At 62.8% G+C, this 95,088-nt stretch carries 87 protein-coding genes, 5 tRNA genes, 3 pseudogenes and 1 riboswitch (1 of these 96 cut by a window edge); of the genes and pseudogenes, 32 read left to right on the plus strand and 63 right to left on the minus strand.

Annotated elements, in window-relative coordinates:
• The 6 genes and pseudogenes from glyA to folK all read left to right on the plus strand — a co-directional run.
• A protein-coding gene (glyA, locus tag PSEMO_RS08860) for a serine hydroxymethyltransferase (RefSeq protein WP_075802735.1) crosses the window boundary here: on the plus strand, positions 1-228 show its end. The gene continues 1,044 nt to the left of window position 1, outside the view; 228 of the gene's 1,272 nt are visible here — the last part of the coding sequence; the start codon falls outside the window, past its left edge; the stop codon is at positions 226-228.
• 63 nt (positions 229-291) lie between these two features.
• Positions 292-1,623, plus strand: coding sequence for a D-serine ammonia-lyase (locus tag PSEMO_RS08865; RefSeq protein ID WP_075802736.1), 1,332 nt, complete (start codon positions 292-294; stop codon positions 1,621-1,623).
• A 53-nt stretch (positions 1,624-1,676) separates the two neighbouring features.
• Complete coding sequence (gene folD / locus PSEMO_RS08870) at positions 1,677-2,579, plus strand: bifunctional methylenetetrahydrofolate dehydrogenase/methenyltetrahydrofolate cyclohydrolase FolD (protein WP_075802737.1); 903 nt, start codon at positions 1,677-1,679, stop codon at positions 2,577-2,579.
• 10 nt (positions 2,580-2,589) lie between these two features.
• The gene (purU, locus tag PSEMO_RS08875) at positions 2,590-3,486 is read left to right on the plus strand and encodes a formyltetrahydrofolate deformylase (protein ID WP_075802738.1); all 897 of its coding nucleotides are present in this window, start codon (positions 2,590-2,592) and stop codon (positions 3,484-3,486) included.
• Positions 3,487-3,651: 165 nt separating this feature from the next.
• Positions 3,652-4,995 (plus strand): GntT/GntP/DsdX family permease, encoded by a 1,344-nt coding sequence (locus PSEMO_RS08880; protein ID WP_075802739.1) that lies wholly within the window; start codon positions 3,652-3,654, stop codon positions 4,993-4,995.
• Between the two features lie 14 nt (positions 4,996-5,009).
• Positions 5,010-5,387, plus strand: a pseudogene (gene folK / locus PSEMO_RS33765) (2-amino-4-hydroxy-6-hydroxymethyldihydropteridine diphosphokinase); the annotation flags it as partial.
• A 37-nt stretch (positions 5,388-5,424) separates the two neighbouring features.
• Here folK and PSEMO_RS08890 read toward each other — a convergent pair.
• Positions 5,425-6,636: an aminotransferase-like domain-containing protein gene (locus PSEMO_RS08890; protein WP_075802741.1), complete on the minus strand. Its 1,212-nt coding sequence runs from the start codon at positions 6,634-6,636 to the stop codon at positions 5,425-5,427.
• Positions 6,637-6,717: 81 nt separating this feature from the next.
• Between PSEMO_RS08890 and PSEMO_RS08895 the strand changes: the two genes are divergently transcribed.
• Complete coding sequence (locus PSEMO_RS08895) at positions 6,718-7,161, plus strand: MarR family winged helix-turn-helix transcriptional regulator (RefSeq protein WP_075802742.1); 444 nt, start codon at positions 6,718-6,720, stop codon at positions 7,159-7,161.
• Between the two features lie 120 nt (positions 7,162-7,281).
• Here the strand turns inward: PSEMO_RS08895 and PSEMO_RS08900 are convergent, their stop codons facing one another.
• Positions 7,282-8,664, minus strand: a complete 1,383-nt coding sequence (locus PSEMO_RS08900) for an aspartate aminotransferase family protein (protein WP_075802743.1) — start codon at positions 8,662-8,664, stop codon at positions 7,282-7,284.
• 334 nt (positions 8,665-8,998) lie between these two features.
• Between PSEMO_RS08900 and PSEMO_RS08905 the strand changes: the two genes are divergently transcribed.
• Positions 8,999-10,348 carry an APC family permease gene (locus tag PSEMO_RS08905; RefSeq protein WP_075802744.1) on the plus strand — a complete coding sequence of 450 codons (1,350 nt, stop codon included), beginning with the start codon at positions 8,999-9,001 and terminating at the stop codon, positions 10,346-10,348.
• Between the two features lie 12 nt (positions 10,349-10,360).
• On the opposite strand, the gene PSEMO_RS08910 is transcribed toward PSEMO_RS08905, so the two are convergent.
• From PSEMO_RS08910 to PSEMO_RS08980, 15 genes are all read right to left on the minus strand, one after another.
• Positions 10,361-11,161, minus strand: coding sequence for a helix-turn-helix domain-containing protein (locus tag PSEMO_RS08910; RefSeq protein WP_075802745.1), 801 nt, complete (start codon positions 11,159-11,161; stop codon positions 10,361-10,363).
• A 199-nt stretch (positions 11,162-11,360) separates the two neighbouring features.
• Positions 11,361-12,257, minus strand: coding sequence for a LysR substrate-binding domain-containing protein (locus PSEMO_RS08915; RefSeq protein WP_075802746.1), 897 nt, complete (start codon positions 12,255-12,257; stop codon positions 11,361-11,363).
• Between the two features lie 589 nt (positions 12,258-12,846).
• Entirely contained in the window at positions 12,847-13,092 is a 246-nt protein-coding gene (locus PSEMO_RS08920; protein WP_000108283.1) for a DUF2274 domain-containing protein, read from the minus strand.
• On the minus strand, positions 13,089-14,369 hold the full coding sequence (locus PSEMO_RS08925) for a TrbI/VirB10 family protein (RefSeq protein WP_003092274.1): 1,281 nt from the start codon (positions 14,367-14,369) through the stop codon (positions 13,089-13,091). Before PSEMO_RS08925 ends, PSEMO_RS08920 begins: the two co-directional genes overlap by 4 nt.
• A 2-nt stretch (positions 14,370-14,371) precedes the next feature.
• Complete coding sequence (trbG, locus tag PSEMO_RS08930; RefSeq protein ID WP_000776560.1) at positions 14,372-15,364, minus strand: P-type conjugative transfer protein TrbG; 993 nt, start codon at positions 15,362-15,364, stop codon at positions 14,372-14,374.
• Entirely contained in the window at positions 15,361-16,065 is a 705-nt protein-coding gene (trbF, locus tag PSEMO_RS08935) for a conjugal transfer protein TrbF (RefSeq protein WP_001211312.1), read from the minus strand. Before trbF ends, trbG begins: the two co-directional genes overlap by 4 nt.
• An 18-nt stretch (positions 16,066-16,083) precedes the next feature.
• The gene (trbL, locus tag PSEMO_RS08940; protein WP_023093366.1) at positions 16,084-17,451 is read right to left on the minus strand and encodes a P-type conjugative transfer protein TrbL; all 1,368 of its coding nucleotides are present in this window, start codon (positions 17,449-17,451) and stop codon (positions 16,084-16,086) included.
• The gene (locus tag PSEMO_RS08945) at positions 17,448-17,774 is read right to left on the minus strand and encodes a hypothetical protein (RefSeq protein ID WP_014603538.1); all 327 of its coding nucleotides are present in this window, start codon (positions 17,772-17,774) and stop codon (positions 17,448-17,450) included. The genes trbL and PSEMO_RS08945 overlap by 4 nt, the downstream gene beginning before the upstream one ends.
• A gap of 12 nt (positions 17,775-17,786) precedes the next feature.
• On the minus strand, positions 17,787-18,530 hold the full coding sequence (trbJ, locus tag PSEMO_RS08950) for a P-type conjugative transfer protein TrbJ (protein WP_003092277.1): 744 nt from the start codon (positions 18,528-18,530) through the stop codon (positions 17,787-17,789).
• On the minus strand, positions 18,527-20,977 hold the full coding sequence (trbE, locus tag PSEMO_RS08955) for a conjugal transfer protein TrbE (RefSeq protein ID WP_000933135.1): 2,451 nt from the start codon (positions 20,975-20,977) through the stop codon (positions 18,527-18,529). The genes trbJ and trbE overlap by 4 nt, the downstream gene beginning before the upstream one ends.
• 12 nt (positions 20,978-20,989) lie before the next feature.
• Positions 20,990-21,259 carry a VirB3 family type IV secretion system protein gene (locus tag PSEMO_RS08960; RefSeq protein WP_003092280.1) on the minus strand — a complete coding sequence of 90 codons (270 nt, stop codon included), beginning with the start codon at positions 21,257-21,259 and terminating at the stop codon, positions 20,990-20,992.
• Positions 21,256-21,642, minus strand: a complete 387-nt coding sequence (locus PSEMO_RS08965) for a TrbC/VirB2 family protein (RefSeq protein ID WP_000150010.1) — start codon at positions 21,640-21,642, stop codon at positions 21,256-21,258. The genes PSEMO_RS08960 and PSEMO_RS08965 overlap by 4 nt, the downstream gene beginning before the upstream one ends.
• Positions 21,639-22,709 (minus strand): P-type conjugative transfer ATPase TrbB, encoded by a 1,071-nt coding sequence (trbB, locus tag PSEMO_RS08970; RefSeq protein WP_023093367.1) that lies wholly within the window; start codon positions 22,707-22,709, stop codon positions 21,639-21,641. Before trbB ends, PSEMO_RS08965 begins: the two co-directional genes overlap by 4 nt.
• Positions 22,706-23,182 carry a ribbon-helix-helix protein, CopG family gene (locus PSEMO_RS08975; protein ID WP_000085131.1) on the minus strand — a complete coding sequence of 159 codons (477 nt, stop codon included), beginning with the start codon at positions 23,180-23,182 and terminating at the stop codon, positions 22,706-22,708. Before PSEMO_RS08975 ends, trbB begins: the two co-directional genes overlap by 4 nt.
• On the minus strand, positions 23,179-25,176 hold the full coding sequence (locus PSEMO_RS08980; RefSeq protein WP_001163195.1) for a conjugal transfer protein TraG: 1,998 nt from the start codon (positions 25,174-25,176) through the stop codon (positions 23,179-23,181). Before PSEMO_RS08980 ends, PSEMO_RS08975 begins: the two co-directional genes overlap by 4 nt.
• 305 nt (positions 25,177-25,481) lie before the next feature.
• On the opposite strand from PSEMO_RS08980, the gene PSEMO_RS08985 reads away from it, so the two are divergent.
• The 3 genes and pseudogenes from PSEMO_RS08985 to PSEMO_RS08995 form a co-directional block, all read left to right on the plus strand.
• Positions 25,482-26,387, plus strand: a complete 906-nt coding sequence (locus PSEMO_RS08985) for a LysR family transcriptional regulator (RefSeq protein ID WP_023093368.1) — start codon at positions 25,482-25,484, stop codon at positions 26,385-26,387.
• Positions 26,388-26,668: 281 nt separating this feature from the next.
• Positions 26,669-27,199 carry a hypothetical protein gene (locus tag PSEMO_RS08990; protein ID WP_000043569.1) on the plus strand — a complete coding sequence of 177 codons (531 nt, stop codon included), beginning with the start codon at positions 26,669-26,671 and terminating at the stop codon, positions 27,197-27,199.
• Positions 27,200-27,300: 101 nt separating this feature from the next.
• Positions 27,301-27,480 (plus strand): annotated as a pseudogene (locus PSEMO_RS08995) (integrase core domain-containing protein); the annotation flags it as partial.
• Between the two features lie 228 nt (positions 27,481-27,708).
• Here the strand turns inward: PSEMO_RS08995 and PSEMO_RS09000 are convergent.
• The 4 genes from PSEMO_RS09000 to PSEMO_RS09015 form a co-directional block, all read right to left on the minus strand.
• Positions 27,709-28,026 carry a DMT family transporter gene (locus PSEMO_RS09000; RefSeq protein ID WP_000539741.1) on the minus strand — a complete coding sequence of 106 codons (318 nt, stop codon included), beginning with the start codon at positions 28,024-28,026 and terminating at the stop codon, positions 27,709-27,711.
• A 58-nt stretch (positions 28,027-28,084) separates the two neighbouring features.
• Complete coding sequence (locus tag PSEMO_RS09005) at positions 28,085-28,348, minus strand: EexN family lipoprotein (RefSeq protein ID WP_000717310.1); 264 nt, start codon at positions 28,346-28,348, stop codon at positions 28,085-28,087.
• A 32-nt stretch (positions 28,349-28,380) separates the two neighbouring features.
• Positions 28,381-29,286, minus strand: coding sequence for a LysR family transcriptional regulator (locus tag PSEMO_RS09010; protein ID WP_000405670.1), 906 nt, complete (start codon positions 29,284-29,286; stop codon positions 28,381-28,383).
• 93 nt (positions 29,287-29,379) lie between these two features.
• Positions 29,380-30,783, minus strand: coding sequence for an efflux transporter outer membrane subunit (locus PSEMO_RS09015; RefSeq protein WP_000078291.1), 1,404 nt, complete (start codon positions 30,781-30,783; stop codon positions 29,380-29,382).
• A gap of 100 nt (positions 30,784-30,883) precedes the next feature.
• On the opposite strand from PSEMO_RS09015, the gene PSEMO_RS09020 reads away from it, so the two are divergent.
• The 9 genes from PSEMO_RS09020 (at position 30,884) to PSEMO_RS09060 (ending at position 40,566) form a co-directional block, all read left to right on the plus strand.
• Positions 30,884-31,525, plus strand: coding sequence for a TetR/AcrR family transcriptional regulator (locus PSEMO_RS09020; protein ID WP_024944154.1), 642 nt, complete (start codon positions 30,884-30,886; stop codon positions 31,523-31,525).
• 20 nt (positions 31,526-31,545) lie between these two features.
• Complete coding sequence (locus PSEMO_RS09025; RefSeq protein WP_223294861.1) at positions 31,546-32,688, plus strand: efflux RND transporter periplasmic adaptor subunit; 1,143 nt, start codon at positions 31,546-31,548, stop codon at positions 32,686-32,688.
• A 24-nt stretch (positions 32,689-32,712) separates the two neighbouring features.
• A complete protein-coding gene (locus PSEMO_RS09030; protein WP_003092293.1) occupies positions 32,713-35,817 on the plus strand; it encodes an efflux RND transporter permease subunit in 3,105 nt (1,034 codons plus the stop codon).
• A gap of 80 nt (positions 35,818-35,897) precedes the next feature.
• Positions 35,898-36,245: a DMT family transporter gene (locus PSEMO_RS09035; protein ID WP_038421338.1), complete on the plus strand. Its 348-nt coding sequence runs from the start codon at positions 35,898-35,900 to the stop codon at positions 36,243-36,245.
• A gap of 15 nt (positions 36,246-36,260) precedes the next feature.
• Positions 36,261-36,881 carry a DUF3313 family protein gene (locus tag PSEMO_RS09040; protein WP_000837791.1) on the plus strand — a complete coding sequence of 207 codons (621 nt, stop codon included), beginning with the start codon at positions 36,261-36,263 and terminating at the stop codon, positions 36,879-36,881.
• On the plus strand, positions 36,878-38,035 hold the full coding sequence (locus PSEMO_RS09045) for an MlaE family ABC transporter permease (protein ID WP_000063629.1): 1,158 nt from the start codon (positions 36,878-36,880) through the stop codon (positions 38,033-38,035). The genes PSEMO_RS09040 and PSEMO_RS09045 overlap by 4 nt, the downstream gene beginning before the upstream one ends.
• Before the next feature lie 5 nt (positions 38,036-38,040).
• Entirely contained in the window at positions 38,041-38,853 is an 813-nt protein-coding gene (locus tag PSEMO_RS09050) for an ABC transporter ATP-binding protein (protein ID WP_024944155.1), read from the plus strand.
• 91 nt (positions 38,854-38,944) lie between these two features.
• Entirely contained in the window at positions 38,945-39,874 is a 930-nt protein-coding gene (locus tag PSEMO_RS09055; protein WP_000433686.1) for an MlaD family protein, read from the plus strand.
• 92 nt (positions 39,875-39,966) lie between these two features.
• Complete coding sequence (locus PSEMO_RS09060) at positions 39,967-40,566, plus strand: ABC-type transport auxiliary lipoprotein family protein (RefSeq protein WP_003124411.1); 600 nt, start codon at positions 39,967-39,969, stop codon at positions 40,564-40,566.
• Positions 40,567-40,632: 66 nt separating this feature from the next.
• On the opposite strand, the gene PSEMO_RS09065 is transcribed toward PSEMO_RS09060, so the two are convergent.
• The 9 genes from PSEMO_RS09065 to PSEMO_RS09115 form a co-directional block, all read right to left on the minus strand.
• The gene (locus tag PSEMO_RS09065) at positions 40,633-42,636 is read right to left on the minus strand and encodes a relaxase/mobilization nuclease domain-containing protein (RefSeq protein ID WP_000132148.1); all 2,004 of its coding nucleotides are present in this window, start codon (positions 42,634-42,636) and stop codon (positions 40,633-40,635) included.
• A 448-nt stretch (positions 42,637-43,084) separates the two neighbouring features.
• Entirely contained in the window at positions 43,085-43,672 is a 588-nt protein-coding gene (locus tag PSEMO_RS09075; protein WP_003092304.1) for a S26 family signal peptidase, read from the minus strand.
• Entirely contained in the window at positions 43,669-44,226 is a 558-nt protein-coding gene (locus tag PSEMO_RS09080; protein ID WP_023093372.1) for a DUF2840 domain-containing protein, read from the minus strand. Before PSEMO_RS09080 ends, PSEMO_RS09075 begins: the two co-directional genes overlap by 4 nt.
• Entirely contained in the window at positions 44,223-44,486 is a 264-nt protein-coding gene (locus PSEMO_RS09085; RefSeq protein WP_000147048.1) for a hypothetical protein, read from the minus strand. The genes PSEMO_RS09080 and PSEMO_RS09085 overlap by 4 nt, the downstream gene beginning before the upstream one ends.
• Positions 44,483-45,121: a ParA family partition ATPase gene (gene parA, locus PSEMO_RS09090; RefSeq protein WP_003092312.1), complete on the minus strand. Its 639-nt coding sequence runs from the start codon at positions 45,119-45,121 to the stop codon at positions 44,483-44,485. The genes PSEMO_RS09085 and parA overlap by 4 nt, the downstream gene beginning before the upstream one ends.
• A gap of 241 nt (positions 45,122-45,362) precedes the next feature.
• Positions 45,363-46,208: a replication initiator protein A gene (locus PSEMO_RS09100; protein WP_022652188.1), complete on the minus strand. Its 846-nt coding sequence runs from the start codon at positions 46,206-46,208 to the stop codon at positions 45,363-45,365.
• Between the two features lie 26 nt (positions 46,209-46,234).
• Entirely contained in the window at positions 46,235-46,519 is a 285-nt protein-coding gene (locus PSEMO_RS09105) for a helix-turn-helix transcriptional regulator (RefSeq protein ID WP_001247107.1), read from the minus strand.
• A gap of 111 nt (positions 46,520-46,630) precedes the next feature.
• A complete protein-coding gene (locus PSEMO_RS09110; RefSeq protein ID WP_003092318.1) occupies positions 46,631-47,401 on the minus strand; it encodes a DUF2285 domain-containing protein in 771 nt (256 codons plus the stop codon).
• 342 nt (positions 47,402-47,743) lie between these two features.
• Positions 47,744-48,091 carry a DUF2958 domain-containing protein gene (locus PSEMO_RS09115; protein WP_016487838.1) on the minus strand — a complete coding sequence of 116 codons (348 nt, stop codon included), beginning with the start codon at positions 48,089-48,091 and terminating at the stop codon, positions 47,744-47,746.
• Between the two features lie 287 nt (positions 48,092-48,378).
• On the opposite strand from PSEMO_RS09115, the gene PSEMO_RS09120 reads away from it, so the two are divergent.
• On the plus strand, positions 48,379-48,672 hold the full coding sequence (locus PSEMO_RS09120) for a helix-turn-helix domain-containing protein (protein ID WP_006379425.1): 294 nt from the start codon (positions 48,379-48,381) through the stop codon (positions 48,670-48,672).
• Positions 48,673-48,984: 312 nt separating this feature from the next.
• On the opposite strand, the gene PSEMO_RS09125 is transcribed toward PSEMO_RS09120, so the two are convergent.
• The 4 genes from PSEMO_RS09125 to PSEMO_RS09150 form a co-directional block, all read right to left on the minus strand.
• Positions 48,985-49,299, minus strand: coding sequence for a DUF736 domain-containing protein (locus tag PSEMO_RS09125; protein ID WP_001273857.1), 315 nt, complete (start codon positions 49,297-49,299; stop codon positions 48,985-48,987).
• A gap of 775 nt (positions 49,300-50,074) precedes the next feature.
• Positions 50,075-50,284 (minus strand): hypothetical protein, encoded by a 210-nt coding sequence (locus PSEMO_RS09140; RefSeq protein ID WP_022580212.1) that lies wholly within the window; start codon positions 50,282-50,284, stop codon positions 50,075-50,077.
• A gap of 61 nt (positions 50,285-50,345) precedes the next feature.
• Positions 50,346-52,415, minus strand: coding sequence for a ParB/RepB/Spo0J family partition protein (locus PSEMO_RS09145; RefSeq protein ID WP_000994919.1), 2,070 nt, complete (start codon positions 52,413-52,415; stop codon positions 50,346-50,348).
• Between the two features lie 80 nt (positions 52,416-52,495).
• Positions 52,496-53,323 (minus strand): DUF932 domain-containing protein, encoded by an 828-nt coding sequence (locus PSEMO_RS09150; protein WP_003092327.1) that lies wholly within the window; start codon positions 53,321-53,323, stop codon positions 52,496-52,498.
• Between the two features lie 545 nt (positions 53,324-53,868).
• On the opposite strand from PSEMO_RS09150, the gene PSEMO_RS09155 reads away from it, so the two are divergent.
• Positions 53,869-56,172 (plus strand): ATP-binding protein, encoded by a 2,304-nt coding sequence (locus tag PSEMO_RS09155; protein WP_006379607.1) that lies wholly within the window; start codon positions 53,869-53,871, stop codon positions 56,170-56,172.
• Positions 56,173-56,238: 66 nt separating this feature from the next.
• Here the strand turns inward: PSEMO_RS09155 and radC are convergent, their stop codons facing one another.
• From radC to PSEMO_RS09170, 3 genes are all read right to left on the minus strand, one after another.
• Complete coding sequence (gene radC / locus PSEMO_RS09160; protein WP_003092330.1) at positions 56,239-56,748, minus strand: RadC family protein; 510 nt, start codon at positions 56,746-56,748, stop codon at positions 56,239-56,241.
• A 351-nt stretch (positions 56,749-57,099) separates the two neighbouring features.
• Positions 57,100-58,164 carry a PDDEXK nuclease domain-containing protein gene (locus tag PSEMO_RS09165; RefSeq protein ID WP_003092331.1) on the minus strand — a complete coding sequence of 355 codons (1,065 nt, stop codon included), beginning with the start codon at positions 58,162-58,164 and terminating at the stop codon, positions 57,100-57,102.
• A complete protein-coding gene (locus PSEMO_RS09170; protein ID WP_001062689.1) occupies positions 58,161-59,360 on the minus strand; it encodes a tyrosine-type recombinase/integrase in 1,200 nt (399 codons plus the stop codon). Before PSEMO_RS09170 ends, PSEMO_RS09165 begins: the two co-directional genes overlap by 4 nt.
• A 192-nt stretch (positions 59,361-59,552) precedes the next feature.
• Here PSEMO_RS09170 and PSEMO_RS09175 point away from each other — a divergent pair, with 192 nt between their 5' ends.
• The 3 genes from PSEMO_RS09175 to PSEMO_RS09185 are packed head-to-tail and all read left to right on the plus strand — an operon-like array spanning position 59,553 to position 63,679.
• On the plus strand, positions 59,553-60,869 hold the full coding sequence (locus PSEMO_RS09175; RefSeq protein ID WP_075802747.1) for an APC family permease: 1,317 nt from the start codon (positions 59,553-59,555) through the stop codon (positions 60,867-60,869).
• 46 nt (positions 60,870-60,915) lie between these two features.
• On the plus strand, positions 60,916-62,535 hold the full coding sequence (locus PSEMO_RS09180) for a D-aminopeptidase (protein WP_178391977.1): 1,620 nt from the start codon (positions 60,916-60,918) through the stop codon (positions 62,533-62,535).
• Between the two features lie 40 nt (positions 62,536-62,575).
• On the plus strand, positions 62,576-63,679 hold the full coding sequence (locus PSEMO_RS09185; protein WP_075802749.1) for a polyamine ABC transporter substrate-binding protein: 1,104 nt from the start codon (positions 62,576-62,578) through the stop codon (positions 63,677-63,679).
• Positions 63,680-63,694: 15 nt separating this feature from the next.
• Here the strand turns inward: PSEMO_RS09185 and PSEMO_RS33770 are convergent.
• Together PSEMO_RS33770 and PSEMO_RS09195 are read right to left on the minus strand one after the other, a co-directional pair.
• A pseudogene (locus tag PSEMO_RS33770) lies at positions 63,695-63,910 on the minus strand (Fic family protein); the annotation flags it as partial.
• A gap of 712 nt (positions 63,911-64,622) precedes the next feature.
• Positions 64,623-64,699 (minus strand) — tRNA-Arg (locus PSEMO_RS09195).
• 296 nt (positions 64,700-64,995) lie between these two features.
• Between PSEMO_RS09195 and PSEMO_RS09200 the strand changes: the two genes are divergently transcribed.
• Complete coding sequence (locus tag PSEMO_RS09200) at positions 64,996-65,193, plus strand: hypothetical protein (RefSeq protein WP_075802750.1); 198 nt, start codon at positions 64,996-64,998, stop codon at positions 65,191-65,193.
• Here the strand turns inward: PSEMO_RS09200 and phnN are convergent.
• The gene (gene phnN / locus PSEMO_RS09205; RefSeq protein ID WP_075802786.1) at positions 65,181-65,783 is read right to left on the minus strand and encodes a phosphonate metabolism protein/1,5-bisphosphokinase (PRPP-forming) PhnN; all 603 of its coding nucleotides are present in this window, start codon (positions 65,781-65,783) and stop codon (positions 65,181-65,183) included. The genes PSEMO_RS09200 and phnN overlap by 13 nt on opposite strands.
• 340 nt (positions 65,784-66,123) lie before the next feature.
• Here phnN and PSEMO_RS09210 point away from each other — a divergent pair, with 340 nt between their 5' ends.
• On the plus strand, positions 66,124-66,450 hold the full coding sequence (locus tag PSEMO_RS09210; RefSeq protein WP_003254499.1) for an Arc family DNA-binding protein: 327 nt from the start codon (positions 66,124-66,126) through the stop codon (positions 66,448-66,450).
• 216 nt (positions 66,451-66,666) lie between these two features.
• On the opposite strand, the gene mgtE is transcribed toward PSEMO_RS09210, so the two are convergent.
• The 8 genes from mgtE to alaS form a co-directional block, all read right to left on the minus strand.
• On the minus strand, positions 66,667-68,109 hold the full coding sequence (mgtE, locus tag PSEMO_RS09215; protein ID WP_075802751.1) for a magnesium transporter: 1,443 nt from the start codon (positions 68,107-68,109) through the stop codon (positions 66,667-66,669).
• 377 nt (positions 68,110-68,486) lie between these two features.
• A tRNA-Arg gene (locus PSEMO_RS09220) sits at positions 68,487-68,563 on the minus strand.
• Positions 68,564-68,640: 77 nt separating this feature from the next.
• A tRNA-Arg gene (locus PSEMO_RS09225) sits at positions 68,641-68,717 on the minus strand.
• Positions 68,718-68,793: 76 nt separating this feature from the next.
• Positions 68,794-68,870 (minus strand) — tRNA-Arg (locus PSEMO_RS09230).
• Between the two features lie 108 nt (positions 68,871-68,978).
• Positions 68,979-69,069, minus strand: a tRNA-Ser gene (locus PSEMO_RS09235).
• 72 nt (positions 69,070-69,141) lie between these two features.
• The gene (gene csrA, locus PSEMO_RS09240; RefSeq protein WP_003175645.1) at positions 69,142-69,330 is read right to left on the minus strand and encodes a carbon storage regulator CsrA; all 189 of its coding nucleotides are present in this window, start codon (positions 69,328-69,330) and stop codon (positions 69,142-69,144) included.
• A gap of 170 nt (positions 69,331-69,500) precedes the next feature.
• Positions 69,501-70,736, minus strand: a complete 1,236-nt coding sequence (locus tag PSEMO_RS09245) for an aspartate kinase (protein ID WP_075802752.1) — start codon at positions 70,734-70,736, stop codon at positions 69,501-69,503.
• 87 nt (positions 70,737-70,823) lie between these two features.
• A complete protein-coding gene (gene alaS, locus PSEMO_RS09250; RefSeq protein ID WP_075802753.1) occupies positions 70,824-73,448 on the minus strand; it encodes an alanine--tRNA ligase in 2,625 nt (874 codons plus the stop codon).
• A gap of 227 nt (positions 73,449-73,675) precedes the next feature.
• Positions 73,676-73,829, plus strand: a riboswitch (FMN riboswitch).
• A gap of 94 nt (positions 73,830-73,923) precedes the next feature.
• Between alaS and PSEMO_RS09255 the strand changes: the two genes are divergently transcribed.
• A complete protein-coding gene (locus PSEMO_RS09255) occupies positions 73,924-74,430 on the plus strand; it encodes a 6,7-dimethyl-8-ribityllumazine synthase (RefSeq protein WP_075802754.1) in 507 nt (168 codons plus the stop codon).
• A 134-nt stretch (positions 74,431-74,564) separates the two neighbouring features.
• Here the strand turns inward: PSEMO_RS09255 and astE are convergent, their stop codons facing one another.
• From astE to acs, 13 genes are all read right to left on the minus strand, one after another.
• On the minus strand, positions 74,565-75,575 hold the full coding sequence (gene astE, locus PSEMO_RS09260) for a succinylglutamate desuccinylase (RefSeq protein ID WP_075802755.1): 1,011 nt from the start codon (positions 75,573-75,575) through the stop codon (positions 74,565-74,567).
• A 10-nt stretch (positions 75,576-75,585) separates the two neighbouring features.
• Positions 75,586-75,876 carry a topoisomerase II gene (locus PSEMO_RS09265; protein WP_075802756.1) on the minus strand — a complete coding sequence of 97 codons (291 nt, stop codon included), beginning with the start codon at positions 75,874-75,876 and terminating at the stop codon, positions 75,586-75,588.
• Positions 75,877-75,890: 14 nt separating this feature from the next.
• Entirely contained in the window at positions 75,891-77,240 is a 1,350-nt protein-coding gene (gene astB / locus PSEMO_RS09270; RefSeq protein ID WP_075802757.1) for an N-succinylarginine dihydrolase, read from the minus strand.
• Positions 77,241-77,265: 25 nt separating this feature from the next.
• Positions 77,266-78,729 (minus strand): succinylglutamate-semialdehyde dehydrogenase, encoded by a 1,464-nt coding sequence (astD, locus tag PSEMO_RS09275; RefSeq protein WP_075802758.1) that lies wholly within the window; start codon positions 78,727-78,729, stop codon positions 77,266-77,268.
• Positions 78,726-79,754 carry an arginine N-succinyltransferase gene (astA, locus tag PSEMO_RS09280; RefSeq protein WP_075802759.1) on the minus strand — a complete coding sequence of 343 codons (1,029 nt, stop codon included), beginning with the start codon at positions 79,752-79,754 and terminating at the stop codon, positions 78,726-78,728. The genes astD and astA overlap by 4 nt, the downstream gene beginning before the upstream one ends.
• A gap of 51 nt (positions 79,755-79,805) precedes the next feature.
• On the minus strand, positions 79,806-80,825 hold the full coding sequence (aruF, locus tag PSEMO_RS09285; RefSeq protein WP_075802760.1) for an arginine/ornithine succinyltransferase subunit alpha: 1,020 nt from the start codon (positions 80,823-80,825) through the stop codon (positions 79,806-79,808).
• Positions 80,826-80,960: 135 nt separating this feature from the next.
• Positions 80,961-82,181 (minus strand): aspartate aminotransferase family protein, encoded by a 1,221-nt coding sequence (locus PSEMO_RS09290; protein WP_075802761.1) that lies wholly within the window; start codon positions 82,179-82,181, stop codon positions 80,961-80,963.
• A gap of 385 nt (positions 82,182-82,566) precedes the next feature.
• Entirely contained in the window at positions 82,567-83,547 is a 981-nt protein-coding gene (gene argR, locus PSEMO_RS09295) for a transcriptional regulator ArgR (RefSeq protein WP_075802762.1), read from the minus strand.
• A gap of 135 nt (positions 83,548-83,682) precedes the next feature.
• On the minus strand, positions 83,683-84,447 hold the full coding sequence (locus tag PSEMO_RS09300) for an ABC transporter ATP-binding protein (protein WP_075802763.1): 765 nt from the start codon (positions 84,445-84,447) through the stop codon (positions 83,683-83,685).
• Positions 84,448-84,512: 65 nt separating this feature from the next.
• Positions 84,513-85,211 carry an ABC transporter permease gene (locus PSEMO_RS09305; protein ID WP_075802764.1) on the minus strand — a complete coding sequence of 233 codons (699 nt, stop codon included), beginning with the start codon at positions 85,209-85,211 and terminating at the stop codon, positions 84,513-84,515.
• Complete coding sequence (locus PSEMO_RS09310) at positions 85,208-85,897, minus strand: ABC transporter permease (protein WP_075802765.1); 690 nt, start codon at positions 85,895-85,897, stop codon at positions 85,208-85,210. Before PSEMO_RS09310 ends, PSEMO_RS09305 begins: the two co-directional genes overlap by 4 nt.
• 89 nt (positions 85,898-85,986) lie before the next feature.
• Positions 85,987-86,772 carry an ABC transporter substrate-binding protein gene (locus PSEMO_RS09315; RefSeq protein WP_075802766.1) on the minus strand — a complete coding sequence of 262 codons (786 nt, stop codon included), beginning with the start codon at positions 86,770-86,772 and terminating at the stop codon, positions 85,987-85,989.
• Between the two features lie 652 nt (positions 86,773-87,424).
• Positions 87,425-89,380 (minus strand): acetate--CoA ligase, encoded by a 1,956-nt coding sequence (acs, locus tag PSEMO_RS09320; protein WP_075802767.1) that lies wholly within the window; start codon positions 89,378-89,380, stop codon positions 87,425-87,427.
• A 404-nt stretch (positions 89,381-89,784) separates the two neighbouring features.
• Here acs and PSEMO_RS09325 point away from each other — a divergent pair, with 404 nt between their 5' ends.
• Positions 89,785-90,045 carry a DUF2790 domain-containing protein gene (locus tag PSEMO_RS09325; RefSeq protein WP_075802768.1) on the plus strand — a complete coding sequence of 87 codons (261 nt, stop codon included), beginning with the start codon at positions 89,785-89,787 and terminating at the stop codon, positions 90,043-90,045.
• An 80-nt stretch (positions 90,046-90,125) separates the two neighbouring features.
• On the opposite strand, the gene PSEMO_RS09330 is transcribed toward PSEMO_RS09325, so the two are convergent.
• On the minus strand, positions 90,126-91,685 hold the full coding sequence (locus PSEMO_RS09330) for a sigma-54-dependent transcriptional regulator (protein WP_075802769.1): 1,560 nt from the start codon (positions 91,683-91,685) through the stop codon (positions 90,126-90,128).
• Between the two features lie 273 nt (positions 91,686-91,958).
• On the opposite strand from PSEMO_RS09330, the gene phhA reads away from it, so the two are divergent.
• Genes phhA through PSEMO_RS09345 form a run of 3 tightly spaced genes read left to right on the plus strand, consistent with a single transcriptional unit; the run spans position 91,959 to position 94,324 of the window.
• The gene (phhA, locus tag PSEMO_RS09335) at positions 91,959-92,744 is read left to right on the plus strand and encodes a phenylalanine 4-monooxygenase (RefSeq protein WP_075802770.1); all 786 of its coding nucleotides are present in this window, start codon (positions 91,959-91,961) and stop codon (positions 92,742-92,744) included.
• Positions 92,745-92,789: 45 nt separating this feature from the next.
• Positions 92,790-93,146, plus strand: coding sequence for a 4a-hydroxytetrahydrobiopterin dehydratase (locus PSEMO_RS09340; RefSeq protein ID WP_009405104.1), 357 nt, complete (start codon positions 92,790-92,792; stop codon positions 93,144-93,146).
• Positions 93,146-94,324, plus strand: coding sequence for an amino acid aminotransferase (locus PSEMO_RS09345; protein WP_075802771.1), 1,179 nt, complete (start codon positions 93,146-93,148; stop codon positions 94,322-94,324). The genes PSEMO_RS09340 and PSEMO_RS09345 overlap by 1 nt, the downstream gene beginning before the upstream one ends.
• 81 nt (positions 94,325-94,405) lie before the next feature.
• On the opposite strand, the gene PSEMO_RS09350 is transcribed toward PSEMO_RS09345, so the two are convergent.
• Positions 94,406-95,088 (minus strand): IS3 family transposase (locus tag PSEMO_RS09350; protein ID WP_075802787.1); only part of this gene is annotated, 683 nt, incomplete at its 5' end.

Here is a 95,088-nt window from a genome sequence, read left to right on the forward strand (position 1 = left end):
CCGATCCCCTTCGACAGCGCCCGCCCTTCGGAGTGGAAAGGCCTGCGCCTGGGCTCGTCCGCCGGCACGACCCGTGGCTTTGGCGCCAAGGAGTTCGAGGCCATCGGCCACCTGATCGCCGATATCTTCGAAGCCCAAAGCGCTGATGAGGCCAGCCGTGCCAAGCTGATCGAGAAGAGCCGCGCCGCCGTGACCGAACTGTGCGCAGCGTTCCCTATCTATGCCTGAGACGTGGCGGCGGGCACCGGCCATGGTGCCCGCCGCACTCTCCCCTGCTTCAGGAAAACAACGATGAGCGTCGAACTCCCCAATGATCCCGCCCGCGAAGACGTCCTGGCCGCACGCCCGGCGCTGTGGCTGAACCCCGGCCTGAAGGACAACGGCATCGCCGACCCGGCCCTGCCGGTGCGCGCCGCCCAGGTCGACGAAGCCGAGCACAACTGGCAGGCCCTGGCGCCGCTGCTGCAACGCTGCTTCCCGGAACTGGCCGCCGCCAGGGGCCGCATCCAGTCGCAACTGATCGAGGCCAAGGCCTTGCGCGAAGCCCTCGGCTACCAGGACGCCGACTACGGTCGCGTGTTCGTCAAGGCCGACGGCGACCTGCCCGTGGCCGGTTCGATCAAGGCCCGTGGCGGCGTCTACGAAGTCTTCATGCATGCCCGCAAGATGGCCGAAAAACGGGGCATCCTCACCCCGGGTGGCGATATCACCGTATTGGCCGGCGAGCAGGCCCGGGCACTGTTCGCCCAGCACACCATCGCCGTCGGCAGCACCGGCAACCTGGGCCTGAGCGTCGGTATCGCCGCCCGTGCCCTGGGCTTCCGCGCCGTGGTGCACATGTCCGCCGATGCCAAGCAATGGAAGGTCGATCGCCTGACCCGCCTGGGCGTGGAAGTGGTCCGCCACCAGGCCGACTACACCACCGCCGTGGAGCATGCCCGGGTGGATGCCGAGGCCGACCCGAGCATCTATTTCGTCGATGACGAGCGCTCGCAGATGCTGTTCTTCGGCTACAGCGCGGCCGCCAGCGAACTGGCAGCGCAACTGGCTGCCGCCGGGGTGCAGGTGGACGCCGAGCATCCGCTGTTCATCTACCTGCCCTGCGGTATCGGCGGCGCGCCGGGCGGCGTGGCCTACGGGCTCAAGGCGATCTTCGGCGATGCCGCCCACACCTTCTTCGTCGAGCCGGTGCAGTCGCCCTGCGCCCTGGTGCACATGATGAGCGGCGCCGAGGAGCTGGTCTCGGTCTACGACGTCGGCCTGAACAACCGCACCGAGGCGGACGGCATGGCCGTGGCACGCATGTCGGCCTTCGTCGCCGAGGTGATGAAACCGCTGCTGGCCGGGGTCTTCACCGTGGCCGACGACGATCTGTTCCGCTGGCTGTGGATGGCCGAGACCACCCAGGCGATCCGCCTGGAGCCGTCCGCCACCGCCGGTTTCGCCGGGCCGCAGTTCATCGTGCGCAGCCCGCGTGGCCTGGCCTATCAGCAGGCCCGGGGCCTGAGCGGCAAGCTCGCCAACGCCACCCATGTGGTGTGGACCACCGGCGGCGCCTTCGTGCCCGAAGAGCAGTTCCAGCAGTTCCTGCAACGTGGCGCCGCCCTGGTGGCCGGCGACTGAACCGCAGCACCTGCGCCCCGCCAAGAACAATAACGATGTCGAGGTAACGCTCCATGAACACACCCTTCCTGGCCGAACGCATCGACGGCAAAGGCTTTGCCGCCGATCTGGTCGAACGCCTGGCCGACGATGTCCGCGATTTGCAGGCACGCACCGGCATCACCCCGGGCCTGGCCGTCGTGCTGGTGGGCGAAGACCCGGCCAGCGCGGTCTATGTCAGCGCCAAGCACCGCCAGACCCTGGCCGTCGGCATGCAGTCCTTCGTCCACCGCCTGCCGGCCAGCACCAGCCAGGCCGAACTGATGGACCTGCTGGCGCAGCTGAACGCCGCCAGCGAGGTCAACGGCATCCTCGTGCAACTGCCGCTGCCGGCGCACCTGGACAGCAACGCGGTGATCAACGCCATCGATCCGGACAAGGACGTGGATGGCTTCCATATTCTCAATGCCGGTCGCCTGGCCACCGGCCAGGACGCCCTGGTGCCGTGCACGCCGCTGGGCTGCCTGCTGATGTTGAAGGATCGCCTGGGCAGCCTGTCCGGCCTGAATGCGGTGGTGGTGGGCAAGTCCAATATCGTCGGCAAGCCCATGGCCCAGTTGCTGATGGCCGAGAACTGCACGGTGGCCGTGGCCCACTCGAAGACCCGCGACGTCCCGGCCCTGTGCCGCAGCGCCGACATCCTGGTGGTCGCCGTGGGCCGTCCGGAGCTGGTCAAGGGCGACTGGATCAAGCCGGGCGCGGTGGTGATCGATGTCGGCATCAACCGCATCGAGCGCGACGGTCGCTCGCGCATTGTCGGCGACGTGGCCTTCGCCGAAGCCGGGCATGCCGCCGCGATCACCCCGGTGCCCGGTGGTGTCGGCCCGATGACCATCGCCTGCCTGCTGGCCAATACCGTGACCGCGTTCAAGCGCCAGCACCCCCTCGTAACCCAACCCGCCGCCGCAGCCGTTTAAGGTGACCCCGATGAGCCAGAACAAACCCAACTACGTCCTGCGCGTGAGCTGCCCTTCGATCCGCGGGGTGACCGCCGATATCACCGCGTTCCTCTCCGGGCGCGGCTGCAATATCCGCGACAGCGCGCAGTTCGACGACGAAAGCACCCGGCGCTACTTCATGCGCATCACCTTCCGCTCCGAGGAAGGCCGCTCGCTGGTGGACCTGGACAACGAATTCCGCGAGATCGCCACGAAGTACCGGATGGACTACGAGTTCTTCGACGAACGCACCAAGCGCAAGGTCATCCTCATGGTCTCGCGCTTCGGCCACTGCCTGAACGACCTGCTGTACCGCTGGGGCATCGGCGTGCTGCCGATCAATATCGTCGGGGTGATCTCCAACCACCTGGACTTCCAGAAAGTGGTCGAGGGCCATGGCATTCCCTATCACCACATCAAGGTGACCAAGGAGAACAAGGCCGAGGCCGAAGCCGAGCAGATGCGCATCGTCCGCGACACCGGCGCCGAGCTGATCGTGCTGGCGCGCTACATGCAGATCCTCTCCGACGAGATGTGCCAGCAAATGTCGGGGCGGATCATCAATATCCACCACTCGTTCCTGCCTTCGTTCAAGGGTGGCAGCCCGTACCGGCAGGCGTTCGACCGCGGGGTGAAGCTGATCGGCGCGACCTCGCACTTCGTCACCGCCGACCTCGACGAAGGCCCGATCATCGAGCAGGACATCGTCCGCATCACCCACGCCCAGAGCCCGGACGACTATGTGTCGCTGGGCCGCGACGTGGAGAGCCAGGTGCTGGCCCGGGCCATCCACGCCTATGTGCATGGCCGGGTGTTCCTCAACGAGAACAAGACCATCGTGTTCCCGCCTTCGCCGGATTCCTATTCGTCCGAGACCATCGGTTGACGCCTGCGCGTCAATCCTGGTGCCTGCGTGTTTGACCAAACCCAAGCAGGTGCAACACCCCTCCCGGAGTTCCGCTCCGGGAGGCCCCTCATTCACGCCGGATCACGGCGACAGGCCGAACCGGCGTCGCTGCACCAAAAAAACAACAAGGTGCGAGACCTCGACATGCAAGAGACTACCTGGCTGCTGGGGGTGCTGTTCGCCTCCATTGCACTGATCATCTTCCTTATCATGAAAGTCCGCCTGCACGCCTTCATCGCCCTGGTGATCGCCTGCTTCGTGGTCGGTTTCGGCTCGGGCATGGAACCGGCCACCATCGTCAAATCCCTCGAGGCCGGCTTCGGCGGCACCCTCGGTTTCCTGATCGCGATCATCGGCCTGGGCGGCATCCTCGGGAAAATGCTCGAAGAGTCCGGCGGCGCCGAACGCCTGGCCAAGACCCTGCTGGCGAAACTCGGCTCGACCCGGGCCCACTGGGTCATGGCCATCGTCGGCGCCATCGCCGGGATCCCGGTGTTCTTCGAAGTGGGTTTCGTCCTGCTGATTCCGCTGGTCTACGTGGTCGCCCGGGAAACCCGGATCAACCTGATGTACCTCGGCATCCCCCTGGCCATTTCCCTGCTGACCATCCACTGCATCCTGCCGCCGCACCCGGCGGCCATGGCGATCACCGGGATGCTGCATGCCGATGTCGGCATGGTGATCCTGTATAGCTTGCTGGTCGGCATCCCGACCATGATCGTCGCCGGGCCGATCTGGGTCAGCCTGTGCTGCGGCCGCCAGGCGAGCGAAGCGCAGCAGGTGTTCCTGCAATCCCATGGTGCGCGGGTCGCCAGTGATCGCGCGCTGCCGGGGATCGGCATCACCCTGTTCACCATCGCCCTGCCCCTGCTGCTGATGGTGCTCAAGACCGCCACCGCCGGCTTGCCCGAGACCTCGCCGGTCCAGCATGTGGCGCGCTTCGTCGGCAACCCGCTGACCGCCCTGCTGATCTCGGTGGCCTTCGCCTACTGGTCCCTCGGCCTGCGCCAGGGGCGGAGCATGGCGCAGTTGCTGGAGGTCACCCAGCGCAGCTTTCCGCCGCTGGCCAATATCATCTTCGTCATCGGTGCCGGTGGCGCCTTCAATGCGGTGCTGATCGAAAGCGGCGTGGGCAAGGCGATCTCCGGGCTGCTGGCCGGGACCGATATCAACCTGATCATCCTCGCCTGGTTCATTGCCTGGCTGATGCACTTCGCGGTGGGTTCGGCCACGGTGGCGATGGTCAGTGCCGCGAGCATGATCAACCCGATGCTGGCGGCCGACCCGCACCTCAAGCCGGAGATCCTGGTGATCGCCATCGGTGCCGGCTCCATCGGCTGGGCCCATGTCACCGATTCGGCGTTCTGGGTGGTCAAGGAGTACCTGAACGTGTCGCTCTCGGAAGCGCTGAAGAAGTTCACCGGCGGTACCGTGGTGGCCTCCATCGTCGCCCTGCTGGCGACCCTGGTACTCGATTACTTCATCTGACGGTGACCCCACGCATGACCCAGCATCGGATTTTTCTCGGCCTTGGCAGCAACGTGGAACGGGAGACGCACCTGCAGATCGCCCTGCACATGCTGGATGAGCACCTGCGGGAGATCCGCTGCTCGCCGATGTATGAAAGCGTCTCCCTGGAGGGCGACCAGCCGCCCTTCTACAACCTTGTCGTGTCGGCGCTGACCACGCTGTCGGTGGGCGAGCTGATTGCCTGGCTCAAGGAGATCGAGCACCTGCACGGACGGGACAGGAGCCGGCAGCAGTTGATCGCGCTGGATATCGATCTGCTGCTGTTCGATGACCTGCGGGGCGTGGTTGACGGTGTCGAGTTGCCCCGCGGCGAAATCCTGACCCGCTCCTTCGTGCTCTACCCGCTGCAACTGCTGGCGCCCGGGCTGCTGCATCCGCTGACCGGGGTCAGTCTTGCCCGGCACTGGCAAGCGCTGCGACCGGGGCCGGCGTTGCAGCCGGTGCGCTATCCGTTGCTGCACGTATCACCTGCGCCAGACGGCGCAGGCCTTCGTCCAGCAGTGCGGGATCGACATGGCTGAAGTTCAGCCGCAAGTGGCCGTGGTTCGCCTCCGGGTCCGGGAAGAACGGCTCGCCGGGCATGAACGCGACATCGACCGCGAGGGCGGCGTCGAGCAGCTTGCGGGTATCCAGCGGCTGCTTGAGGGTCAGCCAGAAGAACAGGCCGCCGCTGGGCAGGTTCCATTCGGCGAGGTCGGCGAAGTGGGTTTCCAGGGCTGACTGGAACGCATCGCGGCGCACGCGGTAGTAGCTGCGCAGTTCGCCCAGGTGCTGCTTGAGCCGGTCAGTGCCCAGCCATTGCAGGGCCTGCCACTGGCCGACCCGGTTGGTGTGCAGGTCGGCCGCCTGCTTGAGACGCAGCAGGTGTGGGAACAGGTCCGGGCTGGCGATCAGGTAGCCGACCCGCAGGCCCGGCAGCAGGGTCTTGGACACGGTGCCGGTGTAGATCCAGCTCGCCCGCTGCAGGCGGCTGACGATGGGGCGCGCATTGACGCCATCGAAGGTCAGTTCGCGGTAGGGTTCGTCCTCGATCAGGGTCACGCCGAACTCGTCGAGCAGCGCGGCGACGGCATCGCGTTTTGCCTCGCTGTAGCAGACGCCGGACGGGTTCTGGAAGGTCGGGATAAGGTAGATGAAGGCCGGGCGGTGCTGCTCCAGGCGGTCGCGCAAGGCGGCCAGGTCGGGGCCGTCGGCGTGCAGCGGGACGCAGATGCAGTCGGCGCCAAAGAACTGGAAGATCTGCAATGCCGCCAGGTAGGTCGGCGCTTCCAGAAGGATCTCGGTGCCCTTGTCGATATACAGCTTGCCGGCCAGGTCCAGGGCCTGTTGCGAACCGCTGACCACCAGCACCTGGCTCGCCTCGCAGGGGATGCCCAGCGCCCGCGCCTCGGCGGCCAGCACCTCGCGCAGCGCCGGCTCGCCTTCGCTCATGCCGTATTGGCCCATGGACACCGGCATGGCGCTCCAGTCCACCGCCGGCAGCATGGCTTCGGCCGGCAGCCCGCCGGCAAAGGACATCACTTCCGGACGCTGGGCAGCGGCGAGGATTTCACGGATCAGGGAACCTTTGAGGCGGGAAGCACGTTCGGAGAAAGGCATGGGCGGCACCAATGGCGAGGCGTGGGTAAATAAGTCAAAATGCTTGACCGAAATTACGTCAGCCTCTCAGGAAGTGTCAACATGATTGACCTAAAAAACACCGCCGCGCAGCAGATGGCCATGGAAGCCTTTTTCTTCGGCTACCTGGCCTTTACCGGCAAGGCGGACGAGATGCTGGAGCGCCGGGGCTTGAGTCGGGTGCACCAGCGCATCGTGTTCTTCATCGCCCGCTATCCGAACCTGAGCGTCAAGGAACTGCTGGGGGTGCTGGGGGTGAGCAAGCAGGCACTGAACACACCGCTGCGGCAGTTGATGGAGATGCATCTGGTGAACAGCGTGGCGTCCGAGAGCGACAAGCGAAAGCGTCTGCTGGAACTGACGGCGGAGGGGGTGAAGCTGGAGCAGATGTTGCGCAAGGAGCAGGTGAAGCTGCTGGAGCGGGCGTTCGATGAGGCGGGGGAAGAGGCGGTGATGGGGTGGTTGGCGGTGAATCAGGCGCTGGGTGGAGTGCCATCAGTGGATTAACGCAGACCCTGTGGGAGCTGGCTTGCCAGCGATGAGGTCGGCACAGGCAATGATGTTGCCAGGCCGGGCCCAATCGCTGGCAAGCCAGCTCCCACAGGGGTCTGCGGTGTCCCTCGGATCTTAGAGTTTGCCCAAGGCCTGCGCCGTGCGATCTACCGCCCGACGAGTCTTCTCCACTAGCTCATCCAATTCGCTGTGGTTGGCGATCAACGCCGGCGCCATGATCATCCGCCCCAGGGTCGAACGGATGATCACTCCCTCCTCGAAACCATAGGTCCGGCACTGCCAGGCCAGGTCGTTCTCGTTGTCGTAGCGCTTGCGGCTGCCCTTGTCCTCGGCGAACTGCAACGCCGCCACCAGCCCCGCCCCCTGCACCTGGCCAATCAGCGGGTGATTCTCGAACACCTCGCGCAGGATGCGTTGCAGGTACGGCCCGGTATCTTCCTTGACCTGACGCACGATGCCTTCATCGCGCAGCGCCTTGAGGTTGGCGATGGCCACCGCCGCCGCCACCGGGTGCCCGGAATAGGTCAGGCCGTGGGCAAACACACCACCGCGCTCGACCAGCGCCTCGGCAATACGCTTGCTCAGCACCAGGCCACCCATCGGCACGTAACCCGAGGTCAGGCCCTTGGCGATCGACAGGGTGTCAGGCTCGAAGCCGAAGTATTCATGGGCGAACCATTCGCCGGTGCGACCAAAACCACCGATCACTTCGTCGGCACACAGCAGCACATCGTACTGCCGGCAGATGCGCTGGATTTCCGGCCAGTAGCTTTCCGGCGGGAAGATCATCCCGCCCGCGCCCTGGAACGGCTCGGCGATAAAGCCGGCGACGTTCTCGGCACCCAGTTCAAGAATCTTCTCTTCCAGTTGCAGCGCGCAGCGACGGCCGAACTCGGCCGGGGTCAGCTCGCCACCCTCGGCGTACCAGTAAGGCTCGTCGATATGCGCGACATCCGGGATCAGCCCGCCCATCTCGTGCATGAACTTCATCCCGCCCAGCGCCGTGGCCGCCAGGGTCGAGCCGTGGTAGCCGTTCCAGCGGCCGATCATGATCTTCTTGCTCGGCTGGCCGACCACCTGCCAGTAGCGGCGCACGGTACGGATCAGCACCTCGTTGGCCTCCGAGCCGGAGTTGGTGTAGATCGCGTGGCTGTAGTGCGTGGGCAGCAGGCTGAAGAGCAGTTCGGAGAGCTCGATCACCGCCGGGTGGGTGGTGTGGAAGAACATGTTGTAGTAGGCGAGCTGGTCCATCTGCGCGGCGGCGGCGGCGGTCAGGTCCTTGCGTCCGTAGCCGAGTTGGGTACACCACAGGCCGGACATGCCGTCCAGGTAGCGCTTGCCTTCGCTGTCCCACAGGTGCAGGCGCTCGCCACCGACGATCACCCGCGGCCCTTCGGCGTTGAGCGCCTTCTGGTCGAGGAAGGCGTGGATGTGGTGGGCGGCATCGGCAGCCTGGTAATCGCGGGTCTGGCGCTGGGGGACGAAAGGCGCGTTCATGGACGGTGTTCCTCTTTTTTGTCGTTTGGGTACTGCACTGCCCGGAGAGCTTGACCCAGTGCGACCCGCGCCGAAATCACCCTTCGGGGTGATGCCCGCGCCTCACCCCAAGGGGTGATTCCGCCAGCCGATCGGGCTGTGGGAGCATCCGTCCAGGCCCGAACGTGGCCTTGTCCTTCGTGCCAGATCAATAAAGAGAACAACGTCATGAAGCCGCCGTCCTTGCGTTCCCCTTAGCGATTCCCTCCAGCTCCCTCCTCCCTCTAAAACCTTCGCAGGGACCCGCTCCCACAGGGTCCGCGTCGCTCTTTGAAACTGTTTTCAGGAGTCAGCAATGCATACAACAACTACAACCGCTGCGCATTCCACCTCACGCTTTCGCAAATCCATGGGCATGACTGCCCTCGTGCTCTTCGGCCTCGCCTACATGGTGCCCCTGGCGGTGTTTTCCGCCTACGGGCTGGTCGCCCAGACCACCAAGGGCCACCTGCCCACTGCCTACCTGCTGACCCTCGGCGCCATGCTGTTCACTGCCTACAGCTACGGGCGCATGGTCCAGGCCCATCCCTACTCCGGCTCGGTCTACACCTACACGCGCAAGGCCTTCGGCGCCCACGCCGGGTTCATGGCCGGCTGGACCCTGCTGCTCGACTACATCTTCCTGCCGCTGCTCAGCTACCTGCTGATCGGCATCTACATGTCCGAGTACTTCCCTAACATCCACGCCTGGGTCTGGGTGCTCGGCTCGATCAGCGTGGTGACCTTCCTCAACCTGATCGGCATCGAGTCGGTGACCCGGGTCAACTGGATCCTGGTGGCGGCGCAATTGGTGTTCATCGTGGTGTTCGTCGCGCTGTCGATCAACAGCGTGGCGGCCCAGGCCGAGCCCGTGTCGCTGACCGCGCCCTTCTACCACGAAGGCTTCAGCGGCTCGGCGATCATGGCCGGCGCGGCGGTGCTGTGCCTGTCGTTCGTGGGCTTCGACGCGGTGTCGACCCTGGCCGAGGAAACCACCGACCCGACCCGACGCATTCCCCGGGCGATCATGGCGGTGTCCCTCAGCGGCGGCCTGCTGTTCCTCGTGGTGTCCTACTTCGCCCAACTGGTGCACCCGGACTGGAACAGCTTCGCCGACCCCGACTCGGCGCCGGTGGATGTGATGAAAAGCGCCGGCGGTCAGATCCTCGCCAACGCCTTCACCGCCACTTATGTCGCCGGCTGCTTCGCCTCGGCGATGGTCTCCCAGGCCAGCGTCTCGCGGGTGCTGTTCGCCATGGGCCGCGACGGCGCCCTGCCCCGTGTCTTCGGCCAGTTGGTAACGAAAAAGCGCGTACCGGCCTTCGCCATCATGGTGGTCGGCCTGGTCTCGTTGAGTGCGCTGGTGATCAGCCTGGATACGGTCGCCAACATGATCAGCTTCGGCGCGCTGTTCGCCTTCTCGGCGGTCAACCTGGCGGTGGTCAAGCACTACCTGGCCGACCAGAAACTGCGCGGCACGGCGAACTGCCTGCGCTATGGCGTGATTCCGGGGCTGGGCTTCCTCAGTACGCTGTGGTTGTGGACCAGCCTGTCGAGCATGTCCTTCACCATCGGCCTGTGCTGGATGGGGCTGGGCGTGGTGTTCCTGCTGGGGCTGACCCGGGCGTTCCGGGTCAAGCTGCCGGAATTGCAGATGGCGGACTGAACCGGGAAAAACCTAGCGCTTGTTCATATAGCCTTCGAGCGGGTCCTGGCCGAGCACGCCCTGGGCGTTGGCCAGGGCATCGATGAACAGGGAAAACAGCTCGGACTGGGTGCCGATATCGAGCTTGGCATAGACGTGCTTGCGATGGGACTTGATGGTGTCTTCCGACACACCGAGGCGTTCGGCCAGGGAACGGGTCGAGTGGCCACGGAGGATCATCTGGGCGATCTTGCACTCGCGCTCGGTCAGCAAGGAGGAACCGAAGTTGCTCAGGGCCGCATGGACGCGCTGCTCCCAGACCTTCTCGACCCGTCCGCCACGGCCCTGGTAACCGTCGAAATGCTTGGCCAGCATGGCCAGGATCCACGGGCTGATGCATTTGAAGCGGGCTTTCACCGACTCGTCCAACTCGTCGGTGAAAGCCAGGGACACGGCCAGGCAGAGGTCGTCGTTCAACTGCAGGATGTAGTTGATCTCGTCCTCGAGGTGGGAATGCCGGTAGAAGGCCAGGTAGTACTCGCTGAGTTTGAAATGGTCCGGGGCGACATCGGCCAGGGCATAACAGCCCGAGGGCGTGTTCTCGATACAGGCCTGGTGGAACGGATCGAGCAGGTAGAAGCCGGAGAGGTAGCGCCGGACATTGCCTTCCGGACGCCAGGGGCCGGGGCCGTCGCCTTCGAACCAGGCCGAGGGCAGGCCTTCGCGGGGGTACAGGTAGACGGTGGTGGCCTTGATCGGGCCGACCATGGCCAGGGCCTCGAACAACGCCGTGGCGAATCCGGACGCGCCAAGGGCACTGGTCACCTTGGCCATCGCCGCGAACCAGGGGGGTGATGAGAGCTGATCGATCTGCACGTGTGTCGTCGTCCGAACTGGGCTTCAGGCATCCGGCCAGGGTAGTAGTTCCGCTGGGGTGGATGGTGACATGGGTGGGGGTGGTGGGGGTATCACCCGTTGGGGTGAGGTTCAGTCGGGCTACGCAGACTCACATCCCGGATCCCCTGGCCTGCGGTCAACGTTGGGTACTCTCGGCGACTTTCACCCTCAACCAGTGAATGAACGCACGAACGACCGGACGCTCAAGCCTGTCCGGCTCGGCCACGATGTAATAGCTGCGGTTGGCCGGAATTTCGATTTCGAACGGGCGGACCAGCGTTCCTTGATCCAGCGCGTCCCCGCATAACAGAACATCCCCCATCGCAACGCCTTGTGCCGCGATGCAGGCCGAAATCGCAGACGTTGCATCAGCGAAGATGACCCCGGCATCCGCCTGGACCTCCCCTGCACCAGCCACTGTAAGCCAGCGCCGCCAATCGACGGAGTCCTTCATGTGAAGCAACGGGAACGACGCCAGATCCGCAGCCTCCTTGAGTCGCCCCATGCTATTGAACAAGCGCGGACTGCAAACAGGAAAGTCCCGCAGCGCAATCAACAGCTCACTGACCTGTCCAGGCCAGTCGCCAGTACCATAAGCGATGAAGAGATCGGCATCGCTTGCACTGGTATCGTCCATGGCTCTTGGCGAAAGAATCTGCAACTGGACCTTGGGGTTCTGCCTGGCGAACTCGCCGATGTAGCGACAGAGCCAGAAATTGGAAAACCCCGGCGTACAACTAACGCAGAGGCGCCCCGCAACAACGTCGTCATTTCGGTTTTTTCCCGCGAGCAGCAATTCAGCGAGGATCTCGCGGATGTCGAGGGCGTACTGCTCGCCCCTGGGTGTCAATTTTATTCCCCGCCCTGAGCGCTCGGTCAGCTCGAAATCGAGCCTCTCTTCAAGCAGCGTGATGCTTCGGCTGACGGCTCCGCGGGTCAGGCTCAGGGCCTGCGCGGCTTCAGCCACCGAACCCAGCCGAGCTACGGCATCCAAGGCCCGCAGCGCGGTGATGGACGGATAATGGACACTCATTTCAGGCTCCCGGAAGCAATGCTGCCGCCTCTTCCCATCGACAATTGTTGATAAAAACTGACCTGGAACACCCAGTTTTTTTCGATTGTAGTGTTAAAAAAATCAACAATACTAGGCCTTGTCCCCCGCCGCGAGTCAATCAACCGCACAAGCGATAACAACAACAAATCAAGACTTCCCTGCCCTTCCAATGTCGATCGCCCAGTGCGGGCGGATGGGCACCGTTTCCCTGATTTTCAAGAATAAATAACGAGAAACATTCATGAGCGCTACATCTGCGTCCAATGGCGCACTCAAAAAAGTGCCGGTGTCAATTCTTTCGCGCAAATCAAGAAGGACTTGAAACCGTATATGGGACAGTAGGTTAGCTCCTTTCGGGGCCGCTTAGAAGAAGAGCGGCGTTGTCGGCTAGGAGCGACATAGGAGCGTTGGGAGAGAAAGCCGCATCGCACTGTGTAGTGCTGGATTGCCGAGGAACGGCGGGCCTGTCGCATCATCATAGCCCAACAGGCTCGGCGGCATCCAGAATGAAGAACGCGCAGCCTGGGCTGCGCGTTCGATGGATGCCGTTGAATAGCATGCGGTGCAATCATGGCGGCTTCGGTGGTGTGCTGCGGGTCGCCGTGCCCTTCCTGAATCCTCGATCCCCCGCCATGAACGCTTCCAGCATATGCGGGATCAGCGTCGCCGCATCAACGGCCTCGCCATACGCCTGCGCGTGTAGCGCGGCGTAGCGGTCGAGGTCGACTTTCAAGCTGGTCGGGCAAACGAAAGTCAGCTTGGTGCTCTCGGTCTTCGGCAGCGGGCCGAGCCGCAGCTTCTTGGTCGTGCTCATCGTGAAGTCCCCCGGTTGAAGAACAGCGGCTGGTACGGCCGCAGCACCAGATCCCGGTTGACGATGATGCGAACCGGCAGGCCCGGCCGTTGCGTTAAGGTCGGCTGGATGTTGAGGTTGCGCCGGGTCATCTCCTGGCCGACCTGATTGATGCTGTCCTGCGCGCTGTCGCGCCCAGCGATGATGACGCGATCACCATCCTGCCGGTTCTCCGGCGCGGCCAGCTCGGCACCGACGCCCAGCAGCGTGGTGAGTGCCGCACCGGCAAAGATGCGGCCCCAGTGGTAGTCCACATCGTCCTCCAGCCCGGCATAGCCGGCTGGGTCGGTGCCGGCCAGGTTGTCGAGCGTGAGCGAAGACGTGTCCGGCAGGATGATCCGGTTCCAGACGACTTGAACGCGGCTCTGCCCGTAGCTGACCTGGCTGTTGTATTTGCCCAGGATGCGCGAACCCTGCGGAATCAGCAGGAAGCGCCCGGTGGCTGTGTCATAGACCGGCTCCGTCACCGTGGCGATCACGTCGCCGGGCAAGTCCGACTTGATGCCCGTCACCAAGGCACCTGCGACCACTGTTCCGGCCATAACCTGATACGGCGAAATTGGCAGAGTCAGATTGCCGGAATTACGGGTTTCAGTGGGGCCAGCTTTCATGAAAGCCTCTTTCTGGTCTTGCCGGTTTTGCACCGCTGTCGGGTCAGCAGGTTGGGCCGCCGTGGAGGCCGGCCCGGCCGCCAGCGGGTCAAACGCCGCATTGGCGGCGAAGCCCGGCGCAGCGGCCACCTGTGTCTGCGCTACCGGCGCCGCATTCTGCCCACCCGAGCGGAAGAACACGGACGAGGCCGCGGCCGCCTCGGCTTCTTTTCGCAGGGCATCGTTCGGGTCGTGACCGGGGGCCGCGTAGGCAGCCGTCGCCGGTTGCTGCGACTTCACGATAGCCGGGCCAAGATCGCCCGGCAGCGGTGGCCCTAGTTCGGGAACGGCAGGCAGCAACGCCGGCGGCAGCTTGGAATAGTCCGTCGGCAGCGCATCCAGTCCTTCCGACTTTGACACGCGATCGACGTTGTAAAGCTCGGTCTGCTCGCCTGTGCTGCGTCGATGAGGTTGCAGCGACCACATCAGCGCGCCGAGCACGGCGACCGCTAGGACGCCGGCAAGGATGGCCAGCGAGCGCCGGTTCAGGCGTGTGACTGGACGCGGCTGGGCGCGCAGCGCCACTGCCTCCGGCGCCACCTTGTCCGCCTGCGGCGCGGCAAGGTCGGGAGTGTCATCCTGGCTCATGGTCAGTTCCTCCGTGCAACACCATCGGTGCGCTCGATCCGCACCACGTCGCCGCCATCGCCGCCCAGCCGCAGTTCGGCCGCGCCGAACAGGCGATCCACGACGTAGTACGGCGAGCGAAAACGGTAGTTCACCAGTTGCCCGTCGCCCTGCGCGCCGATGACAAACAGCGGCGGCAGCTCGCCCTGGGCGATGCCCGGCGGGAACTGGATATAGACCTTCTCTCCATCATCGAAGGCGCGCAGAGGCTTCCACGGCGGGTTGCTGCCCGATACCGCGTAGCGGAAGCGGATCTTGTCCAGCGACAGGCCCGTATCGACAGGCGTTGTTGCCTGCGCTGCCTGCGCCTGGCGCTGCAACGCGAGCATTCGGTCTTTCGGATAGTCCCAGGACACCGACGCCATCCATGCCCTCTCGGTCGAGGTCAGCTCCAGCAGGTAGGTGCGCCGACTGGTGGTGATGACGAGATTGGTTTTCAGACCGGAGCGGATAGGCTTGACCAGCACATTGACGCGCAGATCGGCCCCGCCGCCGCTGGACGTGTCGCCCACGATCCAGCGCACGGTATCGCCGGCGGCGACCGTTACCAGTTCCTCGCCCGGTTGAAGCGAAACCACCGTCACGCGCCCCGGCGACGCATAGACCTGATAAAGCGCGCCATCGGTGAACGGCCACACCTGAATCGCGTTGACGTAGCCCTCACGGGTAGGCGCGATACGCGCTTCTGCATTGGCACGGGAAACGCGCACCTTTTCGTCGGCCGGCTCCGGCGCAACGGGGGCCTCATCGAGTTCCGGCAGGGGCTTCAACTGCGCCGGCAGCGCCAGCGGTTCAGGGACGGCGACGACTTCGACGGGCTTGGGCGGTTCGGGCAACGGCTGGGCCAGCACCGTCTCGTCGAGCGAGATGGATGGCGGCGGCTTCCCCTGCGAGGCGCAGCCCGCGAGGGCCAGCAGCGTCAAAGGAACAACGTAAAGGCGGAAACGAAGTTTCATGGTTTGGCTCCTTCGGAAGAATCCAGTTCGCGGCTCCATGACAGGCCGTTGACGTAGATACCCAATGGGTTCTTGAGCAGGCGCTGTTCAGTACGCGGGGTTTGCAGGACGGTCGAAAGCACGGCGTTCCAGCGTTCGGTGCCGGCGGGCGCACCGTTGACATAGCGCTGCTCTGTCCAGCGCACGTTGAAAGACGTGTCGCTCGCGCGAACCACGCTGGTGATTTGCACCGTTACCGATTCCTTGCCGATGCGGGCGAATGGGTCATTGGTGCGGGCGTAGTCGTTGAGCACCGCCGCGCCCTTGTCGGTGGTGTAGTCGTAGGCATCGAGCCAGTTCTGCCGCACCACGATGGGGTCGATGGACAGCGAGCGAACCAGCGTCACGAAGCGCGCCAGGTGGTGCGCGATCTGCGCGTCGCCGGGCCGGTACGGCGTGGCGGCCTCTCCCACGGCGCGCACCTGCCCGGCTTGATCGACCTCGATGACATAGGGCGTCACGATGGACTGCGCCGAGCGCCACACCAGGCCGCCGGCCATCAACAGCGCGAGCACTAGGCAGCCGAAGGCCATCAGGCGCCAATTCTTCGCCTGCACGCGGGCGGAGCCGATACGGTCGTCCCACACCTGGGCGGCGGCTTGATACGGGGTGGCAGGCTGCGGCGTATCGGCGTAGCGCACCTGCGGTCGTTTGAATCGCATGGGTGTTCTCCTTGAAGGTTAGGTATCGGAATCCCGCAGGCTCGGGCCTTGCCCGGAGCCGCCGCCGTCGCCGCCGCGCAGCGTGTGGGCGGCAGTGGTCGCGGCATGGGTAGCCTGCTGGCGGCGGTGCATCCGCTTGGCCCAGGCCGGTTGCTGTTGCTTCTGCGAGCCTGCGGTGCCGTCTGCGGTCTGGCCGGGGCCAGCACCGTCGCTGCCGGCTTCTGTGCCGTTCCAGCCAGCGCGGAAGGAGTCGGCCACCTTCTGCCCAACAGCGGAAGCACCAGAGGTGACGCTGCGGCCTGCGGCTTGTGCGCCAGTCTTGGCGACATTGCCGAGGCCAGCCGCCGCGCCCTTGGCACCGCCGCCGGCCGCAGCGGAACCGGCCTGGAACGCCGATCGGGCACTGCCGGCCGCCGAAGTCGCGGCACGCGCACCGGCACCGGCCAGCTTTGCGGCCGCCGGGGCCATTCGTGCCCCGGCCATGACGGCGCCGCCCACGCCCGTTACGGCGGCGCCGATGGCAACGCCGGTGCCGACAGCCCCGACCGCAGCACCAGCCATCGCGCCCGCACCAAGCTGTGGCGCACCGGACACCAGGCCGGTGGCGATACCGGGGCCGAAAATGCCCAGCGCCAGCAGCGCGAGCGAGGCCAGCATCACGACCAGCGCGTGGTCGATGGATGGTTCGTCGGGATGCACCTGGAACTCGGCGAACAGGCCTGAACCGATGCCGACGATGACGGCCAGCACCAAGACCTTGATGCCTGACGACACCACGTTGCCTAGCACCTTTTCCGCGAGGAACGAGGTCTTGTTCCAGAGTGCAAACGGGATCAAGACGAAGCCGGCGAGCGTAGTCAGTTTGAACTCGATCAGCGTGATGAAAAGCTGTACGGCCAGCACGAAGAAGCAGAGGATCACCACCAGCCAGGCGATGAACAGAACCACGATAGGGTCGATGTTCACGAACACCTCGGGGAACCCAGCCATGTCCCCGATCTGTTCCAGAATCGGCGCGGCTGCGTCGATGCCGGTCTTCGCCAGCCGGCCCGGCTGAAGGAAGTTCTCCATCGTGATGGCCGAGCCGGTAGCGGTAATTCCCAAGCCGGCGAACGAGCGGAACACGATGCTCGCCAGCCAGTTGAAGTTGCCGATGATGTAGGCGAACGCGCCGACACAGAGCACCTTGCGCAGCAGCTTGGCGATCACGTCGTCGCCCTGGCCGGTGGCGTGGCTCATGGCCCAATACAGGCCAGCGATCGTCATGTCGATGACGATGAGCGTGGCGGTGAGAAATGCCACTTCGCCCTGCAATAAGCCGAAGCCCGAGTCGATGTAGCGCGAGAACGTATCGAGGAAACGGTCGATGATGGTCACGTCGTTCATGGCGAATCCTCGGGCGGAGTGAGCGGAACGGCGCCCTCTGGCAATTCATCTGCGGGCGTATCGAAGCTCGGCGGAATCGGCGGGAGTTCAGCCAGCGAGTTGTATTCATCCGGCCCGGTATGGCCGGCGAAGAAGCGCCGCCGGAAGGCTTCAGCGGCGGCGCGGCAGGCATCCTCGCCCACGGCCTGCCGGTCGGCCGCGCATTGCCCGCGCAACGCCTTGAGCCGCACCGGATCTGCGGCCAGGGCGTCGGCCAGGTTCTCGGCCGGCTGCTGGCCGCACGCGGTCAGCAGCACGGCCATCAGGACGGAAGCGCATCGCATGGCCGCCTCCGGTCAGTTGTTATAGAAGTTGACGGACTGCGGCGTGTACGGCGTGCCGGTGCCCAGAAAGCGCCGCCGCACTTCGCGGGCGCGCTCCATAGCCGCCGCTTGCCGCGCCAGTTCCAGTGAAGCGGCCCGGTCTTGCGTGATCTGGAGCTGCTGCGCCTGGATCGACTGCTTGGCCTGCAAAGCCAGGAGCTGGTTCGTCGCCTGCATCGCTTGCAGCGCGCCGGTGGCCGACTGGCTCTGGCTCACGAGATCGGCCAGCGCGCTTTCGTCTTGGGCGAGGTTCTGCGACACCTGCGCCTGCATCCGCATCGCGGTGTGCAAGCCGTTCAAGGTGTTCTGCCAGCGTTCGCGGGCGTCCTGTGCCATGCGGTCGCCGCTGATGGTGGCGGCGTACTGTTCCGGGTACAGGCGGGCGAACGTGGCATCCATGCTCTGCACGTCGTAGGCCAAGCCGCGCGCCTCGGCGATCAGGCGCTCGGTGGTGGCGAGCGTCGAGCGCAGGCGGTTGACGATGTTGAAGTCGAGATTTGCCAGGTTCCTGGCCTGGTTCATCAACATCTGCGCCTCGTTCTGAAGCTGGTTGATCTGGTTGTTGATCTGTTCCAGCGTGCGCACGGCGGTCAGCGTGTTCTGCACGAAGTTGGACGGGTCGAACACCGTCAGCGCGGATGCGGGCTGCACGGCCAGCAGCGATACCGACAGCACGGCAGCGAGTGAGACAGAGAGCAAACGGGGCTTGGTCTTCATGGTGAAACCTCCAGCGGTTGAGAAGCGAGAAAGGAAGCTGCCGCCGGAGCGGACGGCAGCAGGTCGGCGGCCCAGCCGAGGCCGCGATGGCGCAGCCACGCGCCGGCGAAGCCGGGAGCGCCGGCCTGCGTCAGCACGCGGTCAATATCGCGTTGGTCTTGAGGGGTGGATGCGCCCGCGAATGCGAGCGCGACAGGCCCCAGGTCGAGGTCGAACAGGCGATTGCCGAGGCGCGACTGGTAGTAGTAATCGCGCTTGGGCTGTGCGGTCGCCACGATCTCAATCTGGCGGCTGTTCAAGCCGAAGCCTTCGTAGATCGTGCGAATCTGCGGCTCGGTGGCCTGCGGGTTAGGTAAGAAGATCCTGCTCGCGCAGCTTTCGATGATGGCTGGCGCGATGGTCGAGTCCTTGATGTCGGCCAGCGACTGCGTGGCAAAGATGACGCTGACGTTCTTTTTTCTGAGCGTCTTGAGCCATTGCCGGATGCGGGCCGCGAAGGACGGCTCATCGAGGAACAGCCACGCTTCATCGAGGATCAGCAGCGTGGGCGCGCCGTCAAAACGTTCGTCGAAGCGGGCGAACAGGTAGCGCAGCACTGCTTGCACGGCGGCGGGGCTGTGCATCAGTTCTTCCATCTCAAAGCCCTGCACGTCGGCCATGCCCAGCCGGTCGTGGTCAGCGTCCAGCAGCTTGCCGTGGGCGCCGCCCAACACATAGGGCGCGAGCGCTTGGCGCAGCGCGTTGGACTGCAATAACACCGACAAGCCGGTCATGGTGCGCTGCTCCACTGGCGCACCGGCAAGGCTTCGCAGCGCCGACCAAATGGCAGCCTTCTCGTCCGGGCCGACCGTCACGCCTTCGTGCAGCAGCCGGCCCTCCACCCATTCGGCGGCCCAGGTGCGGTAGCCCTCGTGGGCTATTCGCGCGAGTGGCTGGAAGGCGATGCCGCCATCGGCACCGAGGTCGTAGTGCTCACCGCCAAGGCCGAGGATGGTGGCGCGCATCGAGCGCCCCATGTCGAAGGCGAAGATCCGCGAGCCGAAGTAGCGCCGGAACTGCATGGCCAATATGGCGAGCAGCACCGACTTGCCCATGCCGGTCGGCCCGGCGACAAGGGTGTGCCCCACGTCGCCGATGTGCGTCACCAGCCGGAACGGCGTCGCGCCATCGGTGCGGGTGACGATCAGCGGCGGGCCATCGAGGTGTTCGTTCTTCTCCGGCCCAGCCCATACCGCTGACATCGGCATCATGTGCGCCAGGTTCAGCGTCGAAACGATGGGCTGACGCACGTTCGCGTATGCGTTGCCGGGGACGGACGACAGCCAGGCATCGACTGCGTTGAGGGTTTCGGGGATGGTCACGAAACCCCGGCCCTGGATGACGCGCTCCACCATGCGCAGCTTCTCGTCGGCCACGGCCGGGTCGGCGTCGAGCACCGTCACCGTGGCGGTGAGGTAGCCGAAGGCGACTTGATCGCTGCCCAGCTCCTGCAAGGCGGCATCGGCGTCGGCGGCCTTGTTGCTGGCATCGGTATCGACCAGCGGGCTTTCCTGCTGAAAGATCGTTTCGCGCAGCAGCGCGATGACGTTCTTGCGCTTGGCGAACCATTGGCGCCGCAAGCGCCCCAATTCCCGTTCCGCCTCGGCTTTGTCCAGGCACAGGAAGCGCGTACTCCAGCGATACGCAAAGCCCAGGCGGTTGAGGTCGTCCAAGATCCCCGGCCAGGTCGAGGTCGGGAAGCCTCGTACCGACACCACGCGCAGGTGCTGATCGCCCAGCATGGGCGCCAGGCCGCCGACCAGCGCGGCATCGGCCAGCAGTGCGTCGATATGGAACGGCACGTCGGGCACGCCGACGCGATAGCGCCGCGTGGAGACTGTGGCATGCAGGTAGGTCAGCGTCTGGCTATCGTCCAGCCAGGCAATCTCCGGCATCACACCATCGAGCAGGTCGAACACGCGATCGGTCTCTGCCACGAAGGAATCAAGCCGACCACGCCAGTCCACACCCTCAGTGGGCCGGTTCTCGTACAGCATCCCAGCCGCACGGGCGCGAGACTCTTGCGGCGGTAGGTGTTGCAACGTGAAGTGATAGACGCTCTCGAAATGGCCATCCGACTCCTCGAACGCCGCGCGTCGCTCCTCATCCACCAGCCAGGACAGTGGTTCGGGAAAGGAGGATTGCGGATAGCTCGATGCCCGCATCCGCTCGGCCTCGATATAGAAGGCCCAGCCAGACCCGGTACGGCGAAGCGCGTTGTTCTGCCGCGCCGACGTGGCAATCAGCTCGCCCTGTGTCGCACTGTCCAAGTCGGGGCCGCGAAACTGGAACGTGCGTTGAAACGAACCATCTTTGTTCAGCACAACGCCCGGCGCGACCAGCCCGGCCCAGGGCAGCCAGTCGGCAAGCAAGGCCGGGCGCTGACGATATTCGGCAAGGTTCAGCATGGCGTCCTCCCCTCACACGTCCAGAAGCGGGCGGTGTTTGATATGCCGCGCGAAGACCTGCATGAACTGCGGATCGACGCGCGCACCCCATACGGCCAGCGAGTGGCCGACGATCCAGAGCACCACGCCGGGAATCCACAGTTGCAGGCCCAGCCCGACGGCGGCGGCTAGCGTGCCGTTGGCAATCGCCACGGTGCGCGGCGCACCGCCCAGCAGGATCGGCTCGGTCAGCGAGCGATGCAGCGGCACTTCAAAGCCCGGAAGATCGGTGGCCTTACTCATACGACGGCCCCTCCGGAGAAGCTGAAGAACGACAGGAAGAACGAGGACGCGGCGAACGCGATGGACAGGCCGAACACGATCTGGATCAGCTTGCGAAAGCCGCCGCTGGTATCACCGAACGCCAGCGCAAGCCCCGTCGAGATGATGATGATCACCGCCACGATCCGGGCGACTGGCCCTTGGATGGATTCGAGGATGGAGGTCAGCGGCCCTTCCCACGGCATCGAGGAACCGGCGGCCTGCGCCGTGCCCGCCAGCAACAGCATCAGCGCGGCCAGCAGCAGCCCTTGCCCTGCGGGACGGGCCAGGTGGCGCAGCCGCGCCATGCTGGACAGGCGAGAAATAGGATTTACGGAAAGACGGAAAGCATCAACGTGCGTCATGGCAGTTCTCCAGGTTGGTCAGGGGTCGAGGAAGGCGCAGCGGCAGCGGCTGCAAGAGGAACCGGCGGCAGCTCGGGAAACGGCGTTTCCAGCGCATCTGTCAGGCGATAGCCCGCACCGTCGAAGCCGACGACACGGGAGATGGTTTCGACGTGACGTTTGCGGCCACGGCCTGCGATGTGAATCACCACGTTGACCGCCTCGGCGATCAGGGCGCGGGGCGGATTCACTGCCACTTCGAGGATCAGTTGCTCCAGACGCAGCAGTGCGCCCAAGGCGGAGCCGGCATGGATGGTGGCAATGCCGCCGGGGTGGCCGGTGCCCCAGACCTTCACCAAGTCCAGGGCTTCGCCGCCACGCACTTCGCCGACGATCACGCGGTCAGGCCGCAGGCGCATCGTGGCCCGCACCAGCTCGGTCATTGTGACGACGCCGGCGCGGGTGCGCAGCGGCACATGGTCGCGGGCCGCGCATTGCAGCTCGATGGTGTCTTCGAGCACCAGCACGCGGTCGCCTGTGGCGGCGATCTCGGCCAGCAGCGCGTTCGCCAGCGTGGTCTTGCCGGTGCTGGTGCCGCCGGCGATCAGGATGTTCTGCCGCTCGCGCACGGCGCGGCGCAGGAACTCGGCCTGCCCGGCGGTCAGGATGCCGTCGGCCACGTAGCGATCCAGGCCGATGATGCTCACGGCCCGCTTGCGTAGCGCGAAGGCTGGCCCCGGGGCGGCCGGAGGCAGGATGCCCTCGAAACGCTCGCCGGTTTCCGGCAACTCGGCGGTCAAGAGCGGCTGGCCGCGATGCACCTCCGCGCCGACATGCGCGGCGACCAGGCGGATGATGCGTTCACCATCGGCCTCGGGCATCTCCACGCCCAGCGGCGAGCGACCCGACGACAGCCGATCCACCCACAGGGTGCGATCGGGGTTGAGCATGATTTCCACAACATCCGGATCTTCGAGCGCAGCGGCGATCAGCGGCCCCATCGCCGTGCGCAGCATCTGGATGCGGCGATCCTGGGACGCCGCGGCGGATGAGCGAGATTCAGGCGGAATCTGCGGAACGGCACTCATGACGCACGCTCTGCAGCTCGCTCATCGGCGGACGCCATCGCTGCTGCGTCATCCATCCGCATCGGATCGGGGTGCAGTTCCTCCACCACGTCGCGCACCAGACTGCGGCCACGCAGCAGGTGGCGACCCAACTGCTCGACGAACTGCTCGAAGCGCGCTTTGCCCTGGGCGCGGGCCGCGTCCTTGTGGGCTTCTGGCACCGGCGTGCTGATGGTCAAGAAATAGCGGATGAACAGCGCCAGCGTTTCGATCTGGATGTTCTGGTCGCGCTCCATGCGTTCGGTCTGCCGCGACAGTCGATCCAGCCGCTTGGCAATGGCGGCCTCACGCTGGTCGCCCGCATCGGGTGACAGCCAGGACGCCAAGGCCGCTGCGACGATGGAGGACTTGGACACGCCTTTCTTGGCGGCAAGTTCATCCAGGCGCTTGGCGTGCTCGGGCTGGATGAAAAGATTGAGGCGGTATTGGCTCATAGGTCGATTCCGTCGTTGGGGTCGAGAGAAGCCAGCCGGGCCGTGCGCTGCATGGCCGGGTCGAGCTGGCCGGGAAGCGGGAGCGCCAGGTCGTCGTCATCGAGCAGCTCCAGGTCGTTCGCACACGCGTCCAACTCGGGCTCGTAGGCGACGGTTTCGGAGAGTTCGAGCTGGCGGCGCGGGCCGCCGTCATCGGTGCCGCCCGGACCATCGGCGGATACCGAGGTCGGCGCCGTAGGTACGGCCGGGATCGCCAAGCCGCTCCAGTCGTCGGGGCGGGCTGGCGGCGCGTCGGCGTACCTCCCGACTGCGAGCACGGGCGGTGGCAGGACGCGATCCTTGAAATTGGCGTCGACGTAGTAACGCAGCTTCTTCGCGCGGATCGGGGCAACGCTGGACACCATGACTACGGCGTCCTCAGGTGGAAGCTGCATCACCTCGCCGGGCGTCAGCAGCGGACGTGCAGTTTCCTGACGCGACACCATCAGGTGCCCCAGCCACGGAGCGAGGCGGTGGCCCGCGTAGTTGCGCTGCGCGCGAAGCTCGGTGGCGGTGCCGAGGGTTTCGGAAATCCTTTTCGCCGTCCTTTCGTCGTTGGTGGCGAAAGTCACCCGGACATGGCAGTTGTCGAGGATGGAATGGTTCTGCCCATACGCCTTGTCGATCTGGTTCAGGCTTTGAGCGATGAGAAAGCTGCGGATGCCGTAGCCGGCCATGAAGGCAAGCGCGGACTCGAAAAAATCGAGGCGACCCAGCGCCGGAAACTCGTCCAGCATCAGCAGCAGCTTGTGCCGGCGCGCGATGCCATCGCTGCCGTCGAGCGATTCGGTCAGCCGCCGCCCGATCTGGTTCAAGATGAGCCGGATCAGCGGCTTGGTGCGGCTTATGTCGGAGGGCGGCACCACCAGATAGAGCGATACCGGGTGCTCGGCGGAAATCAGGTCGGCGATGCGCCAATCGCAGCGCGATGTGACTTCGGCCACGGTCGGGTCGCGGTACAGGCCGAGAAACGACATGGCGGTGGAGAGCACGCCCGATCGCTCGTTGTCCGACTTGTTGAGCACTTCGCGGGCAGCGGATGCGACAACCGGGTGAGGCGCATCGCCCAGGTGCTTCGTCGTCATCATCCGGTGCAGCGTCAGCTCGAACGGACACGCCGGGTCGCTGAGGAAGTTGGCGACGCCGCGCAGCGTCTTGTCCTCGCCTGCGTACAGAACATGCAAGATTGCACCGACCAGTAGCGCGTGGCTGGTCTTCTCCCAATGATTGCGCTTCTCTAACGCACCTTCAGGGTCAACCAGAATGTCGGCGATGTTCTGCACGTCGCGCACTTCATGTGCGCCGCGCCGGACTTCAAGCAGCGGGTTGTAGGCGGCCGACTGCCTATCGGTGGGGTTGAAAAGCAGGCAGTGCGAAAAGCGCGAACGCCAGCCCGCCGTGATCTTCCAGTTCTCTCCCTTAATGTCGTGAATGACGGCGGACGCCGGCCACGAAAGCAACGTAGGCACCACCAAGCCCACGCCCTTGCCCGAGCGCGTGGGTGCGAAGCTCAGGACATGTTCCGGCCCCTCATGTCGGAGGTATTGGTCGTCGTGTTGGCCGAGGAAGACGCCCGCCGGGAGGGTCAGTCCAGCTTTGCGGATGTCGACGGCATCGGCCCAGCGTGCCGAACCATAAGTCGTAACCAGCCGCGACTGCCGAGAACGCCATACCGACATGGCGATGGCGACGAGTAAAGCGAACAAACCGCTACCACCCGCAATCGCACCGCCTGTGTCGAAGACGTGCGGCGCGTAGGCATCAAAGAAGAACCACCATTCGAACAAGCGCCACGGGTGATAAACCGGTACACCTAGAAGATCGAACCAGGGCGATCCGAGGCGTACTTGATAGCCAAGGGTCGCTGCTGTCCATTGTGTGGCGCCCCAGACGCCGGCGATCACGATGCCGATTACCACAGCGATCTGGCCGAACAGAACGTTCGTCCCTTGCATGACCTGTCCTCCGATTTCTCCTGCGCTGGTGTCTCATTGAAAGCGTTGCACAGGGGGTGTCGCAGGCGTCAGGATCGGTTCTGGGCTAGTGCCGGTCAAAGACCGTTCGCAGCACAATGGTCGAGGGAAAAGAAAGAATGAGCGCGGTGGCGAGTCAAAGAAAAGCGCCGCAAGCGAAAGCGCACTGCGGCGCATACAGAGTTCCAAGCAAGTTACCCAAAAAAAGCCGTCAATGGGCCTTGCTTCCACTCATAGGCAATATTTAGATATCATGAAAAACGATGATATTTAAGATTGGAATAAAAATGAAAAATATCAAGAGTATGGATCTCAACTTGCTCAAGGCGCTGGACGCATTGTTAGACGAACGCAATGTGACACGGGCGGCGGCCCGTCTGGGACTAACCCAGCCGGCCTTGAGTGGCATGCTGACGCGGTTGCGCGAGAGCTTCGGTGACCCGCTTTTCGCGCGCTCGCAGCGGGGTATCGTTCCAACGCAGCGGGCGCTGGATCTAGGGATGCCTGTCAAGCAGGTGCTCGCCGAAATCGACGCGCTGCTCCAGCCACCTTCCTTCAATCCGGCCACCGCACAACTGACCTTCTCCATCGCCGCGACGGACTATGCGCTGCGTGCCGTTGCTGTCCCATTTCTATCGGCACTTAAACGGCACGCACCGCGTGTACGAGTCTCATTAGTGCCAGTCGAGAGCGGGCAGCTACAGAACCAGCTTGAGCGCGGTCAGATCGATTTAGCCCTCCTGACGCCAGAGATCACTCCGCCAAATCTGCATGCCCGAGAGCTGTTCAAGGAACACTATGTGTGTGTCCTGCGGGAAGACCATCCTGCGGCTATGGGGCGCAAGCTGACCGTTAAACAGTTCTGTGCTCTCGACCATGCGCTTGTTTCCTACGATGGTGGAGGTTTCCGCGGCGTCACCGACGATGCGCTAGAACAGTTGGGCAAACGACGCAGCGTCACACTGTCGGTCAAGAGCTTTCTGATCTTGCCAGACATCCTGCGTGCCAGTGACATGGTTGCGATCTTGCCGAGCCGCTTGGTCGCCGGTATGGACAAGCTGGCTATCTCCCTGCCGCCGGTGAAGATACCGGGGTTCACCAAGACGGCTGCTTGGCACGAACGCACCCATCACGATCCAGCACATCGCTGGATACGAGCACTGCTGTTCACTTCCTGTGCTAACAACAAGTAGGCAAGATCGCTCCTATCGTCATGCTCAGCACAACTCTACCTCGCACTACAAATAAGCAATCAGTCGGCTCAATTGGAGACGCGCCCTTTCGTAGCGCCGCTGCGAGATAGCCTAGTCGGTGGATGGCAGAACCTAGGCCTTGATATCATATTTTATGATATCAAAAATAGAAACTTAGGATTTCACTTATTGCAGATGGAGGCTCATGATTTGCTCCATGACCACTTGAATGACGCAGCCACCCCTGTTGCGTCATCGACATTTTGTGAAGGAGCTTCGATATGAGCAAGCAACAGAACGCCATCCTCTGGCCCGAAGGCTACACGCCGGGCTTTACTGAGAATTTCGCCTCCAATGAGATCATCGCCGCCGGCTTGAGCGCGGCCGACGTATGGCCTCTACTCGTCACACCATCGCTGTGGCCAAGCTACTACGCCAACTCGGCTAACGTGTGCTTTCATGACGGCAAAGGCCCGGTACTGGCCGACGGCGATCGGTTTTACTTCGAGACCTTCGGCTTCCCGGTAGAGGGGCAGTGCAACGAATACGTGCCACCTGCGGATGGGCAACCCGGCCGCGTGGCCTGGCACGGCTGGTCCGGCGAGGAAGGCACAGATACGCGCCTGGATGTGCATCACGCCTGGCTGGTTGAGAACCTGGACGGCAGGCGCGTGCGCATCCTCACGCAGGAAACTCAGAAGGGCAAACCGGCCGAGGAGCTGCACAACGCCAAACCCAACCCGATGATCAACGGCCATCAGGACTGGCTCGACAGCTTGGTCGAGGCAGCGCGCAAAGCCAAGCAGGCGTAGTGGTCTCCGGCCGCTTGATCCCAAGCGTCTGAACGGAGAAAACCATGATGAGAACTCCCCTCAGGATTCTGCTGGTCCTGACTTCGCAGGCAACGATGGGCGACGAACTGCTCAACCGCGAATGGTTCCGCAGTCGGACCGAAGCGAAGGTGCTGATCGAACGTTGGCGACAGTTCTACAACGAGCAGCGGCCGCATAGCGCGCATGCTTACAAACCGCCGGCGACGATCCGGCGCAACTGGATCCAATCCGATAGCATCCCCTCCGAACTCACTGCCTGACTGGCTACAAAGTTCGTACTCAGGTCACCTTGGCGCAGGCACTGAAGGTGGAGCCACCCGGAATGGGTGCTCCCACCGCCTTACGCGCACTGGCTCGAACTCTCCCGAGGCGCCGGCAAGCTCGTCACATAGCGACTAGAGAGAGGAGGTGACCGTACGAGTTCCCAGCGCCCGATCCACTCTGGGAGCTGGGTCGCCTAGCGACTACGCTACCAATGGAGCTAGCGATCAACTCGATAACTTGAGCGTGATAACGCCCAGGATGATCAACGCCACGCCAAGGTATCGCATCAGGGAGGTTGGGTCGCCATAGAAATGAATTCCGACTAAGAAAGTTCCCGCCGCTCCGATACCCGTCCACACCGCATAAGCAGTCCCAATCGGTATCTGACGCTGAGCAAGCCATAGGAAGGCGCCGCTAATTGTCATGAAAGAGACGGCTACTGCGACCCCACTCCAACGCGATGTTGGCTCTTGCGCCATTTTCAGCCCGACCGGCCATCCGATTTCAAACAATCCAGCCAAAACAAGATAGATCCAACCCATTGCGATTCTCCTTCAAATTTTTCATATCCGGCATACATACTCCGGCATGACCACCAGCTTAGAACTTCGGCGGCTCTTTAGGCGTGGTGTGGGGCACATCGCCATCTTCGTAAAAGCGCTTTCGCGTAGCCTCGGCAACCCGGTTACATAGTTGGTCGCCCAGCATTGGTCGATCCAACTTGCATTGCTTGCGCAACTCTTTCAGACGCTCAGGATTGAGCGCTAATTCATCGACTGTCGGAAGGTTGGCTTTATCTGGTTTCCCAGATGGGCTGCAGGCTGCCAATGTCGAGGAAAGCAATATGAGAGCAATCTTCTTCATGGTTAATTTTCTTTGGGAGATTGTGTGATGGTTTACCGCCGACCTTTGGCATCTGGAGATTTGATCGAATGAACGCGTTCCATGAAGCGAGTCAGCATTTCTGACGGCTCGCTGGCCGGCCGTAGTAGATAGGTCGTGAGCATTGGCGAACGTCCAGTCAGCGGCCGTGCGACCACCCCCTGTTCCCTGCTGGCTGTGATATGCGCGCCTCCTGTGAGGCCTAGTGCAAGTCCCGCCGAAACCAGGACCATCATTAGATCGCTGGAAGTCACGCGTTCGGCAATCAGTGGCTCTATGTCCACGCGACGTAGCACCCGTTCAACTTGCCGAGCATGGCCCTCACACGCCACCGCGTCGCAGAGCACCAGCGGATACCGCAACAGCTCTTCTAGGGGAATCTGTTTGTGGGATAGCAAGGGGTGCCGTGCGGGCACAGCTACCATCAGAGGGTCACTCCACACCGGCACGGCGATGATGCCTTCGCCGACTTCATCCGATTGAGCGAAGCCGAGATCGTACAGTTCGCCACACAATCCCTTGATTTGCTGTGCCAAAGGCACCTCGAAGAAGCGAACTTCCACTTCCGGCTCTTCCTGCCGGCAGAGCGCCAACAACGCAGGCAGGCGCGATGGCGTGATTCCATCAGACAATGCAATACGGAGCTGGCAATGAAAGCCATTGGCTGCGGCGTTCACACTGTCGCGCGCCTGCTGCAAAGCTGCGAAGACACGCGGCACGCTCTCAAAGAAGAGCCTGCCCGCACGAGTCAAGCGGGTGCTCCGAGTGGTTCTCGCAAATAGCGCTACGCCCAACTCTTCCTCAAGTTCCTTGATGGCGCGCGACAGCGGCGATGTCTCTATGTGGAGGCGCTCTGCGGCTCGGGCAAAGTGCAGCTCCTCTGCCACCGCCAGAAAGTAGCGCAGGTGTCGAATTTCCATGTTCGCATTCCTCATCACTCAGGCCTCACCACCTTCGCCTTGCGTCACGCTATTTAGCTAGCCTTCGCAAGCTGCTCCAGCATGTTTCTGCGATCAAACAGGAGAGCCGGATAATGCTTTTGCCAGGACGCCCCATTGCATGGCTGTCTCGGCCCGCGTGCGGATCAGCGAAGCCTGCGCTGACAGCACCCCGGCCTCAGCCTCGGCCACCACCGTGGCGTCCACTTGTCCCGCCTCGAACAGACGTCGGCTGCGATCGAGCTGACGCTCCGCGACTGCGACACCCTCGGCCTGATGCTCCAGTGCTGCGTGCTGCGTATGCCAACCGAGATATGCGTTCTCTACGTCCTGCAAAGCACTCAACAAAGTGCGCTCGAACTCCGCACGGGCAGCTCGGCTGCGCGCCTCTCCGGTCTCGATGCCGGCACGGATCGCGCCACCATCGAAGATCGGCAACGACACCCCGGCCCCAAGTGAAAAAATGTTTCCAGTGATGCGGGTTCCCACACTCTCTACGCGCTGCCGTCCGCCGCTCAGGTCCAACACCAGCCTGGGGAAGCGTTCGCCTTCGGCTGCGTTCCAGCGCGCGGTTTCGGCGGCGAACTTCGCTTCGGCGGCGCGCACGTCGGGCCGCTCACTCAGCAGGTCCGCAGGTATGCGTGTCGGTGTCCAGTCCGGGACGGCGAGCGACGCAAGAGTTGGGGAAGCTGCAGGCGCTCCGGGCGTTTGTCCCACTAGTACATCGAGTGCATGCGTCGCCTCGCCGCGCGCACGCCGCAGTTGCTCTTGCTCCACGCGCAGTGCGACGACGCCGGCGCGGGTACGCTCGATGTCGAAGCCGGTAGCTTGTCCGGCCTCGAACTTCCGTTGCATCAGCAAGACGAGTCGTTCTGCGGATGCCAGCCGCGCCGCGGCTAGCGCTTCGAGCTCACTGGCTTGGCGCTGCTGCACAGCCGCCGACACTGTTTCAAACGCGACCTGCCACCGCGTGGCAACCCACGCTTGTTCGGCTGCCACCGCATCCAGGCGCGCACCTTCTGCTGCCTGCGAAAGCCGTCCCGACAGGTCTGCCTCCCACGATGCGGACAACGTGGCGCGGCCATCATTGCCGATTGCAACGTTCTCTGAATAGTCGCGTCCTCGAGTTGCCTGCGTGCCCGCGGACAACGAGGGGAGCAGGGAGGCCCGTGCTCGCCGCGTGGCGGCCGATGCCTCGTCCACGCGCGCTCGCGCAATCGTCAGTTCGGTATTGCGCTCCAGCGCCGCCCGGACCAAGGCATTGAGGTGCGGATCGCCGTAGGCCGTCCACCAATCGACGGGAAGAGTACGGCGGGACGATTTGTCCAAGATGCCTTCACCTCCCTCTTCATTTGAGAAATGGGCCGGTACATCCAGGCGAGGTGGATCGGCAGAGTGCGGGGCATGGCTGCAGGCCGCAAGAAGCAGTAGCGGAGAAATCATGGCAATGAGGCGATAGCGTTCAAGAATTTGAGACATGGCAGCTCCTTGCGCTCCGAAAAAGTCTTGACGGACTGTTGTATGGCTTCTACTATACCGTCTGGACTGTATATGACTCAAGCTTTTTTGGAGCACGACCATGCCGCCCCGCGCGAAAACAAAGTTGCCCCCCCCGTCCACTGCCCATAGCAGCGCCGATGCGCAGCCCGGCCTCCAGCAAGGAGCCCAGCGAACTCGCGACCGCATCCTGCAGGCCGCCCGCGAACTGGTGCTGGAGGAAGGTGCCAGTCGCTTGACACTGGACGCCGTCGTTGTGCGGGCCGGGTTGAGCAAAGGGGCGTTTCTCTATCACTTCAAGACCAAACGCGATTTGTTCGTGACACTGATCGACGAGATGATCCGGGCGTTCGACGCGGTACAAGCCAATCACGAGCGCAGGTTTGCCGGAGATCCGGACCCCTGGCTGTCGAGCCAGGTGGAAGCGATGCCCGACGACGAGATGCAGAAGATGGGCGCAGCGCTGCTCGCGGCAGCTGCGGAAGATCCAACACTTCTCGACCCACTGCGCGAGTGTTACCGCGTGCAGTACGAACGCGTGCGTCGATCCCCGCGTGGCACCGAGACCGCGGCACTCATCATGCTGGCATTGGATGGCGCCCTGTTCGCCGATCTTCTGGGTTTGCCAATACTCGCACCCGCAGAGCGGCGGCATTTCTTTCGGGCGCTCCAGGATCTCGCCTCGGGCCATCTCGAACTTGTCCCGGCAAAAGGACGCACATGAGTCGCGTCCGTAGCGGTGTCATGACCGCGTGCGCACCGCGCTCCTTGGCGGTTGCTTGCACACTATCCATTTCGACTCTGCTCTCAGGGTGCGGAAACTCGCAATCCACCGTATCCGAGCCTCCGCGCGCAGTGAAGCTCGCCGCCGCGCAGTCGGATCTCCCGCATAGCTCTCGCATCGAATTGACTGGCTCGGCGCGAGCAACCGAGCGCAGCATCCTAGGATTTGAAACAGGAGGACGGATCGCCAAGTTGAACGTCGACGTGGGTGAACGGTTCTCCCGCGGCCAAGTCCTGGCAGAACTTGATGCGCAACCTGACCGGCTTCGCGTGACACAAGCGCAAGCATCCCTGGCGGCCGCCGAAGCCGGCCTGATGGATCGACGTGTACAGACAGATCAACAGCGCCGGTTGCTCGAAAGCGAAGTCATCTCCCCTGCTGCGTTCGAGAGCGCGAAGGCGCAGCTAGCGGTCGCAGAGGGTCAAGCGCGCACTGCCAAGGCGGCGCTTGGCCTGGCCGAACGAGCACAACGTGGCACGATGATCGTCGCTCCTTTCGATGGTGTCGTGGCGGAAAAGCTGGCTTTGGCGTTCACCGACATTGCTGCTGGTGCGCCGGTATTTCAGGTCGACGGCGTGCGCAGTGGCACTGAGATCATCGCGAACGCGTCTACTACACAGGCACCTCACATAGATGTCGGCCAACGCGCAGAACTGAGCTGGAGCGGAGCCGAACAACCAATCCGAGCGGTGGTACGTCGTGTCGGTCTGCGCGCCGAAAATGGCTCGCTCCTACCCGTGGTGCTAGTGCCTGAAGATAACGCGCAAGCGCGCGCACTTCGGCCAGGTATTCCCGTACAGGTCGTGCTCGACGCACCTGCGGCAACCTCCAAGACCTCTCGGCCCGAGACTGTATCCATACCTTATGCCTCGCTGGTGCTCGGCACGAAGCCGGGCGAGGCTTCCGTCTTCGTCTACACCCCTGAAGATAAGAAGGTGCACCGTCGCGCGGTGCGCTTCACGCCGGTACAGGAAGGAGACAGCGCGCGCGTCCTCGCTGGACTCAAGCCCGGCGAGACGGTGGTTGCCGCCGGAGGAGGATGGCTCACCGATGGACAGCCAGTGACACCACTGGAAGCCACCACTCAATTGACCAAGCGCTAACGCGATCCACCAGGTTACTTCATCATGAAGATCACCGAGATGGCGCTGCGCGCCAGTCGACTTACCTACTTTGTAGCGCTCATCATTTTCGTCGCCGGCATCGCGACCTTCCTGAATTTTCCTTCTCAGGAGGAGCCGACTGTCACGGTCCGCGATGCGATGGTCACGGCGTTGAACCCGGGGCTGCCCGCCGAACGCGTTGAGCAACTCATTGCCCGGCCGATCGAGGAGCGCTTGCGCGAACTGGCAGAGGTCAAGCGCGTGACGAGCACCGTGCGCGCAGGCAGCGCCATGATCCAGGTCACGATCTGGGACCGCTACACCGACTTGGCACCGATCTGGCAGCGCGTCCGGGCCAAGGTCGCCGATTCGAAGGATGCCTTACCACAGAGCACGATGGGGCCTTTCGTCGACGAAGACTTCGGCCGCGTCGCGGTTGCCTCGATTGCGGTCACTGCACCAGGTTACTCCATGAGCGAGATGCGCGTCGCGCTCAAGCAGATGCGCGACCGCCTGTACACCGTGCCTGGTATTGAGCGCATCACTTTCTACGGCCTGCAGGAAGAGCGCGTCTATCTCGAATTCGATCGGCCTAGGCTCGCGCGATTGGAGCTGACACCACAGGGGGTGATCGACCAACTCGTCAAACAGAACGTCGTCGCTTCGGGTGGACAAATTGTTGTCGGCGGCATCAATGCAACCTTGGCGGTCAGTGGCGAAGTGCGTGACGCTCCCTCCCTGCGAGCAATGCCGATCGCGCTGCCACGACCGCAAAGTAGTACGGCGCCCGTGCCGACGATCGCATTGGGTGAACTGGCGCAGGTGAGTGTGCGGCCAGCCGATCCGCCGGAATCTGCTGCCATCTACAAAGGCCAGCCCGCTGTCGTCATGGCGGTTTCGATGGCCTCCGGTCAGAACGTGGAGCAGTTCGGAAAAGCGCTCAAAGCACGGGTTGCAGACCAGGAGAAGCTGCTGCCGGCGGGTTTCGATCTGTCATACGTCACTTTCCAGGCCGATGTCGTCAAGCACGAGATGGGCAAAATGAACCACGTCATGATGGAGACGATCATCGTCGTCCTCGGTGTCGTCGTGCTATTTCTCGGTTGGCGCACCGGGATCATCGTGGGCATGATCGTGCCGTTGACGATCCTCAGTGCACTCATCGTCATGCGCGCGATGAACATCGAGCTTCAGAACGTCTCGATGGGCGCCATCATCATTGCGCTCGGCTTGTTGGTGGACAACGGCATTGTGATTGCCGAAGACATCGAACGCCGCCTGGCCGGTGGCGAAGATCGTAAGCATGCCTGCCTCGAGGCGGGCCGCACGCTCGCCATTCCGCTGCTCACGTCCTCGCTCGTGATCGTGATCGTGTTCTCGCCGTTCTTTTTTGGCCAGAACGCCACGAGCGAGTATCTGCACAATCTCGTGGTCGTGCTGGCACTGACGTTGTTCGCTTCGTGGCTGCTGTGCCTGACTGTCACGCCCCTATTGTGCTACCACTTCGCCAAACCCCATCACAAGCAGGAGCAGGGCGACGCCTATGACACCCGCTTCTACCGTGGCTACCGGCGCGTACTGGAGTGGGTGCTCCACCATAAGGCGGTCTATGTAGCGTCGATGATCGCGGCGCTTGCCATTGCGCTGTATGGCTTCACCACCCTGCCGTACGATTTCATGCCCAAGTCCGACCGGCTTCAGTTCCAGATTCCGGTGCAGCTCGCCCCCGGTACCGACTCGCGCGAAACGCTCGCCCGCGTGAAGCAGATCAGTGGTTGGCTGGGCGACACGAACATCAATCCAGAAGTCTCCGATCACATCGGCTACGTCGCCGATGGTGGCCCGCGCTTCATCCTTAGCCTGAATCCACCACTGCCGGCATCGAACATCGCGTACTTCGTTGTCACATTGAAGCCGAAGAGCGACATCGACGCCGTCCTCGCCCGCACCCGCAGCTACTTTGCGCAAGCACATGGCGACGTGCGCGCCGAGCCCAAGCGTTTCTCGCTCGGTGCGACCGAGTCAGGGACTGCCATTTATCGCGTCAGCGGTCCGGATGAGGAGGTATTGTTGGGGGCCGCGTCCAAAATCGAAGCAGCGCTGCGCAAGCTGCCCGGCACCATCAACGTCAAGAACGATTGGGATACGCGCGTTGGCCGCATCGACGTACGGGTCGACCAGGACCGCGCGCGTCGGGCGGGCGTGACGACTGAAGACATCGCTGGCGGGCTGGATGTCCGCTACAGCGGCAGATCGATCTCGGTTATTCGCGACGGTGACACCTCCGTCCCGATCGTCCTGCGCAGTATCGTAAGCGAGCGTCGCAGCACGGCAGACGTAGGCGCGACGCTCATCTATCCCACCAACGGCGGTCCAGCGGTGACGCTGGCTCAGGTCGCAGACGTATCGCTCGCGAGCGAGCCCTCGGTCATCCAACGGCGCAATCTCATCCGCACGATCACCGTGCAAGGACAGAACACCTCTTACACCGCCCAGGAGATCATCAACCGCCTGGCGCCTAGCGTCGCTGCCCTGGACCTGCCCGCGGGCTACTCGGTTGAACTTGGCGGCGAGATCGAGGAAGCCGCCGAATCGAACGCCGCGCTGTCGACCTACATGCCCCTCGCATTTCTGGCGATGCTGATGCTGTTCGTATGGCAGTTCAATTCTTTCCGCAAGCTCGGTGTGATCCTCGCGACGATCCCTTTCACGCTTATCGGCGTGGTATTGGCTCTGAAGCTGACCGGCACACCTTTCAGCTTCATGGCGACCTTCGGCGTACTGGCCCTGTTCGGGATCATTGTCAACAACGCCGTGCTCTTGCTGGAACGCATCGACCAGGGGCTAGCGGAAGGCCTGCCACGCCATGAAGCCTTGGTTGGGGCCGCGATACAACGGCTTCGTCCAATCGTGATGACCAAGGTCACCTGCATTTCGGGACTGGTGCCACTCATGCTCTTCTCCGGACCATTATGGAAAGGGATGGCGATCGCGATGATCGGTGGGCTGGCACTCGGAACGCTGGTGACGTTGGGCTTGATTCCGCTGCTTTACGAAGTCCTGTTTGGAATCAAGCGAATTGGGCCGTGGAACCTGAGTGTCGCCACCGCGCATGGAGATCGCTCATGAGTCTCTTGCGAGCCGCCGCGTGCTGCGCATTCTCAGAATTCGTATGCACCCACGCTTCATGCGTATGTCTCGCTAGGCTTATGCGATTCAGCACCCATCCGCTGATCTGGAAATCCTGGTCGATTGTCATTGCCGCAGGGGTTCTAGGAGCGGGCTATCCACTGGGCCTGCGGGCCATCACGGCGGGCGGTCCGATGCGCTGGGTCGGCCTCTGTGTGGCAGTGACGTGCATGGCGGCCAGCGGCGCACTTTTGTGGTTCGCGCTCAAGCGGATTCCGATCAGCGCGGCCTCTGCAGCCTGGGCAGGAATCGGGCTACTTGGAAACTTGGGCGTCGGCGCCCTCCTACTAGGCGATGTCGCATCGGTAACGCGCTGGTCTGGCACCGCCCTCATCGCAGCAGGCATTGCCTGTCTTAGTTTCGTTTGATCAAGGAGACCCATTATGAAGAGCAAAACTGCATTGATCCGCGGCGGCATCTTTTTTTGCGTAGCAGGCGCGCTCTCTGGATGCGCGACCAACAGCATGACGCGCTCCGGATTTCTCGGCGACTACGAGAAGTTATCGCCGACACGATACGAGAACGTACTGATGTACCGCGCAGCGGGATTCGAGCCCAAGCGTTATGCCGCTGTCGTGGTGGAAGAAGCGCAGATCAAGACCGCCTCGGGTCGCATCGATGGGCTCGATGACGCGCAGCAGCGCGAAGTGCTAGACCATGTGACGAGCGAACTGAAACGCCAGGAAGGCAAAAGTCCCGCCCCCCCAGGTGGCGCGGGACAGGTTCGGGTGCGTGTAGCGGTCACCGAACTGCAGACACCGAATCGGGCAGTCAATGCAATGACGACCCTGCTGGTTGGACCCGTGACGACGGGTGGTGCCAGCCTAGAGTTCGAAGCAGTCGATTTAAGGACGGGACGCCGGGTTGCTGCCGCCAGTTGCTTCGAGCGCGGCAACGTCATTAAAGAGTTCGCCGGTTCGTACACATTGCTGGGTCATGCCAAAGCGGCGATCACGAACTGCATCGAGCGCATCGACAGCGCTTGGCGGGACACGCAGCCATGAGCAACGCTTCACAGGCTTGGCTCCGGCAGGATGCCATGGTCGGCGGTGATCACAAATGGCTGGCGGGTGGCGACTGGACGATAGAGCACTACGCCAGTCTGGCAAAATCCGTGTCCGCCGCCCGCATCAGTCATGCCGAGGGGTACGCCACTCCCTTACTCGACTGGACGCAAGTCCAGAGACTGGACACCGCCGGCGCGGCTCTGCTGGTGGAAATTCTCGGGCCAGACTCGATACTCGACCGGCCGGAGGCAGCTCCAAATCTGTCCTCGGATCGCCTCGCCCTAATGAGAGCGCTGGCCGCCGCTGCTACCGATCAGCAGAAGACGGAGAAAGCAGCGGTGAGCGGGAATCCTCTGCTCCGCGGTCTGGGACGCATAGGCCTGACCTTGGAACAGGGCTGTCGTGCGTGTCTTGGTCTGGCCGGGTTCGTGGGCCAGATCATCGAAACATGGAGCCGTACCGTTCGTCACCCGCGTCGCTGGCGCGCGACCTCGGTGATCGCTCAAATCCAGCGATCAGCGGTGGACGCCATTCCCATCGTGGCGCTACTGAGCTTCATGGTAGGAATGGTGGTGGCGTTCCTGGGAGCAACGGTGCTGGCCAACTTCGGTGCGAGCATCTTCTCGGTGCATCTGGTCGCCTTCTCGTTCATGCGCGAGTTCGGAGTGCTGCTCCCGGCCATATTGATTGCAGGCCGTACCGCAAGCGCGTACACCGCCCAAATCGGTTCGATGAAGGCAAATGAAGAGATCGATGCGCTTCGCTCCAACGCGCTCGACCCCATCGAGTTACTGGTGCTGCCACGCGTGCTGGCGCTTCTTGTGTCCTTGCCACTGCTCACCTTAGTAGGCATCTTGGCTGGCATTGCGGGCGGCGCCACCGTATGCGCACTGAGCTTGGAAATTCCTCCCGCACAGTTCCTTGCCATCGTGCAGGAAAAAATCGAGGTGCGCCATTTTCTTGTCGGAATGAGCAAGTCCCCGCTCTTCGCGGTGATGATCGCCGCTATCGGCTGCCATGAAGGGTTCAAGGTCGCCGGTAGCGCTGAGTCGGTAGGCGACCACACGACGTCTAGTGTCGTGCAATCAATCTTCATGGTGATCCTGATAGACGCCATCGCTGCACTGTTCTTCATGGAGATGGGCTGGTGAGCGCGGTGAAGCAAGACACCGACAACGGTGTGCGACACGCTATTGAAGTGCGCGGCCTGGACAACAGGTTTGGAACCCAGCAGGTCCATCAGGACCTAGACCTGGACGTGCGGCGCGGGGAAATCCTTGGCGTGGTGGGAGGGTCAGGCACCGGGAAATCCGTGCTCTTGCGTAGCGTCGTCGGGCTGCAGAAGCCGCATTCGGGCGTGGTCCGTATCGGGGGGCGCGACCTACTGCGAGCCCAATGGCTTGCGCGCGCGCGTATGGAGCGAAGGTTCGGCATTCTGTTCCAGAAGGGCGCGTTGTATTCATCGCTGACCGTCTTGGAGAACGTCGCTCTTCCTTTGATCGAGCATGTCGGTCTGGCGCGGCCTCTTGCCGAGCGTTTGGCAAGAAGCAAGCTGGGCTTGGTGGGGTTGCCTGCCGGAGCGGGAGACAAGTATCCGGCCTCGTTGTCCGGAGGCATGGTGAAACGAGCAGCACTGGCGAGAGCCTTGGCGCTTGATGCGAACATCCTGTTTCTTGACGAACCCACCGCAGGACTGGATCCAATCGGGGCTGCATCTTTCGACCAATTGATTCTGACCCTGCGCAATGCACTGGGCCTCACGGTGTTTCTGGTAACCCACGACCTCGATACGCTGTACACCATATGCGACCGTGTCGCGGTCCTGGCGAACCAGAAGGTACTCATCAACGACGGCATCGAGGCAGTCGAGCGCTTCAAGCACCCGTGGATACAGGAATACTTTCACGGCCCCCGTGGCCGTGCGGCCGCACAGGCCACTGGTGCTTCCAGCCAAGAGACGCAGCCATGAAACCCCTCCGCATCTGCATCATTCTTCCGTCGCGCACGCATTGGGCTGGGCGCACGCAATATTTAAACTCTGAGAACGAGGTGGTCTGATCATGGAACCACGTGCCCATCATGTATTCATTGGTCTGTTCGTCGTGCTGCTCGGTGCGATTGGTATTGGCTTCGCGCTTTGGCTCAGCGACACACGTTCCGACCACGATTACCAGTATTACCGGATTATGTTCGATGAGCCAGTGACCGGGCTTACGCCCGGCAGCCAGGTTCAGTACAGCGGAATCACGATTGGCGAAGTCGTTGCACTTTCTCTTTCACCGCGAGACCCAAGGCGGGCGATAGCGCGCGTACGCATCAATGCCACCATCCCGGTCCGGCAGGATACCCGCGCTGAATTGGTCATCACGGGAATTACCGGCAACGCGGTGATCGAGTTGAGCGACGGTGGGCCAAACGTGCCATTGCTGGATCGGAGAGAGGACGAGGAACCGTTGATCCTCGCACCACGTTCGGCGATGGCATCCCTGGTCTCCGGTGAGGGGAACAGCATGACGACACTCAACGGCATCTTGCTGCGCACGCAGGAGTTACTGTCGAAGGAGAATTTGGCTCTTGTGCACCGCAGTCTGGTGAATCTTGAACAGACCACGGGCGCGGTCGCTGACCAGAGGGCCGAGATCGCGACGTTAATCAGCAATCTGACCGAAGCAAGCAGAGAATCGACAGCTGCCGTGCGCCAAGCAAATAGCACTCTTCGCGATGCCAACCTGCTACTAAATAACGATGGTAAGCAAATCATGGTGAACACGCGTGATGCAACGGCATCCCTCGAACGCGCCGCTTTCAGGGTTGAGACGCTACTGCAAAACAATCAGGAATCGCTGAACCAGGGCTTGGCCGCCACAGGTCCTGCCATGCACGAACTCCAGCAGGCGCTGGCCAATCTAAACACCGTGCTGCGCCGACTGGATCGCAATCCGGCGCAATACCTGCTCGGTGGAGAGAACATTGAGGAAACCAAGCCGTGAACACTTCCGCCAGGATGATTCCCGTCGCTGCCGTGACTATGACGCTAGTACTCGGCTTGTCCGCGTGCAGTGTGCTTCCCAAAGCAGCTCCAATGGTCACCTACAAATTGCCCGACTATCACATCGCCCAGGCGGAGAGTACGCCGCGCGCCGTTCCGGGACCCGGGGCGCTGCGCGTCTACGCCCCTGAGAGTAGTCGCGTCCTGGATTCGGAGCGGCTGTTCATTGCGCAGCCCGATGGTCGCTTGTCGGCTTGGCAAGGAGTGCGTTGGGCCGACCCCGCACCGGTGCTGCTGCGTGACCGAATCGTCGAAGCCTTCATGCGCGATGGGCGGTCGACTTCCGTGATTACCGATAGCACCCCAATGAGCGCCGATATGGAGTTGCGCAGTACGCTGCGGGCGTTCCAGCTCGAATACCGCGGCACTGAAGCGATCGCCGCGGTTCGGCTCGATGTGCAACTGGTCGATCCGGCCAAACGGACTGCTATTGCCAGTAGACGCTTCGAAGCAATCCAAGCCACAGGCAGCAAGCGAGAGGCCGATGTGGTGAGCGCGTTCGGTGTCGCCACGGATATATTGGCCGGGCAGATCGTTGAATGGGCAGTTCAGGTCGGGGCAGCGCGTTTGCGAGTTGCACCGGAATTGGCAAGCAACCATGCACCCACAGCGTCGTCGATAAGCACAGACTAGTCGTCTTAACGGAGCACAGAAGCTAGGGCCAAAACGCTGCTCGACACCTTAACTCGGTACGACAGCCTACGGCCCCGATCCAATCCCAGGACCTCTTTGCCGTCCAACCTCCCATGACACACCGCCGCCGCGTACAGTCGCGGCGATCTGCTGCCCCAGTCGTGGCTCGATTATCGGCCGCCAAGGCACCAGACTGAATCCCATGCCGTCATCGAGCAGCGCATAGCGACCGCTGGCGAGCATGACCGAGCGCCGGTAGATGCCGGCTACGCGCTGCCCGTCTGTGACGTGCCGATGCTCCAATCCGCTATCGGCGGCAATGTGCTGGGCGGCCTGCGCCAGCTCCCGATTGCGCAGCGTTTCCAGCAGATTCCGGGAGAGAATCAGCCGCTGCCCGCGCCGCTGGGCCAGCCCCTGTTCTTCGAGGAAGTCGGCGCGCTGCTGCAAGGCTTGCCTAGCATCGCCGCCAAAGCCCAGGTCGCCCAGTCCCTTGCCGCCGCCGATCAACTGCTGATCCAGCCAGGTCGCGCCGATGACGCGGGCCTGCCGTTCAATCGGCAGATGCGATTTCAGTTCGACCGCCACGCCGCCCAGCCGCTGCGCGTCGTACTGGCGGCCACGCTCGGCCAAGTCGTCCGGCACCTTCCATAACCCCTCGGCCACGCGCTCCACGATGCCGGCCCGCCGTAGGGCTTCCAGCCGGCGGATATGGGCCGCCACAGCCTCTTGCGGGTCGCGGCCGGGCTTGGCTCGGCCTTGCTCGATCGCCAGGTGGTGATCGGTGCGGTACAGGCCATTGCTCGCCAGCGTGGCGATGTTCTTGTCGGCCGCCCGCACCTCGGCGGAACCGCGTACCTCCACCACCGCGCCGATGGGATAGTTCGCCAGCTCGTCGCGGGCGTCCAACGCGACGTAGTGGGCTTTGCCGTCCAACCCGTCGATGACCAGATAGCCGCGGTCGTGCAGCTCGTCGGCCAGACCCTTAGCAGCCACGCGACCGACGATAGTGCGGCCGTCGTCGCCCGGCTCGAACACCGCCAGCTCGCGAGGCTTGCCGCTCATGGCCCGCTGCATCGTTCGGATGATGTCGCCACGCTCGCCCAGGGCACGCAAGGTCTTCTCCGCGTCCGCATGGACGGCCCAGGTGCCGGGCTGCACCTCGTCGGCCAGGCCCAGGCGCTGCAAGTGTTGCAGGCGGCCGATCAGCAGCAGGCGCTGGCGTTGCAGCCGGGGTTCGTTGAAGCGTTCGATCTGCACCCGGCCATCCTCGCCGGCCTCGCGCTGCAACGTGCGGTCGAGGCTCGTCCACCGCTCTTGCTCCACCTCGCGCTGCAAGGTCTGCTGGATCTCCAGTTCGGTGCGCGGCCCCAGCCATTCCGTCGCCAGCTCGGCGGCGCGATGGCGGAAGCCGTGGGCGATGTAGTCGCCCGCGATGATGAGGTCTTTGCCGGTATCGTCGCGTCCGCGCACGATCAGGTGCGTGTGCGGGTTGTCGGTGTTCCAGTGATCGACCGCCACCCAATCCAGCCGCGTCCCCAGGTCGGCCTCCATCCGGTTCATCAGGTGCCGGGTGTAGGTGCGCAGGTCGTCCAGCTCCGCACTGTCTTCAGGTGAGACGATGAAGCGGAAATGATGTCGGTCGTCCTGGCAGCGTTCCTTGAAGGCATCGAGGTCGGCTTCGTCGGTCTGCGGCCCGTAGGCACGGCCCGGCTCGCCGTTCCGGCCGGCACCGTCGCGCTCGATGTAGCGCAGGTGCTTGGCGAGCGACTGCGGACTGGCGTTGCGCTGGTTGACCAGCAGCGTCTTGATGGTCACGCGCCGTGACATAGGGGTCAGCTTTGCGCCTGCGAAGCGCGCCGCCGTATGGCCGCGTCCAAGCCGTGAGCCGGGCCGCTGGCCGGCGTGCTGGCCGCTCCCGCCAGCGGTAGGACGGCGCACCGCCGACTTGCCGCCGCTGGCCTTGCCAGCCTGCTTGAGCACCTTGGAAACGAAGCTCTGGCCCTGGCCTTTGCCTCGGTTCTTCGGCGCGCCAGGGCGCACCCAGAAATCATGGTCGCCGCGGTCGGTCATGGCTGTGCTCCCTGCAAGCTCCGGCGTGTCCGAGCGTGCGAAGCACGCGGACATGCCTGCATCGGCGCGTGCCTCGCGCCCCACGCGGCACGGCGGCGAAGCCGCGCCGTGCCGCGCCACCCCCACGTGCAGACTGGCTTTGCGGGCGGCAGAGTGCCGAACCCTTTTGTCTTGCCTTCCGCCTTTGCCCCTCGCTCCCGCTCCGGGCATCGGCGGCCCGGCGGCGCTGCTGCACGAGCAGCCAGCCCGCCGGCGAACACGCCAATGGCCGCAGGCCAGGCGCGTTCGAGGCAAGACGCCTGCACGTTGGGCGGCTGCGCCGAAGGCAGCGCGAAGTGCGGTGCGAATGCACCCGCACTGCACGCGCGACGACACGGCGACGAACAGTAGAACGACATGCCCGATGGCACGATGAGAGGCGCGGCAAAGTGCAGCGAATCGGCGGCCATCATGGACGTGTCTCCAGCCAGATCGGATGCGCAACGCCGATCACGGCGAACGCGCTGACCGGCCCGAAATAGCGGCTGTCGAACGACGCCGGGTTGGTCGCGCTCAACAGGAACAGTTCGCCCGGTTGGAGACGGCGGCAAAGCTGCAAGGATGGCAGCGGCCGGCCCAGCCGGTCGGCAGGCAGGGCGGCGGCCACCGGCACGCCGTCGATGCGAACCTGGCCGGCGACGATGCAAACGTGTTGTGGCGCGACTGCGCCCACACGTTTGAGCAGCGGAACGCGGGTCGGCAGGTAGCCGCGCTGCGCAGCCAGCATGGCGGCCCTGTCGGGCAGCGGCATCAGCACGATGCTGTCCACGGACAGCGGACGTGGCCGCGAGGCGGTGCGCGGGTCGAACGGTTCGATGCGATACCAACCGACCGCCACGCTGTCGGACGGGTTGTAGGCCATTCGCGGCAGGGGCTGCACGAACGCCGCCCAGGCCAGCGCAGCGAGGCCGACGGTGGCGAAGCCTGCCAGCACGAGGCGAGCGCGCAGGCGCGAGCGAGGATGCGGCACGGGGCCGGTCGTGGAAATCGTGGTCATGGCAATGCCCTCCCGGCCAGCCAGGCGGCGTGCCGTTCTGCGGTGTATGTGGGTAGCGCCGAGCGCGCTGCGAGCCGGTTCGCGAGCGTGCGCCAGTACGCGGGCGATGTGTCTGCGGCTGCGATGCCCAGCGCCTCGATGCCGTCGATGCGTTCCAGCACGGCGCGCACGTTGGCATCGCCTTCGGCGTGCAGCAGCAGACGCGCGCCCGGCTGCACGCCGGGGATGCGCTGCACGGCGTCCAGCGGCGTGGCGGTCTGCATCACCATGAGCTGCCAGCGGATCGTGCCGTAGTCGTTGGCCTGCCAACGGATGCGGCACAGAACCGCGTTCGGCAGGAACACGGCGCAGCGCCGCCAGCGGTCGAGCTGGAGCGTGCGCGCCGGTTCGCCGAAGCGCAGGTAGAGCTTGAAGCGCGGTTCGATGTAGGCCAGCGCCACGCGCGTCAGCGGCACGTTGCCGGCCTGGCCGGCGAGTGTCGAAGGCGCCGGCGGCGGCGCAGCCGTGGGCGCACTTGCTTTGGGGGTGTGGGCGGTCGAAGCGGATGCGTTCACGGCGTGCCCTCCGGGGGAAACTCCCGCTCCAGCAGGTCGCGCAGCAGTTCGGCTACGGTCACGCCTCGCGTGAAGGCCGACACCTTGATGCGCGCCCGCATGGCGGGCGTGATGTCGAGCGTCAGTCGAGCGGTGTAGAGGTCGCCTTTCTGCACGGCATCTGCGTCGCCCTGGCGAATCCACGCTTCGGCGTGCGGATTCGCTGGGGGACGCGCACCGATGCCGACGCGCTTGCTGCGTGGTGGTGGCTTCCCAGTCATGTCGGCCACCGCAGCAGTTCGTCGGTGAGCGCGGCGATCTCGCGGGCAGCGGCGCTGTCGGGCGCGGTTTCGCGGGCGAGCCGGCCAGCGGCTACGCTGTCGGCAAAGACGATGCGCTGGTGGATCTCCGAGCGCAGCGCGGGCAGCGGCTGTTCGGCCAGCGATTGCCGTGCCTCCCTGCCGATGATGGTGGTGCTGACGCGCCGGTTGATGACGAAGGCCGCGCGCAGCGCTGGCCGGAACACCTGTGCTTCGCGGATCAGTGCGACCATCTCGGCAGAAGCCCATACGTCGTAGGGGCTGGGCTGCACGGGGATCAGCACGCGCTCGGCCGCCAGCAGCGCGGAACGCGCGAGGGCGGCGATGCGCGGCGGGCCGTCGATGATGATGTGATCGGCCCGCCTGGCGAGTTCTGGCGCTTCCTGATGCAGCGTTTCGCGGGCAAGGCCCACGGCGCTGAACAGACGGGGCAGGCCCTGCTGGCTACGCCGCTGCGTCCAGTCGAGCGATGACCCCTGCGGGTCGGCATCCAGCAGGATGACATGCAGGCCGCGCATCGCCAGTTCGCCGGCGATGTGCGTGGCGAGCGTGGTCTTGCCGACGCCGCCTTTCTGGTTGAGAAACGCGAAGATCATGGCGCGGCCCTCCGAGCTGGAAAGCCGGCCTGGCCGTGCCGTTTCGTGGTTGTCCACCGAAACGGCGCGCTTCTACTAAAAGTTATGTATTTCTTGTTAGGTAAGTTAGAGGGAACGCAAACCCGCGCCGTTGTTGGCTTTCCGGCGTTTTCGTACTCCTGATAGCACGAGGGTCGTACTCCTGATAGCACGATACCCGGTACTCCTGATAGCACGAGGCCGTCCACAGGTTCTCCCGCAGTTATCCCCGTGCCGCGTGCGGCACGGGCCGGAAGGTCAGCAGCTCGGTGTTGTCGTCCGGCATCCGCTCGATGCCGAGGACGTAGCCGGGCAACGACTGCCGCGCCACCAGGGCGCGCACGTCGTAGGCGAAGTCCGAGAAGCGGGCCGCGCTGCCGGATTTGCGGTACAGGTGTCGGAAGTCGAATTGCCAGCCGTGCTCCTGCCGCCCGCCATGCTTGCGCACCAGGCGGTACAGCCAGCGTTCGATACCGCCCTTCAAGCGGAAATAGGCCGGGTCGATGGTCAGCACCAGGGCGGCGTCGAGCACGCCGGCATAGAACCAGTCCGGCAAGATCAGCTCGATGCCCAGCGGGGTGCCGCTGGCGTCGGCGAGTTCCTTCCACTCGTTGATCCACGAGAAGCGATGCAAGCGCCTTCCCGTGGTTTCGCGGATGGACGTGGCCACCGTGGTCGATTGCAGCCGGTCGAGGGCGGCCTTCAGGCGCTGGTAGTCGTTGAGGGACGTGCCGCGCCCGATGAAGCGCAAAATCTCGTAAGGCGTGGCGCGTATCCAGCGCGACGGGCGCAGGCCCGCGTCGCGCGCCTCCACGATCTGCGAGGCGGCCCATATCAGCACGTCGGCATCCCATATCGTTGCGATGCCGTGCTCCTGCGTGCCTTCCACGCGAATGGTGACGTTCCCGCTGCGGAAGTCGATCGGCGCCGTGCGCCGCGACTTGGCAAGCGAGAAGAACGGAAAGGCCATCAAGTCCTGGGAATCGCGTGGCGCCATGTCGCCCGGCAGCGCGCGGAACAGATCGAGCTGTTCGCGCTGCGGCAAGGCTTGCCCTGGCGGGCTGGACATGGCGAAGGCCACCCACGCGCCGACGATCAGCGGCCATCACGGTAGTCGCCCGCGTGGCGCTCGGCGTATTCGGGATCGGACGTGGCCTCGTAGCTGCGCTGGTCGGCCCAGGCATCGAGGTCGGACACCGCGTACATGACGCGGCGGCCGAACTTGCGGAACTTGGGGCCGCCGCCGATCACCCGCTGCTTCTCCAGCGTGCGCGGCGACAGCCGCAGGTAGTCGGCGGCTTCGTCGTTTGTCAGGTAGCGTTGAGGCTGCGAGGTCGCAGTGACGGCAGCGGCGGCAGGCCGCGAGGGAGCAGGTCGCATGGGATGTACCTCCATCAAGCCCGGCCACACCACGCGGCCGGATAGAGGCACTCTCAAGAAAGCAAGGCTTCTTGCTAAGGGACGATTCGCACGGGTCGAGAAACGTCCCCCCTAATGCGACGGGAACATTGGAAGCTGCGCTAGTCGGCGGTAGCCGCCGTGCATCAGCTCATCGCCGCGGCGTACCAGCCGCCGTACGCGGGCACGCAATGCACTGTCTTTGTGCCAGTCGGCCGCGACGGCATCCGCGCCGAACAGACCTTCGCCCACCTCGCGCAAGGAGGCTCCCGCGAGGGTCGCGTCGAGCGCTTGCAAGGTATGCAGTTCCAGCAGCGCGGCGGGCGTGGGGCGGGAGCGGGCTGTTGCCACAGGCGTGGCCACGGTTGCGGCAGATAGCGCATCCAGCTTCGCAGCGAGCGTGCGGTAGCGCGCACAGGGCGTGGCGCAGGCGCGTGTGGCGTAGAGATAGGCCGAACCATCTTCCAGGTCGGGTGCGAGTGCCAGCCGAACGCAGCAGCCTGGCCAATGCGATACGAGCACCAGGCGCTTGCCGTCGTGGGTCAGTTGCTTGCGCCCAGGAATGCGCCAGAACTCGAAGGTATGCGCATCGGGTGGTGGGTCGGCGTCGGGGTATAGCTGCACCACGGCATCGTGATCGGGGAACCAAGCAGGATGTGCGTCGCGCGCATCCAGGCCGGGATCTTCCAGCAGGCGCAGGCCCCAGGCCTGCGCCGCATCAGGCTTGCGACGCCGGCGTAGCCAGTCGCGCCGGTAGCTTGGATTCCTGCGCAAATACTCCCAAGCCAGCGCTGGGCCATCGAGGTGCAGCGTGTAGAGATACGCGGCCGTGGGATACCAGTGTTGGCTGCTGCGGTCAGTCATGGCGAAACCTCCCTGTTTCTGGGAACGTCGCCACAATTCCGCTGTGCGGGAGCTATCGAATCGCCATCAAGTGGTCATCAAACTCGGGTTACGCTTTAACTGCTGGTGTCAAGACAGATTCGCTCCAGTGCATTGCCGAAATCGTCTAAATGCGACGACTGCACCGCCCGGAAATGGGGTGCAGCATTGAACACCGTGCCGAATCTCGCGCCTGGCATCATGACTGTTTTGGTCAGGAGCGCACCACCCTGGTGCAAGCATGCGGATCAAGACTTGCCAGGTCTTGGCTAAGACCGAAATAGTCACAATGCGATACTTTTTGCCTGGTCGCGCTGGAATGCGTCAATCGGTGATCGAACCGTTTTCCTGAGCCAGTCGAACGTATTCCGACAGCGGCCGCGTCGGCTGGAAATACCGATCTCGTATCACGGGCTGCTTGAGCGGCCCGACGATGGACGCCAGATCGGACAGCTTCACCGTCGCCAGGGCAGGCATCCCGATCCCGAGGTCGATCAGGCCGTAGGCCGTATCGCCATCGGTCGGATCGAGCGCGGCCAATAGCCAGGTCGCATGTGCGTCCGGTGTGAACAGGCGCACCACGGGCAGCGGGTCACATTCCTGGCCTGCGGCGCGGGTGAGGCCGTGGGCCAGTAGGTGCACCCGGTCTTCCTCGGTGACAAGCGTGGTCAAGGCCGCGCCCCTTCCACGAACACACGCAATCGCCGAGGCGCATCTGTGCCTGCGGACGGATGCACGTATGCGCAAGCGCACGAAGCCGCAAAAGCGGAGAGGCACGAAGGCGTATTGGTGGAAGTCAGGAAAGACACGGATGCGGTTCCCTGGGTCTGAGGAAATCCGCAGATGCGGATCTCCGTAAAAGCACGGAAAAGGAAAACATCACCACCAAATGAACACTATAGATTGTAGTCCTATAGGGCGCAATGGGCTGTCATCTTGGTTTTTTGGGGAAACCATAGGTGGCAGCGAAGAACTCATTGGCAGCGGCGATTCGGACGGTAAGGAAGGCGCGTGGTTTGAGCCAGGAAGCGTTCTCCAACGTGTCCAGTCGCACCTACATGAGCACGCTGGAGCGCGACCTGAAAAGCCCAACCATCCAGAAGCTGGCCGATCTGTGCGAGGTCATGGAAGTGCATCCGCTCACGCTGCTCACATTGGCTTATGCCGGTGACAGCACCCGCGAAGCTGATGAATTGCTGGCACAGGTGCGCCAGGAACTCAGGGCGATATTGGAAGAGCCCGACACGCCTTAGCGCGTTGGCGTGTGGTACTGAATTGCAGCAAGCGGAGCGCGCAGCGCCGCAGGCGCGAAGGCGTGAGGGATTGAAGCCGGATGGCCGTGACGGCTTGCCGGCACGGGGCGAAGCCCGAAAGCCCGGCGGCGCTTACAGCGCCGACACGCCACACACCGCTCGTTGACACGGATTGCGAGCCACAAGGCACGCATGCAGGCCCGCCGTGACGGGCGTATCCAGCACGCGGCAGCAGCAGAAATCCTGCGCGTGCGGTGCTGCGATCAGCAGCATCGCGCCCCGCCGCAGTGGGCGGGACGCGGTAAGCGGCTGTCAGGCCGCCTTCGGCTTGTTGCGCGACCAGATCAGGTCGTGCGTGCCGTCCTCGTTCTCGATCAGGCGGGCATAGACCGTCGCCGGGAACGAAGGGTCGTCGATGGATACGGACAGGTATTCCCGCCCGGCCTCGCTGGTCTTCTTCCACGCTGCGCCGACTTCGTGGCCAGCCGCTTGCAGGTGGAAGTCGGGGGCGTTCTCGGTGTCGCCCTTGTCGTTGGGAACCAGCTTGACCTTGACGTTGAGCGTCAGGGTGCGAAGCGTGCCGGTGAAGCCGTCTTTCTCTGCGGTGAAGGTGCCGATGTTAGCCATGATGTTTCTCCTTTCGGGTTGAACAAGGTCGCGCCAGTGCGTCCTTGTTGTGATCCGGCCGGCGGGGGATGGGCTGGTCGCACCGCACAGCGGTCGCAACAACGTGGAGAACCTGGAAGCGAAAAGAATTTGTCCCGCGAGGAATGCGCGCAGCGCAGGGGAAATTGTTTTCGCTGCAAGGTTGCGGCCATCAAGCACAAGGCGCAGCCGCGCCACCGCCAGGATTCACAACAAGACAAGGACGCACAGGCCGCCCGCTCCCGAATGGAGACGTGGCCAACTCGGCATCCCCGCGTGACGGCTGCACCGGCTTGCGCCCTGACGCGGGCCAGGTCAATGCCCCGACGACAAGGCCAGAGCGCCCCTGCCGCAGCTCACGGCCACATACTGAGGCGTGGTGTGGAAGCTCCATAGAAGCGAGGCTGGGCGGCGTGTCGGTGAACCGTCTTTCGTGACGTACAGACAACGAACCGCCAGCGTCGGGGACGGCACGCTTTCGTGCAACCTGCCGCAGCAAGCCGGGGCGTAGCCACACCAGCCCCGCCCATTGCGGCGGGGCTCGGTCGAATCGTTGGCGGCGCGATGCGCCGCCACACTTGCTGGCTTCGTGGATTTCGCGCACGAGCGCCCTTGTGCGTGGCCCCATCGCCGCCTGTCCGAAGGCGGCGATGGGGCGTTTTGGCTTTGAGCAGTGAAACCGGGCGCGGCCACCGCCGCGCCCGGAGTTTTCGACCACCGGCCCCAAGGCGGCACGGCTTGGGGCCGGTGCGGCTCGTTATTCCTTGGTTTCGATGATCCACCACACGGCGCGCGGCAAGGCGCGGCCCGTGAGGGGATGCAGATCGGTCAGGTCGGCGCGGGCCGTCCAGCCACGCGGCGGACGGTAGCCGCGCACGTCGCCGTCGCCGTGCCAGCGGCGGGCGCGCACCGTGCCGGAGGCATAGGTCGCAGCTATGCGGGGGCGGTTTGCGGGTTGGTGGGTCATGGCAGGCATCCTCAACATGAAGCGCCCCGGCCGGAACCGGGGCGCTATCTACGGTGCGAAGTCACGCGGCCAAAGCCTCGGCCTGCGGCTGGTCATCCGCCACGGCGGCCACTTCTTCCTGTGCTTCGGCTTCGCCATCCGCCGGCGCGTCCTGCCCGGTCTGCTGCGGGCCTTCGGAGCGGAAGATGGCGGGCATCCAGCCGGTGCCAGCGGCCAGCCGTTCGGCTTCGCTGGCAATGTCGCCCTTCTTCAACTTCGCCAGTCGGGTGACGTGCGAGGGCGCGAACCCGCCAACGGCTTCCAGAATCGCGGCCTTCGGCACATGCCGGAAGTAACCCTCATTGGTGGGCTGCCACCACGCGGCCATATCCAGCCCCACGGCCTGCGCCAGTTCCGCGCCGGGCTGGTGCGGCGTGGCGCGAGGCGTCACCACGTCCACCGTGGAAGCTAAGCACACGGCCAACAGCCGCACCAGTTCATCCTGTGATTTCGCCAGCAGCGCGGCGAACAGTTCGGCGCTGTCCTCCGGCAAGGTTTCGCCTGCCACCTGTTGCAGTTCGCGCAGCGCCACGGCGGCGGGTGATTCCGGCCAGTCCGGGGCCATGCCTTCCAGCCGGTCTTGCACCGTGAGGCGCACACCCAGCGGCAGGTCGTGCCCGTAGTGCCTTTCCTGCAAGACGGTCTGCACCATGCCATGCACCACGGCGGCCAGCGCTGCTTGCGGATGCCGTGCAACTTCGATTTGCAGCGCAGCGGTACGGTGCGCGCTCAACCGCTGCGCCAGTCGGTCAGACATGGCGGCGGTCTTGGGCTGCTCGTCGTCCTCGCCTGCGTCCTCGTTCGCGGCTTCGCCTTCGCTGCCGAAACCCTGCCGCAGCCGCTCCAGCGTGCGCAGTGCCTTGGCCTCCGCTTCGCGCAGCAGCCCGCGATGAATCGCGGCCTGCCCGTCGCGGTCGATGGTGACAATGGCACCGGCTGCGGCCTTCACGTTGGCCGCATAGTCCAGCAAGCCATCTTCCAGCGCCTGCAACTGCTCGCCCAGGCGTTCGCCTTCTTCCTGCAAGGCATCGGCCTTTTCCTCGTCCTCGTCGTCCAGCGCGGCATCCACCGCCTCGGCCAGTTCGTGCAGCTTGGTTTGCAGCTTCTCGATGCGCTGCGCGTCGCGCTTGTTCGGACTGCGGCGTTCCCTTGGCGCACGCTGGAAGGCTTGCAGATCGGCATGGGTCATGCCCGGCGTGGCATCCACCCACGCCCAGCCCTCGGCCTGCACCTTGGCGGCGATACCTGCCAGCTTGTCCTGCGCCAGCCGTTCCAGCAGTGCGGCATCGGTCAGATACACGCCTTTGTCGCCCTCCGCGAACAGGTCGCGGCGGATGCCACCGCCTTCCTGCTCGTAGCCGTCCAGCCCGACAAAGCGCACCAGCGGATGCCGGTAGGCGTCGATTTCGCGTTCGGTCAGGCGGTCGCGCAGGTTGTGCGGGCCGCGCTGCCATGTGGGCGCATCGTAGAACGCGGCTTCCTGCGCAGCATGGTCGTCGGTGATGGCGAGGGCCATCAACTGGTCAAGGCTCACGGCCTCGGCCCGGTAGTCGGCCAGCAGGCGCGGCGACACGTTGGCGAGTTTCAGACGGCGCTGCACCACCAGCGGCGTGACGCTGAAATCCGCTGCAATGTCCTCGATGCTGCGGCCTTCGGCCACGAGCGCGGCGAACGCCTCGAACTGGTCGGCGGGGTGCATGGCTTCGCGCTGCACGTTCTCGGTGAGGCTGGCCGTGCGGGCGGTGCCATCGGCCACCAGCAGGCAAGGCACCTCCCATTCCTTGCTAATGCGGTGCTTTTTCGCCAGCAGCTTCAACGCTGCGAGGCGACGGTCACCGGCCACGACCTCGTAATGCTCGCCATCGGCGGCGGCAATCACGATGAGGTTTTGCAGCAGGCCGACACGCTGGATGCTGGCGGCGAGTTCGGGAATGGACATGCGCGGGGTCTTGCGCACGTTGCGGCCAGTGGGACGCGACACCAGCCGCGACAGCGGAACCAGAATCAGGTTCTTGGTCGGATCAGCGGCTTCCAGCGGGATAGCGGCGGCGGTGTTGATGGCGCGGGCTTCGGTTTGGGTAACGGCGTTCATGGTGATAACTCCTATCGGTTCAGGGATGCAGCAGCGAAGAAAGCGACAAGGGCTGCTGCCTGCCCCTGCCGCGTGGGGATTCAGGCTTTCAACTGGCGCATGCCATCGGCCAGCAGCCAGAGGGCGCGATTTAGTCGGATGTTTTGGTCGATGCCCTGCACCGGGCGGGTTTGCTGTCGGCGCCCGTTGGCGCTGCGGCCACGCAGCCCGCCTTGGGTCAGGTTTTCTTGGGTGCGGTTGAACACGCTCCACAGGTCGGGGCGGCGGTCGTCGAAGCGGCGCGGCATCAGGATTTGCGATTCCGTGATGGGCGCGGGCTTGTCGGGGTCGTCGTACTTGAGGGCGAGCGCGGCGCGGGCGAACACTTCGGATTCGCCATCGTCCAAGGTGATGCCGCGCATGGCATCGCGCGATTCCTTCACCCGATCGAAACCGCTCAAGACTTCGTAAGCCCCCTCAATGACCAGACCGGCCACGTCGCCTTTATGGGGCACTCGCACATCGGCCACGGTGTTGCCGCAGACAAGGCCATTGCTGCACACGAACCGGAACATTCCGGCCAGCATCTGATAGCTGCTGGTGCCGTCGTGCGAGTTCAGCAGCACGATTTCGTTGGCCTCCGCGCCGTTGATCTGGCTGGCATGGCGCAAGCGAATCATGTGTTTGGTGTGCTCGCGCTTGCCTTCGTCGCGCACGCGGGTTTGCGTCACCATGAAAGGCTGGAAGCCTTCTTTGCGAAGCTCGGTCAGCACGGCGGCGGTGGGGATATAGGCGTACCGCTGCGAACGGCTCTCGTGCGGGGCATCCGCGAAGATGGACGGGGCCACGCGGTGAATCTGGTCGTCGGACAGCGGGTAATCGCTGCGCAGCGAGGGGGAGCGGAAAGCGAAACGGGATGCGAGTTGCATGGTCTTTCTCCTGACAAAAGAGGTTTGCTGTTCACACCGCACACCGGATTTCTAGATTCGGAGCCCAGCCTTTCGGCTGTTTGGTGCGGTCGGCACGAGGAACCCGGTTGGCCCTGTTGCCACCGTCTTTCCTGAGTTCATCGCCCGCGCCCAAAGGAGCGCGCGGACGGGGGCCGTCAAGGAGCCAAGCGCAGGGTTGGTGCGGCCCGCAGGCGCAGCCGAGGACACGGCCCTGCGCGCCTTGACGGCACACGGTCGCGGGCTACGGTCGCGGGTAAGGTGATGAAGTCAGGGGAGACGGCTGGACAAGGCAACGGCCATCCCTTTGTGCTGACCGCACGCAAGCGAAGCGCGCAGGCCCGAAGCTGGAAGCCGGGCCGTAGGCGTCAGCGATGCGGAAGGCTGGCGAAGCCAGTCCCGCCAGGGATGAGCGACTAGCGAACCTGGAGCAGCGCGATCCGCGAAGCGGAGACGCAAGAGGACTCTTCGTTTACCATTTGTTTCGCAAGCAAATGATGGGAAAGCAAGAACACGGAGATATAGAGATGATTGTCTGCATCAACCGCCTCAAACAGTTCGGAATCTTCAGCGACTTCAATGGAACGAAGATCCAAAAGTTCGGCCGGTACAACCTGGTCTATGGTTGGAATGGAACAGGCAAGTCAACGTTATCGAATCTATTCTCTTGCTTTGAGCTTCGCTCGATGGTTCCCCGCTTCAGCACGGGCCAATTTTCAGTAGTTCTGGAGGATGGCTCAACGATCACGGAATCCACACTCCACTCATCCCAATTGAATATTCATGTTTTCAATCAACGCTTCGTGCATGAGAACATTGATTGGGACAAATCCGTAAAGAGCATCCTTCTTATTGCGAAAGAGAAGATTGATGACTTGCAGAAGCTGGAGAAGCTGAAGAGCGAGCTTCAGTCGAAAAAGAAGGCTCACGACGACAAGCAAAGCGATATCAAGAAGCAGCGTGAGGCATTAGAGAAGTTCCTGACCAATGCTGCCAAGAAAATGAAGCTTGGACTTCAGGCGATTGATACGAGCGACAGTTATTACTTGAATTACGACCGCCGCAAGCTCTTCAACTTCATACAGAATAACGGCGAGACAATTATCAAGGCGGAGTCGGTTCTTCCAGATGAGAGGGTTATCGACCTTACGAATGCCGCCAAGCCAGATCAGCTTCCAAGCATTGCTTTCGCCTCAACGGCCATTGAGCCGGACTACTTTAAGAAAGCGGCGGGCCGCATCAGAGATTTGATTGGGACTACGGCGGTCAATCAAGCAATCCAGCGGCTGACCGATAACCCGGAAATCCGCGAATGGGTTCAAGCAGGCTTGGAAATCCATAAAAACCACGACTCGCAATCCTGCGAGTTCTGCGGCTCTCCGTTCGCCCAGCTTCGTGCCGAGGCGCTTGCTGCCCACTTCAGCAAGGAGTTCACGGAGTTTCAGAGCCGACTTCAGAACGCGGCGACATGGATTGAATCTCAAGGCGCTCCAGCTAATCAGTTTCCCGCATCGACCGAGTTTTATAAAGAACTATCGGCCGAGGCAGAGAAGCTTCAAAAGGACTACGCAACTGCTGCTGAAAAGATCGACCAGCAAATCGACGCCTGGCGGGAAGCCCTGAAGGCCAAGATCACAGACCCTGGGAAGACAGACATTCAGATCTCGGATGTGGTTGAAGACGATGTCACCAATTTCAATGACATCCTGAAATCGATTGTTGCTCTCGTTGGAAAGCACAACAATAAGACTTCAAATTTCAAATCTGAGACCTCAAAAAGCAAGGTGGCACTGGAGCTTCACTTTGCTGCGGCTGAGGTGCAAGAGTTTGACTATGCTGGAAGTGAGAAGAAGTGCAATGACCTTGAGTCAGAAGCAAAGAACGACCATAAGGAAATTGAAAAAATTAGTCTAGAGGTCGGAGCCATAGAAGCGGCGCTCTCGAATGAAACGGTCGGGGCAAAGGAGTTCAATGACATCCTGCATCGCTTCATTGGCCGCTCTGAGCTTTGCCTGAACTTCAATCAGAAGAAGAAAGGCTATGAGATCATCAGAAACGGGGTTGGTGAGCACGATGGGAATTTGAGCGAAGGTGAGAAAACTGCGATTGCATTTGTCTATTTCATCACGAAGCTCAAAGAAAATGGAAATAACATCAAGGATACGATCGTCGTCGTTGACGATCCGGTCTCAAGCTTTGATTCTAATCACTTGTTTCACGCCTACTCGTTTTTGAGAACGCAATGCACTGAAGCCAAGCAACTTTTTGTGCTGACTCACAACTTCACTTACTTTAAGCTAGTGAGAGACTGGTTCACTGGCACCAATAGGAATCGAGTCAAAAAAGGCAACGCCGAGAATTGCTTCTTTTATCGCCTGGATGCGCCACCTGGCTCCCCTCGTCACTCCCTACTTGTGGATGCCGACGACTCACTCAAGAACTACGGTTCCGAGTACCACTATATCTTCAAGAAGCTCTACGAATATAGGGCGCACACAACACTCAATCGAGATGAGGCGTTCTTGACCGCCAACCTCGCCCGAAAGCTTGTTGAATCGTTTTTCACCTTCAAATATCCAAGGCGTCGAAGCGACATTAGTCAATTGATGGAGGCTGGCCTAAAAGATTGCACCATCACGACACCAGAGCTTAAAGAAAAAATCTACCGCTTTATCAATAAGTATTCACATAGCGACGTTATTGAGATAACAGAGGAATCCGCAGAAAACTTGGCAGGCGAAAGCCACAGCGTCATCGGGAACATCTTCCAGTGGCTGGAAGAGGTGGACAAGAAACATTACGACGAGATGATTCAGGTTGCGACGGCCTGAGCATCAGGCCGCGAGGGCCATAGCTATGCCACCAGGCGCAGCAAAAAGGGGCCGAAGCCCCTTGGGCTAGATCAGCCCATGCTCGGCGAACGATGCCGTTTCGTTGCCCGCAACGATGATGTGATCGAGCACGCGCACGTCCACCAGACCCAACGCTTCCTTGAGCCGCTGGGTCAGCGCCCGGTCAGCCGCGCTCGGCTCGGGGTTTCCGCTCGGATGGTTGTGCGAAACGACGACCGCCGCCGCATTGAGCCGCAGCGCCTCCTTGACCACTTCGCGCGGATACACCGACGCACCGTCAATAGTGCCGTGGAACATCTCCCTGTATTCGATCAGACGATGGCGCGTATCCATGAACAGCACTACGAACACCTCATGCTCGAAGCTGGCCAACTTTGTACGCAAGTATTCCTTGACCGCCGCCGGCGAAGTGAACTCTGCTCCGCGCCGCATTTTCCGGTCAATGACCTGGCGCGCAGCTTCCAGAATGTCGTCGGCCGATGCCGGTAGATAGCGCCCGTGCGCGTCGCGCACCAGCAGACAGGAATCGAACGAGGGAAAGGACAGTTGCGACATGATCGTGCTCCGGTTGCTCGGGCGGAATTGCCCGGAACCGGCGGCAGCACGGCGCAGCGCAAGCAGTCAGGGGTCGCAGACGGCCGCCAGGACGCAAGCGCGCATGGCGCGCGCCGCCCTTGACGGCGAGAACGCCGTGATACGGTGAAGGGAACAGCAAGACCGCCCACACCCGCCCACTGCACAGAGTCGATTTTTGGCAAGCGGAGCGCGCAGGCCCGGATCAACGAGCCGGGACGGAGGCGTCAGTGATGGAAGCCCGACAGGGGCGAGACTCGCGCAGCGAAGCTCGATGCGCAGCACGACAGCGCGACGGCGGCACGCCGGGACGCCCGACTGCTTGGGACAGGACTACTCGTTGTCCGTCTTGCGCTGCTCGATTTGCAACTGCGCCCGTTGCGTTGCCTGTTGCAGCCGCTCCACCAGCACGCCCCTCGGCGGCAAGGCGGTCAGATACTCGGCAACGTGGATGCCGGACTTGTCCAGCTCCAGCAATTCGATCTGCTCGCGCTTCTTGCCGGTGCAAAGGATGATCCCGAGCGGCGAGGCTTCCTCCGGCTCCCGTTCGTGCTTGTCTAGCCACCGAAGGTAAAGCTCCATCTGCCCTTTGTAGGCCGCCTTGAAGTCACCTACCTTCAACTCCACCGCAACCAGCCGCCGCAGCTTGCGGTTGTAGAACAGAAGGTCAAGGTGGAAATCCTCGTCGTCGATCGGAATGCGCTTCTGCCGGGCGACGAATGAGAAGCCCGCGCCCAGCTCCAGCAGGAAGGACTCCATTTCACGGATGATCGCCGCTTCCAAGTCGCCTTCCTGCCAAGTGTCCCGCAGGCCCAGGAAGTCGAGGATGTACGGGTCGCGCATGACCAGGGCCGGCGACATGCGCTGCGCATCGCGCAGGGTCGCCAACTCCTGCGCTATGGTTTCTTCCGGCTTTTGGGAAAGCGCCGTGCGCTCGTACAGCATCGAGTCGATACGCTCGCGCAGCGTCCGCACGCTCCAGCGTTGGGTGCTGGCCATCTGTGCGTAGTAGTCCCGCTGGAGCGGGTCTTTCAGCGGCATCAGGGCGATGAAGTGCGTCCAGCTCAATTCTCGTATCAGTGATACGAGAATTCGCTCGTCGGGGAAGGTGGCGGCGAACTGCACCATGCGGCGCAAGTTCTGCTCTGCAAAGCTGCTGCCGTACTCCTCCACCAACTGCGCAGCCAAGGTGGGCAGAACTTCCTTGCCGTAGGCGCCCCGGCGCCTGTCCAAGACCTGCGTGTGGATGCGTTGGCCGATGCGCCAGTAGAGCATCGTAAGCTCGCTATTCACCGTCGAGGCGGCGCGCAAGCGCGCCGCCTCGATCAGTGCCCGAATGTCGCCCAGCAGCGCCGCGGGCGCTGCGAGCGATGCTGCTGATGGCCGGCGCCCGTTCATGCCACCGCCTCCGCAAGCTGCCGCGCGCCCGTGATGGCTTGGCGGCGGCTGGCCACCAGCTCGGCCGCCTCGCGCACCGGCTTGTCCTCGGTGTGGACGTAGTGCATGAACATCGCCACGGTCTTGTGGCCCGTCAGCTTCATTCCCACTTTGGTCGGCACACCGGAATTGGCAATGTCGGTGGTCGAGCGATGACGGATGCCGTGCGTGCCTACGTGCGGCACGCTGGCGGCCTTGAGCGTCCGGCACCAGCCGCCATAGTGCTCGCCAAAGGTCAGGTGCTTGGCCGGGTCGTTCGGCGACGGCAGGACGTAAGGGCAGCCTTCCAGACGCGGCGCCGTCGAAAGCAGCCGATAGGCTTCCTCGCTCATGGGCTTGGAAATGCCGCCAACCTTGCTGTCGGGCCACACCACGCGCCGGTTCTCGAAGTCCAGCCAGCTCCATTCGAGCGGGCAGATTTCGGAGCGCCGCGCCGCAAACTCGAATTGCAGCCGGATCGCCAACGGGATGACGTAGTTCTCCAGCCCCTCCGCCTCCAGTTTCTCCAACTGGCGGAAGATCCGCACCATTTCCTCGTCCACGATGAGCCGGGTTTCCTTGCCCGGCGGGTACATCGGGACGTGGCGGCACGGATTCGTGCCGTCCGGGCGGAAGCCCCAGACTTCGGCCAAGTTGAACATCTTGCGCAGCACGCCGAAGGTCTTGTTGGCCTCGGTCGGCTTGTAGGCCAGCTTTTCCATGAGCCCCGCAATGTCGGGCCGCTTCACGTCATGCACCTTCTTGCGGCCCAGCAGCGGGATGATGTTGCGGTCGATGACGCCCTGGTAGCCGTCCTGCGTGCTGACCTTGTTGCGCTTCTTGGAGTAGTCCTCCATGAACTTTTTGCACAACTCGGCCATCGTGGGCGCCTTGCGCGCCTCGGCCTTGGCACCGCCGGGATCACCACCCCGGCGAACCTCGGCCAGCCAGTCCTGCGCTTTGACCCGCGCCTGTTCGACGGTTAGCTCCCCGTAGAGTCCCAGCGAGGGCTTGCGGGGCTGGCCAGAGTTCGTGCGGTACTGGAGCATGAACACCCGGCGTCCCGTCGAGGTAATCTTGCAAAGGAAGCCGGGCACGACGGTATCCCGTAGTTCGATGTCCTTCGCCTGGGGTTGCGCCGACTCTACGGCGGTCTTGGTGAGCTTGATCTTTGCCATGATGACTCCTTGGAACGACCCGGATTCCAGGAGCCAGATAGGAGCGGCGCGAGGGAGAACCGGGTCAAGTTTCAGAAAGCACCGGCATATGATGGAAGCGCGTAAGCTATTGATAAACCTGCTGTATCGGGCTACGTCGCAGTCCAGCGAACTACCGGGCTGGAGTCATCGTGAAACAAAAAAAGTCTCGGCGTGACAGATGCCGTTGCCATTACGGTTTCCTCGATCACCCCTGCCAGTTCGCTCTTCGTGATCGCACCTTTTGCAATACAAGGAGCGGGAAGCGGCGCATTCATGTCCTTCGCCCTGGCCGGTGTGCTCGCGCTGATGTTCGCCTGGTGCTATGCGGAACTGGGCCGCGCCCATAACTCTGCGGGCGGCGAATACGTGTATGCCAAGCGGGTATTCGGTGGTCTGGCGGGCTACTGCACTTTCATCACTGTGATCGTGATGCTGCTGTTCATTCCGCCGGTGCTGGCAACCGGCGCAGCGACCTACCTTAATTCAGCGCTTGGCACCCAATTCGAAACGACTTCGACGGGACTCGTCATCGTTGTTGCGAGTTACTTGCTGGGCATTTTGAACATCCGCGTGAATGCCTGGATCACCGGGGTATTTCTCGCCACCGAAATCATCGCCCTGGCCGTGATCGTCATGCTTGGCTTTGCCAATGCGTCCCAGCCGGTCAGCGTGCTGATCACGCCCCAGATCGTCGAGGGCGGACTCCTGTCGCCAGCCAGCTGGACCCTGGTGCTTGGGGCCATGGGTACCGCCCTGTTCGCCTACAACGGGTTCGGCGGGGCAGTTCTTCTCTCGGAAGATATGAAATGTGGCGGCCGGCAAGTCCATCGAGCGGTGCTGTGGTCATTGGCCCTGGTGCTTGGCATCGAGCTCCTGCCCATGGCAGCCCTGCTGATCGGTGCACCATCGCTCGAGGCACTGATCGCCAGTCCTGATCCTATCGGCTACCTGCTGGCGGCCCACGGTAATCCGACACTGTCGAAGCTGATCGCGGCCGCGATCTTTCTGTCGGTGTTCAACGCCATCGTGGCCATCGTCGTGCAATCCAGCCGGGTGATTTTCAGCAGCGGCCGGGACGAACTCTGGACACCAGCGCTGAACCGCGCATTTACACGCATCCATCCACGCTGGGATTCGCCTTGGCTGGCCACGCTGTTTCTGGGTGTTCCGTCGGCCGCACTGACATTTTCCTCGAACCTGGAAGAGCTGACCTCCTTCACCGTACTGCTGCTGATAGCGGTCTACCTGATCGTGGGGCTGGCCGCACTTTTCAGCCGCGCCGTATGTGCCGATCGCGAGCACCCCTACCGCATGCCGCTCTGGCCGATTCCCGCAGTACTTGCGGTCGCAGGTTCGGCCGCCTTGCTGCTGCAGCTTCTGCTCGGAGCGTCAGCGCACGACATCATGATCATGGTCGCAATGCTTGCCGCCTCGGTGATTCTCTACAGCGCCTATGGACGCTTCAGCCCTGCGTTCCAACAACTCTAGCGCCGCTGGCGTGCGCTCCCGAAAAATGCCGAGAGACCTGGATTCAATGCCGAACATCGAACACCTGTTGCAGACACTCCCCAGCGCTTTTCGTGGTCCCGGCGGCACCGTCGCGGTCGTGCGCGACGGCAAGATCCTGGGGAAACACGCATGGGGCATGGCCGACATCGATCGACGCGTCGCAATGACCGAAGAGACACTGATGCCAATCTGTTCGATTTCAAAACAGATGGTGTGTGCCGTTCTCAAATCCCTGGAGCGGCAACCCACCCTCGAAATGCAAAAACAGGGACTCGACGCTGGCGCTTTTACGGCCGCCCTGCCGGCACTGCTTGCGATGGACAGCGCTGCCCATCCCGACCTGGCGCATCTGTGCAACAACCAGTCGGGCATCCGCGACTACTGGGCGATGTCAATGCTCTGGGGTGCTCATCCAGAGGGGCGCTTCACCCTCGATGAGGACGCCAGGCACGCAATGGCCAGGATCGGGGAGACTCATTTCGCCCCTGGAGCCCAATACGCCTACTCCAATACCAACTTCCATATCCTTGCCCGGCTCGTCGAAACGGTGAGCGGGCAAACCCTTGCCAGCCTGCTGGCAGAACGGATCTTTGACCCCGCAGGCATGAAGACTGCGCTCTTTTGCTCCACTACGGCGGAGCATCCCCGACCTTGCGTAGGTCATGAAGGTGATGCGCAACAGGGCTATGTACCAGCGCGCAACCAGGTCCAGTGGTCAGGAGACGCCGGCGTGGTGGCGTCTCTGATGGACATGATCGCCTACGAACAGTACCTGCACCGAGAGTGGACAGCCCCTTCGAGCCTCTATCGCCAACTCGCCGAACGACCCGTTTTCAATGACGGCAACCCCGCGCCCTACGGCAATGGATTTGCTCACGTCGATATCGAGGGCAGAAAAACCCTCGGGCATGGCGGAGCGCTGCGTGGCTATCGGCTGCATCGGTTGCACGCCCCGGACGAGCACCTGTCCATCATCGTCATGCTGAACCATCAGGCCGATGCCACGGCGCTCGCGGAGCATCTGCTGCGTCAGGTTCTGGAAATCGGGCAAGCCGAGGCAACATGCCTGACCGCCGACTCTCGGTGGACAGGCATCTACCTGGATCCCTACTCGAAGCTGGCAATCAGCGCAGTGGTCGGCAGCGACGGAACACTATCGATTACCTATGCGGGTTTTGCCGAGTCGTTGGTCTTCGAGACTCCTTATCGGGCCCGCTCACGGGAAATGATCGCCGAGCTCAAAGGAGACCGGATCGTTCTGTACCGTCTGGAAGACAACCAGATCCTCCACGCCGACAGATTGCCAGAGCCCGCGGTGCAGGAATCAACCGAAGAACTCGTCGGCGTCTACCGTTGCGCGGAGATCGACTCGACGCTCCTGTGCGACGCCGCGGGTGGCGTGTTGTTCGGTGCATTCGAAGGTTTTCTGGGCTCCGGCCCCGCCCATCTCATGCACCCGCTGGGCCACGACACCTGGGCGCTGAAATGCCCGCGTGGCATGGATGCGCCCGCACCGGGCGACTGGACCCTGGTATTCGAACGCGATCCGGACGGCAGCATTGCAACGGTCACCGTTGGCTGCTGGCTAGCCCGCCAGCTCAAGTACGTTCGAACCCATTCGGCGGCGCCCCCCGCCAGGTACTGAAACACCACGCACACCCCACATCGATACCAGGAGCATCACTATGAAACCCTACAAGTTCATGAAGCTCGGACTGGCCCTGCTGCTGCCCGTAACCATGGGCGTCGCGGCCGAGGCTGCCAAGCCAAGCGTCCACCTCTATAACTGGTACGACTTCATCCACCCCGACACGCCCAGAAAATTTGAGCAGGAGACTGGAGTGGGCGTGTTGCTCGACTCATTCGACAGTTCCGAAGTCATGCAGAGCAAGGTCATGGTGGGCAAAACCGGTTACGACGTGGTTGTTGCGACTGACTACACGCTGCCCAACATGATCAAGGCAGGCGCCTTGAAAGCCCTGGACCGCAACCAGCTTGGCAACTGGAGCCACATGGACCCGGCGCTTATGAAGAAAATGGAGGTCAACGACCCCGGCAACCGCTATGCCGTACCCTATCTGGTGGGCACTACAGGCATCGGTTACAACGCCGAACTGGTGAAGAAAGCCCTTGGCCCGGATGCACCGGTGAACTCATGGGACCTGATCTTCAAGGAAGAGAACATTGCCAGGCTCGCCCAATGCGGTGTTGCGGTGCTGGACTCTCCCAGCGAGATCATCCCGATCGCGTTGCACTATCTAGACCTGCCCCCCGAGAGCGAAAACGCCGACGACTACAAAAAGGCGCAGGCACTGCTCTTGAAGATTCGTCCCCATATTCGCTACTTCGACTCTTCGAAGTTCGTTACCGACCTGTCGAATGGCGACATCTGCGTGGCAATCAGCTGGAGTGGCGGCGTGCATGATGCGCAAGTCGCGATCGAACATGCCGGCAGCGATCGCAAGGTGGAATACAGCATTCCCAAGGAAGGTGCGCCAATCTGGATGGAAAGCCTGGTCATGCTCAGCGATGCCCCCCACCCGGACCAGGGCCTTGCCTTCATCAACTACATGATGAAGCCCGAAGTCATCGCCAGCAGCTCCAATTTCCTCGGCTATCCCAATGCCAATTTGGATGCCAGGCCTTTGCTGGATCTGAAACTGCGCGAGAGCCAAACGGCCTATCCTTCGGCGCAGGTGATGGAAACCCTGTTCCCGCTGCATCCCCTGCCCCTGAAGATCGAGCGCATTCGGACACGGGTATGGAGTGCCATCAAGACGGGGGTTTGAGATACACCCGTACTGTTCGAAATCGATCCAGTTGACCTGCCAGAACTCCCGGACCGGCCTGGAGAACGCCTGCAGCGCCTCCAGGTACATACGCTCCTCACGCTTCATCGCTACCGAGACCGGGAGCAGCAGCCCGTTCTCCAGGGCAGCGCTTTGGCAGAGAGCGTGATGGATCAGAAAGCGGGACAATCGCCCGTTGCCATCCATGAAAGGTTGAATGAACACGAAACCGAGTCATCCTCTGCAGGTGCTCGTCGCTGGGAGCATGGGTATCTACACATCTTTTCCGAAGACCAGTGGTGACCCCAGGTCGCTTGTCGAGAGACCGCATGATGGCTACCAGACGCAAGCCGATAGATCTTCAGCGTTCTCCAGATCGAGCGCCGCCCGCGCGGCGCTTCGCGAGCAAGCTCGCTCCCACATTTGTTGCAACGCGCCATGGCCTGTGAGATCTCCATTGTCAGCCTTTGGAGGCTCGGCGATGTATCGTGGGGAGGCTGTTGGGGTCGACCCGGTATTGCGTCGAACCAACAAGGCAGTCAACCATGGCCAGACAGGCATAGGTACGTTGCAACAAATGTGGGAGCGAGCTTGCTCGCGAAGCGCCGTGCGGACGGCGCTCGATCTCAAGGGCGCCAGAAAAGTCATGACAAGCACCTGTCAGACCTGATGCGATCTACTGACGGGCCTTCTCTCCTCAGAAGAGGTGTAGCTGCCCCTGCTTTGGGGGACGGCTAGCGCATGGATTATTTCCTTCAATCAACTTGGGCACGCAGATATTTTCGTCAGCGCACGACTTTTTGAAAATGTTCAGATTTCGCGAATATGCCGATTTTTTCTGAAGTTTCCAGCGCAGGGCGAAGGTGGGGACCAAGTGTGGGGACCAAACAGATATCGCTGTCGAGACAGCCAGAGAAAAACCAGGCTAGCTGCCTGATTGTAGTGGTGTCCCAGGGCAGGTTCGAACTGCCAACCTTCCCCTTAGGAGGGGGATGCTCTATCCAATTGAGCTACTGAGACCCTGAGCCGGCAACGGGCGTCGCGCGGCGGAAGGCGTGCATGTTAACCAGCGGGGAGGCATTTGTCATTCCGTGGATCGGGCTTTTTGCCTGCCAGAATCGAGGGGGCGCCGCGTGGCCTCGTGCAATTTGCAATGGGGCATGAGGCCATCATTGCACGATGCACGGACACACCCTCCGTAAAAACACATAACTAATTGATTTTAAAAGAAAAAATAAAATGAACCGAATGGCATGGCCCGTGCTGCATAGAGATCAACGGAATGCACACGACCCAACAGCCCCGGAACCTCGACCATGACCCACGCCCTGCTCGCCCTGAACGCCCTGGCCCTGACTGCCGTGCTCGCCATGGGCCTGATGCCTGCCAATACCCCGGTGCATTCCGTGGACTATCGCACGTCGATGCAAGCGCGCCCCGCTGTGATGGGTCAGGCGACCGAAGTCCGGGCCCAGCCCGTACCCATGCACGAGCAGGAACGCTATTCGTTCTGAGCCGGCAAGCCCGCTGCCTTTAGCAAGATCAACAGACGCTGCGCCGCTTCGGCAAGGGTGGTGGAGTTGTCCAGGTAACGCACATCGCTGCCCAGTTCTCCCGGCACCCGTTTATTCCGGGCCAGCCGCTGCTCGATCTCCACGTCCGATTCCCGCCCACGACTAACCAGGCGCTGGCGCAGGACATCCGTGCTAACCGTCATCAGGATCGGTAACAGGTCGGAATACTTTTCCCGGGCCTCCTGCAGATGCCCCCGGGAGCCATTGACCAGCACCCAGCGCCCTTCGGCCAGCCAGGCGTCGATTTCGGCAGGAATGCCATAACGCAGCCCGTTGGCCTCCCAATCGAGGGCGAACGCGCCCTGTTCACGTAGCGAAAGGAACTGCGCAAGCGTTACACTATGCGCCTCTTCGCCGATCGCCTCGGCGGAGCGCGTAATGACCCGCCGCACGACCGCCACGCCAAGCCCCGCAAGGGCCGGTCTGGAGTGATCGATCACGCTGTCCTTGCCGGAACCCGAAGGCCCCATCAGGAATATCAGCCTGCCACGAGAGTGCGACGGGGCCGCGGAGCTTGCGTCATGCTGCATAGCCACTATGCTCATAGATAGGAAAAGCGCAGGTATTTTAGGCGCTTTCCGTTACCTTTTCGCTGGTCGGTTTCGACAGTCAAAAAGGTGGCTGAATCAGGGCAGAGGGCGAATTTCAACTTTTCAAACCAGTGCTCATTTCTGATAATTGGTACTGGCAAAAAGCCTCCACCCGGTTCAATATTTGTCACAGAATTGACGCCAAGGAACCGGCGACAATGAGGCATCATTGCGACCTCATTCACAATTCAGGTTGAACATTTGACCGCTCCGATGGTCCTAGTCTCATCGCGCGGCCAACTTCAAGAACCGCTTCCCCTGAACTAAACCGGTCAATTATATGCGCCCAATGAAACAGGCTATCTACTCAAGCCGCACCGCAGACAAATTCGTCGTCCGCCTCCCAGACGGAATGCGTGAGCGCATTGCCGAGGTTGCGCGTAACCACCACCGCAGCATGAACTCCGAGATCATTGCCCGCCTGGAACAGAGCCTGATCCAGGAAGGCGCACTGGGCGACGAGTTGAGCATGCGCCTGGACAGCCCGGAACTGTCCCTGCATGAGCGCGAGCTGCTGCAACGCTTCCGCCAACTGTCCCACCGCCAGCAGAACGCCCTGGTTGCCCTGATCGCCCATGACGTCGAGATGGCTGCGGACGCTTCCTGATCTTTCTTCGCTGAACTCGATTCAGAGCAAAACGCCCGGTGCAAGTGATTGCACCGGGCGTTTTGCTTTTTGGGGAGCTATAAGCCTCAAGCTTTAAGCGGCAAGAAAAAGCAGTCCGCGTCACCACAGGCTTCTTCTTATGAGTTGCAGCTTGTAGCTTGAAGCCCAAGCACAAAAAAGCCAGCGCGAAGCTGGCTTTTTTGATTGGTCGATGGCTTACAACAGGAACAGCGTGGCCAAGCCCAGGAAGATGAAGAACCCGCCACTGTCGGTCACCGCCGTAATCATCACACTGGACCCCATCGCCGGGTCGCGCCCCATCCGCACCAGGGTCATCGGGATAAACACCCCCATGAACGCCGCCAGCAACAGGTTGAGGGTCATGGCGGCGGTCATCACCACTCCTAGCGACCAACTGCCATAGAGCAGGAAGGCCACCACCCCGATCACCCCACCCCAGATCAGGCCGTTGATCAGCGATACCGCCAATTCCTTGCGCATCAGGCGCGTGGTGTTGCCGGGGCTGACCTGGTCCAGCGCCATGGCGCGGACGATCATGGTGATGGTCTGGTTGCCGGAGTTGCCGCCGATACCGGCAACGATCGGCATCAAGGCCGCCAGGGCCACCAGCTTCTCGATCGAGCCTTCGAACAGGCCGATCACCCGAGAGGCGACGAAGGCGGTGATCAGGTTGATCGCCAGCCACGCCCAACGGTTGCGCAGCGAACGCCAGACCGAGGCGAAGATGTCTTCTTCCTCGCGCAGACCGGCCATGTTCAGGACTTCGGTTTCGCTTTCTTCACGAATCAGGTCGACCATTTCGTCGATGGTCAGACGGCCGATCAGGCGGTCGTTCTTGTCGACCACCGGGGCCGATACCAGGTCGTAACGTTCGAAGGCCTGGGCGGCGTCGTAGGCGTCTTCGTCGGGGTGGAAGCTGACCGGATCGTCGGCCATGACCTCGGCGACCTGCTTGTCCGGGTCGTTGACCAGCAGACGCTTGATCGGCAGCACGCCCTTGAGGATGCCGTCGTAGTCGACGACGAAGAGTTTGTCGGTGTGGTTCGGCAGCTCCTTGAGCCGGCGCAGGTAGCGCAGGACCACTTCCAGGCTGACGTCTTCGCGGATGGTGACCATCTCGAAGTCCATCAGCGCACCGACCTGCTCCTCGTCATAGCTCAGCGCCGAGCGGACACGCTCGCGTTGCTGGGCGTCGAGGGTTTCCATCAACTCGTGGACAACGTCCCGCGGCAGTTCCGGGGCGAGGTCGGCGAGTTCGTCGGCGTCCATCTCCTTGGCGGCGGCGAGCAGTTCGTGATCGTCCATGTCGGCGATCAGGGTCTCGCGGACCGAGTCGGATACTTCGAGGAGGATGTCGCCGTCGCGCTCGGCCTTGACCAACTGCCATACGGTCAGACGGTCATCCAGGGGCAGCGCTTCGAGAATGTGGGCAACGTCGGCAGAGTGCAGGTCATCGAGCTTGCGTTGCAGCTCGACGAGGTTCTGCCGGTGGACAAAACTCTCTACGTGATCGTTATGCGCGCCTTCCTGACGGTGGGTCAGGTCTTCGACCAGGCGCTGACGCTGCAGCAGCTCGACCACCTGGGCCAGGCGGTCCTGCAGGCTTTCCTGCGTTTTTTTTGCTTCGATTTCAGTCATAGGCGAACTCCACTCCCAGCAGCAGAGCACGCCGGGAGGATCAATCAGTCACATCGTGATTGGCAAGACAGGCTTTTAAGTAACTACTGGGTAAGTCCATGGTGGTATTCCACAAGCCCCGGCGGGGCTGACGGGCGCAATCATACACCGCTTGAGCTGTCTGAGGGCTGAAAATATCGGTGAAAACAATCGTTTGCGAAAACGACGCAGGCAAACGCGCGAATCCATCAATGCGACGGCGAGCGCCCAGGAAAAAGCACACGCACTGCTGAAAAATTAGCACGCGCCGGCTGGCATTGAGTGACAAATTATTTATCGGGATCAACAAATCGCGGACAAAAAAAAGCCCGCCATGTAGGCGGGCTCTTCGTTTTGTATGGTGCACTCGACAGGATTCGAACCTGTGACCGCTCGGTTCGTAGCCGAGTACTCTATCCAGCTGAGCTACGAGTGCAGGGTTGGTACTTGATGGACCAGATCACCACTGGTTGAAGCTGAAGCAACTTTCAGCGAAACTTGCTTCGTCTTGTATGGTGCACTCGACAGGATTCGAACCTGTGACCGCTCGGTTCGTAGCCGAGTACTCTATCCAGCTGAGCTACGAGTGCAGGGTTGGTACTTGATGGACCAGATCACCTCTGGTTGAAGCTGAAGCAACTTTCAGTGAAACTTGCTTCGTCTTTATGGTGCACTCGACAGGATTCGAACCTGTGACCGCTCGGTTCGTAGCCGAGTACTCTATCCAGCTGAGCTACGAGTGCATTTGAAGCCGCGCATTATAGTTCGCTAAATCGTTTTGGCAACCACTTTTTCGTTTAATTTCAACGACTTAGTGATTCATGCCAGATTACAGCGCCCTACATGAATAATGGCGGAGAAGGGGGGATTCGAACCCCCGATACCCTTGTGAGGTATACTCCCTTAGCAGGGGAGCGCCTTCGGCCACTCGGCCACCTCTCCGCAACACGGGGCGTATAATAACCAGAGCCTTCCCCGTTTGCAAACTCTTTTTTGAAAAAAAACTGAGAAAAATTAAAGGCTTGGTTCTTCGTCCTTCTCTTTCTTGATCCGCAGGTAGATTTCCTCGCGGTGTACAGCCACTTCCTTCGGTGCATTGACGCCAATGCGCACCTGGTTTCCTTTGACGCCGAGCACGGTCACAGTGATTTCGCCATCGCCAATGATCAGGCTTTCGGCACACCGACGAGTCAGAATAAGCATACGTTACTCCTCAGGGGATTCAGTTCAGGGACAACAGTCTGTAGGTGAAACAGGCTTCGGACTGCAACCAGGACGGCTACGGGCCTACGCCAGAGTATTGACCAGGTGAAGGGAGGCACCCGGCTCAAATAAAGAGGGGCGCGGCATGGCCGCGCCCCAGGGGACAACGCTTACTCGCCCGAACGCGCCGGGGCGTCCAGCTCGAAGGCGGTATGCAGAGCGCGTACAGCCAGCTCCAGGTACTTCTCTTCGATGACCACCGAGACCTTGATCTCGGAAGTGGAGATCATCTGGATGTTGATGCTCTCCTTGGCCAGGGCTTCGAACATGCGGCTGGCAACGCCCGCGTGGGAGCGCATGCCGACACCGACGATGGAGACCTTGGCGATCTTGGTGTCGCCAATCACTTCACGGGCGCCGATCTCGGCAGCGGTGCTCTTCAGCACGCCCATGGCCTTCTCGTAGTCGTTTCGGTGCACGGTGAAGGTGAAGTCGGTGGTGTTATCGTGCGAAACGTTCTGCACGATCATGTCGACTTCGATGTTCGCGGCGCTGATCGGGCCGAGGATCTTGAAAGCCACGCCCGGGGTGTCCGGTACGCCACGGATGGTCAGCTTGGCTTCATCGCGGTTGAAGGCGATGCCGGAAATGATCGGCTGTTCCATGGATTCCTCTTCATCAATGGTAATGAGGGTACCCGGACCCTCCTGGAAGCTGTGCAGCACGCGCAGCGGAACGTTGTACTTGCCGGCGAACTCGACGGCACGGATCTGCAGCACCTTGGAACCGAGGCTGGCCATTTCCAGCATCTCTTCGAAGGTGATCTTGTCCAGGCGCTGGGCCTGGGACACCACGCGCGGGTCGGTGGTGTAAACACCATCCACGTCGGTGTAGATCTGGCATTCGTCAGCCTTCAGGGCCGCCGCCAGGGCCACGCCGGTGGTGTCGGAGCCACCGCGACCGAGGGTGGTGATGTTGCCTTGCTCGTCGACGCCTTGGAAACCCGCGACCACGACCACACGGCCAGCCTTGAGGTCGCCACGGATCTTCTGGTCGTCGATTTGCAGGATGCGCGCCTTGTTGTGCGCGCTGTCGGTGAGAATCCGCACCTGGTTACCGGTGTAGGACACCGCCGGAACGCCACGCTTCATCAGTGCCATGGCGAGCAAGGCGATGGTCACCTGCTCACCGGTGGACACGATCACGTCCAGTTCACGCGGAACCGGCTGATCGCTGATCTGCTTGGCCAGGTCGATCAGGCGGTTGGTTTCGCCGCTCATCGCCGACAGTACAACCACCAGGTCATCGCCAGCTTCGCGGAATTTCTTGACCTTTTCGGCAACCTGCTCGATTCGCTCGATTGTGCCGACCGAGGTGCCGCCAAATTTCTGTACGATCAACGCCATTTCAAAGCCGCCTCAGCCCGTGAAGGGCACCCAATAAACAAAACACAACGCCGACGGCCCGTCACTAGACGACGGGCCGTCGGCGCCTCAGACACCCTGCTCTGCGAATGGCACGGCCAGGGCCAGTGCAGTGTCCAGCGCTGCGGCGTCCACGCCACCGCCTTGCGCCATGTCCGGACGACCGCCACCCTTGCCACCCACCGCCGCAGCGGCTTGCTTCATCAAATCCCCGGCTTTGAGTTGGCCGGTGAGGTCCTTGGTCACGCCGGCGACCAGTACGACCTTCTCTTCGTGGACACTGCCGAGCAGGATCACTGCGCGGCCGAGCTTGTTCTTCAATTGGTCGACCAGGGCCAGCAGGGCCTTGCCGTCCTGACCGTCCAGGCGCGCAGCCAGGACCTTGACGCCCTTGACGTCCACCGCGCTGTTGGCGAGGTCGTCACCGGCGGCACTGGCGGCCTTGGCCTGCAACTGCTCCAGCTGTTTCTCCAGCTGGCGGTTGCGCTCCAGCACGGCCGAGAGCTTGTCGATCAGGTTGTCGCGGCTGCCCTTGACCAGCTGCGCGGCTTCCTTGAGCTGCTCTTCGGCGGCGTTCAGGTAGGCCAGTGCCGCTGCACCGGTGACCGCTTCGATACGGCGCACGCCGGAAGCCACGCCACCTTCGCTGACGATCTTGAGCAGACCGATATCACCGGTACGCTTGGCGTGGATACCGCCGCACAGCTCGACCGAGAAGTCGCCGCCCATGCTCAGGACCCGCACGCTGTCGCCGTATTTCTCGCCGAACAGCGCCATGGCGCCCTTCTGCCTGGCGGTGTCGATATCGGTCTCTTCGGTCTGCACTTCGGAGTTCTTGCGCACTTCGCGGTTGACGATCTCTTCCAGTTGCTTGATCTGCTCTGGCTTGACCGCTTCGGGGTGGCTGAAGTCGAAACGCAGGCGCTGGCTGTTCACCAGGGAGCCCTTCTGTTGTACGTGCTCACCCAGGACCTGACGCAGCGCAGCGTGCAGCAGGTGGGTGGCGGAGTGATTCAGCGCAGTGGCTTTCTGCACGTCGGCATCGACCTTGGCCTCGACCTGGGCGCCCACCACCAGGTTGCCGCTGGCGATCACGCCGTGGTGCAGGAAGGCACCGCCGGTCTTGGTGGTGTCGCGCACGTCGAAGCGTGCAGCGCCGGCCTGCAGGTAGCCGGTGTCACCGATCTGGCCGCCGGATTCGGCGTAGAACGGCGTGCGATCGAGGATCACCACGCCCTCCTCGCCTTCACCCAGTTGCTCGACGGACTGGCCGTCCTTGTACAGGGCGACGATCTTCGCGCTGCCTTCGGTGGCGCTGTAGCCGAGGAACTCGGTGTCGACGTCGACCTTGACCAGGCTGTTGTAGTCCAGGCCGAAGGCGCTGGCGGAACGGGCGCGCTCGCGCTGCGCTTCCATTTCACGCTCGAAGCCTGCCTCGTCGATGCTCAACTCGCGCTCGCGGGCGATGTCGGCGGTCAGGTCCATCGGGAAGCCGTAGGTGTCGTACAGCTTGAACACCACTTCGCCCGGGATGACGCTGCCTTTCAGCTCGGCCAGGTCCTGCTCGAGGATCTTCAGGCCCTGTTCCAGGGTCTTGGCGAACTGTTCTTCCTCGGTCTTCAGCACGCGCTCGATGTGCGCCTGCTGGGATTTCAGCTCAGGGAAGGCTTCGCCCATCTCGGCCACCAACGCGGCGACGATCTGGTAGAAGAAGCTGCCCTTGGCGCCGAGCTTGTTGCCGTGACGGCAGGCGCGACGCACGATGCGGCGCAGCACGTAGCCACGGCCTTCGTTGGACGGCACCACGCCGTCGGCGATCAGGAAGCCGCAGGAACGGATATGGTCGGCCACCACTTTCAGCGAAGGCTGGCCTTCGTCGGTGCAGCCGATGGCCTTGGCCGAAGCGGCCAGCAGGCTCTGGAACAGGTCGATCTCGTAGTTCGAGTGGACGTGCTGGAGGACCGCACTGATGCGTTCCAGGCCCATGCCGGTGTCCACCGATGGCGCCGGCAGCGGGTGCAGGACGCCGTCCGCGGTGCGGTTGAACTGCATGAAGACGTTGTTCCAGATCTCGATGTAGCGGTCGCCGTCTTCTTCCGGCGAGCCGGGTGGGCCGCCCCAGATGTCGGCGCCGTGGTCGTAGAAGATCTCGGTGCACGGGCCGCACGGGCCGGTATCGCCCATGGTCCAGAAGTTGTCGGAGGCGTATGGCGCGCCCTTGTTGTCGCCGATGCGAACCATGCGCTCGGCTGGCACGCCGACTTCCTTGGTCCAGATGTCATAGGCTTCGTCGTCGCTGGCGTAGACCGTGACCCAGAGCTTCTCCTTCGGCAGGTTCAGCCACTTGTCGGAGGTCAGGAAGGTCCAGGCGAAGGTGATGGCGTCGCGCTTGAAGTAGTCACCGAAGCTGAAGTTGCCCAGCATTTCGAAGAAGGTGTGGTGACGCGCGGTGTAGCCGACGTTTTCCAGGTCGTTGTGCTTGCCGCCGGCACGCACGCACTTCTGGCTGCTCACGGCGCGGGTGTAGGCGCGCTTTTCCTGGCCCAGGAAGCAGTCCTTGAACTGGTTCATCCCGGCGTTGGTGAACAGCAGGGTCGGGTCGTTGCCCGGAATCAGGGAGCTGGAGGCGACTCGGGTGTGTCCCTGCTCTTCGAAGAATCGAAGGAAGGCTTCACGGATTTCTGCGCTTTTCATAGGTTCTTCCACGGAAACGGCGGCCTGAGGCAAATGTGCGCGTCAAATGACGAAAACGACGGCAAAGGGCCGCATTATAGCCAGCCTGCGTGCCAGTTGTAGTGGGTTTATACGCTGCAAACCGCCATTGACGGATGAAAAGAAGGTTAATCGGGGCGATTTGATTAGCAGGCTATGCGTTCCGGCAAAATCTATGTTACAAAATCCCCCGCCATCACCCATGATGGCAACGTTCTCAGGGCGGGGTGCAATTCCCCACCGGCGGTAATTGCGCCCAGCGCGCATAGCCCGCGAGCGCTTGCAGGCAAGGCTTTGCAAGGTCAGCAGACCCGGTGTGATTCCGGGGCCGACGGTCACAGTCCGGATAAAGAGAGAACGGGATAGGCACCTTGTGTCCGTTCGTCCGCATTTTCGCGAACGACCATCCCTTTCGATCCAGATGCCCTGTTTCTCATACAAACAGGAGTCCGTTTCAATGCAAGCAACCCCAATCGACAGCAAAGCCCACGGCAACGAGCGTATCGCCTTCGTCCAGGCTTGCTGGCACAAGGATATTGTCGATCAGAGCCGCAAGGGCTTCGTCGAGCAGATGGCCAAGCATGGCTATCAGGCGGGCGATATCGATTTCTATGAGGTCGGTGGTGCCTTCGAGATCCCGCTGCATGCCAAGTTGCTGGCACGTAGTGGCCGCTATGGCGCGATCGTCGCCGCTGGCCTGGTGGTGGATGGCGGGCTGTACCGCCATGAGTTCGTCGCCCAGTCGGTGATCAGCGGGCTGATGCAGGTGCAACTGGAGACCGAAGTGCCGGTGTTCTCGGTGGTGCTGACCCCGCATCACTTCCATGCCGGTGACGAGCATCAGAAGTTCTTCTTCGAGCACTTCGTGCTGAAGGGCGAGGAAGCGGCGAATACCTGTGCCGATACCCTGTTGAAGCTGCGGGCTTTGCGCCGCAGTGAAGTGCCGCAGAAGGTGGCGGTGTAAATAAGAAGGCCGCGGTTGATACCGCGGCCTTTTTGGTTGTCTGTTCCGGCCTCATCGCTGGCAAGCCAGCTCCCACAGGGTCCGAGTCGCTGCAGAACCCTGTGGGAGCTGGCTTGCCAGCGATGAGGCCGGTACTACTGGCCCAGACCTTCAGCCGAAGCCGGAACGATCAGGATCCCCGCCCGCAGCCCGTTCTTCACCTTGGGATTGGGGAAAATGATCCTCGCCCCCTCCTCCTCCACGATCCAGCGGGTTTCCGCCAGGTCCTCGGCCAGCAGATACCCCTTGGCCAGCTCCGAGAAGTTCTCGATATCCGCCGGCAAATGCAGGTGGAAGCTGTCACTGTGCTTGATGATCTCCCGGGCCACGCTGAACAGTTGCAGGCCATCCAGCTCATCAGCCTGCTCCGGCTCCTTGCCTTCGATGATCTGGATCAGTCGCGCCTCCAGGCGCTCCAGATTGACCTGCTGGTTCTGCCCGAACGGCCGCGCCTTGCCCAGCTCCAGGGTGAAGGCCTCGGCCCCCAGCTGTTCATAGGTGTAGGCGGTGAAGGTGATCGAGGTCTTGCTTTGCAGCAACACCGCTTCCATCCCGGCGGCGCGCAAGCGCGCCAGCTCGCGACGGGAATGCTGGCGCCCTTCCTGGTAGGGATAGAGGGCGAACTGCTCGATCCTGGAGCCACGGATCGCGGTGTGCAGGTCGTAATGCAGCCGGGTGCGTCCCGGCTCGCGGAAGAAGGTCGCCGCCAGATGCTCGAGGTCCCCGGCACGCAGGGCCTCCGCACCACTGGACAGCTCGTGCCGGCCATTGAACAGGCGGTTCACGTCCTGCTCGATATACCGCTCGCCCTTGCGCATCGCCTCGGGGTTGCCGAACAGGAACAGGATCCGCGCCCTTGGATGAACTTCACCCTTGGCAATCCGCCCGATCAGATCGTCGAGCAGCTCGATGGGCGCGGTCTCGTTACCATGGATGCCGGCGGACAACAGCAAGTCCAGCCCGTTGTCCCGGGCCTGCGGCGGGCAGACTTCCAGCGCCCCCTCGGCCAGCCAGCGCAAGCGTACCCCCTGCACCGTCACCTGGGTCTTCTCGGCCGGTTCGCGACCGGCCAGGGTCAGATCAAGCAGTTTGCCGAGGGAGAGCATGGGCGTTTCCTTAGTGATGATGTCCGCAATCGGGACCATGGACGTGATCGTCATCGTCGCCGGCATCCGCCGGCTCCATTTCCAGTTGCAGGCTGACCAGGTTGGTCGCCAGCGGACGCAGCAGCAGGTTGGCGTATTCGCTGTCGCCTTCCTCGACGTCGACGCCGATCAGCAACTGACCGCGGCCGTCCTGCTGGATCCACACTTCCTTGCCCTGCCAGATCACCGCAAAGCGGCTGGTGGAGGCTTCGCGCTGGTTGCCATCTTCGTCTTCAAGGATCAGTTGCAGGGCGTCGGACATTTTCAGGTGCTCTTTCAGGGGTTGAGTTGGAACGGATAGACCGAGCCCAGCTTGAGAATCCGGGTCAGCTCATCCAAAGCCGTACGGCACTCCACCAGCAGTTGCGGATCGGCCAGGTCGCTTTCGACGAGGCGGTCGCGGTAGTGCTTGTCGACCCATTGGGTCAGGGTGTCGTACAGCGGGGCAGTCATGATAACCCCTGGATTGACCGCCGCCAGTTCCGTTTCATTCAGCGCGACACGCAGCCGCAGGCAAGCAGGGCCACCGCCGTTCTGCATGCTCTGCTTGAGGTCGAAGACACGCACCTCGGAAATCGCCCCGTTCTGGCTGGTCAGGCCGTTCAGGTAGGCCCAGACCCGCTCGTTGTTGCGGCATTCTTCCGGCACCACCAGCAGCATCGAACCGTCATCGCGGGACAGCAGCTGGCTGTTGAACAGGTAGGAACGCACCGCGTCCTCCACCGTCACCTGGGCCCGTGGCACGCAGATGGCCTTGAAGTTGCCGCCCCGCTTGGCCAGCTTGTCCTTCAGCTCGGCAAGAACGCGCTCGGTCTCGAGGAAGGCGTCCTCGTGATAGAACAGCACCTCGCCGTTGCCTACGGCGATCACGTCGTTATGGAACACGCCCTGATCGATCACCGCCGGATTCTGCTGAGCATAGACCACGCCGTCATCGCTCAGGCCGTGCAGGCGGGCCACGGCTTGCGAGGCTTCCAGGGTCTGGCGCGCCGGGTATTTCTGCGGCGCCGGGTAGCGGGTGTCGAAGGCGCTGCGACCGAAGACGAAGAACTCGACCCCAGGCTCACCGTAGGCACGGCAGAAACGGGTGTGGTTGGCCGCGCCTTCGTCACCTAACTGCGCCACCGCCGGCAACGCGGCGTGGTGGGCGAAGTGCTGCTGATTGGCGAACATGGCGCCCAGCACGCGGCTGGTGGTCGGGTGCTCGATGCTGCGGTGGTACTTGCAGTTCAGGTTGGCGGCGGTGAAATGCACGCGGCCGTCGGCGGTGTCGGCGCTCGGGCTGACGGTGGCGGCGTTGGCCACCCACATGCTCGATGCCGAGCAGCTGGCGACCAGCAGCGGCATGGCTTCTTTTGCCGCACGCTGTATCACTTCGGCATCGCTGCCGCTGAAGCCCAGGCTGCGCAGCGCTGCCACGTCCGGGCGCTCCTGCGGCGCCAGCACGCCCTGCTGGAAGCCCATATCGGCCAGGGCCTTCATCTTGGCCAGGCCCTGCAGCGCCGCTTCACGCGGGTTCGAGCCCTGCTGGCTGTTGCTCTGCGAGGCCACGTTGCCGTAGGACAGGCCACCGTAGTTGTGGGTCGGTCCGACCAACCCATCAAAATTCACTTCAAACGATTTCATCGGTCAAGGCTCCGTGAATCTGTTGTTATAGGACGACGCCGGGCGTCAGCGTGGCGGGCAGGACCAGGCTGGCGGTTTCCAGCGAGGCGACCGGGTAGGCGCAGTAGTCCGCCGCGTAATAGGCACTGGCGCGGTGGTTGCCGCTGGCGCCTACGCCACCGAACGGCGCGCTGCTGGCGGCGCCGGTCAGTTGCTTGTTCCAGTTGACGATGCCGGCACGGCTTTCCAGCCAGAACTGCTGGTAGCGCGCATGGGAGTCCGACAGCAAGCCAGCGGCGAGACCGTACTGGGTGTTGTTGGCTTCGGCGATGGCGGCCGGGAAGTCCGCATAGCGAATCACTTGCAGCAGCGGGCCGAAGAACTCTTCGTCCGGGCGCTCGGCCACGGCGCTGACATCGAGGATGCCCGGGGTCAGCAGTGCTGCGGTGGACTGCGGCTGGGTCATTTCCAGCAGTGCGGTGGCGCCGTTGGCCAGCAGGTTCGCCTGAGCGTCCATCAACGCCTTGGCCGCGCCGAGGGAGACCACGGAGCCCATGAACGGCGCCGGTTGCTGGTCGAAGGCACCCACGGAAATGTTCTTGCTGACCTCGACCAGGCGCGCCAGCAGGCGATCACCCCAGGCGCCTTGCGGCACCAGCAGGCGGCGTGCACAGGTGCAGCGCTGGCCAGCGGAGATGAAAGCCGACTGGATGATGGTGTACACCGCAGCGTCCAGGTCCTTGACCTCATCCACCACCAGCGGGTTGTTGCCGCCCATTTCCAGGGCCAGGATCTTGTCCGGGCGCCCGGAGAACTGCTGGTGCAGCAGGTTGCCGGTGCGGCTGGAGCCGGTGAAGAACAGGCCGTCGATACCCGGATTGGCCGCCAGGGCCACGCCGGTTTCACGGGCGCCCTGGACCAGGTTCAGCACGCCTGCCGGCAGACCGGCGTCGATCCAGCATTTCACCGTCAGCTCGGCGACCTTCGGGGTCAGTTCGCTCGGTTTGAACACCACGGCGTTACCGGCCAGCAGGGCCGGAACGATATGCCCGTTGGGCAGGTGGCCGGGGAAGTTGTACGGGCCGAACACCGCCACCACACCATGCGGTTTGTGACGCAGCACGGCGGTGGCATCGGCCAGCGGCCCGCTCTTCTCGCCGGTACGCTCGCGGTAGCTCTGCACGGAAATGGCGACCTTGTTGACCATGCTGGTCACTTCGGTGGCGGCTTCCCACAGCGGCTTGCCGGTTTCCTCGCCGATGCAGCGAGCCAGTTCGTCAGCGTTGGCTTTCAGTTGTGCGGCAAAGGCTTCCAGCACGGCGATGCGCATGTCCAGCGACTGCCGCGCCCAGCCCGGGAATGCCTGGCGTGCGGCGGCAACCGCCTGCCCGACCTGCCCGGCATTGGCGCCCTGCCCTGCCCAGACCACCGCCTGGGTCACCGGGTTGAGGGATTCCAGGGCGTCGCCCTGACCGGCCTGCCATTGGCCTGCGATGAAGTGAGTGGTCATTGGTTGGCCTCCCGGGGCGCGGACAGTGCAACGGCGCGGACCTGGTCGCCAGCGCTCAGGCGCAGGCGCTTGGCGGTCTGTGGATCGACCACCAGGGTGCCGGCCGCCAAGCGCGCAGGCGCTGCGGCGATGCGGCAGTCCTCACGCTTGCGGTTGTGAATGATGAACGGCGTGGCGTCGTCCCCCGGAGTGCCGATCGCCAGCACCAGCGGCTGGCTGTCGCGCACCGCGCGGATGCGGCGGGTTTCGCACTCGATGGCCGGGCCGGCGTCGAAGATGTCGACGTAGCCCTGGTAGCTGAAACCTTCGCTCTTGAGCATCGAGAGCGCCGGTTCGGTGTCGGTGTGTACACGACCGATGACTTCGCGCGCCGCCTCGGAAAGGAAGCAGGTGTACAGCGGGAACTTGGGCATCAGCTCGGCGATGAAGGCCTTGTTGCCGACGCCGGTCAGGTAGTCGGCCTGGCTGAATTCCATCTTGAAGAAGTGCCGACCCAGGCTTTCCCAGAACGGCGAGCGGCCCAGTGGGTCGGACATGCCGCGCATCTCGGCGATGATCTTGTTGCCGAACAGTTCGGGGAATTCGGCGATGAACAGCATCCGCGCCTTGGACAGCAGACGGCCGTTGAGGCCGGTGCGGCTGTCGGCCCGCAGGAACAGCGAGCACAGTTCGGAGTTGCCGGTCAGGTCGTTGGCCAGGAACAGGGTCGGGATTTCCCGGTAGATATTCAGCTCCTGGGAGGCGCTGACGGTCAGGCCGACCCGGTAGTTGTACCAGGGCTCGCGCAGGCCGACGGCGCCGGCGATGGCGGAGATGCCGACCACTTCGCCGGCATCGTTCTCCAGCACGAACAGGTAGTCGGCATCGCCACGCTCGGCCTCGCCGCGGAAGGTCTTCTCGGCCCAGCCGACCCGGTGGGCCAGGCGTTCCTCGTTGGCCGGCAAGGTGGTCAGGCCGGTGCCGGTGCTGCGCGCCAGCTCGATCAGCGCGGGCAGGTCGCTGCTGCGTACGGGACGAACGATCATGCTATCTCCTCGGGCAGGCGCGCCATGGGCGCCCGCGAAACTCAGTCAGTATCAAACCGCGACCAGGCGCACGCTGGCGCCCTCGCCGACACCCAGCGCCTCGACGGCTTCCGGGCTCAGGTAGACCGGCTTGCCCGGCACCCAGTCCAGTTCCAGCAGTACCGCGCGGTAATCCTGCAACTGGCCGTTGGTTACCAGGTACTGACGGCCGCCCTTGGTCGGCTGCTCCTGCAGCTTGACCGGCACGACCCGGCTCTGGGCAATGGAACGGATGCCGGACACCCGCGCATGCAGGGTCGGGCCGCCGTCGAAAATGTCGATGTAGTGATCGGTCTCGAAGCCTTCGCGCATCAGGATGTCGAAGGTGATCTGCGCCCGCGGGTGAACCTGGCCCATGGCTTCCTGGGCTTCGTCCGGCAGCAGCGGCACGTAGATCGGGTAATGCGGCATCAGCTCGGCGAGGAAGGTACGGCTTTTCAGGCCGCACAGGCGCTCGGCCTCGGCGTAGTTGAGATCGAAGAAGTTGCGCCCGATCGCGTCCCAGAACGGCGAGTCGCCGTTTTCATCGCTGTAGCCGACGATCTCGGTGACCACCGACTCGGCGAAACGCTCCGGGTGCGAGGCCATGAACAGCAGGCGACCACGGGAGTTGAGCTCGGCCCAGCCGGTGTTCACCAGCTCGGGCAGCACGTAGAAGCTGGTCAGCAGGCTGTTGCCGGTGAGGTCATGGCACTGGGAGAGGACGTGGATCTTGTTGTGGATCTTCAGCTCGCGGGAAGCGTGGACGAAGGTCTCGTTGCGGAAGCTGTAGAACGGCTCGGAATAGCCGGCCGAGGCGACGATGGCCGAGCAGCCGACCAGCTTGCCGGTGGCCGAGTCCTCGAGGACGAAGAAATAGCTTTCCTCGCCGTTGAAACTCACTTCGGCGGCGAAGGAGGTTTCCGAGGCGGAAATCTTGTCGCCCAGGCGACCGGCATCGTCCGGCAGGGACGTGACACCAATGGGACTGTCCGCAGCCAGGCGCTGTACTTCATCCAGGTCAGCCATTTGCGCGGGTCGCATCACCAGCATGGTGTCACTCCTTTCGGGTATACGGGCCGACATGGCGTCGGCGCAAAAAAAGCGGCGTGTGCGGGTCGGGGCACAGGCCACGGGAATCGGTTCGCTGGCCGGGTCAGCGGCCAGCGAAGGTGCAGCGGGGGCGAATCAGGCCTGGGTCAGCTTGGCGGCAGCGCGCTCGAAGCGGTCCAGACCTTCGTCGATATCGGCATCCTCGACCACCAGGCTCGGGGCGAAGCGGACCACGTCCGGACCGGCCTGCAGGACCATCAGGCCCTCTTGCTCGGCGGCGTTGAACACGTCCTTGGCCTTGCCTTTCCAGGCGTCGGTCAGCACGCAGCCGATCAGCAGGCCGCGGCCGCGGACCAGGCTGAACAGGCCGTACTTCTCGCCGATCTGCTCCAGGCGCGACTTGAAGCGCTCGTGCTTGGCCTTCACGCCGTTGAGCACTTCAGGGGTGTTGACGATATCCAGCACGGCGTTGGCGACGGCGCAGGCCAGCGGGTTGCCGCCGTAGGTGGTGCCGTGGGTGCCGACGGCCAGGTGCTTGGCCAGTTCGTCGGTGGTCAGGATCGCGCCGATCGGGAAACCGCCGCCCAGGCTCTTGGCGCTGGAGAGGATGTCCGGGATCACGCCGTAGTGCTGGTAGGCATACAGCTCGCCGGTACGGCCGACGCCGGTCTGCACTTCGTCGAAGATCAGCAGCGCGTTGTACTGGTCGCACAGGGCGCGGGCGCCTTCCAGATAGGCCTGGTCGGCCGGGACCACACCGCTCTCGCCCTGGATCGGCTCGATCACCACGGCGCAGGTCTTGTCGGAGATCTGGGCTTTCAGGGCTTCCAGGTCGTTGTACGGCACATGGCTGATACCGGTGATCTTCGGACCGAAGCCGTCGGAGTACTTCGGCTGGCCGCCGACGCTCACGGTGAACAGGGTGCGGCCGTGGAAGCTGTTGACGGTGGCGATGATCTCGTGTTTTTCCGGACCGAAGCGGTCATGGGCGACACGACGGGCCAGCTTGAACGCGGCCTCGTTGGCCTCGGCGCCGGAGTTGCAGAAGAACGCGCGGTCGGCGAAGGTCGCGTCGACCAGCTTGCGTGCCAGTTGCAGGGCCGGCTCGTTGGTGAAGACGTTGGACACATGCCACAGCTTGTTGGCCTGTTCGGTCAGCGCGCTGACCAATGCCGGATGGGCATGCCCCAGCACGTTAACGGCGATGCCGCCGGCGAAATCGATCAGCTCACGGCCCGACTGGTCCCAGACTCGGGAACCGGCGCCGCGCACGGGAATGAAGGCGGCTGGCGCATAGTTGGGAACCATTACCTGGTCGAAATCGGCGCGTTGCACCGGAGCTTGCTCAACGGACATCGGAGTCTCCTGAAGAGGAACGCCTGCCTGGAACTGGCGAGCGATGGGGGGATTGTAAGGAGAGATGAACACTTGGCCTTGTCGCCAAGCGACAACTTCTTATAGCGCCAAACCCTGTTTTTCCAAGGCTTTCGGCAATGCGACAAATAGCTTCGCAAAGGCGCAGTTTAAACGGTGCGGGGGGCTGGCGGGGAGTGGCTTGGGGGCGGGAAAGGCAGGAAATTCAAGGTGTTCGATGATTGACAGGGTGCCAGATGGTTTTTCTGTGGATTTGAGGGCCCTATCGCTGGCAAGCCAGCTCCCACAGGGTTTTGTGCTGGCCACAGGATTTGCGGCCGACGCGATCACTGTGGGAGCTGGCTTGCCAGCGATGAGGCCCGAAAGATCAACCGCGCTCGGCGGGAACGGAAGAGAGTTCGAACGGCGAACTGCTGCGTCGCTGATTGCGGTCTTCCCGCGGCGTCGCGCCGAAGAAGTTGCGGTACGCACTGGAGAAATGCGGCCCCGACGAGAACCCGCAGGACAGCCCGATCTGGATGATCGACTTGCTGGTCTGCATCAGCATCTGCCGCGCCTTGTTCAGGCGCAGCTCCAGGTAGTACTGGCTCGGCACGCGATTGAGGTACTGCTTGAAGATCCGCTCCAGTTGACGACGGGAAACACAGACATGCTGGGCAATCTCGTCGGTGGTCAGCGGCTCCTCGATATTCGCTTCCATCAGCAGCACGGCCTGGGTCAGCTTCGGATGGCTTGAACCGAGACGATTCTGCAGCGGAATACGCTGGCGCTCGCCACCCTCGCGAATGCGCTCGACCACCAGCTCCTCGGACACCGCCCCCGCCAGCTCGGCCCCGTGATCCCGGGCGAGCACCGCCAGTAACAGGTCCACTACCGACATCCCGCCACACGCAGTCAGGCGATCGCGATCCCAGTCGAACAGATGGCTGGTGGCAATCACCTTGGGGAAGCGCTCGGCGAAATCATCCTGCCAGCGCCAGTGCACCGCCGCCCGATAGCCATCCAGCAAGCCCAGTTGCGCCAGCGGATATACGCCCGCAGACAGGCCACCAACCACACAACCGGAACGAACCAGTTGCTTGAGCGCCGCCCCCAGTGCCGCACCCACCGCCAGCGGCGGCTCGTCGGCGAGCAGGAAGAGCTTCTGGCAATTCTCCAGGCGCCCGGTCCACGGCTCGCCCGGCAGGCGCCAGTCACCCTCGACCGGCGTTTCGGCCTGGAGGAAGGCCAGTTCGTAGGCCACCTCCGGGTGCACCTTCTGCGCCACCCGCAATACCTCTTCCGCCAGCGCCAGGGTCAGGGCCTTGGTGCTGGGCCAGATGAGAAAACCGATTCGCTGGGTGGTCATGAGCTGAGGTCCGAAACCTGAGGTGAGTCTGATGCCCGCAAGGATAGGCGGACTGGAGCAAATGTGGCGCAGGCTGCGCGGGTGGCGCAGCATGACCTATTTTGGTGCAAAGCGGCAGTCTTAACCCAAGACCACTTATTTCAGGCTGCCGGAAAGGAACTGCTGCAGACGCTCGGACTGCGGGTTGACCAGCACTTCACGCGGGTCGCCACGCTCTTCCACCAGGCCCTTGTGCAGGAACACCAGTTGGTTGGACACCTCGCGGGCAAAGCCCATTTCGTGGGTCACCACCACCATGGTCCGGCCTTCCTGGGCCAGGGACTGCATGACTTTCAGGACGTCACCCACCAGCTCCGGGTCCAGCGCCGAGGTCGGCTCGTCGAACAGCATCACCTCAGGCTCCATGGCCAGGGCCCGGGCGATCGCCACGCGCTGCTGCTCGCCGCCGGACATGTGGCCCGGATAGGCGTCCTTGCGATGGGAGACGCCGACCTTGGCCAGGTAATGCTCGGCTTTCTCCAGCGCTTCCTTCTTGCTCACGCCGAGCACATGCACCGGCGCCTCGATGATATTTTCCAGGGCGGTCATGTGCGACCACAGGTTGAAGTGCTGGAACACCATCGACAGCCGCGAACGCATGCGCTGCAACTGCTTGGGATCGGCGGCCTTGAGCGCGCCATCCTTGTTGGCCACCAGCTTGAGCTCTTCGTTGTTCAGCAGGATCTTGCCGGCGTGCGGCTGCTCCAGCAGGTTGATGCAGCGCAGGAAAGTACTCTTGCCCGAGCCGCTGGAGCCGATGATGCTGATCACGTCGCCGGCCTTGGCGGCCAGGGACACGCCCTTGAGCACTTCATGGCTGCCGTAGCGTTTGTGCAGGTCCTGGATTTCGAGTTTGTACATGCTGTCGGTTCTCACAAGGCCGGGGCGTGACGGCACGCCCTGGGCGAATCAGTTAGCCGCGGGCCTCAGCCCTTGCGCGGCGCCAGGTAGCCGAGCCAGCGGCGTTCGGCGAGCTTGAACAGGCGGACCAGGATGAAGGTCAGGCACAGGTAGAACACGCCGGCGGTGATGTAGGCCTCGAACGGCAGGTAATACTGGGCATTGACGGTCCGCGCGGCGCCGGTGATGTCGATCAGGGTGACGATGGAGGCGAGACTGGTGGTCTGCAGCATCATGATCACTTCGTTGCTGTACTGCGGCAGCGCCCGGCGCAGGGCCGACGGCAGGAGGATGCGGCGATACATCTTGTAGCGCGACATGCCCACCGCCTTGGCCGCCTCGATCTCGCCATGGGGCGTGGCCTTGAGGCTGCCGGCGATGATTTCTGCGGTGTAGGCGCTGGTGTTGATGGCGAAGGCCAGGCAGGCGCAGAAAGTCGCGCTGGACAGCCACGGCCAGAGGAAGCTCTCGCGCACCACGGCGAACTGAGCCAGGCCGTAGTAGATCAGGAACAGCTGGACCAGCATCGGCGTGCCGCGGATCACGTAGGTGTAGAGCCAGGCGGCGAAGTTCACCAGCGGCTGTTTCGAGACCCGCATCAAGCCCAGCGGAATCGCCGTGAGCAGACCGAAGAACAGGGAAATCGCCAGCAGCTTGAGGGTGGTCAGCAGCCCGCCCCAGTACAGCGGCAGCGCCTCCCAGATGACGTTGTAGTCGAAGATCATAGTTCAGCCGCCTTTACGCCAACCGAGTAGCGCTTTTCCAGGTAACGCAGGGCCAGCAGCGAGACGCTGGTGATCACCAGGTACATCGCGGCCACCGCCAGGAAGAAGGTGAAAGGCTCGCGGGTGGCGTCGGCCGCCTGCTTGGCCTTGAACATCATGTCCTGCAGGCCCACCACGGAAATCAGCGCGGTGGCCTTGGTCAGCACCAGCCAGTTGTTGGTGAAGCCGGGAATCGCCAGGCGGATCATCTGCGGCACCAGCACGCGGAAGAACACCTGCACATTGCTCATGCCGTAGGCCATGCCGGCCTCGGCCTGGCCTTTCGGGATCGCCATGAAGGCGCCACGGAAGGTTTCCGAAAGATAGGCCCCGAAGATGAAACCGAGGGTGCCGATACCCGCGACCAGCGGGTTGAGGTCGATGTAGTCGTCGTAGCCCACCAGCGGGGCGACGCGATTGAGGATGTCCTGGCCGCCGTAGAAGATCAGCAGGATCAGGACCAGATCGGGAATGCCGCGGATCACCGTGGCATACAGATCGCCGAGCCAGGCGAGCCAGCGCACCGGCGACAGACGCAGGGCCACCCCGATCAGGCCAAGCACGATGGCCAGGGCCATGGACGACAAGGCGAGCTGTAGCGTCAGCCACGCTCCATCGAGGATGACTGCCCCGTAGCCTTTCAACATGATGAGGTCCTCGACCTTAGGGATGAAAAAATGGTGCAAGCCTCAGCGCTTCTGCTGCTTGCACCATTGAACAGGTGACACGACGCCGGTTAGTTGGTTTCCGGGCCGTAGATATCGAAGTTGAAGTACTTGTCCTGGATTTCCTTGTACTTGCCGCTGGCACGGATGCCGTCGATGGCGGCATTGATACGGTCAAGGTTTTCCTTGTCGCCCTTGCGCACGGCGATGCCGATGCCGTCGCCGAAGTACTTGGCGTCGGTGAAGGCCGGGCCGGTGAAGGCGTAGCCCTTGCCCGCGTCGGTCTTCAGGAAACCGTCTTCCAGCAGCGTAGCGTCAGCCACGGTGCCGTCCAGGCGGCCGGCGGTGATGTCCAGGTAGATCTCGTTCTGGGTGCCGTAAGGAACGATGGTGGCGCCTTTCGGGGCCAGGACTTCCTTGGCGAAGCGGTCGTGGATCGAACCGCGCTGCACGCCGATCTTCTTGCCTTGCAGCTCGCTCAGGCTGTCGCTGACGGCGGTGCCGTCCTTCATCACCAGGCGGGCCGGGGTCAGGTAGTAGCGCTTGGTGAAGTCGACCGATTTCTTGCGGTCGTCGGTGATCGACATGGACGACAGGATGGCGTCGATCTTGCGCACTTTCAGCGCCGGGATCAGGCCGTCGAACTCCTGCTCGACCCAGGTGCACTTGACCTTCATCTGCTCGCACAGGGCGTTGCCGATGTCGTAGTCGAAGCCGACGATGCTGCCGTCCGGGGCTTTCGAGGCGAAGGGTGGGTAGGCGGCTTCGATGCCGATGCGCAGCGGCTTTTCGTCGGCCACGGACACCAAGGAGAACATGGACAGCGCCAGTGCGCCAAGCAATGCGAGTTTCTTCATCTGGGAACTCCAATCGGTAAAGGGCAATGCCAGGCAGTACGACTGCCCACTATGCGAATGAGTACAACGCAGAGCTGCGCGGGACCGGACCAGGGGTCAGGCGTCACGAGCGAGTGATCGGCATTTTAACGACAGCTCGGAAGCCGATATTTCTTCAAAGCGACAAGTAGTTACAGAAGCCTTTGAAGAGCGGCCGGGAGATATTGACAGCTTCGGAGGAATATGCAAAAGCGGAAAACAAATAACCCATGACTGAAGCAATAACCGGGCCCATTATTGGCAAACCCTTGTATCACGGCAAGTCCAGCCGATTGGGTGTGGGAAATTTCATCTTTCGCCGCACCATTTTTGAGCATAGCCGTTTCCTTACGCCCCGTTTTTGTACGAAAGACCTGTGGGAAAGGTTACCGATGAAAGTCGAAGTAACAAAAAAGCCCAAGGCCCCGGAGGCGGGTTGCCTCGGGGCCTTGGGCTGATTTCCTTGATCTTTGTGTTGGAACTGATGGCCTCATCGCTGCGGTGCGGCGGTCCGACAAGCCAGCTCCCACAGTGACCGCGTCGGCCACAGGTCTTGCGATCAACACAAAACCTGTGGGAGCTGGCTTGCCAGCGATTGGGCCATAAGCAACACAGCCAAATCCGGCTCAGTACATCAAGCCACATTCATGGTCTTGTGCGTCTCCACCAGATGCGCCACCACACCCGGGTCGGCCAGGGTCGAGATATCGCCCAGGGAATCGTACTCGGCCGTGGCGATCTTGCGCAGGATACGGCGCATGATCTTGCCCGAACGGGTCTTCGGCAGGCCCGGCGCCCACTGGATGACATCCGGCGAGGCGATCGGACCGATCTCCTTGCGCACCCAGTTCTTCAGCTCGATGCGCAGCGCTTCGCTCGGCTCCTCGCCACCGTTGAGGGTGACGTAGACATAGATGCCCTGCCCCTTGATGTCGTGCGGCACGCCAACCACCGCGGCCTCGGCGACTTTCGGGTGGGCGACCATGGCGCTTTCGATCTCGGCGGTACCCATGCGGTGCCCGGAAACATTGAGCACGTCGTCCACGCGACCAGTAATCCAGTAGTAGCCGTCCTCGTCGCGACGGGCACCGTCACCGGTGAAATACATGCCGCGGAAGGTCTTGAAGTAGGTGTCGACGAAGCGGTCGTGGTCGCCGTACAGCGAACGCGCCTGGCCCGGCCACGAATCGAGGATCACCAGGTTGCCCTCGGCAGCCCCTTCGATCAGGTTGCCCAGGTTATCCACCAGGGCCGGCACCACGCCGAAGAACGGACGGGTCGCGGAACCTGGCTTCAATGCGGTAGCGCCTGGCAGCGGGCTGATCAGGATGCCGCCGGTCTCGGTCTGCCACCAGGTGTCGACGATCGGGCAACGCTCCTTGCCGACGGTCTGGTGGTACCAGTTCCAGGCTTCAGGGTTGATCGGCTCGCCCACCGATCCAAGCAAACGCAGGCTGGAGCCATCGGCACCGGCAACAGCGGCCTGACCTTCGGCCATCATGGCGCGGATCGCGGTCGGTGCGGTGTAGAGGACGTTGACCTTGTGCTTGTCGACGATCTTCGACACGCGGGTGATATCCGGATAGTTCGGCACGCCTTCGAACAGCAGGGTGGTCGCGCCGTTGGCCAGCGGGCCGTAGACGATGTAGCTGTGGCCGGTGACCCAGCCGACGTCGGCGGTGCACCAGTAGACTTCGCCCGGACGGTAGTCGAAGACCCGCTCGTGGGTCATCGAGGCGTAGACCAGGTAGCCGCCGGTGGTGTGCAGCACGCCCTTCGGCTTGCCGGTGGAACCGGAGGTGTAGAGGATGAACAGCGCTTCCTCGGCGCCCATTTCCTTCGGCGCGCAGACGCTGCCGGCCACTTTCATCAGGTCTTCGTACCAGATGTCGCGGTGCTGGTTCCACTTGATGTCGGCACCGGTGCGCTTGCACACGATGACCTTCTGGATGCTGTTGGTCTCGGGGTTGGTCAGGGCGTCGTCGACGTTGGCCTTGAGCGCGGTACGGCGACCGCCACGCAGGCCTTCGTCGGCGGTGATCACCACCTTGGACTTGCAGTCGATGATGCGGCCGGCCAGGGCTTCAGGGGAGAAGCCGCCGAAGACCACGGAGTGGATCGCGCCGATCCGGGCACAGGCCAGCATGGCGACCACGGCTTCGGGGATCATCGGCATGTAGATGGTGACCACGTCACCCCGGTGCACGTCCTGGCCACGCAAGGCGTTGGCGAACTTGCACACTTGCTCGTGCAGCTCGCGGTAGGTGATGTTGCGGTGCTCGGAAGGGTCGTCGCCTTCCCAGATGATTGCGACCTGATCGCCACGCTCTTCCAGATGACGGTCGAGGCAGTTGTAGGAAACGTTCAGGGTGCCATCGGCGAACCACTTGATATCGACATGGTGGTCGTCGAAGGAGGTCTGCTTGACCTTGGTGAAGGGCTTGATCCACTCGAGGCGCTGGGCCTGCTCACGCCAGAAGCCGTCCGGGTTGACCACCGACTTCTGGTACATGGCCTTGTAGGTGGCCTCGTCGGTCAGGGTAGTCGCCGCAACCTCGGGACGAACGGGGTACAGGGAAGCCGCACTCATCTTTGTTACCTCGGTGTAATAGTTGTTTTTGTATGACCTCGTTTTAACTGTACCAGAGCCATCAGGGCCATTCGACGTTGGTAGTAACGCCATGGTCTTTTGGCCACCTATGGCAGAAAAGCCGCTCTGGCACGGGCGTTCCGCATTATCGACGGGAAATCGCGACGCATTTTCGCAGCGATTGTTACGGATTCTGCCAACAGTGTTTATCAAAACATCGACTGTTTCAGTTTGATGTCAGGCCCTAGAATTCACCTCGCCAGCAACGGCAACGTGATTAACTTCAGGTAACAGCCCCCACGAAGGCATGTTAATCCCGGGATAACTTTCCGCTTTTACTTTGCAGCAACGTAGCGCCACAAGCGCTACGCCCCCTTATTCGACCTTGAACAGGTGATTTTAAGATGAAAGCTTTACTGGTTTTGGTACTCGGCAGTGTTTGCGGTGCGGCCATGGCCGACGACCTGGCAAATAACGGCGCCGAGCAGATTCCGGTTGAACAGTACAGTTACTCGCAGCATCTGGATATCGCCAAAGTCCTCTCCATGAGCGAGATTCCAAACGTTTGCGAAGTCGTCCCGGCGCGTATGACCTACGAGGACTCGCAAGGCCGGAAGCACATTCTCGAATACCGTGTCATGGGTAACGGCTGCTCCAACGGCTAACTTTCTCTTCGTGGCTGTCGCGCCTCTTGATAGTTAACAAGAGGCGCCACGCCCGACATAATGTTCTCTTAACTTTCGAACTATTCAGCCGACTTGCCAACTGCATAATCCCGCAACTTGTTGGCAATGGTCGTATGGGAAACACCCAGCCGTTTTCCCAATGCCCGGCTGGTTGGATATTCGCCCTGCAAGGCTTCAAGTACCGCCTTCTCGAAACGCCCGACAATCTGTGCCAGATCGCCTTCCAGGGAGAACTCGCCCAGAGGCTGGCGCGCGCCGTAATCCGGCAGGCGGATATGCTCGGCCTTGACCACACCCCCATCGCACAACGACACCGCCTGGAACAGCACGTTTTCCAGTTGCCGCACGTTGCCCGGCCAGTGGTACTGGCTCAGGCGCTCCAGCGCTGCCGGCGCCAGGCGCGGTAGCGGGCAGCCGATCTGGCGGCTGGCCTGGTCGAGGAAATGCTCCACCAGTGGCGGCAGGCCATCGAGGCATTCGCGCAGCGGCGGGATATGCAGGGACAGCACGTTGAGGCGGTGGTACAGGTCCTGGCGGAATTCGCCACGGGCGCACAGCTCGGACAGGTCCACCTGGGTCGCACAGATCACCCGCACATCCAGATACACCTCTTCGTCGCTGCCGACCCGGCGGAAGCAGCCGTCCTGCAGGAAACGCAGCAGTTTCACCTGCAGGCGCGGGCTCATCTCGTCGACACCATCAAGGAACAGCGTACCGCCGGCAGTCAGCTCCAGCAGCCCCAGCTTACCCTCGGCGCGGGCGCCCTCGAAGGCTCCCGGCCCGTAACCAAAGAGTTCGGTCTCGGCCATCGACTCCGGCAGACCAGCACAATTCAGCGCCATCAGCGGCGCCTGCCCGCGCGGGCTGGCCAGGTGGCAGGCGCGGGCCAGCAACTCCTTGCCGGTGCCGGTCTCGCCCTCGATCAGCAGCGGCGCATCCAGTGGCGCCATGCGCCGCGCCTCGCGGACCACTGCGGCCATCACCCGCGAACTCTGGAAGATGCTGTCGAAGCCGCGCAGCTCCTGCTTGCGCACGTTGTAGATGCGCTCACCGATACGATCGGCGCGGTGCAGGGTCAGCACGGCGCCGGCCAGGGCCTCGCTGTCGTCATGCTCGGATTGCAGCGGGGCGATATCGGCGAGGAACACATCATTCTTGACCTTCACCCGCAAGCCATTGATCCGCGCCTTGTTGGCCCGTACCAGCTCCGGCAGGTCAAAGTCCTCGGCGTAGCGCGACAGCGGAATCCCCGGCACCTCGTCGACCCGCACCCCGAGCAACTGGGCGGCGGCACGGTTGGCCGCGACAATCGAGCCGCCCATGTCGATGGACAACACCGGGAAATCCAGGGCACCGAGCAGCGCATTCAGCTCCATATGCCGCCGCTCGCTGGGCATCAGCCCGACCCGTTTGACCCCGAACACCCCGGTGATCGACTCGAACTTCGGTCGCAGCGCCTGGAACTGCAGGTTGATCAGGTTCGGGCAGTGCAGGTAGATGGCATTGCCGTGCTCCCCGCCCACCTCGCCGCGAGCGACGTTGATGCCGTACTCCACGAGCAGGTTGAGGATGTCCCGCAAAATGCCGATGCGGTTCTGGCAGTGCACTTTGATACGCATGAAAGGTCCTACAAAGAGGTGAGAGCGGCGAATTTTCTGTTGGCGCGCCGGAATTTTTGTAAATAATACGTTACAAAAACCGGCTTTCCCAGCGCTTCGCGAGGGCGGATTTGCGCGACAGGGTCTTTTTCGTAAAGTCTGCGTTACAAAAACCACCCACCTCACCCCTCTTCCACCCCCGCCACCCAGCTGCAATTCCCGGTGTCAGGGGCTATCTCTAAGGGCATGGCGCAAGCCGCACACAACAATAAAAGCCCTCAGCAGGAGAGCAGCATGAAACAGACGCAGTACGTGGCCCGCGAGCCCGATGCGAACGGTTTTATCGATTACCCGCCGCAGGAACATGCGGTGTGGAACACCCTGATCACCCGTCAGTTGAAAGTGATCGAGGGCCGCGCGTGCCAGGAATACCTGGACGGCATCGAACAGCTCAACCTGCCCCACGACCGCATTCCGCAACTCTCGGAAATCAACGCGGTGCTGGGCGCCACCACCGGCTGGCAAGTCGCCCGGGTGCCGGCGCTGATTCCCTTCCAGACCTTTTTCGAACTGCTGGCGAGCAAGCGCTTCCCGGTCGCTACCTTCATTCGTACCGAAGAAGAGCTGGATTACCTGCAGGAACCGGACATCTTCCACGAGATCTTCGGCCACTGTCCGCTGCTGACCAACCCCTGGTTCGCCGAATTCACCCACACCTATGGCAAGCTCGGCCTAGCCGCGACCAAGGAACAGCGCGTGTACCTGGCGCGCCTGTACTGGATGACCATCGAGTTTGGCCTGATGGATACCCCGCAAGGCCGGCGTATCTATGGCGGGGGCATCCTGTCGTCGCCGAAGGAGACCGTCTACAGTCTCTCCGACGCGCCCGAGCACCAGCCGTTCGACCCGCTGGAAGCCATGCGCACGCCGTACCGCATCGACATCCTGCAACCGGTGTACTTCGCCCTGCCGAACCTCAAGCGCCTGTTCGACCTGGCCCACGAAGACATCATGGGCATGGTCGAGCACGCCATGCAGCTTGGCCTGCACGCCCCCAAGTTTCCACCCAAGGCGGCCTGAGCCGCCCTGTACTCCTATAACAATCCATCTGGAAAGCCATTACCTATGAACGCCTTGTCCCAAGCCCACTGCGAAGCCTGCCGCGCCGATGCGCCGAAAGTCAGCGACGAAGAACTGCCGGAACTGATCCGCATGATTCCTGACTGGAACATCGAAGTCCGCGACTCGATCATGCAGTTGGAGAAAGTCTTCCTGTTCAAGAACTTCAAGCACGCCCTGGCCTTCACCAACGCCGTCGGCGAGATCTCCGAAGCCGAAGGCCATCACCCGGGCCTGCTGACCGAATGGGGCAAGGTCACCGTGACCTGGTGGAGCCACTCGATCAAAGGCCTGCACCGCAACGACTTCATCATGGCAGCGCGCACCGACGAGGTCGCCAAGACTGCCGAAGGGCGCAAGTGATGCATTTCCAGGCCATCACCCGGGTTCCGGGTGATCCCATCCTCGGGTTGATGGAGGCCTATGCCAAGGATCCGAATCCGGCGAAATTCGACCTGGGCGTCGGCGTATTCAAGGACGCCCAGGGCCTGACGCCGGTGCCCCAGGCGGTGAAGATCGCCGAGCAACGCCTGGTGGAGCGTCAAGCGAGCAAGAGTTATGTCGGCGGCCATGGCGATGCCGCCTTTGGCCGCCTGCTGTGCGAGCTGGTGCTGGGCGAGGTATCGCCGCTTGCCGGGGCTACCCAGACCCCGGGCGGCACCGGCGCCCTGCGCCTGGCCGCCGAGTTTATCCAGCGCTGCCTGCCGGGGCGCGGGATCTGGCTGAGCAATCCGACCTGGCCGATCCACGAGACCATCTTCGCCGGCGCCGGGCTCAAGGTCGGGCATTACCCCTATGTCGGCGCGGACAACCGCCTCGATGTGGCGGGTATGCTTGCCGCCCTGGAAACCGCGCCGCAAGGCGATATCGTCCTGCTCCACGCCTGCTGCCATAACCCGACCGGCTTCGACCTGTCGCGGGATGACTGGGGCAAGGTGCTGGAGGTGGTGAAGCGGCGTTCGTTGCTGCCGCTGATCGACTTCGCCTACCAGGGCTTTGGTGACGGGCTGGACGAGGACGCCTGGGCAGTGCGCCTGTTTGCCGCCGAACTGCCCGAGTTGCTGATCACCAGTTCATGCTCGAAGAACTTCGGCCTGTATCGCGAGCGTACCGGCGCCCTGCTGGTGCGCTGTGCCGATGCGGAAAAGCTGCTGGATGTGCGTAGCCAACTGGCGTTTATCGCGCGGAACCTGTGGTCGACGCCGCCGGATCATGGCGCGGCGGTGGTGGCGGAGATTCTTGGGGATCCCGAGCTGAAGAGCCTATGGGTCAGTGAGGTCGAAGCCATGCGCCAGCGAATTGCGCGGTTGCGCAGCGGGTTGGTGGAGGCCCTGGCGCCCCATGGGTTGAGCGAGCGCTTTGCGCATATTGCCGAGCAGCGGGGGATGTTTTCCTACACCGGGTTGTCGCCGGCGCAGGTAGCGGCGCTGCGCGAGCGGCATAGCGTGTATATGGTCGGGACCGGACGGGCCAATGTGGCAGGGGCGGATGAAGCCCGGCTGGATACGTTGGCTGCGGCTATTGCCGACGTCTGTCGCTGAATCTTCACTGCTGCTGATGACCTCATCGCCGGCAACGCCGGCTCCCACAATTATGGACTGCCCCCGAAAAGTTGGACAGTTTTAGCCAGCAGCCTGAGCCCTGTAATCGACGGGGCTTAGGCCGTTTAGCCTCAGCTTGATACGGTCATAGTTGTAGTAGCGGATGTACTCGTCCAGACCGGTGGTCAGCTCTTCGATGCTCTCAAACCGCTTCAGGTAGAAAAACTCAGACTTGAGCGTGCCGAAGAAGCTTTCCATAGCGGCGTTATCCAGGCAATTCCCTTTGCGCGACATGCTCTGCTTTACGCCACGCTGCTCAAGTTTTTCTCGGTATTGGCGCTGCTGATAATGCCACCCCTGATCAGAGTGAATGACCAGCTTCGGCTCCTTTCCCAAGCTACTCAGGGCTTTTTCCAGCATGTTCCCCACCAGCTCATAGCTGGGGCGGCGAGCGATCTCGTAGGCCACGATCTCACTGTTGTACAAGTCCATCACTGGTGAGAGATAGAGCTTTTGCTGAGCCACTTTAAACTCGGTTACGTCAGTTACCCACTTCTGATTGGGCCGTTGGGCGATGAAGTTCCGCTCCAGCAGATTCTCGGCAATCCTGCCGACCTCTCCTCGATAGGACCGATACTTTTTAGGCCGCACTACCGCCTGCAAACCTTGGTCTGCCATCAGTCGCTCCACAACCTTCTTGTTCACCAGGACGCCTTGATTCTTGATCGCCAGCGTCACGCGCCGATACCCATAGAGCCCTTTTT

Source organism: Pseudomonas putida, from assembly GCF_001941965.1.
Classification (GTDB): domain Bacteria; phylum Pseudomonadota; class Gammaproteobacteria; order Pseudomonadales; family Pseudomonadaceae; genus Aquipseudomonas; species Aquipseudomonas putida_L.

Coding starts and splice junctions, on each gene's coding strand:
- PSEMO_RS09110 (WP_003092318.1), bottom strand. CDS start 47,401: ATGACTGACCGCAGCAGCCAACACTGGTATCCCACGGCCGCGTATCTC.
- argR (WP_075802762.1), bottom strand. CDS start 83,547: ATGACCACCCAGCGAATCGGTTTTCTCATCTGGCCCAGCACCAAGGCC.
- PSEMO_RS09145 (WP_000994919.1), bottom strand. CDS start 52,415: ATGAACGCCGTTACCCAAACCGAAGCCCGCGCCATCAACACCGCCGCC.
- PSEMO_RS09155 (WP_006379607.1), top strand. CDS start 53,869: ATGATTGTCTGCATCAACCGCCTCAAACAGTTCGGAATCTTCAGCGAC.
- csrA (WP_003175645.1), bottom strand. CDS start 69,330: ATGCTTATTCTGACTCGTCGGTGTGCCGAAAGCCTGATCATTGGCGAT.
- purU (WP_075802738.1), top strand. CDS start 2,590: ATGAGCCAGAACAAACCCAACTACGTCCTGCGCGTGAGCTGCCCTTCG.
- PSEMO_RS08985 (WP_023093368.1), top strand. CDS start 25,482: ATGAAAAATATCAAGAGTATGGATCTCAACTTGCTCAAGGCGCTGGAC.
- trbG (WP_000776560.1), bottom strand. CDS start 15,364: ATGAAACTTCGTTTCCGCCTTTACGTTGTTCCTTTGACGCTGCTGGCC.
- PSEMO_RS09065 (WP_000132148.1), bottom strand. CDS start 42,636: ATGACCGACCGCGGCGACCATGATTTCTGGGTGCGCCCTGGCGCGCCG.
- PSEMO_RS09105 (WP_001247107.1), bottom strand. CDS start 46,519: ATGCGACCTGCTCCCTCGCGGCCTGCCGCCGCTGCCGTCACTGCGACC.
- PSEMO_RS09125 (WP_001273857.1), bottom strand. CDS start 49,299: ATGGCTAACATCGGCACCTTCACCGCAGAGAAAGACGGCTTCACCGGC.
- PSEMO_RS09000 (WP_000539741.1), bottom strand. CDS start 28,026: ATGGGTTGGATCTATCTTGTTTTGGCTGGATTGTTTGAAATCGGATGG.
- PSEMO_RS08945 (WP_014603538.1), bottom strand. CDS start 17,774: ATGCGATGCGCTTCCGTCCTGATGGCCGTGCTGCTGACCGCGTGCGGC.
- PSEMO_RS08980 (WP_001163195.1), bottom strand. CDS start 25,176: ATGCAAGGGACGAACGTTCTGTTCGGCCAGATCGCTGTGGTAATCGGC.
- PSEMO_RS09015 (WP_000078291.1), bottom strand. CDS start 30,783: ATGTCTCAAATTCTTGAACGCTATCGCCTCATTGCCATGATTTCTCCG.
- PSEMO_RS08990 (WP_000043569.1), top strand. CDS start 26,669: ATGAGCAAGCAACAGAACGCCATCCTCTGGCCCGAAGGCTACACGCCG.
- trbE (WP_000933135.1), bottom strand. CDS start 20,977: ATGCTGAACCTTGCCGAATATCGTCAGCGCCCGGCCTTGCTTGCCGAC.
- PSEMO_RS09305 (WP_075802764.1), bottom strand. CDS start 85,211: ATGATCTTCGACTACAACGTCATCTGGGAGGCGCTGCCGCTGTACTGG.
- radC (WP_003092330.1), bottom strand. CDS start 56,748: ATGTCGCAACTGTCCTTTCCCTCGTTCGATTCCTGTCTGCTGGTGCGC.
- PSEMO_RS09040 (WP_000837791.1), top strand. CDS start 36,261: ATGAAGAGCAAAACTGCATTGATCCGCGGCGGCATCTTTTTTTGCGTA.
- trbL (WP_023093366.1), bottom strand. CDS start 17,451: ATGAACGACGTGACCATCATCGACCGTTTCCTCGATACGTTCTCGCGC.
- PSEMO_RS09185 (WP_075802749.1), top strand. CDS start 62,576: ATGAAACCCTACAAGTTCATGAAGCTCGGACTGGCCCTGCTGCTGCCC.
- PSEMO_RS08880 (WP_075802739.1), top strand. CDS start 3,652: ATGCAAGAGACTACCTGGCTGCTGGGGGTGCTGTTCGCCTCCATTGCA.
- PSEMO_RS08960 (WP_003092280.1), bottom strand. CDS start 21,259: ATGAGTAAGGCCACCGATCTTCCGGGCTTTGAAGTGCCGCTGCATCGC.
- astB (WP_075802757.1), bottom strand. CDS start 77,240: ATGAAATCGTTTGAAGTGAATTTTGATGGGTTGGTCGGACCGACCCAC.
- PSEMO_RS09255 (WP_075802754.1), top strand. CDS start 73,924: ATGCAAGCAACCCCAATCGACAGCAAAGCCCACGGCAACGAGCGTATC.
- PSEMO_RS09200 (WP_075802750.1), top strand. CDS start 64,996: ATGACCCACGCCCTGCTCGCCCTGAACGCCCTGGCCCTGACTGCCGTG.
- aruF (WP_075802760.1), bottom strand. CDS start 80,825: ATGCTGGTGATGCGACCCGCGCAAATGGCTGACCTGGATGAAGTACAG.
- alaS (WP_075802753.1), bottom strand. CDS start 73,448: ATGAAAAGCGCAGAAATCCGTGAAGCCTTCCTTCGATTCTTCGAAGAG.
- acs (WP_075802767.1), bottom strand. CDS start 89,380: ATGAGTGCGGCTTCCCTGTACCCCGTTCGTCCCGAGGTTGCGGCGACT.
- phhA (WP_075802770.1), top strand. CDS start 91,959: ATGAAACAGACGCAGTACGTGGCCCGCGAGCCCGATGCGAACGGTTTT.
- PSEMO_RS09140 (WP_022580212.1), bottom strand. CDS start 50,284: ATGACCCACCAACCCGCAAACCGCCCCCGCATAGCTGCGACCTATGCC.
- PSEMO_RS09055 (WP_000433686.1), top strand. CDS start 38,945: ATGGAACCACGTGCCCATCATGTATTCATTGGTCTGTTCGTCGTGCTG.
- PSEMO_RS09300 (WP_075802763.1), bottom strand. CDS start 84,447: ATGTACAAACTCGAAATCCAGGACCTGCACAAACGCTACGGCAGCCAT.
- PSEMO_RS09330 (WP_075802769.1), bottom strand. CDS start 91,685: ATGCGTATCAAAGTGCACTGCCAGAACCGCATCGGCATTTTGCGGGAC.
- PSEMO_RS09150 (WP_003092327.1), bottom strand. CDS start 53,323: ATGCAACTCGCATCCCGTTTCGCTTTCCGCTCCCCCTCGCTGCGCAGC.
- PSEMO_RS09035 (WP_038421338.1), top strand. CDS start 35,898: ATGCGATTCAGCACCCATCCGCTGATCTGGAAATCCTGGTCGATTGTC.
- PSEMO_RS09030 (WP_003092293.1), top strand. CDS start 32,713: ATGAAGATCACCGAGATGGCGCTGCGCGCCAGTCGACTTACCTACTTT.
- PSEMO_RS09180 (WP_178391977.1), top strand. CDS start 60,916: ATGCCGAACATCGAACACCTGTTGCAGACACTCCCCAGCGCTTTTCGT.
- PSEMO_RS09100 (WP_022652188.1), bottom strand. CDS start 46,208: ATGTCCAGCCCGCCAGGGCAAGCCTTGCCGCAGCGCGAACAGCTCGAT.
- PSEMO_RS09025 (WP_223294861.1), top strand. CDS start 31,546: ATGACCGCGTGCGCACCGCGCTCCTTGGCGGTTGCTTGCACACTATCC.
- PSEMO_RS09170 (WP_001062689.1), bottom strand. CDS start 59,360: ATGGCAAAGATCAAGCTCACCAAGACCGCCGTAGAGTCGGCGCAACCC.
- PSEMO_RS08965 (WP_000150010.1), bottom strand. CDS start 21,642: ATGACGCACGTTGATGCTTTCCGTCTTTCCGTAAATCCTATTTCTCGC.
- parA (WP_003092312.1), bottom strand. CDS start 45,121: ATGATCTTCGCGTTTCTCAACCAGAAAGGCGGCGTCGGCAAGACCACG.
- PSEMO_RS09315 (WP_075802766.1), bottom strand. CDS start 86,772: ATGAAGAAACTCGCATTGCTTGGCGCACTGGCGCTGTCCATGTTCTCC.
- PSEMO_RS08920 (WP_000108283.1), bottom strand. CDS start 13,092: ATGAGCACGACCAAGAAGCTGCGGCTCGGCCCGCTGCCGAAGACCGAG.
- PSEMO_RS09345 (WP_075802771.1), top strand. CDS start 93,146: ATGCATTTCCAGGCCATCACCCGGGTTCCGGGTGATCCCATCCTCGGG.
- phnN (WP_075802786.1), bottom strand. CDS start 65,783: ATGCAGCATGACGCAAGCTCCGCGGCCCCGTCGCACTCTCGTGGCAGG.
- PSEMO_RS08905 (WP_075802744.1), top strand. CDS start 8,999: ATGCATACAACAACTACAACCGCTGCGCATTCCACCTCACGCTTTCGC.
- PSEMO_RS09310 (WP_075802765.1), bottom strand. CDS start 85,897: ATGTTGAAAGGCTACGGGGCAGTCATCCTCGATGGAGCGTGGCTGACG.
- PSEMO_RS08865 (WP_075802736.1), top strand. CDS start 292: ATGAGCGTCGAACTCCCCAATGATCCCGCCCGCGAAGACGTCCTGGCC.
- PSEMO_RS08975 (WP_000085131.1), bottom strand. CDS start 23,182: ATGAGCCAATACCGCCTCAATCTTTTCATCCAGCCCGAGCACGCCAAG.
- PSEMO_RS09060 (WP_003124411.1), top strand. CDS start 39,967: ATGGTCACCTACAAATTGCCCGACTATCACATCGCCCAGGCGGAGAGT.
- PSEMO_RS08895 (WP_075802742.1), top strand. CDS start 6,718: ATGATTGACCTAAAAAACACCGCCGCGCAGCAGATGGCCATGGAAGCC.
- astE (WP_075802755.1), bottom strand. CDS start 75,575: ATGCTCTCCCTCGGCAAACTGCTTGATCTGACCCTGGCCGGTCGCGAA.
- mgtE (WP_075802751.1), bottom strand. CDS start 68,109: ATGACTGAAATCGAAGCAAAAAAAACGCAGGAAAGCCTGCAGGACCGC.
- PSEMO_RS09165 (WP_003092331.1), bottom strand. CDS start 58,164: ATGAACGGGCGCCGGCCATCAGCAGCATCGCTCGCAGCGCCCGCGGCG.
- PSEMO_RS09340 (WP_009405104.1), top strand. CDS start 92,790: ATGAACGCCTTGTCCCAAGCCCACTGCGAAGCCTGCCGCGCCGATGCG.
- PSEMO_RS09265 (WP_075802756.1), bottom strand. CDS start 75,876: ATGTCCGACGCCCTGCAACTGATCCTTGAAGACGAAGATGGCAACCAG.
- PSEMO_RS09085 (WP_000147048.1), bottom strand. CDS start 44,486: ATGACTGGGAAGCCACCACCACGCAGCAAGCGCGTCGGCATCGGTGCG.
- PSEMO_RS09045 (WP_000063629.1), top strand. CDS start 36,878: ATGAGCAACGCTTCACAGGCTTGGCTCCGGCAGGATGCCATGGTCGGC.
- PSEMO_RS09010 (WP_000405670.1), bottom strand. CDS start 29,286: ATGGAAATTCGACACCTGCGCTACTTTCTGGCGGTGGCAGAGGAGCTG.
- PSEMO_RS09075 (WP_003092304.1), bottom strand. CDS start 43,672: ATGACCACGATTTCCACGACCGGCCCCGTGCCGCATCCTCGCTCGCGC.
- astA (WP_075802759.1), bottom strand. CDS start 79,754: ATGATCGTTCGTCCCGTACGCAGCAGCGACCTGCCCGCGCTGATCGAG.
- trbB (WP_023093367.1), bottom strand. CDS start 22,709: ATGAGTGCCGTTCCGCAGATTCCGCCTGAATCTCGCTCATCCGCCGCG.
- PSEMO_RS09290 (WP_075802761.1), bottom strand. CDS start 82,181: ATGTCCGTTGAGCAAGCTCCGGTGCAACGCGCCGATTTCGACCAGGTA.
- PSEMO_RS09020 (WP_024944154.1), top strand. CDS start 30,884: ATGCCGCCCCGCGCGAAAACAAAGTTGCCCCCCCCGTCCACTGCCCAT.
- PSEMO_RS08915 (WP_075802746.1), bottom strand. CDS start 12,257: ATGAGTGTCCATTATCCGTCCATCACCGCGCTGCGGGCCTTGGATGCC.
- PSEMO_RS09005 (WP_000717310.1), bottom strand. CDS start 28,348: ATGAAGAAGATTGCTCTCATATTGCTTTCCTCGACATTGGCAGCCTGC.
- astD (WP_075802758.1), bottom strand. CDS start 78,729: ATGACCACTCACTTCATCGCAGGCCAATGGCAGGCCGGTCAGGGCGAC.
- PSEMO_RS08925 (WP_003092274.1), bottom strand. CDS start 14,369: ATGAGCCAGGATGACACTCCCGACCTTGCCGCGCCGCAGGCGGACAAG.
- folD (WP_075802737.1), top strand. CDS start 1,677: ATGAACACACCCTTCCTGGCCGAACGCATCGACGGCAAAGGCTTTGCC.
- PSEMO_RS09210 (WP_003254499.1), top strand. CDS start 66,124: ATGCGCCCAATGAAACAGGCTATCTACTCAAGCCGCACCGCAGACAAA.
- PSEMO_RS08890 (WP_075802741.1), bottom strand. CDS start 6,636: ATGCCTTTCTCCGAACGTGCTTCCCGCCTCAAAGGTTCCCTGATCCGT.
- PSEMO_RS08900 (WP_075802743.1), bottom strand. CDS start 8,664: ATGAACGCGCCTTTCGTCCCCCAGCGCCAGACCCGCGATTACCAGGCT.
- PSEMO_RS08910 (WP_075802745.1), bottom strand. CDS start 11,161: ATGGCCAAGGTGACCAGTGCCCTTGGCGCGTCCGGATTCGCCACGGCG.
- trbF (WP_001211312.1), bottom strand. CDS start 16,065: ATGCGATTCAAACGACCGCAGGTGCGCTACGCCGATACGCCGCAGCCT.
- PSEMO_RS09245 (WP_075802752.1), bottom strand. CDS start 70,736: ATGGCGTTGATCGTACAGAAATTTGGCGGCACCTCGGTCGGCACAATC.
- PSEMO_RS09325 (WP_075802768.1), top strand. CDS start 89,785: ATGAAAGCTTTACTGGTTTTGGTACTCGGCAGTGTTTGCGGTGCGGCC.
- trbJ (WP_003092277.1), bottom strand. CDS start 18,530: ATGAAGACCAAGCCCCGTTTGCTCTCTGTCTCACTCGCTGCCGTGCTG.